The organism is Microbacterium maritypicum MF109 (genome assembly GCF_000455825.1).
Classification (GTDB): domain Bacteria; phylum Actinomycetota; class Actinomycetes; order Actinomycetales; family Microbacteriaceae; genus Microbacterium; species Microbacterium maritypicum_A.
Genome location: NZ_ATAO01000135.1, coordinates 1 through 99,571 on the forward strand (window position 1 = coordinate 1; position 99,571 = coordinate 99,571).

Sequence of the window (99,571 nt, forward strand, 5' to 3'; positions counted from 1 at the left end):
TCGGCAGCGTCAGATGTGTATAAGAGACAGGGCGCGGGGCGGGCGGACGCGGGGCGGGGCGCGGTAGAGACGGCGAACGGCCCGGAGGAGCACTCCGGGCCGTTCGGGCGGTGCGTCAGCTCAGTCGGCGTCTCCGCAGCCAGAGGACGAGGCCGAGCGTGATCGCGGCCAGACCGGCGACCGCCGCCCCTGCCCAGATGGCTCCGTCTGCACCGGTCGTCGCGAGGCCACCGGCGCTAGCGGCAGCACCGGCCGTGACCGTGAGGTCCCCGCGCGCCAGCTCCACGCCCTGGGCGTCGGTCGCGACGAGAGCGTGGGCTCCAGCCGGCGTCGCCGCGGGAATCGAGACCGTGGCCACGGCGTCGCCGTCGGCGGACACCGTCACCTCGCCGATCCGCACCGGCTCGGAATGCAGCCACAGCTGCACCACCGCGTCCGGCTCGAACCCGCTCAGCTGCACGGTCAGACTCCCTCCCGCCACCACCGAGCCGATGGAGGCCGTGACGGTCGCCTTCTTCCCCGGCTTCGCCTTCTTGACCTTCAACGGAGCGCTGGCGAGTTCCGCACCGGACGCGTCCTGGACGATCACCCGGTGCTTCCCGAGCGAGGCGTCGGTGGGGATCAGCAGTCTCGTCGACAGCGCGCCCTTCTCATCGACCGTCGCATCCGTCAGCTTCGCGCCGTCGAGCCACACCGACACCGTCGAGCGCGGACCGAAGCCCGTGAGCGCGACACCCACCGTCTCCCCGGCGCGCACCGAGTCGGTGTCGAGACCGATCTTCGGATCGATAGCCGGGTTGCACGCGCTCAGGTCGTCGGCCGGACGCGTCGCGGGCGCATGGCCCGCCTGCGGAGCCGAGGAGCCGTAGACGGCCATCTCGGCCACCGAGGCGAACTGCGTCCCCGAGATCGATGAGGTCGCGGTGACGCGGATGTAGCGGGCTGTGGTCTCGGCGAAGTCCACGTCCTGCCAGTCGGCGAGGTTCTGCCACTCCCCCGACATGACCGGCGTGTACGCCTGCCCGTCCGCGGAGACCGCGACCTCATAGCCCTTGATCGGCCCGTTCTGGTTCGCGTTGCGACGCAGGTACGAGATGCCGTCGATCTTCTCGGCGGCACCGAGATCGAAGGTCATCACGTGCGGATACGAGGTCGCGTCGACGCTCCACCGGCTGTGCCAGAAGGTGCCGGCGTTGCCGTCGATCATGTTGGCGGCGGCGCCGTCTTCACCGGCTGTCTCCTCGGAGCTCGCCGACACCGTGATCTGCGAGTTGGGGATGCGTGCCCGCGAGGACACCGACACCTCCTGCGTCGTGCGGACGGTGCGCACGTCGCAATCCGCGAGGTACGTCGCAGCGATCCCGATTCCGATGCCCGTACCGGCTGCGGCTGCCGGCGCGGTGATCAGCCACGTGGTGTCCACACTGCCCCCGGGAGCGACCGTCTCGAACAGGTTCGATGAGCCGTCGGCGACCTCCACCGCGTACCCCTCCGGCAGCTCGAGCTGCACGCCGATGTTCTCGACGGCGATGGACTCGCTGTTCGTGAAGGTGGTCGTGAACGCGGTCTGCGCACCGGGGCTCAGGACGCCCGCTTCGCCGGACACGGTCGCGCACGGGGTGCCGCCGGTGGTGGGACCGAGGTCGGTGACGGTGAAGTCGTCGAGCACGAAGTCCACTTCCGGCCCTCCCACCCGCTCGAGTCCCACCCAGGTGTAGTCGCCGCATCCGACGACGACGTCCTGCGAGAACTGTGCCGTCTCCAGCGCCTGGGTGATCCCCGTGCGGCTGAGCGTGGTCGACGTGACCTTGCCACCCGCCACGGAGTCGGTCCCGGTGAGCCAGCGATATGCGCCGCTCGCCCCGGCCTGGTAGTCGAAGCCGATCCGGTAGGAGTGCCCTGCCTGCAACGGCACGAGCGTCGGGTCGGTGCGATAGATCAGACCGCTGTACTCCGAGTTCGACATCAGCGAGTGATCCCCCGACAGGGTGGAGTCGACCGCGAGCCCGGCCAGTGCCCCCGAGTCGAACGGGATGGCGGTGTTCCGCCATTCGCTCGTCGTGTAGGGCTCATTGCGGCGCGAGATGCTCGTGCGGATGCCGCCGGGGTCGCCCGCGAAGACGAACGGCCCCCAGCCAGCCTGGTTGCCCTCGAAGTCGTTCGAGTAGACGGTGCCCTCGGCACGAGGCGAAGTCGTATCGCGCATGATGCGCGCGTTGTCGACCCGCACCTTCGGCTCACCCGCCACGGCGGACACGGAGACATCCACCTGACCGGACGCCGGTGCCAGGAAGGAGACCGATCCTCGCTGGTACCCCAACCCGGCCTTCGAGTCCGACACCATGCGGTTCTCCGTCGGGGAGAGGTTCCAGGTGGCCGGAACGACCCCGTTCCCCGTGTCGACCGCCACCGTGACGTCTCTCGTCGCCGTCGGCTCGATCTGCACCTGGGCCGAGAACGAGTACCGCTCTCCCGGCTTCAGGCCGGTGACGGTCTGGGTGATGGACGATGCGGCAGCGCCGAGCACAGCGATGTTGTCGCCGCGGGACTCGGTCTTCGCCGTTCCCTGATCTGTGCGCTCGATCGTCACCTCGCCTCGCGGGTTCCAGACGTCGAGCGAACCGGAGTTGAAACCCGGGTCGTCGAGACCGGCGTCGTGGTAGTCGACGGCTGCGCGCTGCGCCCCGCCCTGCGGCACCACGACATAGGCCGTGCCCTTGTCTCCCGTGAGCGTGAGCTCACCGCCCGTCGCGTTGACCGTGCCGACCTTGACGCGTCCCTGGTCGCCGAGCTCGAAGACGTCGAAGGCCGTGTTGCCGCGGAAGGCGTCGGTGAGACCGAACGTCTTCTCGCCGCCGGATGCGGAGTAGAAGTACATCTTGTCGGCGTCGACGGGCGACCCGGCCTCCTCGTTCGACTCCAGCGACTGCCACGGCAGCAGGTACGAGTCGCCTCGCAGCACCGTCGCCCCGTCCATCGTGACGACCCTGGTGCTTCCGTCCATGCGCACGGCGACGTCATCCGTCAGCGTCGCCTCCGCACCCGCCTCGTACGTGAGCAGATCGAAGTGCTGCAGGAACTTCGTCGGCAGGCTCTGCGTCCAGATGTTGCCCATGAAGCCGTCCCAGTTGCGGTTGCCCTGCCATCCCTCGGCGTCGATCAGCCGCTGCTGGCCCAACAGGGCGTCGTCGTTCCAGATGTCGGCCTGTCCGTTCTGGATGAAGCGCACCATGGTGGAGTTGATGCCCTTGTTGTCCTTGCCGCCGTAGGCGAGGTCGTTCGGCCAGTGCGACCAGACCGTGTTGTCGACGAACTTGTCGCCCCATTCGGTCGCGACTTCGAGGTCCATGCCGTTCAGCTCGTCCGCGAGCTCTTCGGCGACCCAGCCGTTGGAGTAGTAGACGTCGATGTAGACGCCGCTGAGCCCCGGTACCTCGTCACGCAGCTGCTGGAAACGATCGAGCACACGACCGGTGCCGAGGTCTGCCTGCTGGTTGATGTAGTACGACTGGTCGAGCCATGCCCACCCCTTCTTGTACGGGGCGTCGCCGTCGAGGATCGCCGGGTCGAAGGCGTTGGCCTGGGGGTAGATCTCCGTGGCGTTGACGTGCACGCTCATGTCGGCGTTGAGCTTCGCGCCCTCGTCGACGAGGGTGTTCAGGTCGTCGAGACCACCGGCACGCTCATTGTAGTTTCCGCCGTAGTCGGTGTTCGCCGAGTCGTGGCCCTCGCTGCCATAGCCCTTGTTGAGCACCCACTGGCCGAGGCCGTCGGTCTGGTTCGCGATGCGCTTGGTGTTGTCGAGCACGAGGTCGAAGTAGTTCGTCGCACTGGACGCGAAATTGAAGGGGATGCGGCTGACGACACGCTCCGCGACCCGGTCGGCACCGAGACGCGGGGTGTCGACCTCGCGATAGCGGATCGCCGCGTCCTGCCAGTCGACGGTCGCGTCGCCGTTGCGGTCGGCGGCGAGGAGGACGGTGACCTGGGGCAGGGCGTAGGTGGTGACGCGGCTGTCGACGGCGGTGGTGGGGTGAACCAGCCAGGCGCTGGATCCGATCTCGGCCGTGCGCCCCGATGCCTCGGTCACGCGCGTGGTCAGGCGGGTGTTCCAGGAGGCGGTCCCCCCGGAGGCCTGGGTCGTCGCATTGGTGATCACGCTGCCGACCAGCGCTCCGTTGCCGAGGAACGCGAATGCCGCCCCTTTCTGGCCGGTCGCCGTGGATGCGTTCACCGCGATGTGCTCGTCGGCGTTCTTGGTGCTGTCAGGACTGATCACGGTGCGATCCAGCGTCGCCCCGCCGTCCGCAGCGCTCGCGGAGAGGAACGCGTTGTCCGGGACCCCGAGCGTGGTCACGGTCGCCGAGCCTTCGACGGCGGTGACCTCGAACCCGACGGTGCCGTTCTTCGCGACGCGGATGCTGCTGCGCACCGTGACGTCGATGCCGGTGAGCTTCGACACGTAGTCGACTCCGGTCGCGGAGGAGGTCGAGGTGGTCTCCGACGGGTAGCTCGTCCCGTTCACGGACCAGGTCTTCGCGGAGGTGCGCTGCCCGGTGATGCTGTCGTCCCCCACCCGGTACTCGGCGATGCGGGGGAACTCGGTCGAGACGACCGCAGTCGTGCCGCCGTCGGCGATCTCGACCTTCTCGTCGGTGTCGGGGACCTCCGGCTCGGTGACGATGGGAGGCAGCTCCTGGTCCGACAGGATCTCGATCTCACCCCCACCGGCACCATTGTCGGTCATGTCCTGCGCATCGATGATCAGCAGCGCGACGTACCGACCCTCGACCGCGGTGTCGAGCGAGATGCGCTGCTTCTCATTGTTCGACGTCGGCGCGTGCAGGGTCGCCGTCGCGACCGCGGCCCCCCACCCGCCGTCCGCCGGCGAGAGGGTGGCAGCCTGGGCGTCGTCGGTCACGTAGACCTCGACATTCTTCGCGTCGATCCGCTGTCCGAGCTTGCCCGAGTAGTCGAGCGCCTTGACGGAGACGGAGCGCTGGAGGTCGATGGACAGCCAGTGCGGGAACGGCGCCTTCTCCGTGTAGCGCGAGACCCACTGCGTACCGAAATCACCATCGAAGGCGGCGAGCGCCGTGCCGTCGACCGATGGCGGAGCCGGGTAGGGGTCCGATTCGCTCGACACCCCGTGCAGGCGGTAGTCGGTCTTGGGGACGGGGATCAGATCGGCAGCCTGCGCAGCCGGCGCCTGGATGAGCACGCCGCCGAACGCGAGCGCCGTCGCCAGCAGGGAGCTGAGGGCGACGGCCGCGCGGGGCGGTCGGGAAGGTTTCGACACGTCTTGCCTCTCGGTCGGAGCGACGTCCGGGAGCACAGACGCCCCGATGCGTCGCAGATGATCATCGATGACACACCTCGATGTTTGCGCTATCACAATATGCAGACGGAGTCCGGTATATCAAGGCTCCGTTGTAAGCGAGCGCAAACATTGGCCAAAAGTCATCCGCCACAGACGAGAAGAGCCGCCCCGCGCACACGGTGCGAGGCGGCTCTTCTGACGTTCCGGCTCAGGAGCCGATGAACTCCTCGGTCTCTCCGAAGGAGGGCTCCTCACGGATCTCGACCTTCGCTCCAAGGCCATCGGTATCGAGCACCACGATCTCGTTGCGGCCGACCTTCCAGAGCGGTGCCGGCGCGTAGAGCGTCTCCTGCGGCCCGACTTTCCAGTACCGCCCCAGGAGGAACCCGTTCAGCCAGACCATCCCCTTCGATCCCGCGGGGAACGCCAGCCAGGCATCGAGCGGCTCGGCGACGTCGAACGAGGCGACGGCGAGGCCGTCGGAGGCGTTCGCCGGCAAGCCGGAAGCCGCCGAGCGGGGAGTCGCCAAGTGGGTAGTCGCCGAATGCGCGGTCACGGCAGGAGCATCCTGCGGGATGAGGCGATGCGTCCACCCGTTGACGAGCCGGCGGCCGATCATCACGCCGCGCATGATGCCCTTGCCCTCACCCGTGTACGGACCGTAATTGATGCGCCCGAGACTCTCGACCACGATCGTGAGCCGCCCGGCGCCGCCGCCTACGGGCAGGGAGAGCGAGGTATCGCCATCGCGCTCGAGCACGCCGAGCCGCAGCCCGTCGAGGGACACCACGGCACGGTCATGCAGTCCGTCGATCGTGAGCACGGCCTCGGCGGGAAATGACACGTCCGCCTGATACGCGACCAGACCGTCTTCAGCACCGAGCTCTTCGAACGTGCGCGGTCGCGGCGAGACGTCGCCGGTCACGGGGAGAGTCGCGATCAGCTCCCCCAGCGAAGCCCGTGGTTCGAGCGGTGCGGTCGCGGCGCTCTGCCGCTGCGGATCGGCGGGGATCGGAGGGAGCTCACCCGCATGGAACGGCGCGAACATCGACCGCAGCGCATGGAACTTCTCGTTCAGCGTGCCGTCTTCGCCGATCGGTGCATCCGAGTCGTAACTGGTGACCGTCGGCTGCAGCACCTGGTCATGGTTCGCCCCGTTCCAGAGGCCGAAGTTCGTGCCGCCGTGCGCCATGTAGAGGCTCACGGATCCGCCCGCAGCCAGCAACTCCGCGATCGTGCCGCCGGTGCTCGCGGCGGAGCGCACGTGGTGCCGTTCGCCCCAGTGGTCGAACCAGCCGCCCCACAGCTCGCTGCACATGAGCGCATCGCCCTCGCGACGCAGCTCGACCGCCCGCGCGACGCCGGTACCGAAGGTGAAGGTCGCCATCGCACCCGGAACACTGCCGTGCTCGATCATGTCGCCGGTGATGCCGTCGGCGGTCGTGAGCATCTCGACCATCCCGCGGCGACGGAGCCCATCGCGCAGGTGTGCGAGGTAGGCGGAATCGCTGCCGAACGAGCCGTACTCGTTCTCGATCTGGATCGCGACGATCGGTCCGCCGTGCGCCGCCTGCAGAGGGGCGAGGCGGGGGATCAGCGCGTCGTACCACGCGTCGACCGCCGCGAGGAAGTCGGCGTCGCTGGTGCGCAGTGCCGTGACCCGCCCCGACAGCCAGAACGGGATGCCGCCGTTGGACCACTCGGCGCAGATGTAGGGACTGGGCCGGAGGAAGACATCGAGTCCGACGTCTCCGGCGAGGCGGATGAAGCGCTCGATGTCGCGCCACCCGTCGAAGTGCGCATCGCCCTCGACGCGCTCATGGAAGTTCCAGGCGACATACGTGTCGACCGTGTTCGCGCCCATCGCGGCGAGCCGACGGAGGCGGTCCTCCCACTGGTCGGGATGGACGCGGAAGTAGTGGATCGAGCCCGCCAGGATGCGGTGGGCGACGCCGTCGCGGAGAATCTCCCCGTCACGCCAGGTCAAGGTGGGCGCGCCGATCGGCGACGCGGCGGCCGGGGCGTCGACGGCGACGGAAGAGTCGTCGAGAGCCGAGGCGAGAAGGTCAGGCATAGCGCTCCAAGCACGAGTGTTTGCGTTCACATTATCGCATCACACGACTCGCCGCCTCCTGGATTCACGCCGATTGATCGCTACCATTGAGCACATGTCACCTCGTCGCCCGAGAGACGACCGCGCCCCCAGCCAGGTCGATGTCGCCCAGCTCGCCGGAGTCTCCACGCAGACCGTCTCGCGCGTCATGTCCGGGCAGGACAACGTGCGCCCCGACACCGCCAGGCGCGTGCTCGCAGCGGTCGAAGAGCTCGGCTATCGCGTGCACGCCGCCGCCGCATCCCTCGCCTCCGGCCGCACCCGTGTGCTCGGTGTGATCGTCGTCTCGACCGACCGATACTCGTCAGCGGCCCTCGGTGTCGGCATCCAGCAGGCGGCTGCGGCGAACGGATACACCGTCTCGACGGCGGCCGTCGCCGACCATGCGTCGGCCGAGGCGTTCCTGGAGGCCTTCGACCGGCTGGAGCGTCAGGGCGCGGAAGGCATCATCCTCGGGGTGCCGGTCGAGCTCGAGAGTCCGGCCATGCGGGCGCGCACCGAACGCACCCCCGCAACCCGCAGCGAGCGCACCTCTCTCGACGAAGACGCCCCTCTCGCCGTCGACCAGCGCGCGATCGCGCGTCTCGCCGTCGAGCACCTGCTCGATCTCGGGCACAAGACCGTCTGGCACGTCTCCGGCGACGACTACTGGACCGAGACGCAGCAGCGCAGCGAGGCGTGGGAACAGACGCTCCGCGACCGCGGAATCGTTCCCCCGCCGCTGATCCCCGCCGACTGGACGCCCGAGTCGGGCTACCGCGCCGGTCGCACGATCGCGGCCATCCCCGAGGCCACGGCCGTGTTCGTCAGCAGCGACGAGATGGCGTTCGGACTGATCCGCGCGCTGCACGAGGCCGGTCGCAGCGTTCCCGACGACGTCTCGGTGGTGAGCGTCGACGACATCGCCCTCGCCGCCTACGCCTCCCCCGCGCTCACCACGGTCCGCCAACCCTTCGAGGCGATGGGCCGCGCGGCCGCGCTCCGGGTGATCGCTCAGATCGAGGGACACGATGCGGTCGGCGAGATGCCCTCCACCGACCCTCAGCTCATCGTGCGCTCGTCCACCGCGCCGCCGCGCTCCGCGTAGTACCTGGCGCATCCGCGACCTCCTCCCACCCGCCTCATCGCGAGACAGAACTCATCGCGAGACCGAAAGCGAATTGATGCAACTGGCACCGAAGGCCGTGGTCGTCGCCGTTCTGCGGAGCGCAATACCCTGGGCGATACTCCTCATCGCTGCAGTCGGGCTCGTGCTCGGCATCCCTGCGATGCGGATCCCCATCGTCTTCGCGGTCCTCGGACTCGCCGTAGTCGTCGCGCTCATCGAGCTCACCTGGCTGACGCCGGCTGCTGTACGGAGCTTTCGATACTCCGTCTCATCTGACGGGATCCATACCTCGGAGGGCGTCGTCTTCCAGCGAGAGAACTTCTTGCCGATGCAGCAGATCCTGATCGTCGAGCGGCGCCAGGGACCGATCATGCGGTCCGTCGGGCTCGTGAAGGTCCGATTGCGGGTTCCCGGGTCGTACGTCGACATCGACGGTGTCACCGACGACGCCTTCATCGATCTGCAACGCGAAGTCCGATCGGCCCATGCTCCCGATGCTCATGGTTAGAAGGAACAGCCGCGTCATGATCGCGATCGTCGGTGTTCGCGCCCTCCTCGGCGGCATCGTCGGCACCGCAGTCTCCCTTCTCATCAGCGCACTGGTCGGCAAGCCCGTGCCACTCGTGGTGTATCTGATCCTGCTCGTCGGGTTCGTCGTGCGACTCGTCTTCGCGGTTGCCGAGTGGCGGAGCACGACGTATCAGCCCCTCGAATCCGAGCTCACGTACCGGTCAGGTTATGTCAGCTCGAGTTCGCTGCAGGTGCCCTGGTCGAGTGTGCGGGGCGTCTATGTCGAAACCCCCTGGCTTCTGCGCCTGTTCGGGCGATCCGAACTCCGAGTCGCCCACGGTACGGGGCAGGCGAACGACATCCATTTCAGAGCACTCACCCCTGCGGCGATCGCAGAACTCCGCACCCATATCGAAAGCTCCCGCGAGGCGGGCGCCCGCGATGTCGACTTCTTCGACGACACGGAGGAGTTCACGGGCGCCGAGATCTGGCTGTACGCCTTCACGCATTCGCGGTGGTACGTCATCTTCCCCCTCGCCATCGCCGCGATCGGATTGCTCTCGCAGTTCTTGGAACGCGACATCATTCAGACTTCCCTCTTTCTCTGGGAACGACTGATCCGGTTGCCGGTCGCGATGATGGTGGTCGCCCTGGCAGGCACGTGTGCGCTGGCGATCGCGACAGGGGTCATCTCCAGGATGGTGGAGATGTCGAACTTCCGGATCCGGCGGACGGCGGAACTGATCGAGACCCGACAGGGACTGCTGTCGACCAGGACGCGCACGATCGATTGCGCTGACATCACCCTGCTCGATCTGCAGCAGCCCGTTCTGTTTCGTCTGGCTCATCGCAGCATCGTGCGCGTGTCGGGCGGATCGGGTGAGGGAGACCCACAGAACTTCTTGTCTCCTCATGCCACGGCCCGAGAAGCGACTTCAGCGATTCAGAGTGTCTTCCCGAATCATCGGCAGGGCACACTCATCGCGCGGTCGAGGCTCTTCGGCGTGATCGCCATCGGTGCGATCTGGATCGGGGCGATCATCATCGTCCAGTCGTTGATCGGAGCGGCGTGGTCGGTGGTAGCAGGCACAGCTCTGATCATCGTCATCGCGTTGTGGAGCGTGCGCGCACCGTCCCGGTTCTTCCTCTCACCCGACGGGGTCGTGGAGATCCATCGAGGAATCCTGTTCCGTAGGCGGCTTCTCTTCCGAGCTTCTTCGATCCTTCACTACGAATCCGTCGTCAGCCCCGTGGGCCGATGGCTCCCTGCGAACACGATGAAGGTCACCGTTGCCGACAGAGGCACACGAGAGATCTCGATGAGGGCTGTCCCACTGAGAGAGCTACGCGCGTTGGTCCAGGCGCTGACCCAGCTGAAGAGCGTGGGGACATATCGATACAGCCGGATTCCCGACGTGACCGAAGACACGACAGACGACGTCACCGCCGCCCCTCCGACGTCGACAGAAGCTGTTCTCACCCGCCCCACACCGCCCGGGCGCCGGCCTCGCCGATGAGCACGACCATGACCGTGCTCCCTGCGCCGCTCACCACGGCCAATGCGGCCAGAATCATGCGCGCTGTCCTGCGAGGCCCCTCGGTGAAGCGGTACCAGCACCACTGCACCGCGGCGACGACGAACATCGCCAGCGCCCATGGCCACAGGAGCCCGCCGAGAGCCGCATGATGGACGACGGCCGGCACCGGTCCCACCTGCTGCGCCAACGCCTCACCCGCGAGCATCGTGATGGGCACGAGCACCAGCACGGCCAGCGCGGCGATCGGTGTGACGACGCCGAGCCTCTTGCGCGCGGCGGGCAGGAAGGCGCCGAGGATCAGTGCCAGCGCCGTGAGCGGCACGAGGATGACCACCGCGTGGACGATGAGCGGATGCAGCGGGAGGCCGTCGATCTCGAAGAGGTCCATACTCAGGACACGGGATGACATCGCGCGAGGTTCAGATGAACTTCTCGCCCGGCTGTCTCGTGTCTTCGGAGAGGACCGAAGGAGGTGGCGGATGCCGAAGGATGATGCGGCGCGTCTCGGCGCGCTCTACGACGCGCATGCGGCACCGATCTGGCGCTATGTCGTGCACCTCACCGGGGATCGAGCGGGTGCCGACGACGTGGTCCAGGAGACGCTGCTGCGCGCCTGGCGCACTCCGCGGATCCTCGCCGACGATCCGGAATCGACACGATCCTGGATGTACACGGTCGCCCGACACCTGGTCGTGGACGAGGTGCGCAGCGCCCACCACCGCCGGGAGATCACGACGGATGAACCCCCGGACTCCGCCATGCGAGACGCGACAGACGCCATCTTCGATGCGATCCTCATCGAAGAGGCGCTCTCGGCCCTCTCCGAGGCGCATCGCGAGGTCGTGATCCGCGCGTACTACCGAGGGCTCACCGTGTCGGAGATCTCCGACGAGCTGACGATCCCGGAGGGAACCGTGAAGTCGAGGCTGCACTACGGCCTGCGCGCGCTGCGTCTCGGGCTGCAGGAGAAGGGAGTGACGCGATGAACGCCGACCACGGGCGCTATGCCGACGGGGATGCCGCCTACGTACTCGGAGCTCTCAGCGCCGCCGATCGCGCCGAATACGAGGCGCACCTCTCGCAGTGCGCCGAGTGCCGCGCGGCCATCGCCGAGATCACGCCGATCCCCGGCCTGCTCTCCCGGGTACCCCCCGAGCGGGCGGAATCGCTGCTGCAGGCAGCGGGTGTCGAGACTCCGGCCCCGGAGCACCGCGCGCGCGTGCTGTCCCTGGCCACCGAGCGCGCCCGACGCCGTCGCCGTGCGCGGATCGTCGGCATCGCCGCAGCCGCCGCGATCGTGGTGGCCACCGTGGCGGTGCCCGTGATCTCTACTCTGCGTCCACCGTCGACCACGATCGCGCTCGAGCAGCTTCGAGACGCGCCGCTGACCGCATCCGTCAGCCTCACCGATGTCGCCTGGGGAACCCGACTCGACATGATCTGCGACTATGGCAGCGAAGGCGACGCGCCCGCGGATGGATGGGCCTACGCGCTGGTGGTGGTGAGCGACGACGGCACCGAGAGCGTGCTGTCGACCTGGCGCGCGCACCCCGGAACCACGGCGCGCCTGAGCGCCGGCACCGAACTCCCGGCGTCCGACATCGCCGCCGTCGAGATCCGTGCCGTCGACTCCGGAACCGTGCTGATGCGATCGGCGCTCGACGGACCCTGAACCTTTCCCCGTCGCCTCTCGTGTACCCCATGACCGCACCCGCGGTCCTGCACAGGAGGTTCACCATGCTCTCGAGAGTCTCGAAGACCGCGGCCGTCGCCGCGCTGCTCATGACGTTCGTCGTCGCCGGCTGCACGTCGACCGGCGGAAGCTCCGGCGGTGGGGCGCAGGACACGGGCGGCGCCTACGGCCAGTCCTCCGGATCGAGCGCCCCCACCTCGGGATCGTCGTCCGGCTCAGGCACTCTGATGACCGCGGACTCGGATCTCGGCGAGATCGTCGTCGACGCCGACGGGAAGACGCTCTACATGTTCGACAACGACACGCAGGGCTCGGGGAAGAGCTCGTGCACCGGCGAGTGCCTGACGAACTGGCCGCCGCTGACCGTCGAGAGCGACGCGCCGGCCGTCGAAGGCGTGACCGGCGAAGTCGGCACCATCACCACGGCCGACGGCTCCACTCAGGTGACCCTCAACGGCTGGCCGCTTTACTACTTCGCCGGTGATGCCGCCGCAGGAGACGTCAACGGTCAGGGCGTCGGCGGCATCTGGTGGGTGCTCTCCCCCGCCGGGGAACGCATGGCCGAGTGACGTCGCGCAGGCGCCGGCCCACGGTGTCACCAGCGACCGTGCCGGTGCTCCCACTCGTCCTCGACGGTGCGCCGCCGCCCCGCGACGATGCCGGCGGGGATCGCGACGATCAGCACACCCGCGATGACGAGCAGCGGAATCCGCCAGCCCGCGGTCGTCTCGTGCAGCAGTCCGACCAGCAGGGGGAAAGTCGCCGCGATGGCGTAGCCGATGCTCTGCACGAAGCCGCTCAGCGCCACTGCGCTCTCCGGAGTGCGGGCGCGGATGCTGAGCAGCACCAGACTCAGAGGGAACATGATGGCTGTGAGGCCGAAGATGCTCACCCACAGCGGCAGGGCCACGGTCGGCGCGAACAGGAAGCCGGCGAGCCCCACCAGCCCTCCGCCGACCGCGACGAAGAAGAGCGGGCGCGTCGCCTGGAAGCGCACGACGAGGATCGGCACGAGCAGCGAGCACGGGAGACCGATCAGCGCGAAGAGGGAGAGCAGGAAGCCCGCGGTCGCCGGAGTGACGTCACCGATGTCCACGAGCATGGTCGGCATCCATGCGAACGAGACGTACGCCATGGTCGACGACGCCCCGAAGACGATCGCGAGCGCCCAGGCGAGCGGAAGCCGCCACAGCCGGGCGAAGTACCGGCGGTTCGCAGGGGTGGTCGAGATCGGACCGGTCGCGACGGCCACCGCATCCTGCACGTCGTCAACGCCGTCGGTCGGGTCGGGGGCCAGGAGCTCGTTCTTCACCGGATCGCGATTCACCGGCTCGACCGCCCGCGAGCCGTTCTTCAGCAGCAGTGCCACCCAGGGCACCAGCGCGATACCCGCGACGATGCCCCACATCCCCAGCGACACCCGCCAGCCGAGAGAGTCGGCCACCGGCACGGCGACCAGCGGAGGCAGGAACGTCGACACCGCCATCGTGGTCGAGTAGATGGTCATCATCACCCCGAGCCGATCCGGGAAGTACTTCTTCACCAGCGGCGGGAGGAGCACGTTGCCCGAGCCGACGCCCGCGAACACGACCGCGGTGGCCGCGAGCAGAGTCGTCGAATCGAACGCGAGGCCGCGCAGCAGCAGGCCCAGAGCCATGAGCGTGATCGCGGCGACCGCCATCCGCTCCAGGCCGAATCGACGCTCGAACAGCGGCGTGAGCAGACCGAAGATCGCGAAGCAGACCGGCGGTGCGGCACCGATGAGGCCGACGACGACCGGCGAGACCGGGAAGTCCTCGGCGACGTGGTCGATGACCGGAGACAGGGAGGCGACCGCCGAGCGCAGCGAGAACGCCACCAGGACGATCCCCACGAGTGCGAGAGCCCGACCCTGCCAGAGCGGTCGCGCACTCGGCATCGTCATGAGGTCTGTGACCCCTCCACCCAGGCCAGGTATTCATCCGAGACGGTGCCGGTCACGTACCGGCCGTCGAAGCAGCTCATGTCGAGATCGGTGAGCGCCGAGCCCTCGATGATCGCGGCCTTGAGGTCTTCGACCTCCTGGTAGACCAGGTGATCGCACCCGAGCTCCTCGGCGATCTCGGGGATCGTGCGCCCGTGCGCGATGAGCTCGTGGCGTGACGGCATGTTGATGCCGTACACGTGCGGGTGCCGCACGGGAGGCGCAGCAGAAGCGAAGGTCACCGAGGCGGCGCCGGCATCGCGCGCCATCTGGATGATCTCCTTGGAGGTGGTGCCCCGCACGATCGAGTCGTCGATCAGGAGCACGTTCTTGCCCTGGAACTCGGTCGACATGGCGTTGAGCTTCTGGCGCACGCTCTTCTTGCGCACCGCCTGTCCCGGCATGATGAAGGTGCGGCCGACGTAGCGGTTCTTGTAGAAGCCCTCGCGGTACTCGATGCCGAGCTTGCGGGCGACCTCCATCGCCGCAGGGCGCGACGAGTCGGGGATCGGCATGACCACGTCGATCTTGTCCATCGGCACGTGCTTGGCGATCGTGTCGGCGAGCCGGTCGCCCATGCGCAGACGAGACTCGTACACCGAGATGCCGTTCATGACGGAGTCGGGACGGGCGAGGTAGACGTACTCGAAGGCGCACGGTGCGAGAGTGGCGGCCGTGGCGCACTGCTTCGAGAACAGCTCTCCGTCGTTGGTGATGAAGATCGCCTCGCCCGGCTCGACCTCGCGCACGACGTCGTAGTCGCCGTTCTCGAGCACGAGCGACTCGCTCGCGACGACCCACTCGTCCTTGCCCTCGGCGCCGGGGACGGTCGAGGGACGACGACCCAGGATCAGCGGACGGATGCCGAACGGGTCACGGAAGGCGAGCAGACCGTAGCCGGCGATGACGGCGATCACGGCGTAGGCGCCTTCGATGCGCTCGTGCGTGCGCGCCACGGCCTCGAACACCCGCTCGGGGTCGAGGTCGACGGTCGAGGTCGTGTTCTGCAGCTCGCCGGCGAGCACGTTGAGCAGCAGCTCGGTGTCGCTGGAGGAGTTGAGGTGGCGGCGATCGCGCTTGGCCATGTCGGCCGTGAGCTCACGCGTGTTGGTGAGGTTCCCGTTGTGGATGAGGATGATGCCGTACGGCGCGTTCACGTAGAACGGCTGCATCTCCTCTTCGTTCGAGGCCGTGCCCTTGGTGGCGTAGCGCACGTGGCCGAGACCCACGTTGCCGAGCAGGGCTCGCATGTCGCGGGTGCGGAACGCCTCGCGGACCATTCCCTGCGCCTTGGCGTTGTGCATCACGCCGTTCGCCTCGGCGGTGGCGATTCCCGTCGCATCCTGGCCGCGGTGCTGCAGCAGCAGGAGTGCGTCGTAGATGTCCTGATTGACCGGGGCAGAGCCCACCATTCCGACGATGCCGCACATGGGCTCTTACTTCGCTCCGTCCGCGTAGGCGCCGACCAGGCGCACTGCTCCACCGTCGACGCCCTTGGCGCCCTGTTCGAACTCGCCGGCCGGACGCGGCCCGAAGCCGACGGTCCCGACCTGCCACGAGGGCATGCCCTCGGCGTTCAGCGCCGCGATCGCGGCATCCTTCTTCTCCGCGGCGACCACGGCGAGGAAGCCGATGCCGAGGTTCCAGGTGCCCTCCGCCGACTCCAGCGTGGACCCGGCGATATCGCTGAGCACGCGGAAGACCGGGCTCGGCGACCAGCTGCTGCGGTCGACCTCGACCCAACTGCCCTGCGGGAGCACGCGCGCGAGGTTCGCCGCGATGCCTCCGCCGGTGACGTGGCTGAGGGCGTGCACGCCGCCGGTGCCGGTCGAGGACCCGAGCTGCTCGATCAGGCGCAGCAGGGGAAGCGTGTAGAGGCGGGTCGGCTCGAGGAGCGCTTCACCCCAGGTCGTGCCGAAGTCGGCGGCGTTGTCACCGTAGCCGATGCCCGCGCGGGTCACGATGTGACGAACCAGGGAGTAGCCGTTGGAGTGCAGTCCGCTGGAGGCGACCGCGATCACCGCGTCGCCGTCCTGCACGAGTTCCGCGCCGAGGATCGCATCGGCCTCGACCACTCCGGTCGCCGCTCCCGCCACGTCGTAGTCGCGGGGGCCGAGCAGGCCCGGGTGCTCCGCGGTCTCTCCGCCGACCAGCGCGGTGCCGGTGGCCGAGCATGCCTGGGCGATGCCGCGGACGATGTCGGCGATCCGCTCCGGGACGACCTTGCCGCACGCGATGTAGTCGGTCATGAAGAGCGGCTTGGCGCCCACCACGACGATGTCGTCGACGACCATGCCGACCAGGTCCTGCCCGATCGTGTCGTGCTTGTCGATCGCCTGCGCGATCGCGACCTTCGTGCCGACGCCGTCGGTGCTGGTCGCGAGCAGCGGGCGACGGAAGTCGCGCAGCGCGCTGGCATCGAACAGGCCGGCGAAACCGCCGACACCGCCGAGCACTTCGGGACCGTGCGTCGCGCGCACGGAAGACTTCATCAGCTCGACGGCGAGATCACCTGCAGCGGTGTCGACGCCGGCTTCGGAATAGGGATTGGTGGGGGAGGCAGCCACGTCTCCAGCCTACCGCCCACGGCCGGTCCGACTCTCCGCGAAGTCGGACCTCGGATCCGGAGCCCCGAGCCGCCTACGATGGGGCCATGGCCGACAAGCCGCAGTGGCTCATCCGCGAAGACGCGAGCGTACCCGTGCTCGTCGCGCTCGCGCTGCGGCAGCGCCTCGGCATCCGGGTTCCGGAAGACCTGCCGAGCCTCCGCGAACTCGCCGTCCGCGCGCCGGATGCCGTCGACGCCTCCCCCACGATCGAGGCCCAGTGGCGCGACTACTGGGACATGACGGTCGAGCCGCGCGCGCATCCTTCCGACGTGCCACTCGAGCTCATCGACGGGTTCGACACCCTGGTCGCCCTGCCCGCCCACGGTGCGGAGGAGCTCACAGCGGCCATCGCCCCGCAGGCGACGTCGGCTCTGCTCTACGCGCGCGCCGCGCACGACCGCTACGTGAGTTCGATGAAGAGCCACACCGGAGGCGACGCATACCGCGCCTATGCGAGTGCGATCGCGGAGTTCGAGCGCGAAGTCGGCCGACGCGCGCACTCGTTCGAGCTCAACGTGCAGGTGCTGCCGTTCTCGCAGCGCGGCATCTGGTGGATCGGGGCGCTCACGGTGGCGGTGACCGACGGTCTGCGCCGCGACGTCGTGGCGTTCGACGCCGCGATCCGTCCGGTGATCGCCGAGCTGGCCTAGCCCCCGCAGCTTCCGGGATCCACCGTCCCCGCGAGTGCACGGATTGCTTGCGAGTGCACGGGATAGCTGCGCGAAGAAGCCGTGCACTCGGCGGTACGCCGTGCACTCGGCGGCAGGTGAAGGGGTCAGTCCTCGTCGACGACGGTTTCGCGGTCGACCCGGACGACGCGGTCGTGACGGCGGGCGATGCGCTCCAGGATCAGACCGGTGACGCCGCCGAGCGCGATGCCGATCGGCACCGTCCACAGCAGCAGGAAGCCGAACACCTGACCGGGCGGGTAGACGACGTCGAGGGCCTGCGACTCGTCGAAGCTGCCGGTCCAGGTGAGGATGCCGGCGGCGATCACGCCGACCACGACGCCGATGCCCATGAGCACGCCGTACCGCGGCACACGGCGCACGGTCGCTTCGACGGTCTGGTGGGAATCGGTGGGGGCCATGCATCCATTGTCCCACCGCCGACGCGTGTCGCGTACCCGGGGCGTCGCGGAAGGACGGCCCTCCCCGCGTCCGCTGCGGGGAGGGCCGTCCGTATCGCGTCTCGACTAGACCTCGGTCGTCGTCTGCGCGGTCTCTTCCGTGCGGTTGCGGCGGGCGATGAGCACACCACCGGTCGCCGCGAGGGCGACGACGATCAGGCCGCCCACGATCCACGGCCACACGGGGGCGCCGTCTGATGCCGCGGGCTCGGTCGCGGTGGTCACCGCGGCGGTGGCCTCGGAGTCGGAGGCGGGCTTCTCCTCCGCGACGCCGCAGGCCGCGCCCACCGGGATCACGGCGGTGACCGGGTCGAGCTGCTCGCCTGCGGCGTAGGTGCCGAATGCGGATGCTCCGGCGTCGGTCAGCGTGGTCGGGACTGCGTCGAGCGTCAGCACGCCGTCGACGACCGCCGCGTCGCCGAGCGCGAACTCCGCGAGGCGAACGCCCTTCTGGTCGATGCTCTCGCCGCCCTGCGTGGTGCCGGTCACGTCGAAGACCAGGTAGCCCTTGTCTCCGGCGAGCTCGACGGCGGCGTTAGCGAGCGTCGTGTTCAGCGCACCGTCGTGACCCGTGAAGGTGATGCTGCCGCCGTAGGTCACGAGGCCCGCGAGGGTCTTGTCGTCGAACGATCCGGTGCCGTTCTCCCACACGTAGTCGGGGTACTGGTAGGCCACGTCGGTCAGCGTCCACCCGCCCTTCGCGATGCCCTCGATGTAGGTGCGGAACGACTCCTTGTATCCCCACTTGAGAGTTGCGCCCTCGACGGTGCACACGCCGATCGCGGCGGTCGCCCTGTTCAGGGTGAACACGAGACCGCGGCTCACGGATCCCTGGAACGTGAGCGTGTGCTCGCCGTCCTCGAGACTCGCAGGGAGGGCACCCGACCAGGTCGCGACGCCGTTCGCGTCGGCCGTCACCGTCTCGAGCAGCACGGGCGTCGAGTACACGACGACCTTGATGCCCTGCTCGTTCGCGCGGAACCCGGATGCCGACACCGTGGCCGGCTGGCCCGCTCCGAGGGCTGCGAGGTTCTCGTCGTCTGCCTGGATGCCCTCGGTCGCCGGCGGGGCAGCAGGGAGGGTGGTCTTCGGCTTCACGACAGCGGCAGCAACCGTTCCGCTCGAACCGGCCGGCGCCGCCGCGACGGAGCCGATCGTGAATGTCACCGGGTTCAGCGCGGTGCCGTAGCCGGCGAGCACGCGGTCTCGACCGGCATCCGTCAGCGCCGCGGGCGCCGCCGTGTAGGTCACGGCGCCGTTGGCCGCGATGCGCGCCGCGTTGGAGAGATCGAGCGTCGCGAACGGCACCTGTGCGCCGCCGCTCGTGACGTACAGCGTCGCCGCCGATGCCGAGGTGATGCGGATCTGCGGGTTCGACACGGTCACATCGAGCACGCCCTGGTGACCGGTGAAGCGCACCGAGCCGCGATAGACGACGCTGCCGAGGCCGGTGTTCACGTCGAAGTCGCCGCCGACGGTCTGACCGAACTGGAACTGCCCGCCCGAACGGGTCGCGCCGTCGGAGACCGCGATGGAGCCCTTCGCGATGTCACCCGTGATGTAGTTCGTGAACGACGACGAGATCGCCCAGCGGAGTGATCCGCCAGGGACGTTCGTGGGCGGAGTCGTCGGGGTGACGGGCTTCTCCGGCACCGTCACACCGAACAGGTCGTCCCACTGCTGCGGGGTGATCGTCACGGTCGAGCGGGCGTAGATCGTGCTCGCGTCGGGCATCGAATGCTGCTTCCACACGATGACCTCATACGACTTCGTGCGGTCGAGGTTCTTCGCCGCGGTCGTGAGATCGACCGCGAAGGCGCCGAACGTGACCTTCTGCACGTACTGCATCGCGAGGAACCCACCATCGGCACTCACGTTGCCCTCGGTGCCGGCTTCGATCAGGGCGACATAGGCTCCAGGGATCTCGCCGAGATTGGTGGCCGCTGCTGCGACGGTCAGGCCGTCCTTCGCGGTCGCAACCTTGACCGTCGTGCCCACAGTCGGCCCCGCCGGGAAGAGCGCGTCCCACTGCTCGTCACTGACTGTGATGGCGCCGCGAGCGTAGATCGTGTTCGCATCGGGCATCGAGTGCTGCTTCCAGACGATCACCTCATACGCCTTCGTGCGGTCGAGCTTGTCGGCCGCGGCCGTCAGGTCCACCGTGAACGCGCCGCCCGTGACCTTCTGCACGTACTGCATCGCGACGAACCCGCCGCCTGCGGTGACGCTCCCTTCGGCGCCCTTCTCGATCACAGCGACGTAGGCACCGGTGATCGCACCGAGCTTCGAAGCCGCAGCGGTGATGGTCAGGCCGTCCTTCAGGCTCGCCGACTTCACCGTGGAGGTGATGACCGAGGTGTCGCCGTAGTTCAGGGCGACGCTGCGCTCCTGGTCGGCGTTGACCACGCCACCGGCGGCATACGTGTAGATCCCGTAGGTGCCAGGAGATGCCGCGGCATCCTTCAGGGTCAGCGTCGCCTGGAACGTGCCGTCGGCGGCGATGTCGACCCACTGCGCACGGATCGCGCTCTGGTACTGCTCGGGAACCTGGTTCAGCACCCCCTCGGCCAGAGCCCAGGCCTGCGCGCCCACCGATCGGGTCGACGATGCCGCACCCGTCGAAGGTTGCCATGTCGAGCCGAAGTTACCGAAGACCACGTAGGTGCCCTGCGGAAGGTGCTGGGGGATCGGCATCCCGCGTCCACCGACATTCGCGGTCGGGTCATAGCCCGAGCCCTTCACGACGACCTTGTCACCGGCTTTGAGAGCCACACCTGCGGCCGGAGTCGTGCCGTCGGCGAGGAACACCTCGATCGCCGCCGAGACCGGAGCCGGCTGCAGGCTCTCCCACTGTGCGTCGGTGACGGCGATGGTCGAGCGTGCATAGATCGTGCTCGCATCGGGGTTCGAGTGCTGCTTCCACGCGATGACCTCGTAGGACTTCGTGCGGTCGAGCTTGTCGGCGGCGGCGGTCAGGTCGACCGTGAAGACACCGCCCGAGATCGGGCGCACGTACTGCATCGCCAGGAACCCGCCGCTGCCGGTGACGTTCGCCTCGGTGCCCTTCTCGATCAACGCGACGTACGCACCCGGGATCGCTCCGAGCTTGGTGCCGGAGGCCGTGACGGTGAGGCCATCCGTCGCCGTCGCCGTCTTCACGGCTGTGGAGACCGTCGGAGTCTCGGTGTAGTTCAGGGCGACACTGCGCTCCTGGTCGGCGTTGATCACGCCACCAGCCGCATACGTGTAGATCCCGTAAGACCCCGGCGTCGCCGCGGCATCCTTCAGGGTCACGGTCGCCTGGAACGTGCCGTCGGCCGCGATGTCGACCCACTGCGCGCGGATCGCGCTCTGGTACTGCGCGGGAACCTGGTTCAGCACGCCCTCGGCCAGAGCCCACGTCTGCGCACCGACGGAACGGCTCGAAGATACCGCACCCGTCGAGGGCTGCCATGCCGAAGCGAAATTGCCGAACACCACGTATGTGCCCTGCGGAAGGTGCTTCGGGATCGGCACACCACGGCCCTCGGTCCCGAGGTTCGCCGCCGGGTCGTAACCCGAGCCCTTCACGACGACCTTGTCGCCGGCTTTGAGCGCCACACCGGCGGCCGGAGTCGTGCCGTCGGCGAGGAACACCTCGATCGTCGCCGACTTCGGGGTCTCGCCCGGGTCCGTACCGGGATCGGTCCCCGGATCCGTACCGGGATCGGTCCCCGGATCCGTGCCAGGATCGGTCCCCGGATCCGTGCCAGGATCGGTCCCCGGATCCGTGCCAGGATCGGTCCCCGGATCGGTTCCGGGGTCGGTTCCCGGATCGGTTCCCGGATCGGTTCCCGGATCGGTGGGGGCGGCACCGAACACCGCGTCCCACTGCCCGGCCGAGATGCCGACGTCGCCGCGGCCGTAGATCGTGGTCTCGTTCGGGTTCGAGTGCTTCTGCCAGACGAGAACCTCATAGGTCTTCGTGCGGTCCAGCGAGCCGGCCGGTGCGTCGAGCGTGAACGTGCTCGCCCCTCCGGCGACGGTCGGCATCACGAAGGCGGCGTACCCGCCACCACCGGAGAGGCCCGCCTCCGTCCCCTTCACGATGAGCGCCGCGTATGCGCCCTCGACTTCGGGGAGACCGCTCGCCTGCACCTGCACGCTCACTCCGGAGGTGCCTGCGGAGGCGACCGTGGCAGTGACCGTCGCGCCGGCGGCGTGCGCGGGTGGCCCGATCACGGCGCCGGCGGCGATGAGAAGGAAGGAGACGAAGGCGGCGAGCAGCACGCGTATGCGTGCGCTCCCCGGGGATGCTGTGGCTGTGGCGTTCACGGTTCTCCACGGCTCCGGGCGCGCAGAAGCACACGCGCGCCGGCGGTGCCGCAATGCAGTCGGGCGAAGGTTGGGTTTTGGTTAGGCTTAGCTAAGTAAGCCGCCGAACCCGAGCGTAGAGGGGGGAATCAGCGCGCGTCAAGTTTTAGGATAGCCTTGCCTAATGCGTCGCGCTTCCGCCCTTCTCCTCGTCGCCGCGTTGGCCGTCGGACTCACGGCCTGCGCCGAGCCGGGAGGCACGGCCGCACCGGCCGCCGTCGCCGACGATGACTGCCCCCAGGCATCCGTCCCGCTCGCCGCACTCGATCTGATCGACGACGTCCGCGCGCACACCGGCCCATCCACTGCCTGCCTCTCGACCCATGCGATCGAGCCCGTCGACGACGACAGCGCTCCGACGCTGCCTGTGACGGTGATCGACAGCGAAGGCCACGAGATCGAGATCACCGATATCGACCGGATCCTCCCGATCGACATCTCGGGCACGATCGCGTCGACCGTGTTCGCGCTCGGGCTCGGCGATCAGGTCGTCGGTCGCGACGCCTCCACCGTCTTCGCCGGCACCGAAGACCTTCCCGTCGTGACCAAGACCGGCCACACGCTCAACGCCGAGGCGATCCTCGAGCTGGCCCCGACCGTCGTCCTCACCGACACCACGATCGGCCCGAAGGAGGTGCGTCAGCAGTTGCGCGACGCGGGCATCGCCGTCGTCGTGATCTCCAGCGACCGCCGGCTCGACACCACCGACGCACTCGTGACCGAGATCGCCACCGCCCTCGGCGTGCCTCGCCGCGGGGAAGCGCTCATCGATCGACTGGACGCCTCGGTCGACGAGACGCTCGCGGAGATCGCCGAGGTCGTTCCCGCCGACGAAGCCGATCGCGCCCGGATGCTGTTCCTCTACGTCCGCGGAAGCGCGAACGTCTACTACATCTTCGGAGAGGACTCCGGGGCCGACTCGCTGATCGACGCGGTGGGCGGGGTCGATGTGGCGGCCGAGATCGGGTGGGAGGGCATGAAGCCGATGACCGCCGAGGCCCTCGTCGCCGCGCAGCCCGACGTGCTGGTGATGATGACCGACGGGCTCGAATCCGTGGGCGGCATCGACGGGCTGATCGAGCGGATCCCCGCCGTGGCGCAGACCCCCGCCGGTGCGAACCGTCGCGTGATCGACATGGCCGACAGCGAGATCCTGAGCTTCGGTCCGCGCACCGCCGACGTGATCGGCGCCCTGGCCCGCGCCCTGTACGCCCCCGAGCCCGCGAAGTGACCGGGGAGGTCGTCACCCCGACTCCGACGAGGCACCGGGGCCTGCGCTTCGCCCTGGTGACGGTCGGCCTGGTCATCGCGCTCACGATCACGTGCATCGTGTCGATCACGAGCGGGCAGTACGACCTCTCCCCCGCCTCCCTCATCGGCGTGCTGCTGCGCGGTATCGGGGTCGACACCGCGTGGGCTCCGTCGGCTTCCAGCGACTACGGCGTGATCTTCACCCTGCGCATGCCGCGCATCGTGCTCGGCCTCCTCGTCGGTGCCGCCCTCGCGGTCTCGGGAGTGCTCATGCAGGCGATCTTCGGCAACCCGCTCGCGGACGCCGGTGTGGTCGGCGTCTCCTCGGGCGCAGCGCTCGGCGCCGCAGCGAGCATCACGTTCGGGCTCGCGACCTTCGGCATGTGGACCACGCCTGCCTTCGCGTTCCTCGGCGGCCTGATAGCGGTGTTCTCGGTGTACTTCATCAGCCGCTCCGGAGGGCGCACCGAAGTCGTGACGCTCCTGCTCACCGGTATCGCCATCAACGCGATTGCCGGCGCCGGCATGGCCTTCTTCACGTTCCTCGGCACCACATCGACCCGCGAGCAGATCGTGTTCTGGCAGCTCGGTTCGCTGAACGGCGCGCTGTGGTCGAACATCCAGCTCGTCGCGCCGCTCGTGCTGATCGGCGTGGTGGTCGCGCTGATCGTCGCACCGAGCCTGGACCTCTTCGCCCTCGGCGAGCGCACCGCGCGACACCTCGGCGTCAATGTCGAGCTGCTGCGGATCGTGGTGATCGTGACGGTCGCGCTGCTGGTGTGCGCGGCGGTCGCCTTCGCCGGGATCATCGGATTCGCCGGTCTCGTCGTGCCACATCTGATGCGGATGATGATCGGCCCCGCCCACGTGCCGCTCGTGATCGCCTCGGCGCTCGGCGGCGCACTGCTCATCGCGGTCGCCGACCTCGTGGCCCGCACGGCCGTGCCGCTCGCCGACCTGCCGATCGGCATGATCACCTCGCTCGTGGGCGGCCCGTTCTTCCTGTGGTTGCTCGTGCGCACCCGTCGTCGCTCGGGAGGGTGGGCATGACCGTCAGGCTCCGCGGGTCGGGACTCACCGTGCGCGTCGGCGAAGGGCGGACGATCCTCGACGACGCGTCCATCGCGATCCGCTCCGGAGAGGTCCACGCCCTCGTCGGGCCGAACGGGGCGGGCAAATCCACCCTGTTCGGAGTGCTCGCCGGAGATATCACAGCCCAGGCCGGCGCGGTCGAGCTCGACGGCCAGCCGATCGAGCGCGTCAAGCCGCGCACGCTCGCCCAGCAGCGGGCTGTGCTCCTGCAGGAGAACACCGTCACGTTTCCGTTCAGTGCAGAGCAGGTCGTGCGGATGGGAAGGACTCCCTGGGCCCGCACACCGGCGGCCGACGACGACGATGAACGGGTGTCCGCAGCGATGGCGCAGACCGAGGTCACGGCACTCCGGGCCCGTGCGGTGCCGTCGCTGTCCGGCGGCGAGCGCGCCAGGGTCGCCCTCGCCCGCGTGCTCGCCCAGAGCACCGGCCTCCTGCTGCTCGACGAACCGACCGCGGCTCTCGACCTGAAGCACCACGAAGACGTCATGCGGCTGATCCGCGGACGCGCGGATGCCGGGATCGCGGTCGCCATCGTGCTGCACGACCTCAATGCCGCCCTCGCGCATGCCGACCGCGTCACGCTGCTCGCCGAGGGCAGGGTCGCGGCGACGGGCACTCCGGCCGAGGTGCTGACCGCCGAGCGGATCGAGCAGGTCTACGGCCAGGCGGTCGACGTGTTCCCGCATCCGGTGACCGGGGTTCCGTTGGTGGTCGCTCGGCGCTGATCCGCTCGGGGCTAGGACTCCTCCCGCAGCGAGCGGATCATGCTCCGGAGGATCTTCAGCGCACCCGCCTGCTCGTCCTCGGTCATGCCGGAGAGCATCCGGACCTCGACCGAGCGGACGGCGGCAGTCGCCGTCGCGAGACTCTCACGACCGCGGTCGGTGAGGCGGGCGGGGAGAGCCTTGCCGACCGGGGCCTCCGCCGGCCTGGTCACGAACCCGTCCCGCTCCAGCGCCTGCAGCAGCACGTTCATCGACTGTCGCGTGACGAATGCGCCGCGCGCGAGCTCGGAGTTCGACAGCCCGGGTCGTTGCGCCAGCAGTTCGAGGCAGGAGTAGTGGGTGATGGTCATCCCGAGCGGGCGCAGCACCTCTTCCATCGCGGCACGCAGGGCGCTGGACGCTTCTTTCAGCAGGTAGCCCAGTGAGGTGTCGAGGTCGATCCCATCGCGGTCTTGACTCATGTCAGTATTCTGACATACGCTGACCCGTGTCAGAAAACTGACACAAATGGAAGGACTTGCCTCATGCCCGTCACCGGCCCCGACTTCATCTCCCTTCAGGCACGCGACCTCGACGCCTCGCAGGCGTTCTACGAGCAGTACCTCGGCCTCGTCCGCTCCCCGGCAGGACCGCCTCACGCCGTCGTCTTCGAGACGGCTCCGATCGCGTTCGCCCTCCGGGACATCGCCCCGGGCACCGACCTGACCGGTGTCGCCCAGCCCGGCATCGGCACCGCGATCTGGCTTCACGCCACTGATGTCCAGTCCATCCACGATGCACTCCTCGCCGACGGCCACACGATCGTCGCGGACCCGATCGACGGACCGTTCGGCCGCACCTTCACGTTCGCCGACCCGGACGGATACCGGATCACCCTCCACGACCGCGCCTGACCCCCTCCGCGTGAGCCGGCCGGCGCTATGCTGGAGGGTCGCCCACCGGAGGACCGATATCGCCATGCCGTCTGCATCCGACCTGCTCGACATCGCCCTCTCCGCGGCCTCAGCCGGAGCCGCCGTGCTCGCCGAGGCGGCGAGGGATCGCGACGCCTCCTCCGATGGACTGGGACTCCGCACCAAGGGCGCATCCGGCGACGTGGTCACCGAGATCGATCTGCGGGCCGAACGTGCCATCCGCGCCGTCATCGCCGAGCATCGCCCCGACGACGAGGTGTCGGGCGAGGAGTACGCGACCACCGGCTCCGGCTCCGCGCTCCGCTGGTCGATCGACCCGCTCGACGGCACCTCGAACTTCGTCCGAGGACTCCCGCACTACGGGTCGTCCGTCGCTGTGCAGGACGTGGACTCCGGTGCCTGGCTCGCCGGCGTCGTGCATGCGCCCGAGCTCGATCACGTCTACTCCGCGGGGTCAGGACTCGGCGCGTACCGCGAGTCTGGCGGCATCCGGAGACGGCTGCGCGGACCGGCGACCGACGCCACTCCCGTGCTGCTCGCCGTCGGGTTCTCCTACGACCCCGAGCAGCGGGCGCGGCAGCTCGCGGAGCTCCCGACGCGCATGTCGGCGTTCACGGATCTGCGCAGCATCGGGTCTGCCGCGCTCGGACTGTGCCTGGTCGCAGAGGGCAGCGTCGACGCCTTCATCGAAACCGACCTGTACGAGTTCGACTGGGCAGCGGGCGCGCTCATCGCCGAAGAGGCAGGGCTCATCGTGAAGCGTCCGGCGACGATGCGGGGCGGCATCGTCGCCCATCCACCGCACCTGCCGGTCGCGTAGACCGATCCGAAAGCCCGCGATCTCTCACCCGAACGGGGCTGGACGGGGACCCGCGCCCCTACAATCGCGGTGAGGCGAAGCGCCAGGCCGAGATCCGGGCACCGGCGCGAGGGAGGGCTCTGGTGTTCGGTTCGAAGAAGAGGAAGCAGAAGCTCGACGACCTGATGGAGCAGCTCCGTCCCGACCTGAGTCGGAAATCGCTCGGCGTCGGACCCGACTTCCCCGGCGTCGCCCCGAACCCGCTCCTGAGCGGTGAGGCACGCAGGCGCAATGCGGAACTGCGCACAGGCACGCTCGCGCTCGGCGTTCTCGTCGACTGGCGGGAGGTCAGCAGCGACGGCAGTCCCCGCGTGGTCCTGATGCTCGATGTGGAGACCGCCGACGGCATCTCGTTCCGCGGCATCGCGGACGAAGACCTCACGATCACCGCGCTCACCCGACTCGCCGCCGGGCAGACGATGCCGGTGCGCTACCGTCCGGCGGTCATGGACCACTACGTCGCCCTCGCCGAAGACGCCGACCCCGTCCGTGTTCAGGAGCTCGCCGACGAGATCGCGAGTCGCCGGCGGGGCTGACCCGCACCGCGCCCTAGACGCCGGTCTGACCTGTGCCCTGCTGCTCTCTCACGACCTCCTCGAGGAACCGTGCCACGGCGACCGAGCCGGGATCCGCGTGACCGACCGAGCGCTCCTGCTGCCAGCCCGCGCGACCACGCCGAGACTGCCATCCGCTGCTCTCGGTGACCGCGGCGAGCGCCGCCTCCGATGCTCCGGCCGCATCCGCTCCGGCCTCCAGCGCTTCCGCGACGGGGAGCAGCACGTCGATGACGGTCTTGTCGCCGCGCACGGCCCCGCCCTGCGCGCCGATCCTCGCCGCCACCGTCTGCACGACGTCGACGAGGCCAGCGCGATCGAGGTGGATCCCCTGCGGCACCTGCTCCGCAGCGGCGAGCAGGCCGCTTCCGAGCAGAGCCGCGAAGGTCGAGGGGTTCGCTGCGGCGAACGCATCACCCGCCGCGCGCAGGATGCTGCGGGCGTCGAGGTCATCCGGAAGTTGTCGCAGTGCATCGGCGACCGCCGCGCTGCCGACCGCGACCGTGACACCGAGGTCGCCGTCGCCGAGCGCGGCATCCAGGGTGCGGAGCTCTTCGCGGTGCCGCTCCATCTGCGGCAGCACGGTCAGGAGCAGGTCGCGCAGGTCGCTGCGGGATCCGGCCAGGGTCACCTCGACCGTGGCCGCGTCTTCGTCAACGGCGGTCTCGGCCATGAGCACGCGCCCCACCGGAGCCGCCCCCTGACGGAAGAACGGTGATCCCGCCGGGTCGTGCAGCAGCTCCTCCAACTCGTCGTCGAGCTGCATGATCGACAGCGAGGCTCCGGCCATCTCCAGGCTTGTTACGTACTCCCCGATGAGCCGGTAGCCGATGGTCACCCCGGCGTCCGCGAGCGTGTGATGCACCCGCCGATACATCACGTAGAGCTCTTCGAGCGGCGTCGAGCCCAACCCGTTCACGAGCACGGCCACTCGGCGCCCCTCGGTCAGGTCGAGCTCCGTCCCGATCTCAGCCAGGAACCGGTCGGTGATCGCATCTGCCGTCTCCAACGGGCCGCGGTGGGTGCCGCGCTCTCCGTGGATGCCGACACCGATCTCCATCTCGCCCTCATCGAGCGTGAAGGTCTCCTCCCCCGCTGACGGGAGCACGGTCGGCGACAGGCCGACACCCATGGTGCGGGTCGACTCCGACGCCTTGCGGGTCACCCGCTCGACCTCGTCGAGGGAGGCCCCGCGGTCGGCCATCGCCCCCGCGACCTTGTAGACGAGCACGAGCCCTGCCACACCACGGCGGGAGTCCGCGCGATCGGTCGGCGCGGACTGGATGTCGTCGGCACCGAGCACCGTGCGCACCTCGATGCCCTCGGCACGGCAGCGCTCGGCGGCGATGTCGAAGTTCAGCACGTCGCCGCCGTAGTTTCCGTAGAGGTAGAGGAGTCCGGCGTCGGAGTGCACGGCGACGGACGCGGCATGGATCTGGGCGGAGCTCGGCGAGGAGAAGACGTTCCCCACGGCGACCGCCGAGCACAGGCCGCGACCGACGTAGCCGAGGAAGAACGGCAGGTGCCCCGAACCGCCACCCGTGACGATGCCGACGCGCCCCGGTGCCGGAGCATCCGTCCGCGCCAGCGCACGTCGGTCCGCCGTGACCGCCCGCAGCTCGTCGGGGTGCGCGAGGAGGATGCCTTCGAGCGTCTCGTCTACGAACGTCTGAGGGTCGTTGATGATCTTGCGCATGTCAGTGCTCCTGCCCGGAGAGGATCGGATCGTAGGTCGTGCGGTCGATGAGCACCCGCCCGTCGGCCTCGAGCCTGCCAGAGGACCGCAGGTCCTTCACGATGTCCCAGTGGATGGCCGACTCGTTCTTGCCCCCGCACTGCGGGTAGGAGCGGCCGAGCGCGATGTGCACCGTGCCGAGGATCTTCTCGTCGATCAGCAGGTCGCCGGTCATCGTCTGCACATGCGGGTTGGTGCCGATGCCGAGCTCGCCCACGCGGCGGGCGCCGTCGGCCTCGAGGATGCGCTCCACGAGGGCGAGGCCGCGGGTGGCCGACACCTTCTCCACCCGCCCTGCCACGAATTCGAGCCGGAGGTCGGAGATGGTCGCCCCGCCGAACCAGAACGAACCGGGGAACGTGATGTGCCCGTCGACGCCGTCTTCCACCGGAGCGGTGGCGACCTCGCCGTCGGGCAGATTCGCCTCCCCCGCGAACGGCACCCAGGTGCGGCCGGCGCAGTTCAGGCGCAGATCGGTGTCGTCGTCGAGGATGCGGACCATCGAGGTGCGGTTCAGCTCGGAGCAGAGCTGTTCGAGGTGCGCGCGGTGCGCTGTCCAATCGGCGAGCGTGCCGGCGAAGAACTCCTGCTCCAACTGCTCTCGGGACACACCGATGAGTGCCGCCCACTCGGGGGTGGGAATACGCACGAGAGTCCACCTGGTGCCCTGCCAGCGTGCGGTCGACACGAGGCCCTTGCCCTCGCGCTGCAGGCTGAGCCTGGCGCCGTCGATCTCCTCCGCCGGCGGTTCCATACCTCGGAACGAGACGTGCACATCGGCCCACTCCATCGAAGCCAGCTCGAGCGGTGCGGCCTCACGCAGCAGCGACTCGCTCGCGTGTTCGAGCGCGAACCGGTCGTACTTCTCCTCGACGAGCAGCACCTGGGGCATCCCGCCCCGGCGATACACCTCCTCCACGAAGGCGTCCACGGCATCGAGCACCGAGGAGGTCGTCGCGAACACCGAGACCTTCGTGCCCTCGCCGACCTCGTTCACCTCGGCGAGATGCTCCGCCAGTTCCTGCCACCTGCTCATCAGTCCACCTCTCTCAGCGCGCGCAGGGCGCGGTACGTCTTCGGGAAACTCTCGTAGGCGGCCTGCAACTGCGGGGCGGGATTCTCCTGGGGTACGACCTCGCCCGAGAAGGCGACCCAGCTTGCGGCCTGCTTCTCCGTCACGGCACCCAGGCCGATCGCCGCGAGCATCGCATCCCCGTAGGCCGCCCCGAGCGTCGCGGCGGTCTGCTGACGAAGACCCGTCAGGTCACTGACCGTCTGCACCATCACCTCGTTGTGCGTTCCGCCGCCGATCGCGACCACGCGCGGCTCGGCAGCACCGGCATCGAGCAATGCGGAGACCGCGAGCGCGATCGACTCCCCGACCCCTTCGACCACCGCACGGGCGAGATCGGCACGACCGGTCGCGAGCGTGAGACCGCTGAACAAGGCCCTGGCATCGGGGTCGTGCAGGGGTGTGCGCTCCCCGCTGAAATGCGGCAGGTGCAGCACGCCGTTCGCGCCCGGCGGCGCTGAGCGCACGAGTTCCATCAGGCGCCCGAACATCGCCGTGTCGCCGTCGCCGTCGTCGAGTCCGAGCATGTCGGCGATCCATCGCGTCGCCGTGCCCGCCGTCGAGGTTCCGGCAGCGAGGACATAACGCCCGGGCAAAGCGAACGGCGCCGCCCACAGCCGCGGATCCGCATGCGGCTCGTCGGTCACGCGGATGAAGTACCCGCTCGATCCGTACATGAGCATCAGGTCGTCGGTGGCCACGACCGATGCGCCGACCGCCTCGGCGACGGCATCCGTCGTGCCCACCAGCACCGGAGTGCCCTCGGGGATGCCGGTCGCCATGGCCGCCGCGGCTGTGACCGTGCCCGCGACATCCGTCGACCACCCGAGCCGGGGCAGAGTCTCCGGGCGGATCAGGTCGTCGATCCCATCGAGGCCCCAGTCGAGCCGAGCGAGGTCATAGCCGGGGTGGAAGTACCCCGCCGTCGCGTGGTCGATCACGACTTCGCCGGTAAGGCGCGCGACCAGGTAGCTCTGACTGGTGAGATACCACCGGGTGCGTGCGGCGACTGCTGGTTCGTTGCGCTCGATCCACAGGATCTTCGGGCCCGCGGACTGACTCGTCAGCGCATTGCCCGCCCGCCGGAAGATCTCCTCGCGCCCGAGGCGCGTCTCGAGGATGTCGATCTCCGCAGTGGCCCTGGTGTCGACCCCATAGAGGATGGCCGGGCGCAGCGGACGCAGCTCGGCATCGACCGGCAGCACGCACGGACCGATCGCGCTGCAGGCGACCGCGGCGATCACGGCATCCGGCATCGCCTTCCGTAGCGTCGAGGCGACCTCGACGACATCGTGCCACCACACTGCATCGGCATCCTGCTCGACCATGCCAGGCGCGGGAGTGCTGATCCCGTGCCGGACGCGCGCCTCGGCGTGCACGTGACCTGTGGCATCGATCAGCACGCCCTTGGTCTCATAGGTTCCGACATCGATGCCGAGGAACAGTTCCATCAGGATGCCTTTCGGATGCGCGGGTCAGGCCCGGGGGATCTCTGCGAGCGCGATCGTCTCGGTCTGACTGCTGGGTGCCCGGCGCGGCCTTCGTTTGACCCTCACCTGATCGAACACCATCACCGCGATCAGGATCACCCCCTGCGCGATCGCGTACTCGTAGGCCGAGAGCCGGATCGCCGTGAAGCCGGACTGCACGACCTGCAGCACGAGCGTCGCGAGGACCACTCCGGTGATGGTCGCGAACCCGCCGGTGGGGTTCGTGCCGCCGAGCACCGCGATCACGATCACGAGCAGCACGTACGACGTGCCGTAGTCGGCGCTCGCCGTCGGGTTGCGGGAGAGGAACACCAGACCCGCGATGCCGCCGAGCACACCCGTCGTCACGTACGTGCCGTAGAGCACGCTCGTGCTGCGGATGCCGGAGTACATCGCGGCCGTCGAGTTCGCCCCCTGCAGCTGTGTGCGTCGTCCGAACGGCGTACGCGTGATCAGCACCCCGATCAGAACAGCGACCACGAGGAATTCGAGGAACAGAAGAGGGATGCCGCCGACCGTCGCCTGCCCGACCGTGGAGAGCACCGCCGGGGTGCCGTAGAGCGTGGTGCCCCCGGTCCAGACGATCGCGATGCCGTTGAAGATCTGCATCGTGGCCAGCGTCGCGAGGATAGGCGTGATGCCTACCGTCGCGATCAGGAAGCCGTTGACGGCTCCCGCGAGCGCGCCGACCAGGACGCCGACCAGGGCGATGAGGCCGCCCATCGACTCGGCGGTCGCCGGATCGCTGCTGGCGATCGCCGTGAACATCGTGCTGACGGTGATCGCCGAGAGGTTCGCGATCGCCACCAGTGACAGATCGATCCCTCCGGTGAGCATGGCGAGCGCCATGGCGATGGCGAGGATGCCGACCTCGGGCGAGGCGACCATCATGTTCTGCAGGTTGATCGGATTGAGGAAGACCCTCGGGTTCAGGATCGCGAACAGTCCGAACGCGAGTGCGAACAGCACCAGCATCCGGCCGACGCCACGATTCACGTGGATACGGCCGAGCAATGACCGCACCGACCGATCGACCTGGTCGTTCATCCGGGCGAACTGCCCGGGAGGGGTCGTCTGAGGCATGGTCACTCCTTCACCGTGTCGAGGACGAACGTCCGACGAGAGGCGCGGCGGGCCATGACGGCCTGGATCCCCACGCCGATCACCAGCAGGAACCCGACGGCGGCACGCTGCCAGGCCGTGGGCACGCCCATCAGGATGAGACTGTTGTTGATGATCTGCACCAGCAGCACGCCGAGCACGGTGCCGGTGACGGTGCCGCGTCCGCCGAAGATCGAGGCCCCGCCGAGCACGACCGCGGCGATCACGTCGAGCTCGGTGCCGACCAGGTCTTGCGGGTTGGCGCTGCGCCCGAGCACGACGTGGATGAGTCCGCCGATCGCGGCGACCGCCCCGACGAGCACGTAGAGCATGATCTGCAGGCGCACGACCGGGAAGCCGGCCCGTCGCGCCCCCTCCAGGTCGCCGCCCATGGCGTAGATGCCGCGGCCGAACATCGTGCGGCGCAGAACGAACGCGGCACCGATCACGAGCAGCACGACCGGCACGATCAGCATCGGCAGATAGGCGCGGGTCGACTCGATCGAGATGAGGTTCGCCGTCGACAGCCAGGAGATGCCATCCGGCAGCTCGGCGATGTACTTGGAGCCGATGTAAGCGAGCAGCACGCCCTTGAAGATGCCCTGCGTCGCGAGAGTCACGATCAGGGTGGGGAGCCGGAACCGGGCGATCACGATGCCGTTGACGAACCCGAGGGCGCCACCGATCACGATCGCGAACGAGAGGATGCCGATCAGTCCGAAGTCGAGGGTTCCGCCCTGGGCGAGTGACACGGTCGTGTAGGCGGCGAAGATGCCGATGGCAGCGAACGACACATCGATGCCGCCGGAGATGATCACGAAGAGCACCGCGAGCGCGAAGACCATCGGCACCAGAGTGGAGCGCAGGATGGAGAACAGCGTGTGCACGCTGAAGAAGGCGGGGTTCACGGCGCACATCACGATCACCAGGACGAGGATGATGCTCGCGAGCACGAGCTCGTTCGACATGCGTCCGATGCGGGGAAGGCGGATGCGGGCGTCGGTGGCGCTCACGCGGCCATCACCTCCTGGATTCGAGGCGCGGCGATCTCGTCGCCGGCCAGTCGTGAGACGATCTCGCCGCGGCGCACCACGAGCACGCGGTTGCAGAGCGAGACGAGTTCGGGCACGTCGTCGGAGATCATGATCACGCCCATCCCGTCGTTCGCTGCCTCGCGGAGGATCTGCAGGATCTCTTCCTTCGACCCCACGTCGACACCGACCGTCGGTCCGTTCAGGATCAGCACCCGCGGCTTGGTCGCGAGCCACTTGGCCAGTACGACGCGCTGCGCATTGCCGCCGGACAGCGATCGCACGGGCGCCTCGACGCTCGGCGCCTTGATGCGCAGGCGCGAGAACAGTCGGGAGATGGTCTCGGCGGTGCGCTTTCGACTCAGCAGCACCTTGCCGACCGCGTGCTCGCTCAGGGAGCCCGCGATGATGTTGTCGGAGATCGACTTGTCGAGGAACAGGCCCTGGGTGAGCCGGTCCTCCGGCACGTATCCGATGCCCGCGTCGACGGATGCCCGGATGCTGCCTGGTCGCACGGCGCGGCCGCCGACGGTGACGGTTCCGGACTGTGGAGTGAGCAGGCCGAACAGCGCATCGGCGATCTCACCACGGCCCGAGCCGAGCAATCCGGTGAGGCCGAGGATCTCGCCCGGCTGCAGGTCGAAGGAGACATCCGTGAAGGCGCCAGGCAGATCGAGGTGCTCCACACGCAGCAGCGGCTCAGCCTCCTCGTCGACCTCGACGACGACGCGCGAGTCATCCACCGCACGGCCGGTCATGGCATGGGTGAGGGAGGCCACGTCGAACTCGTCGGCCGGACCGTTCGCGACCAGGCGCCCTGAACGCAGCACCGTGATGTCCTGCGACACCTGCAATACCTCGTCGAGCTTGTGGCTGACGAACACCAGGGCGACGCCGCGTTGCTGCAGTCGGCGCACGAGAGTGAAGAGTCGCTCGACCTCGGAGTGGGTGAGAGCCGTGGTCGGCTCATCCATGAAAATGACCCTGGCATCCTGCACGAGCGCCCGGCAGATCGCGGTGAGCTGCCGGTCGGCGACCGAGAGCCGTTCGACATCGGTGTCGAGGTCGAGGGTGAGCCCCAGCTCCTCGACGATGCGCTGCGCCTCGGGACGACGCTTCTTCGAGCTGTAGAGCTTGCGCCGCGCGGCGATCGCGGCCGGGAGCACGATGTTCTCGGCCACGGTCAGGTTGGGGAAGAGCGAGAAGTCTTGGTAGATGACCTGGATGCCGGCGCGCAGGGCCTGCGTCGGCGAGAGATGGGTGAGCGGTTCGCCATCGAGCAGGATCTCCCCCGCCTCCGGCTTCTCGACCCCGCTGATGATCTTGATGAGCGTGGATTTGCCGCATCCGTTCTCGCCGGCCAGGCAGTGCACCCGCCCGGGGTAGAGGGTGATCGCGACGTCGTCGAGTGCGACGACCCCACCGAACACCTTCCGCACCCCTGTGACCTCGAGAACGGGCCTGGGCTCGGGTGCGTGCCCCGCCTCGGGCGCCGGCTGCGCCTGTTCTGCGTTCATGTTCTTCCTCCGGGGCGGGGCCGCACGCTGGCGACCCCGCCCTGAGTCGTGGTGGACGTCGGGTCAGAAGTCGTAGTCGTCGACGTTGTCCTTGTCGACGATGACGGCGGCGTCACCCACGTAGACGTTGTCGAAGCCGTCGAGCTTCTTCAGCGAGTTGTAGCCTTCGATGCCGAGGTCGGTGCCGTCGGTGATCTTCTCGCCGTCGACGAGCAGCTGCGCGATCTTGAGCTGCGCCTTGCCGGCCATCGCCGGGTCCCAGAAGAAGATCTTGTCGATCGAGCCGTCGACGATGTACTTCTTCGCCACGGACGGGATGCTGGTGCCCATCACGCAGACCTGATCCTCCAGACCGGCCTCCTGCACGGCGCGGGCGATACCGGCGACGTCGGTGCCGGCCGACCCCTGGAAGCCCTTGATGTCGGGGTACTTCGCGAGCAGCTCCTTCGCCCGCTGATAGGCGACGTTCTCGTCTTCCTTGCTCTCGACCGGCTCCTCGACACGTGTCAGGTCGGGGTACTCCGCCTGCTGCTGGTCGTAGGCGCCGCCCACCCAGTCCATGTGGGTCTTGGCCGTGAGGCCTCCGACGAAGGAGACGTACTGTCCCGAGTCGCCCATGCACTCGGCGAGGTTGTCCATGATCTTCGCGCCATAGGCCCGGTTGTCGAACGCCTCGATGTCGATGTCGGCGTTCTTGATGCCTGCAGCCTCGTGGGCGACGACGATGATCCCCTGGTCCCTGGCCTGCTTGAGCACGGACTCCAGCGCCTCTGGCGAGTTGGGGACGACCGTGATCGCGGCGGGCGACTGGGCGATCAGGTCCTGGATGATCTGGATCTGCTTCTCGGGGCTGGCGTCGTCCGCACCCTCCTGGCGGGCGTCGATCCCGGTTTCCTCGGCGAACTCCTTGACGCCGACCTCCATACGGTCGAACCAGCCGACACCCGAGATCTTGACTACGGTGACCATCGCGCCGTCTTCCGCGCTTCCGCCGGTATCGCCACCACCGGTGGTGCCGCCGACCTGACCGCAGCCGGCGAGGGCGAGCATCGCCACGGCACCGAATCCGACACCTGCAAGCAACTTCGTCTTACGCATGTTCCACTCCTTCGTGTGTGAACCAGTGTTAGTTTCCACCACCCCCACGGAGGAATGGGAAGAAATCTCATCGCTGTGGAACAGTAAAACGTGATCCCGCCGGTTGTCAATGCGAAATCTCACACCCGTTGCGCAACCGTTGCGCAACGGCGAGACCGAAGGAACGACGCAGCTAGAGCGCGGGAACGGCTTCGATCTGCACACCGGCCGCACGCAGGCCGACGAGCGCGGGATGGTCCACCGCTCCGTCGGTGACCAGCAGGTCGACCTCGCCGGGACCCGCGACATTCGTCAGGTGCACCCGGCCGAGCTTCGACGCGTCGGCGACGACGATGACGCGGTCACAGGCTTCGATCGCCGCGCGCTTCACCGCTCCCTCCTCGTTGCTGTAGTCGGAGAGACCGCGCTTGCCATCGACGCCGGAGACGCCCATGACGTAGACGTCGCAGTTGTAGCGCTTGAAGGCCTCGATCGACTCGGCTCCGACCAGGCTGAGTTCGCCGGGACGCACCCTCCCGCCGGTGACGAGGATCGTGGTGTTCGGCTCGTCATGGAGCTCGAGCGCGACGAGGATGCTCGGCGTGACGACCGTGAGTCCGAGGCCTTTGCCGACGATGGCCCTGGCCACCGCGAGGGCGGTGCTGCCACTGTCGAGGACGACGGTCTCGCCGTGATTGAGATGGGCGACGGCCGCTGCCGCGATATTGATCTTCTCGCGTGCGCCCATCAACGCCCGAGAGTTGAATCCGGGCTCCACCGCCGTCCCGTGGGCGGCGATCACACCACCGGTAACCCGGCGCACGCTGCCGCGCTCCTCGAGGAGTTCCAGGTCGCGCCGAATGGTCATCTCGGAGACGTCGAACTCCAGCGCGAGGGCCTTGAACTCGGCCTCCCCATCAGAGAGGACCCGCTGTTCGATCAGCGCGCGGCGCTCATGGGCTTCCATCCCGACCTCCTCGTGTGGCAGATCCCACCTTAGGCGACACGCTTGTGTGAATGAGTAACTTGTGCTTTGCTCATCGTGAATCTTTCACAGAGTTTGTGATCCATTCCGAAGAAACGAGGAAAGACATGCCCAACTGGCTCCCCGAGGTGTTCGGCACGCAGAAGCCGATCGTGGCGATGCTGCATCTGGCCCCGCTCCCCGGCGACCCCGGCTACGACACCGCGGCCGGAATGGCCGCGATCGTGAATCGCGCCAAGGGCGAGCTCGACGCGCTGCAGAGCGGCGGCGTCGATGCCGTGCTCATCTCCAACGAATTCAGCCTCCCGTACCTCACGAAGACCGAGCCGATCACCGCGATCAGCATGGCTCGCATCATCGGCGCGCTGCAGGGCGACCTCGCCGTGCCTTTCGGCGTGAACGTGCTCTGGGACGGCCGCGCCTCCATCGATCTCGCCACCGCCACCGATGCGGCGTTCGTTCGTGAGATCTTCACCGGCGTCTACGCCAGCGACTTCGGCCTCTGGAACACGAACGTCGGTGAGGTCGCGCGCCACCGACACCGCATCGGCGCATCGAACGTGAAGCTGCTGTTCAACATCGTGCCGGAGTCGGCGGCCTACCTCGCCGAGCGCGACCTCGGGTCCATCGCCCGCTCCACGGTGTTCGCGACCAACCCCGATGCCCTCTGCGTCTCCGGGCTCACCGCCGGCGCCCCCACTGACACGCAGTCGCTGGCCATCGTGAAGGAGAACGCCGGAGACGTGCCGGTATTCGTCAACACCGGAGTGCGCGCCTCCAACGTCGCCGACCAGCTGGCAGTGGCCGACGGGGCCGTCGTGGGCACCTATTTCAAGCACGACGGCAGGTTCGAGAACCGCGCCGACCGCGCACGGGTGGAAGAGCTCATGGGTGCTGCGAAGGCGTTCCGGTCGCAGCTGGCCTGACACGCGACCGCCGGCCACACGGAGCCGCCCCGCGATCCTGGTGACCGCGGGGCGGCTCCGTGTGCCTCAGGCGCGTCCCGTGCGGCTGCGCTAGGGACGCACCGGCAGCACGTCGCTCAAGTCGGCGCGCGTGCCCGAAGCATGGATGCGTCCGCCGTCTGCGGCATCCGCCCATCGCTCCGTGCCGGTGGACACGGCGATCCAGGTCGCCGCATCCATCTCCACCACGTTCGGCGGCGTGCCACGGGTGTGTCGAGGACCCTGGATGACCTGCACCGCACCGAAGGGAGGCACTCGCACTTCCACGCTGTTGCCCGGCGCCTTCTCGTCGAGCAGCTGCAGCAGATAGCGCACGGCGGTGGCGAGATCGGTGCGCTGCGGCTTCACGCCCGAGGCATCCGCGGAGCGGACGGCATCGAGAGCCGCGCGTCCGTCGACGATGTCGATCTTCCTGGCCATCTCTCCAGACTACGACCGACCGCGTGCGACGAGTCCTATGCTCGGACGCATGAGCATGCATCCCCAGGGCGCCCGCGCCGAGCTGCTCGCGGCAGTCGCCGACCATTCGTGGGGCGTGCGGATCCCGCCACTCGCCGACCCGCAGAGCGCGCACGATGCGGCTGTGCTCATCCTGTTCGGCGTACTCGATCGCATCCCCGCCCCCACGACCGACGCGGCCGTCGCCCGTGACCTCGACGTGCTGCTGCAGCGACGCGCGCCCACCCTCTCGTCCCACCCCGGTCAGGTCTCATTCCCCGGTGGACGCGTGGAGCCGGACGATGCCGACGTCGTCGCCACGGCGCTGCGCGAAGCCGAGGAGGAGACCGGGCTCGATCCGGCGGGAGTCGAGATCCTGGCCACGCTGCCGGAGATCCCGCTCGCCGCGAGCAACCATCTCGTCACGCCCGTCCTGGCATGGTGGCAGTCGCCGTCGCGGGTCGTGGCGGTCGATCACGCCGAGACGGTCGAGGTGTTCCGGGTTCCCGTCGCGCAACTGCTCGCCCCCGAGACCCGGTTCACCTCGACGATCACCCGCATGGGGCACACGTTCCGGGGCCCGGCGTTCGACGTCGACGGCACGATCGTCTGGGGCTTCACCGCGATGGTGCTCGATGCGCTCTTCGACGCGGCCGGCTGGACCGTGACCTGGGATGCTGCCGTCGAACGGACCGTCGACCTCTGAGCCCCACCGAAACCCGGAGCGCGACCCTCGGTAGTCTGGACGGGTGAAGATTCTCGTCCTCGGTTCCGGTGCCCGTGAGCACGCGATCATCCTCGCCCTGCGGGCCGAGCAGACGGAGCACGAGATCTTCGTGGCTCCCGGCAACGCCGGCATGGCACAGGATGCGAGCCCCGTCTCGCTCGATCCGCTCGACGGCGGCGCAGTCACCGCGTTCGCGCACGAGCACGCGATCGACCTCGTCGTGGTGGGCCCCGAAGCTCCGCTCGTCGCCGGAGTCGCGGATGCCCTGCGCGTCCGCGGCATCCCGGTATTCGGACCGGGCAAGGCCGCAGCGCAGCTGGAGGGCTCGAAGTCGTTCGCGAAGCGGGTCATGGATGCCGCCGGCGTGCCCACCGGCCGTGCCGTGCGCGCCGCCACCACGGCAGAGGTCGAGAACGCGTTCGACGATCTCGGCGCTCCCTACGTCGTGAAGGCCGACGGTCTGGCTGCGGGCAAGGGCGTCATCGTCACGTCCGACCGCGCCGAGGCGCTCGCGCACGCCGAGCAGTATCTTCCCGCCGGCCCGGTGCTGATCGAGGAGTTCCTGTCCGGCCCCGAGGTCTCCCTGTTCTTCCTGAGCGACGGCGACACCGTGCGCGCGCTCAGCCCCGCCCAAGACTTCAAGCGCGCACTCGACGGCGACGCCGGCCCCAACACCGGTGGCATGGGCGCCTACTCGCCGCTGCCCTGGCTCACCGAGCAGTTCGGCAGCGAGCAGGCTTTCGTCGACGAGGTCACGCGCGACGTGGCACTTCCCGTGGTGCGCCAGCTCGACGCAGAGGGCACGCCGTTCATCGGACTCCTCTACGCGGGCCTGATCCTCACTCCCGCCGGCGTGCGCGTGATCGAGTTCAACGCGCGCTTCGGAGATCCGGAGACGCAGATCGTGCTGCCGCGACTGGTCACCCCACTGTCGGACCTGCTGTTCGCCGCGGCCTCGGGAACCCTCGAGGACCAGCCGGATCCCGTGTTCAGCGACGATGTCGCCATCACGGTCGTGCTGGCCAGCGAGGGATACCCCGAGGCACCGCAGACCGGCCGCCCGATCGAGGGCCTCGCGGAAGCCGCGGCCGTCGAGGGCGTCCGCATCGTGCACGCCGCGACCGCGAGCCCGGATGCTCCCGGCGGATCGCTCATCGCGACGGGAGGCCGTGTACTGAACGTGGTGGCGGTGGCTTCCGACTTCCGCACCGCGCGCGACCGCGCGTACGAGGCGATCGCCCGCATTCATCTCGACGGCTCCCACTACCGCACCGACATCGCCGCTCGCGTCGCCGAGTAGCCCTCCGCGCCCCGCCCCTGCCCCGCCGGCCCGTCCCGCCCCCTCTGTGTGCCCCCCTCCGCCGAGCGCACGGGGTCTCGACGAGTGCACGGCTTCCCGACGCGGATACCCCGTTCGCTCGGCGAGTTCCCGTGCACTCGGGAGCACCACGAGCGGGGGTACGTGAGGTGCGGTCGCGCGAATTCGGGCGAATGCGGGCAGGAATCCTGCCAACGTGCGGATCCGCGATTGACACGGGGGACTTTCTTCAAGAAAGTTAGCGGATGCCGCTCCGCTCCGACTGGTCCTCTGCGACCTGCCCCATCGCCCGCACCGCCGACGTGCTCGCCGACCCCTGGGTGCTGCTCATCCTGCGCGAGCTCTTCTCCGGCCGCACGCGTTTCGATCAGCTTCGTGACGCCACCGGCGCCGCCGACTCGGTGCTCTCCCGTCGCCTGACCGCGATGGGCGAGGCCGACCTCATCGCCCGCGAAGACCCCGACGATGCGCGCAGCGGCTATCGACTCACGACCGCCGGACGCGAGACGCTTCCGATCCTGCACGCCTACGCGCGGTTCGCTCGCATCACCGACCCCGACGGGCCGTGGGGACTGACCGTGAGCTGCGGCCGCTGCGGCGATGTCTCGGACTCCGTCGACTGGTGCGCGACATGCGCGGCACCGCTCGACGCCGGCAGCACCCGGTGGGCACGGCGCAGCATGGGCGGGGAGCCCTTCGCCCTTCTCGCCGGAGACGCGGCATGACCGCCGAATCGCTCGACGGTCCGATCGAAGAGCCCCTGACCGGACGGCAGCGCCGCTTCCACCCTGCCTGGACCGTGGCCCTGGTGGCCCTCATCGCGCTCATCGGCGCCGCCGGGTTCCGCGCCGCGCCCGGTGTGCTCATGGTGCCGCTCGAGGAGGAGTTCGGATGGAGCACGGCGGAGCTCTCGCTCGCGGTCTCGATCAACCTGCTGCTGTACGGCCTCATCGCCCCGTTCGCGGCCGCCCTCATGCAGCGCTTCGGCATCCGCGCGGTCACGGTGGTCGCACTCTTCGTCATCGGAGCGGGCGCGGCGCTGAGCGTCTTCGTGGCGACTCCCGGCCAGCTCATCCTGACCTGGGGTGTGCTGATCGGGCTCGGCACCGGATCGATGGCCCTGGTGTTCGCCGCGACCATCACCGACACCTGGTTCGCGACCCGGCGCGGGCTCGTCTCCGGCGTGCTCACCGCCGGCAGTGCGACCGGGCAGCTGATCTTCCTCCCCGTGATCGCGGCTACCGCGGAAGACGTCGGATGGCGCGGGGCGTCGCTCATCATCGCAGGCGGCGCCCTCGCCGTCGCGCCCCTCGTCTGGATCTTCCTGCGCAACAGACCGAGCGACCTCGGGGTCGCCCGGTACGGCGAGACCACGCCCGTCATGGCGGCGGACCCCGTTCCTCGGGGCACGGCGTGGGGTGCGGCGAAACTCGCGATCTCCACCCTGAGGGAGGCCGCTCGCACCAAGACCTTCTGGGCACTGGCGATCGGCTTCGCGATCTGCGGAGCGACGACCAACGGACTGATCGGCACGCACTTCATCCCGAGCGCGCACGACCATGGGATGGCGACGACGACCGCGGCCGGGCTGCTGGCCGTGGTGGGCGTCTTCGACATCGTCGGCACCGTGTTCTCCGGCTGGCTCACCGACCGGGTGAACCCGCGCATCCTGCTCGCCGCCTACTACGCGCTGCGCGGAGTGAGCCTGCTGTTCCTGCCGAGCCTGCTCTCGGCCGAGGTGCAACCCAGCATCATCGTGTTCATCGTGATCTACGGGCTCGACTGGGTCGCGACCGTGCCACCGACGATCGCGCTCTGCCGTGAGGTCTTCGGAGACAAGGGCCCGCTCGTGTTCGGCTGGGTGTTCGCGGCCCACCAGATCGGCGCCGGCATCGCCTCGGTCCTCGCCGGGATCGTGCGCGACCACACCGGCCAGTACACGTTCGCATGGTTCGCCGCCGCCGGACTGTGCGCGGTCGCCGCCCTCGTCAGCGCGACCATCCGCCGCCACCCCGTATCCGATCGCGAGTAGCTCACCCCATCCCGCACCGCACCGCACCGCACCGCACCGCACCGAGTGCACGGGAAGCTGCCGAATGCACGGCTTCTCAACGCAAACTTCCCGTGCACTCGGCGAGTACACGGGAAGTCGACGCGGATGTGCGCGACGCGGATGTGCGCCGCGCTCAGAGCACCTTGGAGAGGAAGTCCTTCAGGCGTTCGTTCTTGGGCGAGCCGAAGAGCTCGGCGGGCGGGGCCTCCTCGACCACGACACCGCCGTCCATGAAGACCGTGCGGCCGGAGACCTCGCGCGCGAAGCCCATCTCGTGCGTCACCAGCACCATGGTCATGCCGCCGGACGCCAGGTCGCGGATGACCTGCAGCACCTCACCGACCATCTCGGGATCGAGCGCGCTCGTGGCCTCATCGAACAGCATGATCTCGGGGTCCATCGCGAGCGCACGCGCGATCGCGACGCGCTGCTTCTGACCACCGGACAGGGATGCGGGCTTCGCATCGGCCTTCTCCGAGAGACCGACCCGCTCCAGGAGCGACAGCGCCCGCTCACGGGCCTCGGCCTTCGTCATCTTCCCGCACTCCACCGGCGCGAGGGTGATGTTCTCGAGCACCGTCATGTGCGGGAACAGGTTGAAGTGCTGGAACACCATGCCGATGCGCTGGCGCACCTCGTCGAGCTTCACGCTCTTGTCGGTCAGGTCGACGCCGTCGATGATGACGTGTCCCGACGAGGGCTCCTCGAGCTTGTTGAGGCAGCGCAGCAGCGTGGACTTGCCCGACCCCGACGGACCGATGACCGCGACGACCTCGCCGTCTTCCACCGAGAGGTTGATGCCCTTGAGCACCTCGTTGTCTCCGAACGACTTGTGCAGGTCCTGCACCACGATCTTGCTCATGCGTTGAACGTCCTCTCCAGGCGGTTCGCGAGCAGCGTCAGCAGCGTGATCACGACGAAGTAGATGATGGCAACGATCGTCAGCACCTGTGCCGACAGGTACGTCGAGGCGATGATCTGGCGAGAGACGAACGTCAGTTCCGCCAGGCCGATCACACTGATCAGCGAGGTGTCCTTCAGCGTGATGATGCCCTGGTTGACGAACGACGGGATCATGATGCGGAACGCCTGCGGGAGCACGACCTTCTGCATGGTCTTCCAGTGGCCGAGACCCAGCGAGCGCGAGGCCTCGTTCTGTCCGGGATCGACCGCCTGGATGCCTCCGCGGATGATCTCGGTCATGTACGCGCCCGTGTTGAGCGAGAGCGTGATCGCTCCGGCGACGAACGGGTTGAACGTGAGGCCAGGGAACAGCTGCGGGATCGCGAAGAACACGAAGAACGCCTGGATGAGGATCGGCGTCCCGCGGAACACGTAGACGTAGGCCGTCGCGATCCAGCGGAACGGTGCGAACTTCGAGACCCGGCCGAAGCCGAAGATGAGCCCGAGGATGAAGGCGGCCACGATGGCGACGATCGTCGCGAGGATCGTGAGCCACAGGCCTTCCATGAGCGCGGGCCAGTACTGCACCGCGACCGAGATGATGTCGGTCGGCTGCGACGATTCCTCGCCGCCCGCCAGGTACGTGTCGACGATCTTGTCGTACTCGCCCGAAGACTTGAGGTTCGCGAGTCCGGCGTTGAACATCTCGATCAGTTCGGGGTTCTGCCCCTTGTTCACCGCGAAGCCGTACTCGCCGCCGAGCTCGGGCTCACCGATCAGGCGGAAGCCGGAACCCTGCTGGATGCCGTAGGCCAGCACCGGGAAGTCCTCGAAGTAGCCGACCGCCTGGCCGGCCTTCACAGCGTCGACCATGTCGGTCGTGTCCTGGTACGGGGTGACCTTGAAGCCGTACTCGTCCTTGTTCTCGTCGGCGAAGGTCTGCCCCTGCGTGCCGGTCTTCACGGCCACGGCCTTGCCGTCGAGGTCGTCGAGCGACTGGATGTCGCTCGACTCGAGAACGCCCAGCTGGATGCCGCTGGTGAAGTAGGGCTCACTGAAGTCGAAGGTCTTCTGTCGCTCCTCGGTGATCGACATGCCGGCCATGACCGCATCGACCTGGTTCGACTGCAGCGCCTGCACCGCGGCGTCGAATCCGAGCTGGCGGATCTCGACCTCGAAGCCCTGATCCTTCGCGATCGCGCGGAGCAGGTCCATGTCGATGCCGACGAGGTTGCCGTCCTTGTCGGTGAACTCGAACGGCGCGAAGGTCGTGTCGGTGCCGATGACGTACTTGTCGCCGTCGCTCGCGGCGGTGGCGGGGGCGGCTCCGGCGAGGAGCGCTCCGACGGCGACGAAGGCGACGAGCGCGGCCGCACCGGCGGTGCGCATCGATCGGCGCAGGCGGCCCGCCGCGGCGGATGGATTTCGGATCACGACGTGTGCTCCTCGGGTCGACAGCAGCGACCGGACGACCGCCGAGGATCTACCCTAGCTCGCGGCGAGTCGGGTCCCCGAAATATCGATCCAGTACCGCCGCACGCGGGGCCGCCCTGCCTCCGGCGCATCGATCACCTCTTCGAGCTCGCCACCGGCCCCCTCGATGGTGCGGATGGACCCGATGTTGTCGTCATCGCAGGTGAGCATCACGCGTTCGTACCCCTCCACCTTCGCCTGGCGGAGAATCTGCCGCATCGCCTCGCGCACGATCCCTTCGCGGCGACGGGAAGGGATCACCGAATAGCCGATGTGGCCACCGAAGCGACGCAGGTAGTCGTTGAGCTCGCGGCGGAAGGAGAGGAAGCCGACCACCTGGTCCCCCTCGGTGATCCAGTAGTAATCGCAGGGCACGTGGCCCTCCGGGAGAACCGCACCGGGTGTGGCGTACAGCTCTGCGCGCTCGACGAACTCCTCGAAAGCGGTCCGGTCGGGCACGAAACCCTTCTCGAGACCGCCCCCGTCGACGTGTCCGCCCTCGAACTCGCCCACTGCGGCGGCCCAGGATTCGAAGAGGTCGGTGGTCGGTCGAGAGAGTGCGATCGTCATCGCCCGATGACACCAGAAAGGGGCCGTGTCCGCAAACCGACGGACACGACCCCTTCCCGGGTTCGACTACTCGGCCCGCACGGCCGCGGGTGCCGCCGCCTCCGTTTTGTCGTAACGACCGAGGAACAGCGAGGCGATCAGGGCGACCGCCATGACGCACGCCGGCAGCAGGATCGACTGCGACATCCCCGCCGCAAACCCTTCGGCCACCTGGGGCGGCAGCGATCCGCCGGTCGAGATGCCCGCCGGGGCGTCGGCGAGGCCCGGGAGGTTCGCCTCGAGACGCGACTGCATGAACGCGGCGATGGATGCCGAGCCGATCACCGACCCGATGGTCCTGGTCGTGTTGTAGATGCCGGCGCCCGCCCCCGCCTGACGCGGCGGCAGCTTGCGCGTCGCCGTGGTGGCGAGCGGACCCCACATGCCGGCGTTGCCGATGCCCATCAGCGCAGAGGGAAGCAGGAACATCCAGATCGGGGTGTCCATGTTGATCAGTGCCGAGTACCAGACCAGCGCTCCGGCGACGCAGAGCAGGCCGGGGATGAGGATGATGCGCGGATCGACCCGGTCGAGGAGCTTGCCCGCGGCCGGGGCGAGCACCCCCGAGAGCACCGCCATCGGGATCAGGAGCAGTGCCGCTTCGGTGGGCGTGAGTCCGCGTGCGGTCTGCAGGAAGAACATCATCGGCAGCGACATGCTCGTCACCGTGAAGCCGACGGCGGCGATCGCCACGTTCGCGCCCGAGAAGTTGCGGTCGCGGAACAGGTCGAGCGGCACCAGCGGCTCGCTGCGGGTCTTGGCCTGCTGGAAGATGAACAGCCCGAGCACCACGAGGCCGACGATGATCAGGCTCCATACCGAGATCGGCCCCCAGATCACACCCCAGTCGTACTTCTCGCCCTCCTGGAGTCCGAACACGATGAGGAACAGCGCCACGGCGCTCAGCACCACACCCACGATGTCGAACCGGTGCGGATGCGTCGCGAGCTTGGGCACCAGACGCCAGGCGAGCACGAAGGCGACGATGCCGACCGGGATGTTCACGAAGAAGATCCACTCCCAGCCGAAGCCGTCGACGAGCAGACCGCCCACGAGGGGGCCGACGAGAGTCGCGACGCCAGCGGTCGCCCCCCAGAGACCCATCGCGGCGCCGCGGCGCTCGGGCGGGAAGGTGCGGGTGATCACGGCCATGGTCTGCGGCGTCATGAACGCCGCTCCGAGACCCTGCACCGCGCGGGCGACGATCAGGCCCTCGAGTGTGGTCGACAGTCCGCACCACAGCGACGCGAGGGTGAAGACCGCGAGGCCGATCAGGTAGATGTTCTTCGGGCCGAAGCGGTCACCGAGACGTCCGGTGATCAGCAGCGGCACCGCATAGGCGAGCAGGTAGGCGCTCGTGACCCACACGACGTTGTCGAGATTGTTCGTGTTCGGGTCGAGCGCCGCCTTGATGGCCGGGTTCGCGACCGACACGATCGTGGTGTCGACGAGGATCATGAAGAAGCCGATGACCAGCGCCCAGAGGGCGGGCCAGGGGCTCGTGGGCTTGTGCCCCACGGAATAGGTGCCGGTCGACGGACCGGAGGTCGAGGGCGCGGACACCGGGGGGCGGTCTCCGTCGCGAGGGGTATCTGTCATTGCTGTGCGGCCTTTCGCTGAGCGCGGTAGCGGTCTGAGTTCTGGAATGCCGTGGGACCCCACGGCAGGACTTCGGTCTGGAGGCGGTCCAGGAGGGTGTCGAGCCAGCGCAGCTCGGCGTCCAGCAGTGCCTCCTGACGCTCGATCTCGACGAGCACCTGCTCGGGCACGCTCTTCTCCCTGGCCGTCCGCAGGCCGTCGCGGTGCCGCGCGTGATCGCCGACGAGCGCCACCCGCCGCTCCTGCAGGAGGTCGATCACCTCCGGCCTCTCGAGGTTGTGGGCCTCGGCGAGCGCGATGCGGAAGTCGGCGGGTCGGTCGATGCGGGGCAGCTCGCGCCGCACCCACGTGACGACCGCGTCACGTCCGGCATCCGTCAGGGAGTAGGTCGTGCGCTCCGGACGATTGCCCTCGCGGTCGATGCCGAGCTCATCGATCAGCCCGGCACGATGCAGCCGGGACACCGTGTGGTAGAGCGTCCCGTTGGTGATCGTGATCAGGCGATCATCGTGGCGGGCCCGCATGAGCCGCACCATCTCGTAGGGGTGCATGTCGCCCTCGCGCAGCAGCGCGAGCACCATCACCCCCATGGGGGTGAGTCGGTCGACGGCATCCTTCTTCATGTCCCCACCTCGAATAGTCCATGTGGACTATACGCCCCCCAACGGACACCGACAAGACCGACATCCGCGGTCCCTCAGCTGATCAGCCCAGAGCGGCCGCGAGCTGCGTCGCGGTGAGGGGTCGGTCCGCGTAGACGAGCCGCATCACCGCGGGATCGGGGTTGCCGACATCCGGCGCGCGATGCACGCGCTGGAGGCCCAGCTTCTCCGCGACGTGCGCCGACGCCCGGTTGTGCTCCACGAGATAGGCGATGACCGGTCGATCGGGGTCGACGAGCCGCGCCTGCTCGATGCCGGCGCGCGCCAGCTCGGTCGCATAGCCGTGCCCGTGCTGGTCGGCCGCGATGCGGTAGCCGACGTTCCACACCTCGCCGCGAAGCAGCGTGCAGCCGCCGTTCCCGATGATCTCGCCCGTGTCGCGCAGACGTGCCACCCATGATCCGAGTCCCGCCTGCTCCCAGCTGCGGTCCCAACGCCTCATCATGTCGAGAGTCGCGGCAGGGTCGGTGTGTCGAAGGCTCGGGAAGTGCGTCCACACCCGCGGATCGTTCTGGATCGCGAAGATCGCATCGAGGTCGGCGGCCACCGCCCGCGACAGACGGAGCCGGTCGGTGAAGATGTCGTCAGCCACGCCTCCACGCTAGACACCGGCTCCGACACCCGTCGGCGCGACCCACGGACGCAGGCGATCGCGGTCGCACGGAACCGGGATAATAGGCGGGTGAGCACACCTTCAGAAGGCACGGCACAGAGCATTCCCGGCTGGCGGCACATCTACTCGGGCAAGGTCCGCGACCTGTATGCCTCGGAAGACCCGGCGGACACCCGCATCCTCGTCGTGGCCTCCGACCGCGTGAGCGCCTTCGACTTCGTGCTCTCCCCCGGCATCACCGACAAGGGCGCCCTGCTGACACAGCTGAGCCGCTGGTGGTTCGCCCAGCTCTCCGACTTCCCCAACCACATCGCCGCGGGCGAGCTGCCCGAGGCCGTCGCCGATCGCGCCATGCTCGCGCAGTCGCTCGAGATGCTGCCGATCGAGTGCGTCGTGCGCGGCTACATCACCGGTTCCGGCTGGGTCGAGTACCAGGAGAGCGGCACCGTGTGCGGCATTCCGCTCCCGGCCGGCCTGCAGAACGGCGATCGGCTGCCCGAGCCGCTGTTCACCCCGGCGTACAAGGCGCCGATGGGCGAGCACGACGAGAACATCACGTTCGAGCGCGCCGTCGAGCTCGTCGGCGCCGAGCGGGCGGCCGAACTACGCGACACCTCCCTGGCGATCTACACGGCTGCGGCCGCCATCGCTGAGGAGAAGGGCCTGATCCTCGCCGACACCAAGTTCGAGTTCGGGACGGATGCCGACGGCACCCTGCGCCTGGCCGACGAGGTGCTCACGAGCGACTCCTCCCGGTACTGGGACGCCGAGGCCTGGCGCACCGGCACGACGCCGAGCGCGCGCATGGCCAGCTTCGACAAGCAGATCGTGCGCGACTGGCTGGCCGCGAACTGGGACCAGCAGGGCGAGCCGCCGCTGCTTCCGGACGACGTGGTCGCGCGCACCGCCGACCGCTACCGCGAGCTGATCGAGCGCCTCGGCGCCTGACTCGCGACCGTCGAGGCCACTCGTCACGCAGGTCCACGGACCGGTCCGCGGACGGATGCATGACGACCGGACAGATGCATGACCATCGGCTGCGCGCCCCTCATGCATCCTTCATCCGCTCCTGCACCTGAGCGCAGGTCGGCGCCAGCGCTCAGGAAAAACTCAGGAATCGGTAGTGTTGCTCCAGCACTCCTGCCATCCCCCGAACCTTGAGGAGCCCGCATGGCCCTGTGGAAGCTGCACGGAAACGGCCGCACGGTCGAGCCCGGTGCCGTCGTCCGTCCCGACGAGCGCCTGAACTGGCCCGCGACGATCGCGATCGGTCTCCAGCACGTCGTGGCGATGTTCGGCGCGACGTTCCTGGTGCCGATCATCACCGGGTTCCCGGTCGCCACCACGTTGCTCTTCAGCGGTGTGGGCACGATCCTGTTCCTGCTGGTCACCCGCAACAAGCTGCCCAGCTACCTCGGTTCGTCGTTCGCGTTCATCGCGCCGGTGACCGCAGCGACCGCGTCCGCGAACATGGGCACCGCCCTGGCCGGGATCGTCGCCGTCGGCGTGCTGCTGGCGATCATCGGCGTCGTGGTGCACACGGTCGGGGTGAAGTGGGTGGACCGCTTCCTGCCGCCGGTACTCGCCGGAACGATCGTCGCCCTCATCGGTTTCAACCTCGCGGGCGCAGCGCACAACAACTACGCCGCAGCGCCGGTGACCGCGACCTTCACCCTCGCCATCACAATTCTCTTCGCCGTCGTCTTCCGCGGCTTCCTCGGCCGCATCTCGATCTTCCTCGGCGTCATCGCGGGGTACATCTTCGCGGCGTTCCGCGGTGAGCTCGACTTCGCAGCAGTCGAGAAGGCGGACTGGGTCGGCCTTCCGACCTTCACCTTCCCGAACTTCACCGAGCCCGGCACGCTCACGGCGCTTGCGATGTTCCTCCCGGTCGTTCTCGTTCTGATCGCCGAGAACGTCGGCCACGTCCGCGGCGTCGCGACCATGACCGGAGACGCGACGGTGAACCAGCAGACAGGCAAGGCGCTGATCGCGGACGGCGTCTCGACGACCCTCGCCGGCTTCTTCGGCGGTTCCGGCACGACGACCTACGGCGAGAACATCGGCGTGATGGCGTCCACCCGCGTCTACTCCACCGCCGCCTACTGGGTGGCGGGCACGGCCGCGATCCTGCTCAGCCTCTCCCCGAAGTTCGGCGAAGTCATCAACTCGGTGCCCGCCGGTGTGCTCGGCGGCGTGACGACGGCGCTCTACGGTCTGATCGGGGTCATCGGCATCAAGATCTGGGTCGACAACCGCGTCGACTTCTCGCGCCCGGTCAACCAGTACACGGCGGCCGTCGCGCTGATCATGGCGGTCGGCGGCTTCATGATCAAGGACGAGGCTTCCGGCTTCGAACTCGGCGGCATCGTCATCGCCACGGTGGCTGCGATCCTCATCTACCACCTCGGCAACCTGATCGCGCGCCTGCGCAAGACCGGTGCCGACGACCCGAAGCCGCTCGAGGCGGTCGGTCCGCTCGGCGGCGACCCCGAGTAGGCCGCGCCGCGCACAGACGGAGATCCCGGATGCCTCTCGTGAGGCATCCGGGATCTCTGCGTTTCGGGTGGTGCACCAGAACGCTCAGTCGATGACCGCGAGCACCCCATCGGCGGCGACCATCGCGGACAGCTCGACCCGCTGAGACAGCGATCCGGATCTGTGGGCGGTCACCGTGGTCTCCATCTTCATGGCGTCGAGGACCGCGACCGGCTCTCCCTCCGCGACCTCGGTGCCGTCGTCGACGAGCCAGCGCACCAGAGTGCCCGGCACCGGTGCACGCAGTTCGGTCGGGTCGGACGTGGGCGCTGCGGGCGCGGGGGCAGCCGGACGACCGAGGCCCGACAGCAGCCCGGCCGGGAGACCCAGCATCACGCGTCGGCCGTCGATCTCGACAGGGAAGCGCTGCAGTGCGGAGTCCGACACGGCCGCCGGCCGCGACTGCGTCTCCAGCTTCGGCAGCAGGGAGCTCTCGATCCACTGCGTGTGCACCGCGAAGGTCGCCGTGCCGAACGCCTCCTCGTCGAGCGCCATCACGTCGAACGGGATCACCGTCGCCGGCCCCTCGACGGTCAGCTCACGCAGAGCCCGCCGCGCCCGCACGATGGCCGCATCGCGGGACTCGGCGTGCACGATCAGCTTGGCGATCATCGAGTCGAAGGCCGGCTGCACGACGTCGCCCTCTTCGATGCCACTGTCCCAGCGCACGCCGGGTCCGCCGGGGATCCGCAGTCTCTCGACACGACCGGGGCTCGGCAGGAAGCCCCGCCCGGGGTCCTCGGCATTGATGCGGAACTCGAACGCGTGCCCGATGGGTGCCGGCGTCTCGACGAAGGACGGACCTTCCCCGAACGCGATGCGGAACTGCTCGCGCACCAGGTCGGTTCCGGTGACCTCCTCGGTGACCGGATGCTCCACCTGGAGCCTTGTGTTCACCTCGAGGAACGAGATGGTGCCGTCGGCCGCGAGCAGGAACTCCACGGTGCCGGCCCCGCGGTACTCCACCTCGCCGCAGATCGACCGTGCCGCGTCGTGGAAACGCGTCCGCTGTTCGACGGAGAGTCCCGGAGCCGGCGCCTCCTCGATGAGCTTCTGGTTCCGACGCTGCATCGAGCAGTCGCGGTCGCCGACCACCACGACACCGCCGCGCCCGTCGCCGAGCACCTGCACCTCGATGTGCCGCGGGCTCTCGAGGAAGCGCTCCACGAAGCACTCTCCGCGACCGAATGCCGCGATCGCCTCGCGAGTGGCCGCGTCGAAAGCCGCCGCGACCTCGGACAGCTCGCGCACCACCTTGAGCCCGCGGCCGCCACCGCCGAACGCCGCCTTGATCGCGATGGGGAGTCCGTGCTCCTCGGCGAACGCCACCGCCTCCTCAGACCCGGCCAGCGGCTGGTCGGTACCGGCGGCGAGCGGCGCTCCGACCCGCTGCGCGATACGGCGAGCGGTCATCTTGTCGCCGAGTGCGTCGATGCTCTCGGGCGACGGCCCGATCCAGACCAGCCCCGCCTCCTCGACGGCCCGTGCGAATGCGGCGCTCTCCGAGAGGAAGCCGTATCCGGGGTGCACGGCGGTCGCGTCCGCCCGGCGCGCGGCGGCGAGCAGCGCCTCGACGGAAAGATACGTGTCGGCCCCCGTTGCTCCCCCCAGGCCCACGGCCTCATCGGCCAGGCGCACGTGCAGGGCGTCGGCATCCTGATCCGCATAGACCGCGACCGAGGTGTATCCGGCCTCGGCGCAGGCGCGGACGACGCGCACCGCGATCTCCCCGCGGTTGGCGATCAGGACCCTCTGCGTGGTCGGCGCGGTCGACACGGTGGTCATGAGGACTCCTTGACGGTGAAACGAAGACGCACTCCCGGAGCCAGTTGACCGGCGAGGTCGAGGCTGCGGTCCGTGAGGGCGCCGATGATGGGGTATCCCCCGGTGAGCGGATGATCCGGCAGGAACAGGACGGGCTGCCCATCGGGCGGCACCTGGACGGCCCCCGTGACAGCACCCTCGCTCGGCAGTTCGCCACCGACCGCGCGCTCCAGGGGCACCTCCCCCTGGAGCCTGATGCCGACGCGATCCGAACGCGGCGTGACGGTCCACTCCTGTCCGGTGAGGGTCGCGAGCGCGTGCCCCGTGAACCAGTCGTCCCGAGGGCCGAGCGTGATCTCGAGGTCGACGAGCTCTCCCGCGGCAGGGAGCTCGCGCGGCAGCGCATCGGGCTCGACGGGATGCGGCGCCGCGCCGCCCACCGGGACGACGGCACCCGCCACGAGCGCTTCCGGGCCGAGCCCGGCGAGGGTGTCCGCCGCACGGCTGCCCAGCGCGGGCACCGCATCCAGGCCTCCTCGCACGGCGACGACGTAGCGCAGCCCGCGCTCGGGGTGACCGAGGGTCAGTTCGTCGCCGTCGACGGTGGCGAAGGGCTCACCGTGCGCCACGGAACGAACGGTGCCGCCGACCTCGGTCAGGCGGAGCGCGCCGATCGCGCCGGCGACCGCGGCGACGCCGGCTCCCCGGAATCGCAGGACGGCTCCGCCGACGCTCTCGAGCACCGCGGCGTCGCGTGCATTGCCCACGGCACGGTTCGCGTCGTGCATGGCCCGGCGGTCCGCAGCCCCGGATGCCGAGACGCCGAGTGCCGCATAGCTCGGGCGCCCGGCGTCCTGCACGAGCAGCTGCAGCGACGGGCGGACCACCTCGACGGCAGCTCCCGCGCCGAAACCCAGACCATCCGCATCCGTCGCGGAGTGTTGCGCCGCGACGCGCGGTGCGTGCGTCGGGTCGTCTCCGTTTCGGCCCGGGTGACCGCCCTCCAGCCGAGCGGCCTCCCGCACCTGCGCGAACCGCACCGCCGTCCCGGGCGACAGCAGCGCGGGCGGGTTCCGCTCGATGTCCCACATCACGGCATCCGTGCGTCCGATGAGCTGCCATCCCCCCGGGCTCTCGCGCGGGTAGACGCCGGTGAACTGCCCGGCGAGCGCGACCGAGCCGGCGGGCACGCGTGTGCGCGGCGACGATCGGCGCGGCACGTCGAACAGGGGATCGCTGCTCACGACGTATCCGAAGCCGGGGGCGAAACCGGAGAACGCCACCCGCCAGTCCGCGGCGAGGTGCCTGTTGACGAGTTCCTCCGCCGAGACGCCCAACAGCGATGCCGCCTCGTCGAGGTCTTCGCCGTCGTATCGCACCGGTACGGTGACCTCGCCGGTGCCCGGCGGATGCGCGGTGTCGATCTCGGTCGCGGCCAGCACCGCTGAGAGATCGGCGGCCGAGACCCGGACCGGATCGAAGCGCACGAGCACGGTGCGGGCGCCGGGGATGCGCTCGACGATGCCGGGCACGCCCTCCCACGCGAGGTTCAGGCGCATCGCCTCGTCGAGGTCGGATGCCTCGACGAGGAGAGCGTGATCGGATGCCGTGAGGATGCGCATCAGACGAGGTACTCCGCATCCGGAACATCGGTGATGAACATGTACCCGGGCGCGTGCGTGATCGCGAACGGCGGCCTCGAGGCCATGATCGCGGCCTGCGGGGTGACACCGCAGGCCCAGAAGACGGGCACTTCGCCGTCGCGCACCTCGGGAGCATCCCCGAAGTCGGGATGCGCCAGGTCGTGGATGCCGAGCGATGCCGGGTCGCCGATGTGCACCGGAGCACCGTGCACCGCGGGAGTGCGGCCGGAGATCTGCACGGCATCCGCGACGCGAGCCGCGGGGATCGGACGCATCGAGACGACCATCTCTCCGCGCAGTCGTCCGGCGGGCGCGCACGACACGGAGGTGCGGTACATGGGCACGTTCCGGCCGAGCTCCTGATGGCGGATCGGGATCCCTGCCTGTACGAGTCCGGATTCGAAGGTGAAGCTGCATCCGATGAGGAAAGCCACGAGGTCGGGATGCTCCGCCCAGGCCGCGGTCGCGTCGGCGACCTCCTCGACCAGTTCCCCGTCGCGCCAGATGCGGTACCGGCCGATGTCAGTGCGGATGTCGCTGCCGGGCGCGAGCCGTGACTCCACCGCGCCCTGCTCGATCACCTCGAGCACCGGGCACGGCTTCGGGTTCCGCTGCGCGAAGAGCAGCGTCTCGAAGGCCCAGTCGGCCGGCACCGCGATGAGGTTCGCCTGGGTCAGCCCGACCGCGACTCCGCTGGTCGGCTCGGCGTGACCGGCCCGGATCGCGGCGCGAGCAGCGCGTGCGTCGGCGAGTTGGTCGGCGGTGGCGAGAACGGTCATGTCAGGCGCCCGCGAACGGGGCGATCGTGATTCCCGCCTCCTGCAGCATCCGCTTGGTCTCCGCGGCCATGGCCACCGAGCCGGGACTGTCGCCGTGCACGCAGATCGACTGCGCGACCACGGGCACATCGGTGCCGTCGATCGCACGGATCACGCCGTCGGCGGCGAGGCGCACCATGCGCTCGGCGACCGCTGCCGGGTCGTGCAGCACCGCGCCCTCCTCGGTGCGCGAGACGAGCTGCCCGTCGGGCTGATACGCGCGGTCCGCGAACGCCTCGGCGGCGACGGCGAGCCCTGCCCGCTCGGCCACGTCGAGCACGACGCCTCCGGAGAGCCCGAGCAGCACCAGACCAGGGTCGATCGCGCGGATCGCGGCCACGACGTCCTTCGACTGCCGCTCGTCGCGGGCGATCGTGTTGTAGAGAGCGCCGTGCGGCTTGACGTACGAGACCCGGCCGCCGACCGCGGAGGCGAGCCCGATGAGCGCACCGAGCTGGTACTCGACGTGCGCCTGCAGCGTGGCCGAGTCGATGTCGACCTTCGTGCGTCCGAAGTTCTCGTAGTCGCGGTAACCGGGGTGCGCGCCGATCACCACGCCGTCCGCCACGGCAGCCGCGAGCGTCTCGCGGATCCCCTCGGGGCTGCCGGCATGGAAACCGCACGACACGTTCGCGCTCGTGACGAGGCGGAGCATGCTCGCGTCGTCGCTGACGATCCGGTCGGCGACGTTCTCGCCGAGGTCCGAGTTCAGGTCGATCGATGTCATGCGATCACGCTCCGATTCCGAGGAAGGCGAAGATGGGGCCGACCGAGACGATACCCATGTACCAGGTGAGCAGCGTCACGAGCGTACCGGCGACGAGCAGCCACATCGGGTACTTCTTCGAGCCGAGCAGGTCGCGACGGAACCAGCCGATGTACATGAACACCGTGAGTCCGATCGGCAGGATCAGGCCGTTGAAGCCGCCGACGAACACGAGGATCGCCGCAGGAGCGGTACCGATCGAGAGGTACACCGCCAGCGACACCACGATGAACGCGACGGTCGCGAGCTGCAGCGGCCACCCGCCCTTGAGCTTCGTGGTGAAGGTGGAGAGGAAGGTGGCGGAGGTGTAGGCCGCACCGATGACCGAGCTGATCGCCGCGGCCCAGAAGATCGCACCGAAGATGCGGAGGCCGGCGTCGCCGAGCACCGCGCCGAACGCCTGACCCGCGGGGTTCGCGCCCTGCCCGGAGAGGTCGAGCGTGACGCCGGAGGCCACGACGCCGAGGATCGCGAGGAACAGGACGTAGCGCATCACGCCGGTGACGAGGATGCCGTTGGTCGCCGCACGCATGACGGGGCCGGCGTGCTCCGGTCCGGTGTGTCCCGAGTCGAGGTAGCGGTGGGCGCCGGAGTACGTGATGTATCCGCCGACGGTGCCGCCGACGATGGTGGTGATGGTGGCGAAGTTCAGCTCGTCGGGCACGAAGGTCTGGCGCAGCGCCTCGCCGATCGGCGGCTGGGCGATCACGGCCACGACCACGGTCATGACGATCATGGCGATTCCCAGCACGACCAGCACGATGTCCATCACGGGGCCCGCCTTCTTCACCAGGAAGATGATGATCGCGAGGGCCGCGGTGACCATGCCGCCGAGCTTGGGGTCGATGCCGAGCAGGGCGTTGAGTCCCAGTCCGCCACCGGCGATGTTCCCGATGTTGAAGGCCAGCCCGCCGATCACGACGAGCACGGCGATCAGGTGTCCGGAGAAGGGGATGGCGCTGTTCGCGAGTTCGCCGGCGCGCTTGCCGGACGAGGTGATCATGCGCCAGACGTTCAGCTGCACCGCGATGTCGACGAGGATCGAGATGAGGATCGCGAACGCGAAGGCGGCCCCCATCGTCGCTGTGAACGTGGCGGTCTGCGTGATGAAGCCGGGGCCGATGGCGCTGGTGGCCATGAGGAAGATCGCGCCGATGACGGCACTGCGGCCCGCGCGCTTCTTGGCGGACGAGAGGCGGGCTTCGTCCTCCGGGGAGAGGGAGGCGGTGGTCTGCTCTGACATGCGGGGGGTTCCCATCGTCGTTGGTGGGTGTCGGGTGACCCCCAGTGTAGAACGGATAGGCATTGATTGTTCAACAATCGTGTTACGGCCGTGCTACAGAACGGTTGCTTTCGTGTGATTTCCCTCCTGCGACCGCAGACGATGCCGCGGCTCCGCCGCCTACGATGAAGGCATGAACCAGCAGGGCCCGCTCGCCGACGTCCTCCGTCAGCGCATCATCGACGGCGACTTCGCGCCGGGGTCACGACTCTCGGAATCAGCCCTCGCCGAGCAGTTCGACGTCTCGCGCAACACGCTTCGCGAAGCCTTCCGTGTGCTCGCCGAGCAGGGCCTCGTCGAGCACATCCCCCACCGCGGGGTCTCGGTGGCGTCACCGACCATCGCCGACGTGATCGACATCTATCGGGCCCGCCGCGTGATCGAATGCACCGCACTGCGCCAGTCCGAGCCCGAGCACCCCGCCGTGCAGCTCATGCGCGAAGCCCTGGCCGAGGCCGAGGAGCAGCTGCCGCACGAGGATTGGCGACGTATCGGCAGCGCGAACATGGCCTTCCACGACGCGATCGTCGCCCTCGCCGACAGCGCACGGCTCGCCCGCACCTACCGCGATGTCGCCGCCGAGCTGCGTCTCGTCTTCCTCGAGATCGACGAGCCGAGGTCGCTGCACGAGCCGTACGTCCGTCGAAACCGCGCGGTGCTCACGGCTCTGCTGGAACAGGGACCCGAAGCCGCTGCGGAAGAACTCGAGCGCTACCTCACCGCATCGGAGCGCAGTGTCCTGGGGGCTTTCGCCCGCATGGGCCACGCCTGACCCCCGACGTCTCGCCGGGACGCACACCACCTTCGACCAGAACGACGTTCGGTATTTTTGACCTGAGTGCATAAATCTGTGAACGTGCCGGGAGATGCCTTGCCATCGCGTGAGAGCCATGCTTACCGTGAGCGCACTTCGACAGGATCGGCTGCGCAGAGTTGCTCACCTTTCCGCCGGGGGCCGCGTGCCGAGGGGGCGCGCGGAATCGTTCAGATCGAAAAGGACTACTACTTTGCGACTCACGAGAAAACTGGCGTTCGCCGCTACCGCGGCTGCTGCGCTCTGCCTCGGCACGGTCATCCCCGCTGCCGCGAATTCCGCACCCGACGCCGATGACATCCCCACCTTCCAGGAGTTCGAGGCGTCGACTTACCGAGACGTCGACGGTGCCTACGTCGTCAACGGAGACGAGGTGATCTCCAACCAGGGCGAACTGCGTTCGTTCTACGAGCAGCTCCTCGGCGCCGACCCCGTGACCAACGGTCTCATCGTCAACACCGTCAACAGCATCGACGACAAGTGGTCCGACGCGCAGGTGGCCAACCTCACCTATTGCGTCAGCACCGCCTTCGGTGCACGTCACGCCGACGTCGTGAACGCGATGGAAAGCGGTGCTGCCCTCTGGGAAGCCGCATCCTCGAAGATCGACTTCATCTACGACAGCAGCGCCGATGCCAACTGCACGACGCGCAACAACGCCGTCCTGTTCTCGGTGGAGCCGGTGCAGACGACGCAGTACATCGCCAGGGCCTTCTTCCCGAGCACCGCACCGCGTCTGCAGAACGTCCTCATCGATGACTCGATCTGGACCCCCGGCTCGTCCTGGACCCCGACGAACGTGCTCGGCCATGAACTGGGCCACGTGCTCGGCTTCCGCCACGAGCACACCCGCCCGGAGGCCGGCACCTGCTTCGAGGACAACAACTGGCGTCCTCTGACGCCGTACGACTCCTCGTCGATCATGCACTACCCGCAGTGCAACGGATCGTCCGACGACCTGTCGATGACGAGCGTCGACACCGCCGGAGTCGTCTCCCTCTACGGGAACTGACACCGGTCAGCACGTCGGAATCAGCGGGGCCCGGTCGTTCGCGACCGGGCCCCGCGTTCGTCCGTCGTTCAGGCGGAGTCACCCGGCAGTTGCTCGCGCCCTCGCAGAGCCGCCGTGGCCCGCGGCCGCGGCTCACCGTCACGCAGGGGAGCCGGTGGCGCGATGGACGCCGTGGGCTCGGGGAGTCCGTACCGTCGGAACATCCAGCGGCGGGCCTCCTCGAGCGGATACGTATCGCCGAAGACGGCGGATTTCACGAAGACACCCTCGATCGTGCTGCGCAGCATCACCTCTTCGAGCGCCGGGTCCTCGGCCCCCCGCGCGCGGAAGAGGTCACGGACCGCGTCCTCCGCCGCGGTGGCGCCCGCCTCGTGCCGGGCCTCCGACTCCGCGAAGAGTCGATGCGTGGCCGGCTGCTGCTGCATCGCGAGCACCGCGCGCTGCAGCGGTATCGCATAGGCGGTGGCCGTGAGAGCACCGTCGATCACCGCGGCGAGCATCTCGTCGGGCGTGCCCTCGACGCGGGCGAAGCCGAGCACGGTCTCGAACCAGCGATCGATCACGGCGGCGACGAGTTGCTCCTTGCCACCGAAGTGATAGTTCACGAGCCCCTGGGCGACGCCGGCACGCTTCGTGATCTCGGCGATGCTCGCCCCTGCGACGCCCCGTTCGCTGAACGTCTCGATCGCCGCCTGCAGGATGTTCTCCCTGGCACGCTCGCGGGCCAACCGGTTCTGCTCGTCGGAGCGCGCCACGTGGCATCCACCTCCTGAGTCCCGCCGGTCCGTCTTTCGAAGTCGCCCCCCTGCCGTATAGATTACTCACTGAATGTTCGTTCAATCTATGAACCGACACGGATTCACCCTTCCCAGGAGCACCCATGCACTCTTTCGCGAGCGTCGACTTCAACAGCGTCACCTCGATCTTCGAATGGCTCGTGAGCCAGTGGTGGGCGTGGACGATCGTCGGGGTCGTCGTGCTGTTCTTCCTCGTGATCTGGATCCTCCCGGCCGCCAAGGTCAAGGCCTCGCCCGAGCACCCCACCACCGGGGTCGAGGCCGATGAGATCGCGCTCGGCTTTCTGCAGATCGTGAACCTGCCCTCAGGCGCCTGGAACGATCCGACCGCTTCGCTCCTCGACGACCGCGAGAAGAAGGTCCTCGTCGACCAGTGGGGCGTGCACACACGAGACGAATGGCTCGCCAACATCGAGCGCCTGAGCACCGTCCGCCGCCGTCGCGAGGTATGGATGCTGTACCTCGCCGTGCGCACCGAACTCGCCCAGCGCCTCGGTCGCACGCCGAAGGCCAAGGAATGGCTCGCCGCCATCGTGCAGGAAGGCGGCGACAAGCGCGATGCACGCGCTTTCGTCACCTCGATCGAGTACGCCGAGACCGAGGTGCGCAAGCGCGTGGGCAAGGACATCGTCACCCCCGGGCTCTTCGTGAAGACCCTCGACGGCTACGGCCTGGGTCAGGCCGTGGCCATGACGACCTGGGGTGTCGCGCTCGGACACGGCGACGTGGCTGAGGCGCGCGCGATCATCCACCGCATCAACGTCGAAGGGCGCCCGGCGTTCGAATCATGGGCCGACTTCGGCCTGAGCTACATCGTGGGACGTGTCATGCACTGGACGGACGGCAACGTCGATGAGAAGTCGTTCGAGAAGTTCGGCGACGGCTGGTCCGATTTCCAGGCCGCAGCGTCCGAGAAGCGCAACGGCCCGTGGGCGACGCTGTCATGGAGCCTGTGACCGTAGACCTGGAACCGCTGCGACGGAGCGCGGGCCTGCGCGACATCCGCACCTACGAGCGCATCTGCGGGATCCCGCCGCATCGCCGGTTCCTGGTGATCCTGGTGGTCGTGCTGCTGTTCGCCGCCGCGATGCTCACCGGGCTCTGGTTCCTCGGCCGCAGCGACATCCTCACGGTCGCCCCGATCCTCGGGGTGTTCGTGATCGGGTACACCGTGCTCGCCGCCGTCGGCTTCGTCTGGTGGGCGGTCGGCCTGAGTCGCCGGGTGAAGGTCGCCGCCTTCGCCTGGGCGAACGGATGGGCGTACGCCGACACCCTCGAGCGCACCCGCCGTCCCGGGGCCGCGTTCACGCGGGTCGCGCACGGACGCGAACGTGCGGTCATCGCCTGCGACGACGACCGGATGCCGTTCGAGCTGGGCATGCATCACTCTGTCGCCCACGGACAGGAGCGCGCCACGATCCAGCGCCCCTTCGCCTTCATCGAACTGCCGCTGCCGGCATCCGTCCCGCACATCGTGCTCGCCAACCGGAAGCGCAGCATCGTCCCCACGCTCGGCCTCGGGCGTGGCGCCGCGCGCATGGATCTGGAAGGCGAGTTCGCGAAGACGTTCCGCCTCATCGTGCCGGAGGGCTATCAGCAGGACGCTCTCTACATCTTCACGCCGGATCTGATGGCCCGCGTGCTGGACCTCGGCTCCGGCGCCGAGATCGAGCTCGTGTCCGACCGTCTCTACGTGTACCTGCCGTCCGGCACACGGTTCGACCATGCCGAGACCATGACGGCGGTGCTCACCTTGGCCGAGGAGTTCCATCGGCGCTTCGCGGTGCGCACCGAGCTGTACCGCGATGACGAGGCGGGAGGCCTCGCCGCCAGAGCAGGCGTGTCGGTCGGCCTGCGCGGCCAACGGCTGGGCGGTCGCGGGATCTCGGTGTTCGCGGTCGCCGGCACGGCCGCGGTGCTCCTGCTCTCCGCCGGCCTCACCGCCTTCTCGCTCTTCGGCGGTGACATCCTCAGCTCGCTCGTCGGCTGAGCCTCAAGACCCACGGCTGTGGGCCTGGCCCGGAGGGGGCGCCAGGGCCACAGCCGTGTTCATCCCCTCCGCGGACGCTCGCGCACCCCGACGCGGTTCGTCAGGACCGGACGTGGTCGGTCAGGCCGAGGCCCGGATCACCAGCTCGGTCGGCAGGATCGTCGTGGTCGGCGGGTCCTCCCCCGCGAGCCGCGACAACAGGATCCGGGCCATGGCCTCACCCTGCGCGTACATCGGCTGGCGCATCGTGGTCAGCTGCGGATCGGTCGTGAGCGCGACCGAGGAGTCGTCGAAGCCGACCAGCGCGATGTCCTCCGGCACGCGCACACCCGCCGAGCGGAGGGCGGTCAGGGCGCCACGGGCCATCAGGTCGCTCGCGACGAAGATCGCATCCGGACGCCCGCCGTCGAGCAGACGCCTGGCGGCCTCCGCACCGCTCGCCTCGCTGTAGTCGCCCTCCTCCTCGGCGTACGGGGCGAGGCCGGCATCCGCCAGAGCGGCGCGGAACCCCTGCACACGATCTTCCGAGGCGACCATCGTGAGCGGACCGGAGATCGTCGCGATGCGTGTGCGGCCGATGTCGATCAACCGCTGAGTGGCGTGCTTCGCTCCGGCCACGTTGTCGACGTCGACGACGTAGTCCCCATCGTGACGGCGCACGGGGCGGCCGCCGAAGACGACCGGTACGGCATCCGCGATCCGGTCGATGAACGCGTCGCTCGTGTGGTGCGAGACGATCAGCGCACCGTCCACGCCGCCGTTGCGCACGAAGCTGGTCATCTTGTCGCCGGGGTCATCGCTCGCGATGAGCAGGTTGAGCAGGTAGTCCGATCCGCCGAGCGCCCCGGTGATGCCCGCGACGATGGCTGCGAAGAACGGGTCGCCGAAGAAACGGGTGGTGTCCTCCGGCACGATCAGGGCGATGGCATGCGTCTGCCGTGAGGCGAGCGAGCGTGCGGCCCGATTGGGCACGTAGTTCAGCTCGTCGATCGCCGCGCGCACCGCGGCGAGGGCCTCCGGGCTCACGGCCGTCGACCCGTTCACGACCCTCGACACTGTCGACCGGGAGACACCCGCAGCGGATGCCACTTCTTCGATGGTCGCTCGGGGCGACATCAGCGTACGCACTCTTCCATCGCCCTATTCTCACCGGTTCACGGGTGCGACGACGACCGTCCCGCTTCGAGTCGCGCAAATGGTCGCTTCTCGGCCGCAGATACGACCCTTCGCGCGACTCGAGGGGCGGGCAGCGGGGTCAGAGCGCCCGGGCCGCGATGATGCGGGCGTACTCCCGACCCGAGTCCTTGAGCGTGCGCTCCTGGGTGTCGTAGTCGACGCGTACGATGCCGAACCGCTTGTCGTATCCCCACGCCCATTCGAAGTTGTCGAACAGCGACCAGTAGAAGTAGCCGCGCACATCGACACCCGCCTCGGCGGCATCGAGCACCGCGCCCAGGTGCAGGCGAAGGAACTCGGTGCGCTCGGCGTCGTGCACGCGCGTCTCGCCGTCTTCGACCGCCACGGCATCGTCGTAGGCCGCCCCGTTCTCGGTCATGTAGAGCACGGTGCCCGCGGGCTCGGCGTACTCGTTCCAGATCCGCTGCAGCACACGGGTGAGACCCTCGGGCTGCACCTCCCAGTTCTGCGCGGTGCGGGGCAACCCCCGCTCGACCGCGTGGATGCCGTCGCTCGACGGGTAGGGGCTGCGCCGCACGCGCTCGGTCTCGGGCTCCGCGGAGACCGGCCCCTCAGCCGGAGCAGTGCCCGATACGAGGTCGCCGTGGTAGTAGTTCACCCCCTGCGTGTCGATGTGCTGCGAGATCAGCTGGAGGTCGCCGTCCTGCACGGCCGCCTCGAACTGCGCGACCGCGTCGGCATCGACCGCGCGGATGTCTTCGACGATGTCGGCGGGGTAGCTGCCGCAGTAGATCGGGTCGAGGAACCAGCGGTTGAACTGTCCGTCCACGCGACGAGCCGCATCGACATCGGCCGGATTCTGCGGGTCTGCGGGGTCGGCGACCGTGTGGTTCAGGGTGATGCCGAGGTTGAGCGAGGCGTCGCGTCTGCGGAACTCCTGCACGGTCGTGCCGTGTGCGAGAAGCAGGTGGTGCGAGGCGAGCAGCCCCTCCGCGATGCTGGTGTGCCCGGGCGCATGCTCGCCGGCAGTGTACGAGAGGAACGACGAGCACCACGGCTCATTCAACGTGGTCCACACGTTCACCCGGTCGCCGAGCGCGTCGTGCATGGTGCCGGCGTACTCCAGGAAGCGATCGACCGTGTCGCGGTTCGTCCAGCCACCGGCCTCCTGCAGGGCCTGCGGCATGTCCCAGTGGTACAGCGTCAACCAGGGCAGGATGTCGGCGGCGAGCAGCTCGTCGACCAGGCGCTCGTAGAAGTCCACTCCCGCCGCGTTGACGGCTCCACCGTCCGGACGCACCCGTGACCACGAGGTCGAGAAGCGGTACGTCTGCAGCCCGAGCCGCGTCATGAGCGCGACGTCCTGCGGGTAGCGGTGGTAGTGGTCGCAGGCGACGTCGCCGTTCTCGGCACCGATCACCGCGCCCGGCTCGCGCGAGAACGCGTCCCAGATCGAGGCCGTGCGCCCGTCCTCGAACGCCGCCCCCTCGATCTGGTACGCCGCGGTCGCGGCGCCGAACAGGAAGTTCTCGGGGAAGGAGCGGGTCATAGGGGTCATCCTTTCACCGCGCCAGCCATGATGCCACTGACCAGCTGCCGACCGGCGACCACGAAGAGCACGAGCAGCGGGAGGGTCGCGAGCACCGCGCCGGCGAGCACGATCGAGTAGTCGATGTAGTAGCCCGACTGCAGCTGGCTGAGCGCCGTCTGCAGGGTCGGGTTCTGCGGGGAGAGCACGATCAGCGGCCACAGGTAGTCGGTCCACGCCGTCATGAAGGTGAAGAGTCCGAGGATAGCCATGGCGGGGCGGGCTGCGGGGAGTCCGACGGTCAGGAAGGTCCGGAACTGGTTGGCGCCGTCCATACGGGCGGCCTCGATCAGCTCGTCCGGGATCACATCGACCAGGTACTGCCGCATGAAGAAGACGCCGAACGCGGTGACGAGTGTCGGCACGATGACCGCACCGATCGAACCGGTCCAGCCGAGCTCGCGCATCAGCATGAACAGCGGGATGATGCCCAGCTGCGTCGGGATCGCCATCGTCGCGATCACGAAGATCATCAGCCCGTCGCGTCCCTGGAACCGGAGCTTGGCGAAGGCGTAGCCCGCGAGCGTGGAGAAGGTGACGACCGAGAGCGTGATGATGCCGGAGATCAGGAACGAGTTGCCCAGCGCCAACCAGAACGGGATCGCGTCGAAGACCTTGGCCGCGTTCGTGAAGAAGTTGCCCCCGGGGATCATCGGCAGCGTCTCACCGCGGGTGGCGTTCGTGCCGCTCGCGACGACGACCGACCACCACAGCGGATACACGCTGCCGATGATGAACGCGGCCAGGAGCCCGTATGTGAGGAAGCCGGGGCGGCTGCCGATCCCGGCGGTGCCGGACGATGCACTCCGGCGACGGCGGATCTTCTCGGGGACGCTCAGCGCCTGCGTGGCGGTCATCGCGCGTTCTCCTCGGTCGTGGTGGCGATCGTCGTTCCGGCGGCCGCCGCGGTCGCGGCCGCGTCGGTGGTGTGCGCGCGGCGGCGGGCCGCACGATTCTTCGGGGCGTCTCCGGTGGAGATCCGTCGGGAGATGAGGAAGTTGATCACGCCGATCCCGACGATCAGCAGGAACAGCAGGATGGCGACGGCCGATGCCTCTCCGAGGTTGCGACGGAAGAACGCCAGTTCCCAGAGGAACAGCACGGTGGTCTGGAACTGCCGGTCGCTGCCGCCGATGCCGCCGGCGGTCGACACGTCGAACAGGCGCGGCTCGGCGAAGATCTGCAACCCGCCGATCGTCGCCGTGATGATGACGAAGATCAGGGTGGGACGGATCGTGGGGATGGTGATCGAGAAGAAGCGGCGCGCGGCGCCGGCCCCGTCGAGGGCCGCCGACTCGTAGAGGTCACGCGGCACGGCCTGCATCGCGGCCAGCAGGATGAGGGCGTTGTAGCCCGTCCAGCGGAAGTTCACCATGACGGCGATCGCGATGTGCGACAGCGCGGTGTTGTGCTTCCACTCCTGGTCCGCAATGCCGATGAGGTTGAGCAGGTTGTTGGCCAGACCGTCGGCCTCGTTGAAGATGCTCGAGAAGATGATGGCGACCGCGACCGGGGTGACCACGAACGGGATCAGCACGCTCATGCGCCAGAACGTCGGGGCGCGCAGGCCCCGGTCGAGGAGGTAGGCGATCACGAGGGCCACGGCCAGCTGCGGGATCGCGGAGAGCAGGAAGATGCTCAGGGTGTTGCCGATCGAGTTCCAGAACATCGCGTCGCCGAGGATCTCGACGAAGTTGCCGACCCCGACGAACTCGCCTTCGCCCTTGAGCAGGTCCCACTCGTGCACCGCCACCCAGACCGTGTAGAGCAGCGGGAACAGGCCGACCAGCCCGAACAGCAGGAAGAACGGCGAGATGTAGAAGTACGGCGAGGCGTTCTGGTCGAACCGTGAGACGCGGTGGCGCCAGGAGCGTTTCGGTGCGGCATCCTTCGCGGGGGATGCCGCGCGCTGCTGTTCCGCGGGCGGGGCGGTGAGTGTCATGGGGTGTCCTTGTCCCGGGGTTCCGAGGAGTTCCGGTCGCAGTTCCTGCCGCCGGCCGCGGGGTGGCGACGGCGGGAACTGCGACCGGAAGGGGGAGGTCAGCCGACGAGGTCGTTCAGCAGACCGATGGCCTGGTCCCAGGCGCCCTGGGTGTCGGTGTCACCGCGGTCGAGGCTGCTCAGCGCCGGACCGAAGACGTTCTCCTGGATCACCGAGTCATCGGCACCCTTGAACTGGGCGACGACGCCCTTGGCACGCTCGGCGAGGATCGCCCCGGTCGGCGCGTCGTTGAAGAACGCGTTCGGCGTCGCATCCGCGGCGAGCGTCTCCTGCGCCTTGATCGTCGAGGGGAAGTTGCCCGCGGCGGCGGACTGCTTGACCTGCTGCTCGGGCTGCGTCAGCCAGTCGGCCAGCTCGGCGGCCGCCTTCTTGTGCTGCGAGGTCTCGGGGATCGACAGGAACGCGCCGCCCCAGTTCGCCGCTCCTCCGGGGAACACGTCGGCGAAGTCCCATCCGGTCGACGCATCGCCGCCACCGGCTTCGACCTGACCCTGCACGACACCGAGCATCCAGCCCGGGCACACGAAGGTCGCGAAGGTGCCGTCGACGAACGACTTGCCGCCGTTCCAGTCCCACGCGGTCTGCGCGGCGGACTGGCCGCCCTCGGTCGCGGCACCCAGCAGCTCGAAGCGCTCCTTGAGCTCGGCGTTGTCTTCGACGTTCAGCTTGCCGTCGGTCGTGTAGTAGCCCTCGTCGAGCTGGTTCACCATGGCGTTCCAGACGAAGCCGGAGTGGTCGTACCAGGCCTTGCCGGTCTTCGCGGTGTAGTCGGCACCGACCTGGAAGTAGTTCTCCCAGTCGCCGTTGAGGAGCTCGGCCACCGACTCGCGGTCGCTCGGGAGCCCGGCCGCCTCGAATGCGGCGCCGTTGTAGCAGATGCCGCTCGGGCCGATGTCGGTGCCGTAGCCGATGACGCGGCCTTCGGCGTCGGTCGCCTGGCCGTACTTCCAGTCGACCCAGTCGTCCTTGCGGTCTTCGATGCCGTAGTCGCGCAGGTCGACGAAGGTGTCGGAGACGTCCATGATCGCGCCGAGCCAGCCCTCTTCGACTGCGACGATGTCGCTGAGGCCGGAGCCGGCGGCGATCTTGGTGAACGCATCCGTGCGGGCGTTGCCGCCGGTGTCGATGTTGGTCGCCTCGATCGTGACGTTCGGGTGGGCCTTCTCGTACTCCTTGTAGAGATCTTCGTAGCCGAAGGTGCCGAACGTGGTGACGGTCAATGTGACCTCTTCATCGGCGCTCCCCTCCGTGGAATCGCCGGTGCTGCCGGAGCAGCCGGCGAGGGCGAGAGCGGAGACGGATGCCACGGCGGCAGTCACGAGGATCCGGTTGCGGGCACGTGTGTTCACAGTTCACTCCTTTGTGGTGGTCGTGCGGTGTGTGGTGCGTCGGGACGTCGTGGGAGCGCTCCCACGAACTGAGCAGTCACTCTATGGGAGCGCTCCCACGGTGTCAACCCAGCCGCCGCGGGGTACCCTTGGGCAGTGCCCGAAGCCACGCTCTCCCCTGCCCTCGTCCGCGCCGAAGCCCTGATCCGCAACGTGCCGGACTACCCGCAACCGGGCATCATCTTCCGCGACATCACGCCACTCCTCGCCGACGCCGAGGCCCTCCGCGTGACGACCGAGGCGATCATCGAACCCTTCGCCGGCCAGTTCGACGTGATCGCGGGCATCGAGGCGCGCGGCTTCATCCTCGCCAGCGCTGCCGCCATCGCCGCAGGCGTCGGACTCATCCCGATCCGCAAGGCCGGCAAGCTGCCGCGCCCCGCGGCATCCGTCGACTACGCCCTCGAGTACGGCACCGCCACGATCGAGATGCACGACGACCTGCCCGCCGGATCCCGCGTGCTGCTGATCGACGATGTGCTCGCCACCGGAGGAACCCTCGCGGCCGGACGCGAGCTCGTCGAGCGCCTCGGCAGCCATGTCATCGGCATCTCGGTGCTGTTCGAGATCGACGGTCTCGGCGGCCGCGAGGCGGTCGGCGACCTCCACACCGTCTTCCACTCCGCATAGCCCCCTCTCCCTCACGCCCCCACGCCCCCACACCCACGCACACGCACCGCTCGTCGAGCGCACGGGTACTCGGCGAGCGCACGGCATCCCCCCGCACACCGGCCGTGCACTCGGCGAGATGTCGTGCACTCGACGTCGAGTGGGCGGGGCGAGGGCGGGTGAGCCGAGGGCAGTAGACTGGATGCGCCCGTCCGCCCGCGACTCTTGGAGCCGTCATGCCCACCATCGTCGTCGACGTCATGCCCAAGCCCGAACTGCTCGACCCGCAGGGGAAGGCCGTCTCCGGCGCCTTCGCCCGCCTCGGCGTCGAGGGCTTCACCGACGTCCGCATCGGCAAGCGCTTCGAGCTCACCGTCGAAGGCGAGGTCACCGACGAGGTTCTCGCCGAGGCCCGGCGCATCGCCGACGAGGTGCTCTCCAACTCCGTGATCGAGGACGTCGTCGGCATCGAGGTCGCGGAGTGACCGTCCGCATCGGCGTCATCACCTTCCCCGGCTCGCTCGACGACCGCGACGCCCAGCGCGCCGTGCGCATCGCCGGCGCAGAGCCGGTCGCCCTGTGGCACGGCTCGCACGACCTCGAGGGCGTCGACGCGCTCGTCCTCCCCGGTGGCTTCAGCTACGGCGATTACCTGCGCGCCGGCGCGATCGCCGCGCTCTCGCCGATCATGAGCGAGGTCAAGGATGCCGCCGCGAAGGGAATGCCCGTGCTCGGCATCTGCAACGGTTTCCAGATGCTCGTCGAGGCTCACCTGCTGCCCGGCGGCCTGATCCGCAACAACCACCAGCACTTCGTGCGTCGCGACCAGAAGCTCACGGTCGAGAACTCCGACACCGCGTGGACCAATGCGTTCCGCACCGGCCAGGAGATCGTGATCCCGCTCAAGAACGCCGACGGCGGCTACATCGCCGACGAGCAGACCCTCGACCGCATCGAGGGCGAGGGGCTCGTGGCCTTCCGCTACGCCGGAGTCAACCCGAACGGATCGCTCCGCGACATCGCCGGTCTCACCAACAAGGCGGGTAACGTGGTCGGACTCATGCCGCACCCCGAGCACGCCACCGAGGCGGGCTTCGGCCCCGACACCGCTGTCGCCATGCGCAGCGGCATCGACGGACTCGACTTCTTCACGAGCGCCATCGCCGCGGTCGCCCGCGTCGCCGCATAACCTCAGGCCGGTCCGCCGTCAGGCCGGTCCGCCGTCAGGTCAGTCGGCATGTCAGTCGGCAGGCAGGGTGAACGGATTGTCCCCCGCCGCCGCGAGCAGGTACCAGGCCGTCGCGCCCGTGTGCAGGCTGGCGTAGTAGAGGTCGCCGAAACCCGAGTCGAGACCGTCGTTCGAGGTCGCGACGATCCCCTTGCCGTCACCGTTCGGAGCATCGCGCTGCGCCAGACGGATGCTGCTCAGCAACGTCTCGGCCCGGTCGGCGTCTCCCGGGCCGTCGCGGAGCGTGAGAGCGAGCGCGAGGTGTCCGCTCCCCTCGAACCAGGCCTTCGACACATCGACCTCGCTGATCGAGGGGCCCGTGTACGGGCCGTCGGTGGCGATCAGGTTCGCGAGCGTCCAGTCCAGCGCGGCGCCGTAGCGCGGGTCGCCGGTGGCGAGTGAACTCCACGTCTGCGCATCCAGCGGAATGGGACGGGTGTTGATGGTCGAACCGTCGAGGCCCGTGCCGGTGTCGACGTGGCCGTCCGCACTCTGCATGGCCGCGACGAAGTCGGCGGCGACCGCTGCCCGATCGGACCACAGGGGGTCGCCGGTGAGCTGAGCCAATTGCGTGAAGAACCCCGAGACGTCGCTGTTGTGCTCGGTGGACTTCCAGGTCAGCGACGTGCCGTCCTCGAGCTGACCCCCGGTGTACCCGTACGGGGCTCGGAGCATGTCGGCCGTGTTGTCCTGGATCCACTGGCCCACACGCAGCGCGCCGTCGAGGTACCGCGAATCTCCGGTGGCGTGCGCGAGACGCGCGAGAGCCAATCCGACCCACGCCTGGTTCCCGGTGAAGCTGCCGGGGCCGGTGATCTCCACCCGCCCCTCGCGGATGCCGTGCGGTTCGTACGACGCCCGTGTGCGGCCGTCGCCGATCGGGTCGTTCTCCTGCACGAAGAGCAGGGTGTCGCCGATCGCCCGCGCGCGACGGAGGTCGTCCGGAAGCCCCCTGGCGGTGTACGCGATGATCACGAGCGCATCGTCGTAGACGAACGAGGGGGTGAAGTCCCAGCTCGGAGTGGTGAAGAATCCGCCCTCGTAGCTGCGCGGCAGACAGTGTCCGGCTCCATCGCAGAACTGGTCGACGCGCGTATCCAGGAACTCGTAGGCCAGCGCGACGGACTGCGAGGGATCCAGGCCACTCGCACCGGATGCCTGGTCATCCGACGGGCGCATGGCTCCCCCCGCGGCAGGAGCCGCGCCCACCAGCACAACTGCGGCGACGAGCGCGGCGGCGACCGCCCACGGCGCCGATCGGCGCGAAGATCCGGACATCGAGACCCCTCGGTCTGAACCGCGCGCGGGTCCGCAGCACGCGGGTGACCGGCAGGTCACCCAGCGAGCCTCGCACCCCGCATGCGCTCGCAGAAGCGGCGAAGGTCTAGAGATGGCTCTCCGATCGGCGAGTCCTCCGAACCGACCCGGCTACCGGTTCGCCGGTCCCCCCGGGAGGCGGAGCGGTACCTCAGGCGAGCGCCGGCGGCCAGACGCCGATGATGATCGCCATGACGACGACCGTGACCAGCTCGTGCGCGATGTTCAGCGTGGTGAGTCGGGTCGAGCGCCCCTCGAACGCGTCGTGCGTGATGAAACGGGCGGCCGTGAACCCCGCCCACAGCGTGACAGCGGTGACGACGGCGCCCCAGAAGTACGATCCGCCGTAGAAGTGCCACGCGATCGACGAGGCGCCGGCGAGCACCCAGGCCGTGATGAAGCTCACGATGACCGTGGTGATGATCGGCCAGGCCGCTGTGGCCGCAGGACGATCCATGTCGACGTTCGCGAGCTTCGACCAGCGCGTGCCGAACACCTTCGGGGCGTACCATACCGAGCCGACGAGCATGCTCGACGCGGTGGCCAGCAGGACCGCCCAGTAGTTGATCTCGGGAACCATGACAGCCTCCACTCATCGGATGCCTCACCCTACTCCCCGCCTGCGATCGCACCGCCGGCGACACCGGCAGGAGACCGCGACGGATGCATGACCACGGACGCTCGACGATCATGCAAATGGCCGACCGTCATGCAAGTGGCGCGGCCTCGGCCGGCGGAATCCGCGGCACCGAACCGATTCGATCCCCGCTCTGGCATGAATGTAAGCGTTTGCACTAGCCTGTTCCCATGGCACAGCTTGAGCAGATCGCAGCCCCCGGTTCCGAGTGGTGGCGCAGCGCCGTCATCTACCAGATCTACCCCCGATCCTTCGCGGACGCCTCGGGTGACGGCATCGGCGACCTGCCGGGCATCACCAGCCGACTCGATGCGCTGCAGGAGCTCGGCGTCGACGCGATCTGGCTGAGCCCGTTCATGACCAGCCCGCAGCGCGACGCGGGTTACGACGTGGCCGACTACCGCGACGTCGACCCGCTGTTCGGCACGCTGGCCGACTTCGACGACATGCTCGAGGCCGCCCATGCCCGCAACATCCGCGTGGTGGTCGACCTGGTGCCGAACCACTCGTCCGACCAGCACGTCTGGTTCCAGCAGGCGTTGAAGGCCGGCCCGGGCAGCCCCGAGCGCGCGCGCTACATCTTCCGCGACGGCAAGGGCGAGAACGGCGAGCTCCCGCCGAACAACTGGGAATCCGTGTTCGGCGGCGGCATGTGGGAGCGCGTCGTCGAGGCCGACGGCACGCCGGGCCAGTGGTACCTGCACATCTTCGACGCCACCCAGCCCGACTTCGACTGGACCAACGAAGAGGTGCGCGAGGAGTTCCGCTCCATCCTGCGCTTCTGGCTCGACCGCGGTGTCGACGGGTTCCGCGTCGACGTGGCCCACGGCATGATCAAGGCCGAAGGCCTGCCCGACTACACGCCCCCGAGCGATGCCGACTCCATGGGCGGCGGCGAGTCGAACGTGCCGTACTGGGGCCAGGACGGCGTGCACGACATCTACCGCGACTGGCACAAGGTGCTCGCCGAGTACGACGGCGACCGCGCCCTGTGCGGCGAGGCCTGGATGCCGACGCTCAAGCAGACGGCCCTGTGGGTGCGTCCGGACGAGATGCACCAGACGTTCAACTTCCCGTACCTGATGACGCCGTGGAACGCGAAGGCCCTCGGCGACGTCATCCGGGAGTCGCTCGACGACTTCGGCGCGGTCGGCGCCCCGAGCACCTGGGTGCTCTCGAACCACGATGTGGTGCGCCACGCCTCGCGCCTGGCGCTGACGGCGGACAACCCCCAGGGCGAGGGTATCGGCCCGAACACCCCGAGCAAGCCTGACACCGCGATCGGCCTGGCCCGCGCCCGCGCCGCGACCACGCTGATGCTGGCACTGCCCGGTTCGTCGTACCTGTACCAGGGCGAAGAGCTCGGCCTGCCCGAGGCCATGGAGATCCCGGACGAGTACCGTCAGGACCCGACCTGGTTCCGCACGAACGGCGAGCGCTACGGTCGTGACGGATGCCGCGTGCCCCTGCCCTGGGAGGCCGAGGCTCCGGCCTTCGGATTCAACGACACCGGTCTCTCGTGGCTCCCGCAGCCCGCAGACTGGGCGGCCTACGCCCGCGACGTCGAAGAGGTCGATCCCGCATCGACGCTCGCGCTGTACAAGCGTCTGCTGGCCGCGCGCCGCGAGCACGGCTTCGGCAGCGGCTCGCTGGTCTGGGAAGACGCCGGTCCCGACGCGGTCGCCTTCCGACGTGGTGACGTGCACGTCGTCGCGAACCTCGGCACGGCGCCGATCGAGCTGCCGGCCGACGCCTTCGTGATGCTGCAGAGCCAGCCGTTCGAAGGCGCGTCGATCCCGGTCGACACCGCCGTCTGGTACACCACAGCGACGCAGGCCTGATATGCCCTTCCGGTCGCGATTCCTGTCGCTCACGCCCGCGTGAACCGGCAGGAATCGCGACCGGAGCACTTTCGACAGAGGAACACATGGCCAGCATCGATGAGGTCGCCCGGCTCGCCGGAGTCTCCACCGCGACCGTCTCCCGCGCACTGAGCGGACGCGGTCACGTATCGGAGTCCGCGAAGGAGAGGGTGCAGGCCGCGGCGCAGTCGCTCGGCTATGTCGTCTCGTCGCGGGCGTCGAGCCTGGCCTCGGGTCGCACCCGCAACGTCGGGGTGATCGTGCCCTTCCTCGACCGGTGGTTCTTCAGCACGGTGCTCTCCGGCGTCTCCGCCGCCCTCATGCGCGAGGGCTATGACATCACGCTGTACAACATCACTGCCGACAAGGACGTACGTCGGCACGTGTTCGACACCTTCCTGCGCCGACAGCGCGTCGACGCCGTGATCGCGGTGTCGATCGAGCTCGACGAGGACGAGACGCAGTATCTGCTCGACCTCGGACTTCCTGTGATCGCGATCGGCGGTCCGAACCCGAAGCTCGACACCCTCACCGTCGACGACGTCGCGGTCGCGCAACTGGCCACCGAGCATCTGATCAGCCTGGGCCACACCGATATCGCGCACATCGGGGCGAACCCGGAGTTCGACATCGACTTCCACATCCCGACCAACCGCCGCCTGGGGTTCGAGAAGGCGCTGGCGAAGGCGGGCATCCCCCTCAACCATGCCTTCCTCGAGCCCGCCGACTTCACGGTCGAGGGCGGCTACCGGGCGGCGAAGCAGCTGCTCGGCCGCCCGGGCCCCCGCCCGACCGCCGTGTTCGCGGCCTCGGACGAGATGGCCATCGGCGCACTTCTCGCGGCCCGAGACCTGGGCTTCAGCGTTCCCGAGGAGCTGTCGATCGTCGGCATCGACGGGCATGAACTCGGCGAGTTCTTCCGCCTGACCACGGTCGATCAGTTCCCGCTCGGACAGGGCGAGCGGGCAGCCGATGCCGTGCTGGCGAAGCTCGCCACCCCCGACGCCGTGCACATCCCGTCGGCGCTGCCCTACGAGCTGAACGTGCGCGGGACCACCTCCCGCCTGCTCTAGCGTTCACACAGGGTGGCGTCGCGCCAGGTGCGATAGCCGCCGTCGAGGTTGCGCGCGTCCACGCCTCGCTGCCGGAGGATCCGCGTGGCGATGTGCCCACGCAATCCGACCTGGCAGTGCACGATGACGGGTCCATCTGACACCTCGTCGAGCCGTTCTCTGAGCTCGTCGAGCGGCACGTTGACGGCGCCGGGAATCGCGTCGGCAGCATGCTCGACCGTCGAGCGCACGTCGATCAGTGTCGCTCCCCCACGCTGCTCCTCAGCGAGTTCATGCCATTGGATGGTCGGAGTCGTGCCGGAGCGGGTGTTCTCGGCGACGTAGCCGAGGATGTTGACCGCGTCCTTCGCCGAGCCGAACTGCGGGGCGTAGGCGAGTTCGAGATTCGCGAGCCCGGCGGCCGTGATGCCGGCCTGCATGGCGGTCGCCACCACATCGATCCGCTTGTCGACACCGTCTCGCCCCACCACCTGCACACCGAGGATCACGTCGGAGGCAGGGTCGGCGAGCATCTTCATGGACAGCGTCTCGGCGCCGGGGTAGTAGCCGGCGTGGGATCCGGGATGCACATGCACGACGTAGAAGTCACGTCCTGCGGCCCGGAGCTGCCGTTCACTCCAGCCCACCTTCGCTGCGTCGACCCCGAACACGCGGACGATCCCGGTGCCGAGCGCGGGGCGCGCCGTCTCCGTCCTCCCCGCGATGAGGTCGGCCACCATGCGTCCATGTCGGTTCGCGAGGCCGGCCATCGTGATGAGAGCCGTGTCGCCGCCCACGAGGTCGAGCTTCTCGACGCCGTCGCCCACCGCGAACACGTCGGGGGCGCTCGTGCGGCACATCGAATCGACCGCGATGCCGCCGGTCTCACCGAGCCGGATGCCGGCACCTTCGGCCAGCGCCGTCTCCGGTACGACTCCGGAGGCATCGATCACGAGTTCGGCGGGGACGGATGCCCCATCACTCAGCGTGACCCGCCCGGATACGGCACGCACGACCTCGACGCCGAGGCGCACATCGACGCCGTGCGCGCGGACCTCGGCGGTGATCGGTGCGGCCATCTCCGCATCGAGCGGGGAGAGGAGGTGGGATCCCCGCTGCACCAGCGTCACGGATGCGCCGCGAGCGACGAGGTTCTCGACCGCTTCCAGGCCCGTGTAGCCTCCGCCGACCACCACCACCGGAACGCCCGCCCGCGAGAGCGCGGCGTCGATCGCATCCGCGTCTTCGACCGTCCGCAGACTGCGCGTGCGGATGCCCGAGGAGGGCTCGTTCAGACGGGGGCGCGCGCCGGTGGCGAGGATCAGCCTGTCGTAGCTCTGTGTGAAGCGGCGCCCGGAGTCGATGTCCATGACCTCGACGAGCTTCTGCGCAGTGTCGATTCGCGTGACATCGTGACGCACACGCACATCGAGTCGGAAGCGGCTGCGCAGAGATTCCGGCGTCTGCAAGAGCAGCGATTCGCGTTCTGCGATCACCCCTCCGACGTAATAGGGCAAGCCGCAGTTCGCGTACGAGACCTCGGGCCCTCGTTCGAACACCATGATCTGCGCGTGCTCGTCGAGGCGGCGCAGGCGCGCGGCGGCGGACATGCCCCCGGCGACCCCACCGACGATGACCACGGTGAGCGGTTGCACGGTGGTCATCGCCGGAACATCCGCGAGAAGAAGCCGCCCTGCGCCTGCTCCTTCGGGTGTCCGGAACACCACTGCGCGGCAGGCACCGTTCGCCGCACGGTGTCGACGTGCTGACCGCACCCCGCCCAGGTCGTCTTGCCGCAGGTCTTGCAACGGACCGCTCGGCACATTTTCATCGTCTCCTCACCGATACCCCCGTGGGTATCGGTCCCCACTATACCCCCGGGGGTATAGTGGGGAGTCCAGCCGACACCCAGGGAGCGACCATGTCATCCGCAGACGCCGACACCCAGCGCAGGATCGCCAACCGTCTCAAGCGAGCCCGAGGACAGCTCGGCGCCGTCATCGCCGCGGTCGAAGAGGGTGGCGACTGCCGGGCGGTGGTCACACAGCTCGCCGCCGTCACCTCGGCTCTCGACAAGGCGGGTTTCCAGATCATCGCCTCCGCCATGAAGGACTGCATGACCGAGCCCGAGGCGGAGACGCAAGCGGCCACCGACACCCGTGGAGTGTCGATGGCCGAACTGGAGAAGCTGTTCCTCTCCCTCGCGTGACCGGCGGCGCGGGTCAGCTCGCGACGATGAGACCCTTCGTCGCCGTGCGGGCGGCCTCGAAGCGGCGCTGCACATCGGGCCAGTTCACGAGGTTCCAGAACGCCTTGACGTAGTCGGCGCGCACGTTGAGGTAGTCGAGGTAGTAGGCGTGCTCCCAGACGTCGAGCTGCAGCAGCGGGGTGACGCCGAGCGGCGCGTTGCCCTGCTGGTCGAACAGCTGGAAGATCACGGGACGCGCGCCCACGCTGTCCCAGGCGAGCACGGCCCAACCGGATCCCTGCACACCGAGTGCGGTCGCGGTGAAGTGGGCGCGGAAGGCGTCGATCGATCCGAAGGCGTCGACCAGTGCGGCCTCGAGCTCACCCTCGGGTGCTCCGCCGCCCTCGGGCGAGAGGTTCTGCCAGAACACCGAGTGGTTGATGTGGCCGCCGAGGTTGAAGGCGAGGTCCTTCTCGAGCTTGTTCACGTTCGCGAGGTCACCCGCGCTGCGGGCGGCGGTGAGCTGCTCGAGTGCGGTGTTCGCCCCCGTGACGTAGGCCTGGTGGTGCTTGGAGTGGTGCAGCTCCATGATCTTGCCCGAGATGTGCGGCTCGAGGGCCGAGTAGTCGTACGGCAGCTCGGGGAGTGTGTAGAGCGTGGTCATGACGTCTTCCTTTCAGTGGTTGTTGTCGTGTGGAAGTGCGTGGAAACGGCGATCGATGTACACCAGAGGGCGCCCGGAGAGACCAGGCAGCACCTCGATGACCTCGGCGATGACCACGGTCGACGAACCGACGGCGACCGTCTGGATCGGACGACAGCGCAGGGCCACCCTGGCCTCGGGGAGGTGCGGTTCGCCGGTCGGCAGCGTGGCCCATCCCTGCTCGGGCGTGAACCGCTCGGACCCGCTGACCGCGAAGCTCTGGGCGAGATCGGAGTGCTCGTCGTCGATGAGGTGCACCACGAAGGTGTCGGCACCGAGGATCGCTCCTGCAGAACCGGTGGCACGGGTCACCGAGAACACGATCGCCGCGGGATCGACCGCCACCGAGGCGACGCTGGACGCGGTGAGACCGACCGGCCCTTCCGGGGTGCTCGCGGTGATGATCGCGACTCCCGCCGGGTGGGTGCGGAAGGCGGCTTTGAGCGCCTCGCCGATCGGCGTGGGTACGGGTGTCGCGGTCATCGACCTGCCTCCATCATCTGCTGCTGCTTCGCATGTGCCAGCATCTCATCACGTTCGACGAGCTTCGTCCGCTCGCGACCGCGCTCCGCTCCGGCCCCGCGCTCGGCGGCGTCGATGCGCAGCCAGCCGTCGAGGTCGACCGCCTGCGAGAGATGGGCGATCGGATCGATGTCGCGCGCCTCGCGCTCGATCGCATCGAGGTCGTCGACGACGTGGCCGATCGTCTGCGCGGCATCCGACTTGGTCGACCCGATCAGCCCGACCGGGCCGCGCTTGATCCAACCGGTCGCGTACAGTCGCGGGATCGGCGCTCCGTCCGCATCGACGACGCGACCCTCGACGTGCGGCACGACGCCGCGAGCGGCGTCGAACGGCACCCCGGGAACAGGTGTCGAGCGGTAGCCCACTGCGCGGTAGACGGCTCCGACGTCATAGCGCAGCAGCTCCCCCGTGCCGACCATGCGGCCCAGCTCGTCGGATGCGGTGCGTTCCATCTCGATACCGGTGACCGCGTCCGTGCCGAGCACGCGCACCGGACGCTGCCGCAGGTGCAGGTGGATGCGGCGCGAGGCGGTGCGGCTCGCGGGATCGAGGGCTGCCCATTCGGTCATGGTGCGCACGACGATACGGCGCTGCGAGAACTGCGCCACCATCCGCTCGGCGTGCTCGTCGAGGGCGAGCTCGTGCGGGTCGACGATCACATCGACGTCGTCCTGCTCGGCGAGCTCGCGCAGCTCCATGGCCGAGAAACGCACGTCGGCCGGGCCCCGACGGGCGAACAGATGCACGTCCCGCAGCGGGCTGGCAGCGAGCTGGTCGAGCACGGCATCCGGGGTGTCGGTGTGGGTCAGCGCCGACGCATGCTTGGCGAGGATCCTCGTCACGTCGAGCGCCACATTGCCGGCGCCGAGCACCGCGACCGCCTCGGCGGCGAGCGGCCAGGTGCGCGGCGCATCGGGGTGCCCGTCGTACCAGGCGACGAAGTCGGCCGCGCCGAACGAGCCGGGCAGGTCGATGCCCGGGATGTCGAGAGCGACATCGAGGTCGGCCCCCGTGGCCACGATCACTCCGTCGTACGCGGCACGCAGCTCGTCGATCTCGATGTCCACGCCGACCTCGACGTTGCACCGCAGCCGGATGCGCGGGTTCACGAGCACCTCGTGCAGGGCATCCGTGATCTTGCGGATACGGGGATGGTCGGGCGCGACGCCGTAGCGGACGAGACCATACGGTGCCGGAAGCTTCTCGAACAGGTCGATCGATGCGGTCGGCACCCGGTCGAGCAGGATGTCGGCCGCGTAGATGCCCGCGGGCCCCGCGCCGACGACGGCGATGTGCGGTTCGGCGTTGGTCATGCGTGTTCCCCCTGTGGTGCGAGCGCGGCGATGATCGGGTGATCGAAGGCGAGCATCCCCGTCTTCGCGGCGCCTCCCGGCGACCCGAGCTCGTCGAAGAACTCGACGTTGGCCTTGTAGTAGTCCTGCCACTCGTCGGGCAGGTCGTCTTCGTAGAAGATCGCCTCGACCGGGCACACCGGCTCGCAGGCACCGCAGTCCACGCATTCGTCCGGGTGGATGTAGAGCGAGCGTTCGCCTTCGTAGATGCAGTCGACGGGGCATTCGTCGATGCAGGCCTTGTCCTTCACATCGACGCACGGCAGGGCGATCACATAGGTCATCGCGGGGTCTTCGTCCGGGTCACGCTGTCCTCATTCGTTCGTTCGGCCCGCCTCCGAGCCACCCCTCAACCGTAAAACCTCAAGTACACTTGAGGTCAAATCGAGGGACGGCAGACGGAGGGAGAGCACACCGGATGAGTCCGCACGCACCAGACGAGCCGCTGACCATCGGCGAGATGACCCGACGCACCGGGGTCGCCGCCTCCGCCCTGCACTTCTACGAGACGCTCGGCCTGATCGCCTCGACGCGCACGCCCGGCAACCAGCGCCGCTACGCCCGGCACATGCTGCGTCGTGTCTCGCTCATCACGGTCGCGAAGCGCCTCGGCATCCCGCTGTCGGACGTGCAGACCGCGTTCGCCGACGTGCCCCTGACCGAGACTCCGAGCCACGCCGATTGGCAACGGGCGTCGAGACGCTGGAAGCGCGAGCTCGAGAAGCGTCGCGAGGGCATCGAGCGCCTCGAGCGCGAACTGACCGGATGCATCGGCTGCGGGTGCCTGTCGATGAAGGCGTGCGGCCTGCTCAACCCCGACGACGCCCTGGGCACCCAGGGCGCCGGCCCCCAGCGCCTGCGGGACTGACGCCTCTTTCCCGCGCGGACGGTCTCTGACATGATCGCGGAAACGCCATGAAGGGACACCGCCGATGAAGAAGCTCCCCACCACCGAAGAGATCGTCAGGATCCGCCGCGACGCGCTGCTCAACCGCGCTGTCGAGGCGTACAAGTTCTTCTATCCGACGGTGTCGATGGTGCTGAACTTCGAGTCCATCGAAGAGCTCGGGGCGCCCGCCAACCGCGGTCTCCTCATCCAGCTCACCACGCCGGACCTCGTCACCCTCACCCAGAACTCGGACACCCCCTACGGACTCGGGTTGGGCGACACGACCGACGGCCCCGTCGTCGTCGAGCTCCCCGCCGGTCCGCTGATCGGCGTGATCGATGACACGAACTTCCAGTTCGTCACCAACATGGGCGTCGTCGGCGAGGACGAGGGCAAGGGCGCCAAGTACCTGTTCGTCCCCCCGGGGTACGACGGACCCCTGCCCGAGTCGGGTTACATCGTCAAGCACCCCCCGACGAACAGGTTCCTGATCTGCGCGCGCGCACCGTTCCCCGACCCGGAGAAGGGGAAGGCCCTGCTGCGCACGCTGAAGGTCTACCCCTGGGCCGACGCGGAGAACCCGGCACCGAACGTGTTCGTGGACATGTCCGACCGCAAGGCCGTCGCGAACCCCTGCGTGGTCGACGGAACCATCGACTATTGGCATGCCCTCAAGCGCGCACTCGACATGGATGTGCCGTCCCCCGCGCTCTACAACCAGTACGGCATGCTCGCCGACCTCGGCCTGCGGGCAGACCGCCCCTTCGCGCCCGACGCGGAACTCGTCTCGATCCTGTCCGAGGCAGCCGAGAAGGCGAACGAGCAGCTCGTGGTGGCGGCGTTCGCCGACGACGCACCGGAACGGCTCGTCTGGCCTGACCGCAATTGGGAGTGGGTGGTCTACTCCGAGGGAGATTTCGGGTACTACGAGAAGAACTTCCTCAACCTCTCGGTGCGGGAGCGCTGGTTCTACCAGGCCACCCTCGAAACCGACAAGATGTTCATGCACAAGGAGGGCGCCGGCTCGCTCTATTGGCTCGCCGCGGTCGATGCGGACGGGGCCGCACTGGATGGGGCCACGTCGTACACGTTGACCGTTCCCGCACCCGTGCCCGCCACTCAGTTCTGGTCTGTCACCCTCTATGACCTCGACACCCGCTCGGAGATCAACACCCCGCAGTTCAAGCCCGTGCTGACAAGCCTGCGCGACGACCTCGCGCCCGACGGATCCGGCGGGATCACCCTTCATTTCGGTCCCGATCGACCCCGGGATGAGGTGCCATGGCTGCAGACCACCCCCGGTTCGCAGTGGTTCGCCTACTTCCGGATCTACGGCCCAGGCGCCCCCGCGTTCGACGGCACCTGGAAGCCCTCCGACTTCCAGAAGGCCTGAACCGAGCACACCGGGTCGATCGCGAGGTGCGCTCGCCCGCCGCGGCGGGTCAGCGCACCTCGAAGTCGGCGGAGAGGAGCACCTCTTCGCGGGAGCTCGGGCCGACCAGCAGCTCGAACGCGCCGGCCTCGACGATGCGGTTGCCCGCGGCGTCGACGATGGTGCAGTCGGCGACCGGCAGCTCCAGGCGTACCCGCACGGATGCGCCGGGGGTGACGTCGACCTGGCGGAAGGTCTTCAGCTCCTTGTCGGTCCAGCTCACGCTCGTCACGGAGTCGCGCACGTACACCTGCACGGTCTCGCGCACCGGCCGAGTGCCCGTGTTCGACACCGTGACGTGACCGACGATCGTGTCGGACTCCCCCAGCGTCGTCGCCTCGAGCGTCAGGGCGGAGTACTCGACCGTCGTGTACGACAGCCCCTCGCCGAACGCCCAGGCCGGTGACTGCGTGAGGTCGGCGTAGCGGTCACCGTGCTGTCCGCGGATCTGGTTGTAATACGTCGGCTGCTGACCGACGTGGCGCGCGAACGAGATCGGCAGGCGCCCGGACGGCTCGGCCGCGCCGGAGATGATGTCGGCGAGCGCACGGCCACCCTGCATGCCGGGGTTCGCCGCCCAGATCACGGCGGCAGCCTTCGAGGCCGATGCCGGGAGCACGAGCGGCTTCGAGGCCAGCAGCACGATGACCACGGGCGTGCCGGTCGCGATGAGCGCATCGATCAGGGCGTTCTGCCCGCCGATGAGCTCGAGCGTCGCCGTGGAGCGCCCCTCGCCGACCAGCTCGATCCGGTCGCCGACGACCGCGACGACGACGTCGGACTCGGAGGCCGCGGCGACGGCCTCCGCGATCATCGCGGCGTCCGGCTCGCAGGCCCTCACGACCGGAGGACGCGGCTGCTTGTCGGGGAAGAACGGCCCCTGCGGGTCTTCTTCGAGAGTGAGGATGTCGGTGCCGCGGGCGTGCGTGACGGTCCAACCGTCGATCGCCTGCAGCCCGTCGAGCACGGTGGTGATCATCTCGCGCGGCTGACCGTCGAGCCAGCCCGCCTGCCCGGAGCCGCCGGCCCAGTCGCCGAGCTGCGTCTGCGCGTCGTCGGCGAGCGGACCGGTGACCGCGACCTTCAGCGCGGAGGTGGGATCGAGCGGCAGCACGCCGTCGTTCTCGAGCAGCACGAGCGAACGGCGGGCGACCTCGAGGTTCAGCTCGGCGTGCGCGGCACTGCCCACCACGGCGTCGAGTTCCGTGCCCGGCAGGCGCGGGTTCTCGAACAGGCCCAGCTCGAACTTCAGGGTCAGGATGCGGGCGGCCGCAGCGTCGAAGGCGTCCTCGGCGAGCATGCCCCGAGCGACGGCGTCGAGCGCACCCTCGAAGAAGGCCGGCGTGGTCATGATCATGTCGTTGCCCGCCCGCACGGCCGCAGCAGCCGCGTGCGTGATGTCGGGCTGGATCCGCTGCTCCCACACCATGCGCCCGACGTTGTCCCAGTCGGTGATGAGCGTGCCGGTGTAGCCCCACTCGCCGCGCAGCACATCGCTGAGCAGCCAATCGTTGGTCGTGATCGGCACTCCGTCGGTGGTCTGGTAGCCGAGCATGAACGTGCGGCACCCCTCGCGGGCGACGCGCTCGAACGGCGGCAGGAACCAGGAGATCAGCTTGCGCCGTGAGATGTCGGCCTCACTCGCGTCGCGCCCGCCCTGGGTCTCGGAGTACCCGGCGAAGTGCTTGGCGGTCGCGAGGATCGCGGTCGGGTCGTCGAGTCCGTCGCCCTGGTAGCCGCGCACCATCGCCGAGGCCAGCTCGCCGATCAGGAACGGGTCTTCGCCGAAGGTCTCGTCGATGCGGCCCCAGCGCAGATCGCGGGCGATGCACAGCACCGGCGAGAAGGTCCAGTGGATGCCGGTCACCGCGACCTCTTCGGCCGTCGCGCGGGCGACGCGTTCGACGAGGTCGGAATCCCACGATGCGGCCATGCCGAGCTGAGTCGGGTAGATCGTCGCACCGGGCCAGAACGAGTGCCCGTGGATGCAGTCCTCTCCCACCAGCAGCGGGATGCGGAGCCGGGTCTGCGCGGTGAGCTCGTTCGCCCGCAGGATGCGCTCGGGCGAGGTGTGCAGGATCGATCCGGCGTGACGGCGGGCGATGTGGTCGTCGATGTCGTCGCGGGCATCGAGCTGGAGCATCTGCCCGACCTTCTCCTCCAGCGTCATGCGGCTGAGGAGGTCGGCCACCCGCTCGGGGATCGAGAGTGCGGGGTCCTGGTACGGGAGCTGGGTGGTCAGGGTCTGAGAGGTCATCACTTCGTGTTCTGGGTCGAGTTCGGGGTCGAGTTCGGAGTCGAGGTCTTCGAGGAATCGGAGGTGTCCGGCGAGGTCGCCGACGTTACGGGATCGGAGGTCGTCTTCGGCAGGGGCACGCTGCGGACGGCCGTGACGGCGTCGTTCACGTTCAGCCCCTTCTTCTTCATCGCCCTGGCCCGCTCGCCGGCCGAGCGCAGGCGCGGGTTGACGTATTCGTCGATGCCGAAGTTGATGAGAGAGAGGGCCACACCGATGATCGCGATGCAGAGCCCTGCGGGCACGTACCACCACCACAGACGCGGGAAGGCGCCGTTCTGCTGCGCCCAGAACAGGATCGTGCCCCAGTTCAGATTGCTCACCGGGATCACCCCGATGAACGCCAGCGTGGTGAGGCCGAGGATCGCGGCGGTCACCGTGCCGACGAAGCTCGATGCGATGAGCGCCATGAGGTTCGGCAGCATCTCGACCGTGATGATGCGGCGCAGCGGTTCGCCGTTCGCGCGTGCTGCCTGGATGAAGTCGCGGTTGCGCAGCGACATGGTCTGCGCGCGCAGCACGCGAGCGCCCCAGGCCCACCCGGTGATGCCGAGCACCGCGGCGATCACGATCAGCGGCGGGTTCTCGAACTGCGAAGCGATGATGATGATGAGCGGGATGCCCGGGATCACCAGGAACACGTTCGTCAGCGCCGAGAGCGACTCGCTCTTCCAGCCGCGTACGTAGCCGGCGATCACACCGATGGTGATCGCGATGATCGTGGCGATGAAGGCGGCGAGGAAGCCGACGACGATCACACCGCGGGTGCCGTAGATGATCTGACTCAGCACGTCCTCCCCCATGTGGGTCGTCCCCAGCCAGTGCTCCCAGGAGGGCGGTTGCCGCAACGCCGTGCGATCCTTCTGCGTCGGCCCGTAGGGTGAGATCCACGGCGCGAGGATCGCGATGAGCACGAACACTCCGAGGATGATGAGCCCGGCGATCGACTTGGGGTTGCGGAACATCGCGAACGCCTGGGCGAGCTGCGTCCAGAACGTCTTGCGAGGCGGAGCGCCCGCCGGTGGGGTGCGCAGGGTCGCGGTCTCCGGCATGCCGGAGACGACGGCCGACCCGTCGGGCGCGGTGCTCGCGGCGGTGGTGGGAACGGTCATGTCAGGACTCCATCTGGCGCGTGCGCGGGTCGAGGTAGGCGTAGACGACATCCGCGAGGATGTTGGCCACGAGCACCGACAGCGTGATCACGAGGAACACGCCCTGCATGAGAGCGAAGTCCTTGGCGTTGGTCGCGTCGAGCAGCAGCTTGCCGACGCCCGGATAGCTGAACACCATCTCCATAACGATCGTGCCGCCGACGATGAAGCCGATCGACAGCGCGAAGCTCTGGATCTGCGGCAGCACGGCGTTGCGAGCGGCATAGCCCCAGAGGACGCGCTTGTTGGGCATGCCCTTGGCCTGAGCCACGGTGATGTAGTCGTCGTCGAGCACGGTCAGCATCATGTTGCGCATGCCGAGCACCCATCCGCCCAGCGAGGCGACCACGATCGTCAGCGCCGGCAGCGTGCCGTGCATGATCACCTGGCCGATGAAGTCGAAGCTCCACTCCGGGGATTGACCCTTGTCGTACGCGTGCGATGAGGGGAACCACTTCAGGGTCGAGGAGAAGATCGCGATCGCGATGAGTCCGAGCCAGAAGTACGGGATGGTGTTGAAGAACGTGGTCACCGGGATGATCGCGTCGAGCTTGCTGCCGCGCTTCCAGCCGACGACGGCCCCGGCGATCGTGCCGATCGTGAAGGAGATGATGGTCGCGATGCCGACGAGACCCAGCGTCCACGGGAGGGCGGCGGCGAGGACCTCCGCCACGGGCCGCAGACCGTGCAGGGTCGAGATGCCGAGGTCTCCGCGCAGCAGCATCCCCCAGTACTCGAGGTACTGCTGCCAGATCGACTTGTCGGTGTCGATGCCGAGCAGGATGCGCAGGGCATCGGCGGCCTCGGGGCTCACGTTGCGGTTGCGCGCGAGGTAGGAGCTGACCGCGTCGCCCTTCATGAGGCGCGGAAGGAAGAAGTTGATGGTGATGGCCGCCCACAGGGTGAACAGGTAGAAGGCGGCTCGGCCGGCGAAGAAGCGCCACGGCACACGTCGGCGTCCGCGTTCTGCCGCGGTGGCGGTGGTGCCGACCTCGAGGGCGTCGCGGGCGACCAGGTCGTTGTCGTCGAGCTGGGGGAATGCGGTGCTCACAGGGTGCCTCCGTTCGATGCGGCCTGCGCGAAGAAGGTGTCCGGGTCGGGGGAAGCGGAGCGCAGTTCCCGCGTGTACGGGTCCTGCGGATGGAGGATCACGTCGTCGGCGGCGCCGTACTCCACGACGCGGCCCTGGTTGAGGACCATGATCTCGTCGCTGAAGTGGCGGGCGGTCGCGAGGTCGTGGGTGATGTAGAGCACGCCGAGCCCCTCTTCGCGCTGCAGATCGGCGAGCAGGTTCAGCACGCCGAGGCGGATCGACACGTCGAGCATCGACACGGGCTCGTCGGCGACGAGGAGCGAGGGGCGCGAGGCCAGGGCACGGGCGATGGCCACGCGCTGCCGCTGGCCACCCGACAGCTCGTGCGGGCGTCGATCGATCACCGCGTCCGCGTCCAGGCGCACGCGCGCGAGGAGCCGGCGCACCTCGTCCTCCGTCTGCTTCTTCGGCACGACGTCGTCGAGACGGATCGGCCGCTCCAGGTGATAGCGGATCGAGTGGTACGGGTTGAGCGAGGCGAACGGGTCCTGGAACACCATGCGCAGCTGCTGCCGGTACTTCCGGAGCCCCTTGCCACGACGAGGGATGGGCGTGCCGTCGAGCAGCACCTCTCCGCTGGTCGGGGTCTCAAGCTGGGTGAGGATCTTCGCGATCGTCGACTTGCCGCTCCCGGACTGGCCGACCAGCCCGATCGTGCGCCCGGAGGTCAGGGTGAAGCTCACGTCGTCGAGGGCCTTGATCTGGCCCGCCCCGCGCACGTTGTAGGCCTTGGTGACACCGCGGAATTCGAGGGTGGTCATCGCACCAGCACCCCTCTCTCCCCGGTGAGCCGGGGGAACGACGACAGCAGTGTCTTCGTGTACTCGTGCTCGGGCTGCGTCCAGATGCGTTCCGCGGTCGCGAGCTCGATGATCTCGCCCTCCCGCATGATCGCGATCCGGTCGCTGATCTCCAGGAGCAGCGGAAGGTCGTGGGTGATGAAGATCACCGAGAAGCCGAATTCGTGCCGCAGCTGCGAGATCTGCTTGAGGATCTCCCGCTGGACCAGCACATCGAGGGCGGTCGTCGGCTCGTCCATGACCATCAGCTGCGGACGCAGCGCGAGGGCCATCGCGATCATCACGCGCTGGCGCATGCCGCCGGACAGTTCGTGCGGGAAGGAGCGCACGCGCTGGCGTCCGACCTTCACGATCTCCAGCAGCTCCTCGGCTTCGGCGCGCCGCTGCTTGCGGTTCATGTCCGGGCGGTGGATCTCGAAGACGTCCTCCAGCTGCGAACCGATCGTCGCCACCGGGTTGAGGGCGTTCATCGCCCCCTGGAACACCATCGAGACCTTGTCCCAGCGGAACCGCTGCATGGCATCCACGCCGAGGGCGTTGATGTCGATGTCGACCCCGGTCACATCGTGGAAGGTCACACTGCCGCCGGTGATGACCGCGGGTGCCCGCAGCAGGCGCTGCACACCGTAGGCGAGCGTGGTCTTGCCGCATCCGCTCTCACCGGCGAGACCGAGGATCTCGCCGCGCTGCAGTTCGAGGGTGACGTTCTTCACCGCCTCGACGGGCGGATCGACGTCGTACACGACCGAGAAGTCGCGCACGCTGAGCAGGGGGTCTGGCATGAGGGTGTCCTTCGTCGACCTGATCAGGGGAGCCCGCACCGTCGTCGAGGCGGGCTCCCCGGCAGGATGCTGCTTACTCGGCGGGCTTCAGCTTCGTGAGGATCTGCACGATGTTCTGCTGAGTCGGGTCGGCAGACGCGTACGGGTCCTCTTCCGAAGGCCATCCGACGTAGTTGCGGGTGTTGAACTCGCCCAGCAGCGGGTGCGCGCCCAGCGGGATGGCCGGCACCTGCTCGGAGAAGATCGTCTGCAGCGTGTCGACCGCGGCGGTGCGCTCCTCGTCCGACGAGGCGTTGGCGTAGGAGTTCAGCGCGGCCGTCGCCGTCGGGTCGTCGAAGCGACCGAAGTTGAAGCCGGCCTTCCCGTCCGAGATCCATCGCGGGTCCATGGTCGAGGTGTACAGGCCGTAGGCCGTGCCACTGTCCTCGAGCCAGTGGATGATCGCGGAGAACGTGCCGTTGTCTCGGGGATCGGCCCAGCCGCCCCAGTCGGGCATGTCGATCTTGACCTCGGCGCCGATGGCCTCCGTGACGTCTTCGGCGATCAGCTCCTGCGCGGTGTTCCAGTCGCTCCAGCCGGAGGGGACGGAGAGCGTGAACGAGACGGGTGCGCCGTCGGGGTCGATCAGCGCGTCGTCCTTCCAGGTGTACCCGGCGGTGGTGAGCAGTTCGCGGGCCTTCTCGGCGTCGACCGCGTACTCCTTGCCCTGGAACTCGGGCTGGATCTCGTCGTCGAGGATCGAGGAGAGTCCCGTCACCGACCAGACGGCCTCGCTGGCGCCTTCGCGGGCGATGTCGACGTAGGCGTCGCGGTCGATCACCCAGGCGAGCGCCTGACGGAAGGCCGGGTCGTCGAACGGCTTCTGCTGCAGGTTCATGAACAGCGTCGCGGAACCGGTGGTGGGAGCCGCCCAGAACTTGTTGTGCTCGGGATCGGCCGAGAGGAACTGCTCCTCGATCTGCGGGATGAACGCCTGCGCCCAGTCGGCGTCGCCGTTCGCGAGGGCCGTGGTGAGCGCGGTGTTGTCGCCGTACGAGACGTAGTGCAGCTCGGGCACGGCCAGGTCGCCGCCCCAGTAGTCGTCGCGGGCGTCGAGCGTGACCGACTCGGTCGACCAGTTCGAGAGGACGTAGGGTCCGGTACCCACCAGGTCGTCGCCCTTGACGGGGTCGGTGGCCGGGTCGTCGAGGTTCTCCCAGATGTGCTTCGGGACGATCGGCACGTGCAGGGCGCGGGCCTGGTTGACGTACTTCGACGCGGCGAAGGTCAGCACGACCTTGTCGCCGTCGACGGCAGCGCTGTCGAGCTGGAGGCCCGCGGTGTCGAGGGCGGGGGTGGAGGCGAGCTCGTAGGAGTAGACGATGTCTTCGGCGGTGAAGGGCTCGCCGTCGCTCCAGGTGACGTCGGCGCGAGGAACGACAGTGAGCACCGTGTAGTCGTCGTTCCATTCCAGGCTGTCGGCGAGCCACGGGGTGACACCACGGTCGCCGGTCTGGTTTACGAGGGCGAGGGTCTCGAAGATCACCTTGCCGTAGCCGTACTTCGAGGCGGACGAGTCGCCGACGAAGGGGTTGTTGGATTCGGTGGTGATCGCGCCATCGGGCTTCGCGATGGTGAGGGATGCGGAGCCGGCGCCATCGTCGGATCCACCGCCAGCCGAGCATCCGGCGAGGGCCGATACGCCGAGGGCGGTGATCGCGGTCGCGGCGATCAGAGACTTTCTGAGCTTCATTGCTTCTCCTAGGGCACGGGTCTTTGTGCTGCGTCGCCGGAGGACGGGAGTCCACCGACTGTCGTGATTTGCTTACTGTCGAGAAAGTAAGCTCTCGTGAGGTTACCGAGTAGTAAGTTTGATCGCAAGCACAGCCCGACGATGGAGAGGAGGCCGCGGTGGTAGACAGCGACCAGACAGTGCGCGTGCGCCCGGCGACCCTCGCGAAACGCGAGCAGATCCTCAAAGCAGCCGTCGAGATCTTCGGCAACAAGGGCTCGACCAACGGCACTCTGGCCGACGTGGCCGAGCAGGTCGGCATCACCCACGCCGGCGTCCTGCACCACTTCGGCTCGAAGCAGAAGCTGCTGCTCGAGGTTCTCGCCTATCGCGACCAGGCCGACGTCGCCGAGCTCGCCGAGAAGCACATCCCGGACGGACCTGAGCTGTTCCTGCATCTGGTGCGCACGGCGTTCGCGAACGAGAAGCGGCCCGGCATCGTGCAGGCCTATACGGTGCTGTCCGCCGAGTCGGTGACCGACGACCACCCGGCGCGGCACTTCTTCGAGGACCGCTACACGACCCTGCGTCGCGAGGTCACGGCGGCGTTCCACGAGCTGTGCGCCCAGGAGGGTGTGCGCGATCCCGACACGATCGCCGCAGCCGCCGCCGCGATCCTCGCGGTGATGGACGGTCTGCAGCTGCAGTGGCTCCTGCACCCCGACGTCGTCGAGCTCGGCGGAGCCAGCGAATTCGCGATCCAGGCGATCGTGAACGCCGTGCTGCACCCCGGGCCGGCGCTGCCGACGTACGTGCACCCCGCCTGATCCGTCGATCGCGGGCCCTCGGCAACGACCGCCGGCCGGGCTAGGCTCGGGCCATGACGATCGATCTCGAAGCGCTCTACATCGACCTGCACCAGCATCCTGAGCTCTCGTTCCAGGAGACGCGCACCGCCGGCATCGCCGCCCAGCACCTGCGCGATCTGGGGCTCGAGGTCGAGGAGGGCGTCGGGGTGACCGGCGTGGTCGGAGTGCTGCGCAACGGCGAAGGCCCGGTCGTCTGGGTGCGAGCCGACATGGACGCACTGCCCGTCGAGGAGCAGACCGGTCTGTCCTACGCGAGCACGGCGAAGGGCGTCGACCCCGCGGGCACCACCGTTCCCGTCATGCACGCCTGCGGTCACGACATGCACGTCACCGCCATGATCGGTGCGGTCGAGAAGCTCGTCGCCGAGCGATCCGACTGGTCGGGCACCCTCGTCGTGCTGATCCAGCCTGCCGAGGAGTACGGCGCCGGAGCGCGAGCGATGCTCGACGACGGGATCCTCGACCGCTACCCGAAGCCCGACGTGGTGCTCGGCCAGCACGTGACCCCGTTGCCCGCCGGCGTGATCGGCGTGCGCAGCGGCACGCAGATGGCCGCCTCCGACGGACTCACCGTCACCCTGCACGGCCGCGGCGGACACGGCTCGCGCCCGCATGCCACGATCGACCCCGTCGTCATGGCCGCCGCCACCGTGATGCGCCTGCAGACCATCGCCTCGCGCGAGATCGACCCGCAGGGCGTCGCCGTCGTGACCGTGGGATCGATCCACGCGGGCCTCAAGAACAACATCATCCCCGCCGAGGCGAAGCTCGAGCTCAGCCTGCGCTATCCGAACGAGGAGACGCGCGACAAGGTGCTCGCGAGCGTCGAGCGCATCGTGCGGGCAGAGGCCACCGCCTCGGGCGCCGAGCGGGAGCCCGAGATCCGCACCGACCACACGCTCCCCGCCACCATCAACGACGAGGACGCCACCGTCCGGGTGACCGCGGCCCTGCAGCGCGCCCTGGGCGAGGCGGCCGTCATCGACCCCGGAATGTTCACCGGCAGCGAAGACGTCTCGTGGTTCGCCCGCGACGCCGGGGCACCCCTCGTGTTCTGGTTCTGGGGCGGCATCGACCCCGCCCGGTTCGCCGAAGCAGTCGCCGCGGGCCGCCTGGGCGAGGACATCCCCACCAACCACTCGCCGTTCTTCGCACCGGAGATCCACCCGACGATCGAGGTCGGCGTCACCGCGCTGTCGGCCGCGGCCCGGGAGTTCCTCGCGTAGAGGGCCGGGGCGATGCGCTCACCCCGGACATGACGATGGCGGGGACGACTTGGAGTTCGTCGAGTTGGTCACGTCGGTAGTGCTTGCGGGCTGATCCGTGCAGTTCAGGCAACGTGTGCCCACTCGCGCACCGCGGCGCGAATCGCCTCAGAGCGCGTGGCGATGCCCTCGGCCTCAGCGCGCGCCGTCAGGGCAGCGATGGTGGTTGCGTCGAGCCGGACCGGAATTACCACGCCGGGCCCATCGCCCACGGTCGGTCGACCTCGACGCGGCTTGGGAAGTGTCGACAGGTCATAGCCGGCCTCGGCCTCATCTGCCCACGCCTGGATCTGCTCGTCGGTCACGGGCCTGCCGTTCAACAGGTGCTCGCTCATGCCATTGGCGTATACGAAAATCACCGATTTGTGTATACGAATAAGAAGCCGTCGCGGCCCCGCACCGCGGATCAGCCTCCGAAGTCCCGAAAGCCGTCGGTCGATAGGCTTCGGCCATGTTGGTTCGAAGAGCGACAACAGCAGACATCGATCGGCTCAGCGCCCTCAACGCCGGGGTCCAACTGCTACACGCGGAGGGGAGACCCGATCTTTTCAGAGAGCCAGAACCGGAGGCGCTGCGTGCGTTCCTCGCCGAGCAGCTAGCTGAGGGTGCGATCGTCCTCATCGCGGACGTGGACGGCGCGGTCGGCGGCTACATACTCGCCGAGGTCAACGCGCGACCTGCGAATCCGTTCCGTCACGCGTCCAAGAGCCTGTATGTGCACCACATCGCTGTCGACCCCGGCCAACGGCGACAAGGCGTCGGTCAGCAACTGATGGACGCTGCCGTCGCCATCGGGCGCGCAGAGGACGTAGATGCGGTGAGACTCGATTCGTGGTCGTTCAACCACGACGCGCACACGTTCTTCGAGGCAATGGGGTTCACTCCGATCAACGTGGTCTTCGAGCGGCGTCTTCGCTAGTCGGCCGAAGCCGAAGGATCCCCGTTCCGCCGCACTGTCGGCCGGTCGAGGACCGTGTTGTCCCAGACCCAGGTCGCCCGCTCCTGCGGTCGGGCCTCCGCGACGTACAGACGCTGCCCACCGACGTACCGGCGGTTGGACGGCGCCTCCGGATCGGGGTCGTGGCTCCCCGGGAATCGGGCGTTGCCCCGGGGGACGCTGACCTCGAACGGCGCATGGACCCAGACCGTGGCATCCCACACGGCGGCGATTTCGGGGCGCTGGAGAAAGATCCCGTCGACGAGGACGACCCCCGTCGGAGGGACGGCGATCGGTGCAGGGTCGACGGGTTCGTCACGACCGACGTCCCAGACAGCCGGCGTGATCGCCCCGTGCGCGCGCAGGGAATCGACGACACAGGCGCGGAACGCGTCGTATCGGTAGGAACCGGAGTAGAAGCCCTCCGGTCCTGTGCCCGCTGCGATGCGCTCGGCCTTCGGGCGATGGAATCCGTCGATGCTCACGCCGACGACCGGCCGGCCTTCGCGTCGTCGAGCCTGTGCTGAGAGTTCGTGAGAGAGATGCGTCTTCCCTGCGCCGTCGAAGCCGTCGAGCGCCACCAGGATCCGATCGTCTGGACGGAGACTCTCGATCTCGTCCCAGAGCTGCGACAGCACTGCCGAGCGTGATTGCGTGGTGCGCACGGGCCCGGTCAGCCGCCGATCGCGTTCATCCCGCGGGCCGGCTGCAGGAAGGAGGGGTCGTCGATCGCGTGCCCCGGCAGCTTGCCGTGCACGCACGAGCGCAGCAGTGCGGCGATCTCATCGGCGCGCTCGCCCGGGGCGGAGGCCGACTCTCCGCGCAGCAGCCCGGTCAGGTCGTACTCGGCGAGCGAGAAGAGGCAGTTGCGCAGCTGGCCGTCTGCCGTCAGCCGCAGGCGGTCGCAGGCGCCGCAGAACGGGGCCGTGACCGAGGCGATCACACCGACCTCATGCGGGCCGCCGTCGATCCGCCACTTCTCGGCGGGTGCGCCTCCCCGACCCTCGACCGGATCGAGACGCCAGCGTTCCCCGAGCGACGCGAGGATCTCCTCGCGCGTGACCATCGAGGCCCGGTCCCAGGTGTGTCCGGCGTCGAGCGGCATCTGCTCGATGAATCGCAGTTGCGCGCCGACGCTCATCGCGAACTCCACCAGGTCGACCAGCTCGTCGTCGTTGACGCCGCGCATCGCGACCGCGTTGAGCTTGAGCGGGCGGAGCTCGGATGCCGCAGCCGCCGCGATGCCCTCGAACACATCGTCGAGGCGGTCGCGCCTGGTCAGGTCGGCGAAGCGCTGACGATCGACCGTGTCGATGCTGATGTTGAGGCGAGTGAGCCCGGCATCGATCAGGGCCGGGAGCTTCTGGGCGAGGCTGATGCCGTTGGTGGTCATCGCGACCTCGACGGGGCCCCCCTCCCCCTCGATGCGGGAGATTCGCCTCACCACCTCGACGATGTCGGTCCGCAGCAGCGGCTCGCCGCCGGTGAGCCGGAAGGTGCGGATGCCGAGGGCCGCGGCCACTTCGGCCACCTCGACGATCTCGTCGGTGGAGAGGATGCTCGTGCGGGCGAGCCACTCGTTGCCCTGCTCGGGCATGCAGTACGTGCAGCGCAGGGAGCAGCGATCGGTGAGCGAGATGCGCAGATCGCGATGCACCCGGCCGTGCGTGTCGACGAGACCTCCGCCGATTCCTGCGAGAGAGGCGGCCTGCGGAGACGGATCGACGCGCGGCGCGCGCACACCGATCACGACCGGTACGGCCGCCATGGCGCTTCCCCACTCCCCGTCATCTCTTGAGAGTAACCCGCGACGACCGGGGCAGGGCCGGTTTCGTGGCGACGACCGGCAGATTGCCAGTGTCCGGAAGCGTCGGCGGCGACTTCGTCAGAGCACGGGCACGAAGCTCACGTGCGCGGGGTCTACCCGCAGGTGGACCGCATCTCCCGGCGCGAGCCCGGCAGCGTCGGCGAGGGAGACATCGACCGCGCATCCCGCGGTCTGCACGCGCACACCGGCGAGGGTGGGCTCGAGTCGCGTGACCTCGGTGCGCCAGGCATCCGGATCCGCGGCGTCGACGACGCGCACGTGCTCGGGGCGGAAGACCGCAGCGAGAGGGGTGCCGTCGACTGCGGCGAGCGCGAGCGAGCCGGCATCCGCGGTCGTGAGGTGCAGATCTCCGTTCCGCCAGGCGCCGCCCGCGGCGACCCCCGCCACGCGATTGACCCCCGCGATCGACGCGACGAACCCGGAAGCCGGAGCCGACAGGACGGCGCGCACCGGTCCGCTCTGTGTGACCCGACCGGCCTCGATGATCACGAGCCGCTCCGCCAGCGCGACGGCATCCGCGGCATCGTGCGTGACCGCGATCGTGGTGATCCCGGCCAGCTGATCACGCAACATCTGTCGGATGTCGCCGGCCGTCGCCGGGTCGAGCGCCACCAGCGGCTCGTCGAGCAGCACCGCGCGCGGGGACGCGGCGAGAGCCCGGGCGACCGCGACGCGTTGCCCCTCCCCGCCGGAGAGCTCGCGAGGCATCCGTCCGCCGGCACCGCGGAGTCCGACGCGTGCGAGCCATTCGTCCGCAAGGTCGCGTGCCGAGCCGGCATCCGCCCCTGCAGCTCGGGGGCCGAAAGCCACGTTCTCGCGCACCGAGAGATGCGGGAACAGCCGTGCATCCTGTCCCAGCAGCACGATGCCCCGATTCATCGGCGTGGTCCGCACGCGGGGCGCGGACACGCGGTCGACCACGCGTCCCGCGACGTCGATCTGCCCGGCGGTCAGTGGCTCGAGTCCCGCGAGGGCCTGCAGCAGTGTCGACTTTCCCGCGCCGCTCGGTCCCATGACGGCGACCGTCTCACCGACCGCGGCCTGCACGGCGACCTCGACGGCGAAGTGCTCGCGCTCGACCACGATGTCGGCGCGCAGTCCCGGTTCGACGGCGGCGCGGCGCTCGGCCGGCAGACCGTTCGCCAGGGTCATCGCGCCGCCCCCGGTCGCCAGCCGCGCACGAGCAGCAGCACGATGATCGCGGTGGCGAGCAGCAGCAGGGCGAGGGCGACCGCCGTGCCCTGCGACACTCCGGCACCGTTGAACGCGGTGTAGATCGCGAGCGGCATCGTCTGGGTGACTCCCGGCCGGTTCCCGGCGAACAGCGCCGTCGCGCCGAACTCGCCGATGGCCCGCGCGAAGCACAGCACGACGCCGGCGACGATGCCCGGCGCGGCGAGCGGCAGGGTGATGCGGCGCAGGATCGTCCATCGTCCGGCTCCGAGCGCTGCCGCCGTGCGCTCGTAGTCCACGCCCGAGGTGCGCACCGCGCCTTCGACGGCCAGCACCAGGAAGGGCAGGGCGACGAATGTCTGTGCCAGCACGACAGCCGGGGTGCTGAACGACAGGCCGAGCCCGCCGAGCCACCCCGCGCGCCCGAACAGGTAGAGCAGCGCGACGCCGCCCACCATGGGGGGCAGCACCAGCGGCACCGTGACGACGGCACGCAGCACCGCGGCCAGGCGGGGCCCGGAGCGGGCGATGTAGAGCGCGAGCGGCACCCCGACGACGATGCACAGCACGGTGGCCAGCAGGCCGGTGCCCAGCGAAAGCAAAAGCGCCGAGAGCGCAGCCTCCGACGTCACATCGGCGAGAAAGGTCGACCACTGCACCCGCGCCACGAGTGCGGTCAGCGGCAGGATGAGGAACGACAGTCCGATGAGGGCCGGAACAGCGAGCGCGCGCGGAGCGTATCCGCGTGCGCCGGTCACGCTCATGGAGCCCCGAAGCCGAAGTCCGCCAGGATCTTCTGACCCGCGTCCGACAGCACGAACGTCACGAACGCATCGGCCGCCTCGGCGTTCGGCGCATCGGCCAGCGCGGCGATCGGGTAGTGGTTGACGACGTCGTCGGCACCGTCGGGCACGATCACCTCGACGTCGTCACGTCCGATCACATCGGTGGCGTACACGAGCCCGGCATCCGCTTCGGAAGCGGCAACCTTCGTGAGCACGGCCGTGACGTTCTGCTCGAGACTGGCGGCGTCGACCGTCACGCCCGCCGTCGAGAGCAGTTTCGCGGCGGCCGCACCGCACGGCACCTCGGGCGCACACAGCACCGTGGTCACGTCGGCGAGATCGGAGAGGGTCTCCACCTCGCCCGGGTTGCCCGCCGGCACCGCGATCACGAGGGTGTTGGAGGCGAACAGCGTCGGATCGACCGCCACATCCGCCGCCTTGTCCATGTTCGCCTCGTCGGCGGACGCGAATACGTCGGCCGGTGCTCCTTCGAGGATCTGTGTGACGAGGGTCGACGAGCCGTCGTAGACGGGTGTGAACCGCACGTCGGGGTTCTCGGCGGTGAACGCCTCGCCGATCGCATCGAAAGCCCCGCTGAGCGATGCGGCGGCATAGACCGTGAGCTCTCCGCTCACACCGCTCTTCTCCGCCGACGGCGAGGGCGAGGCGGTGCTCTCGGTGGCGCCCGCACAGCCGGTGAGGGCGAGCGCGGCGGCGGCGAGGACGGCGGCGGCGCGGAGCGTGCGGTTCATGTCAGCCTTTCGGTACTTCGACCACGACCTGGGTCGCCTTGACGGAGGCGGTGGCGAGCGCGCCGACCCCGAGGTGCAGTTCGCGCGCGGCCTCGGCAGACATCAGCGAGACCACGCGGTGAGGACCGGATTGGATGTCGACCTGCGCCATCAGCCCGTCGATCTGCACCCGGGTGACGATTCCCACGAAGCGGTTGCGCGCGCTGGAGAGCACATCTCCGGCACTCTTCGCCTCCTCCGCGAGCGCGACGGCCCGTTCCGCGACGGCATCGCCGGGGATCTCGGCGGGCACGGCATCGGTGACCGGAAGCAGCCCCTGTTCGATCCAACGCCGGACGGTGTCGTCGCTCACGCCGAGCAGCTGCGCTGCGCGAGCGATCCGATACGTCTGCATGGAGAGAATCTACCGCAGAAGCGGAGATTTTCCTCGAAAATCTCCGAGTCTGCAATGATCCATACCCCTTCCGCTCCGCACTTCGACAGACCGTTCCCGTGTCCCCCGAATGGCCGATAGCGCGTGCGGCAGGGGTCGGCCAAGATGAGTGTCACCATGACGGCACCGAATCCACCGGCGGACGACCTCTCCGATTTCGCTGAACTGATGTCCCACGAGCAGGAGTTCCTCTCCCCCCGTGATCGGATCGATCCGGAGGTGCGCCGAAAGCGCAGGCGGCGGGGGCTCATCATCACCGGCGCCTGCATCTTCGTGCTGCTGGCTGCCGCCGGTGTCTACATCGGGTGGGCGCTCACCGCGCCCGTGGATCCGCCGGCGGTGACCACGCAGACACCGCAGGTCCCGGCCGTCGATGCGGCGTCGATCGCCACGCCACCGGCGGGTGCGTCAGCGATCAGCATCGCCGGCGCGGACGCCTATCTGGGCGAGGGGGCGAGTGGCATCTGGTCGTCGAGCGGGACCGGCGAACCCCTGCCCATCGCGAGCATCACCAAGCTCATCACCGCACTCGTCATCCTCGACGCGTCGCCGCTCGCCTCCGTCGATGACCCCGGTCCCACCATCACGTTCGGCAAGGCCGACCACGACCTCTACGACCGGTACTACGTGCAGGGCGCCACGATCGCGCCGATGCCCACCGGCACGTCGATGTCGCTGCGCGATGCCCTGGCGGCCATGCTGATCCCCTCGGCGAGCAACTATGCCGAGGCGCTGTCGTCGCACGTCTTCGGGTCGCAGAGCGCGTTCCTGGGCGCGACGCGGGATTGGCTCGCCGCCCAGGGGCTGACCGGCACGACCATCACCGAACCCACCGGCATCAGCCCGCGCAACACGAGCACGCCTGTCGATCTCGTGGCCATCGGAAAGCTCGCCGCCGCGAACCCGGTGATCGCCCAGATCGTCGCCACCCCCTCGATCACGCTCCCCGGAGCGGGCCTGCTCTACAACACCAACGGCCTTCTCGGCACCAGCGGGATCACGGGACTGAAGACCGGCACCCTCGGCGAAGGCACCTACAGCCTGCTGTACACGGCCACCCTCGTCGTGGGCACCACCGATCCGCTGGCCGTGACCGGCGTGATCCTCGGTGGGTCGTCACGCGATTCGGTGAACGCCGGTGTGCTCGCCGCCCTGGACGGTGTCCGCTCCGGCTTCCACGAGGTGCCCGTCGCCACCCCCGACCAGGAGGTCGGGACGATCTCGACGCCGTGGGGCTCCTCCGCCCGCCTGGTCATCGGCG

At 68.8% G+C, this 99,571-nt stretch carries 91 protein-coding genes; 36 read left to right on the forward strand and 55 right to left on the reverse strand.

Annotated features, from left to right (window positions below; all coding sequences use genetic code 11):
* Nucleotides 1-115: 115 nt before the first annotated feature.
* On the reverse strand, nucleotides 116-5,299 hold the full coding sequence (locus tag L687_RS28325) for an endo-alpha-N-acetylgalactosaminidase family protein (RefSeq protein ID WP_031207008.1): 5,184 nt from the start codon (nucleotides 5,297-5,299) through the stop codon (nucleotides 116-118).
* Between the two features lie 229 nt (nucleotides 5,300-5,528).
* On the reverse strand, nucleotides 5,529-7,394 hold the full coding sequence (locus tag L687_RS28330; RefSeq protein ID WP_021199180.1) for a glycoside hydrolase family 35 protein: 1,866 nt from the start codon (nucleotides 7,392-7,394) through the stop codon (nucleotides 5,529-5,531).
* Between the two features lie 94 nt (nucleotides 7,395-7,488).
* Here L687_RS28330 and L687_RS28335 point away from each other — a divergent pair, with 94 nt between their 5' ends.
* The 3 genes from L687_RS28335 (at nucleotide 7,489) to L687_RS28345 (ending at nucleotide 10,568) form a co-directional block, all read left to right on the forward strand.
* Complete coding sequence (locus L687_RS28335; RefSeq protein WP_021199181.1) at nucleotides 7,489-8,520, forward strand: LacI family DNA-binding transcriptional regulator; 1,032 nt, start codon at nucleotides 7,489-7,491, stop codon at nucleotides 8,518-8,520.
* A gap of 76 nt (nucleotides 8,521-8,596) precedes the next feature.
* On the forward strand, nucleotides 8,597-9,049 hold the full coding sequence (locus L687_RS28340) for a PH domain-containing protein (protein WP_021199182.1): 453 nt from the start codon (nucleotides 8,597-8,599) through the stop codon (nucleotides 9,047-9,049).
* Between the two features lie 16 nt (nucleotides 9,050-9,065).
* Entirely contained in the window at nucleotides 9,066-10,568 is a 1,503-nt protein-coding gene (locus L687_RS28345) for a PH domain-containing protein (RefSeq protein WP_021199183.1), read from the forward strand.
* Here the strand turns inward: L687_RS28345 and L687_RS28350 are convergent.
* Nucleotides 10,528-10,998 (reverse strand): DUF2231 domain-containing protein, encoded by a 471-nt coding sequence (locus L687_RS28350; RefSeq protein ID WP_373695046.1) that lies wholly within the window; start codon nucleotides 10,996-10,998, stop codon nucleotides 10,528-10,530. The genes L687_RS28345 and L687_RS28350 overlap by 41 nt on opposite strands.
* Nucleotides 10,999-11,068: 70 nt before the next feature.
* Here L687_RS28350 and L687_RS28355 point away from each other — a divergent pair, with 70 nt between their 5' ends.
* The 3 genes from L687_RS28355 to L687_RS28365 are packed head-to-tail and all read left to right on the forward strand — an operon-like array spanning nucleotide 11,069 to nucleotide 12,851.
* Nucleotides 11,069-11,575 carry a sigma-70 family RNA polymerase sigma factor gene (locus tag L687_RS28355; RefSeq protein ID WP_021199185.1) on the forward strand — a complete coding sequence of 169 codons (507 nt, stop codon included), beginning with the start codon at nucleotides 11,069-11,071 and terminating at the stop codon, nucleotides 11,573-11,575.
* Nucleotides 11,572-12,261: an anti-sigma factor family protein gene (locus tag L687_RS28360; RefSeq protein ID WP_021199186.1), complete on the forward strand. Its 690-nt coding sequence runs from the start codon at nucleotides 11,572-11,574 to the stop codon at nucleotides 12,259-12,261. Before L687_RS28355 ends, L687_RS28360 begins: the two co-directional genes overlap by 4 nt.
* 29 nt (nucleotides 12,262-12,290) lie before the next feature.
* Nucleotides 12,291-12,851, forward strand: a complete 561-nt coding sequence (locus tag L687_RS28365; protein ID WP_235045222.1) for a COG4315 family predicted lipoprotein — start codon at nucleotides 12,291-12,293, stop codon at nucleotides 12,849-12,851.
* Between the two features lie 26 nt (nucleotides 12,852-12,877).
* On the opposite strand, the gene L687_RS28370 is transcribed toward L687_RS28365, so the two are convergent.
* Genes L687_RS28370 through purM form a run of 3 tightly spaced genes read right to left on the reverse strand, consistent with a single transcriptional unit; the run spans nucleotide 12,878 to nucleotide 16,812 of the window.
* Nucleotides 12,878-14,206 carry an MFS transporter gene (locus tag L687_RS28370; protein ID WP_021199188.1) on the reverse strand — a complete coding sequence of 443 codons (1,329 nt, stop codon included), beginning with the start codon at nucleotides 14,204-14,206 and terminating at the stop codon, nucleotides 12,878-12,880.
* Nucleotides 14,203-15,675: an amidophosphoribosyltransferase gene (gene purF / locus L687_RS28375; protein WP_021199189.1), complete on the reverse strand. Its 1,473-nt coding sequence runs from the start codon at nucleotides 15,673-15,675 to the stop codon at nucleotides 14,203-14,205. Before purF ends, L687_RS28370 begins: the two co-directional genes overlap by 4 nt.
* Before the next feature lie 6 nt (nucleotides 15,676-15,681).
* A complete protein-coding gene (gene purM, locus L687_RS28380; protein ID WP_021199190.1) occupies nucleotides 15,682-16,812 on the reverse strand; it encodes a phosphoribosylformylglycinamidine cyclo-ligase in 1,131 nt (376 codons plus the stop codon).
* An 86-nt stretch (nucleotides 16,813-16,898) separates the two neighbouring features.
* Between purM and L687_RS28385 the strand changes: the two genes are divergently transcribed.
* Nucleotides 16,899-17,504 carry a hypothetical protein gene (locus tag L687_RS28385; protein ID WP_021199191.1) on the forward strand — a complete coding sequence of 202 codons (606 nt, stop codon included), beginning with the start codon at nucleotides 16,899-16,901 and terminating at the stop codon, nucleotides 17,502-17,504.
* A gap of 125 nt (nucleotides 17,505-17,629) precedes the next feature.
* Here L687_RS28385 and L687_RS28390 read toward each other — a convergent pair whose 3' ends face one another.
* Together L687_RS28390 and L687_RS41835 are read right to left on the reverse strand one after the other, a co-directional pair.
* Nucleotides 17,630-17,944, reverse strand: a complete 315-nt coding sequence (locus L687_RS28390) for a hypothetical protein (RefSeq protein WP_021199192.1) — start codon at nucleotides 17,942-17,944, stop codon at nucleotides 17,630-17,632.
* A 105-nt stretch (nucleotides 17,945-18,049) separates the two neighbouring features.
* The gene (locus L687_RS41835) at nucleotides 18,050-22,297 is read right to left on the reverse strand and encodes an HtaA domain-containing protein (RefSeq protein ID WP_152525869.1); all 4,248 of its coding nucleotides are present in this window, start codon (nucleotides 22,295-22,297) and stop codon (nucleotides 18,050-18,052) included.
* A gap of 163 nt (nucleotides 22,298-22,460) precedes the next feature.
* Here L687_RS41835 and L687_RS28400 point away from each other — a divergent pair, with 163 nt between their 5' ends.
* From L687_RS28400 to L687_RS28410, 3 genes are read left to right on the forward strand one after another with little or no spacing between them, the layout of a single operon-like run.
* The gene (locus L687_RS28400; RefSeq protein ID WP_021199194.1) at nucleotides 22,461-23,567 is read left to right on the forward strand and encodes a heme/hemin ABC transporter substrate-binding protein; all 1,107 of its coding nucleotides are present in this window, start codon (nucleotides 22,461-22,463) and stop codon (nucleotides 23,565-23,567) included.
* Nucleotides 23,564-24,637 carry a FecCD family ABC transporter permease gene (locus L687_RS28405; protein ID WP_021199195.1) on the forward strand — a complete coding sequence of 358 codons (1,074 nt, stop codon included), beginning with the start codon at nucleotides 23,564-23,566 and terminating at the stop codon, nucleotides 24,635-24,637. The genes L687_RS28400 and L687_RS28405 overlap by 4 nt, the downstream gene beginning before the upstream one ends.
* Nucleotides 24,634-25,407 carry a heme ABC transporter ATP-binding protein gene (locus L687_RS28410; protein ID WP_021199196.1) on the forward strand — a complete coding sequence of 258 codons (774 nt, stop codon included), beginning with the start codon at nucleotides 24,634-24,636 and terminating at the stop codon, nucleotides 25,405-25,407. The genes L687_RS28405 and L687_RS28410 overlap by 4 nt, the downstream gene beginning before the upstream one ends.
* A gap of 11 nt (nucleotides 25,408-25,418) precedes the next feature.
* On the opposite strand, the gene L687_RS28415 is transcribed toward L687_RS28410, so the two are convergent.
* A complete protein-coding gene (locus L687_RS28415; protein ID WP_021199197.1) occupies nucleotides 25,419-25,868 on the reverse strand; it encodes a MarR family winged helix-turn-helix transcriptional regulator in 450 nt (149 codons plus the stop codon).
* Between the two features lie 63 nt (nucleotides 25,869-25,931).
* Between L687_RS28415 and L687_RS28420 the strand changes: the two genes are divergently transcribed.
* The 3 genes from L687_RS28420 to L687_RS28430 all read left to right on the forward strand — a co-directional run bounded on the left by L687_RS28420 (nucleotide 25,932) and on the right by L687_RS28430 (nucleotide 27,716).
* A complete protein-coding gene (locus tag L687_RS28420) occupies nucleotides 25,932-26,300 on the forward strand; it encodes a VOC family protein (protein WP_021199198.1) in 369 nt (122 codons plus the stop codon).
* Nucleotides 26,301-26,364: 64 nt separating this feature from the next.
* The gene (locus L687_RS28425) at nucleotides 26,365-27,141 is read left to right on the forward strand and encodes an inositol monophosphatase family protein (protein ID WP_021199199.1); all 777 of its coding nucleotides are present in this window, start codon (nucleotides 26,365-26,367) and stop codon (nucleotides 27,139-27,141) included.
* 122 nt (nucleotides 27,142-27,263) lie between these two features.
* Nucleotides 27,264-27,716: a hypothetical protein gene (locus tag L687_RS28430; protein WP_021199200.1), complete on the forward strand. Its 453-nt coding sequence runs from the start codon at nucleotides 27,264-27,266 to the stop codon at nucleotides 27,714-27,716.
* Nucleotides 27,717-27,729: 13 nt separating this feature from the next.
* On the opposite strand, the gene L687_RS28435 is transcribed toward L687_RS28430, so the two are convergent.
* The 8 genes from L687_RS28435 to L687_RS28470 all read right to left on the reverse strand — a co-directional run bounded on the left by L687_RS28435 (nucleotide 27,730) and on the right by L687_RS28470 (nucleotide 37,724).
* On the reverse strand, nucleotides 27,730-29,430 hold the full coding sequence (locus L687_RS28435) for a dihydroxyacetone kinase family protein (protein ID WP_021199201.1): 1,701 nt from the start codon (nucleotides 29,428-29,430) through the stop codon (nucleotides 27,730-27,732).
* Between the two features lies 1 nt (nucleotide 29,431).
* Nucleotides 29,432-30,505, reverse strand: a complete 1,074-nt coding sequence (locus tag L687_RS28440; RefSeq protein ID WP_021199202.1) for an aminopeptidase — start codon at nucleotides 30,503-30,505, stop codon at nucleotides 29,432-29,434.
* On the reverse strand, nucleotides 30,505-31,992 hold the full coding sequence (locus L687_RS28445; RefSeq protein ID WP_021199203.1) for an FGGY-family carbohydrate kinase: 1,488 nt from the start codon (nucleotides 31,990-31,992) through the stop codon (nucleotides 30,505-30,507). The genes L687_RS28440 and L687_RS28445 overlap by 1 nt, the downstream gene beginning before the upstream one ends.
* Nucleotides 31,993-32,016: 24 nt before the next feature.
* Nucleotides 32,017-33,114, reverse strand: a complete 1,098-nt coding sequence (locus L687_RS28450) for an ABC transporter permease (protein WP_021199204.1) — start codon at nucleotides 33,112-33,114, stop codon at nucleotides 32,017-32,019.
* A gap of 2 nt (nucleotides 33,115-33,116) precedes the next feature.
* Nucleotides 33,117-34,145, reverse strand: a complete 1,029-nt coding sequence (locus tag L687_RS28455; protein ID WP_021199205.1) for an ABC transporter permease — start codon at nucleotides 34,143-34,145, stop codon at nucleotides 33,117-33,119.
* The gene (locus tag L687_RS28460; protein WP_021199206.1) at nucleotides 34,142-35,680 is read right to left on the reverse strand and encodes a sugar ABC transporter ATP-binding protein; all 1,539 of its coding nucleotides are present in this window, start codon (nucleotides 35,678-35,680) and stop codon (nucleotides 34,142-34,144) included. Before L687_RS28460 ends, L687_RS28455 begins: the two co-directional genes overlap by 4 nt.
* Before the next feature lie 63 nt (nucleotides 35,681-35,743).
* The gene (locus L687_RS28465) at nucleotides 35,744-36,778 is read right to left on the reverse strand and encodes an autoinducer 2 ABC transporter substrate-binding protein (protein ID WP_021199207.1); all 1,035 of its coding nucleotides are present in this window, start codon (nucleotides 36,776-36,778) and stop codon (nucleotides 35,744-35,746) included.
* A 172-nt stretch (nucleotides 36,779-36,950) separates the two neighbouring features.
* Nucleotides 36,951-37,724, reverse strand: a complete 774-nt coding sequence (locus tag L687_RS28470) for a DeoR/GlpR family DNA-binding transcription regulator (RefSeq protein ID WP_021199208.1) — start codon at nucleotides 37,722-37,724, stop codon at nucleotides 36,951-36,953.
* Between the two features lie 125 nt (nucleotides 37,725-37,849).
* Here L687_RS28470 and L687_RS28475 point away from each other — a divergent pair, with 125 nt between their 5' ends.
* On the forward strand, nucleotides 37,850-38,668 hold the full coding sequence (locus tag L687_RS28475) for a BtpA/SgcQ family protein (RefSeq protein ID WP_021199209.1): 819 nt from the start codon (nucleotides 37,850-37,852) through the stop codon (nucleotides 38,666-38,668).
* A 90-nt stretch (nucleotides 38,669-38,758) separates the two neighbouring features.
* Here L687_RS28475 and L687_RS28480 read toward each other — a convergent pair whose 3' ends face one another.
* Nucleotides 38,759-39,127 carry a sterol carrier family protein gene (locus L687_RS28480; RefSeq protein ID WP_021199210.1) on the reverse strand — a complete coding sequence of 123 codons (369 nt, stop codon included), beginning with the start codon at nucleotides 39,125-39,127 and terminating at the stop codon, nucleotides 38,759-38,761.
* Nucleotides 39,128-39,176: 49 nt separating this feature from the next.
* Here L687_RS28480 and L687_RS28485 point away from each other — a divergent pair, with 49 nt between their 5' ends.
* The 4 genes from L687_RS28485 (at nucleotide 39,177) to L687_RS28500 (ending at nucleotide 43,222) form a co-directional block, all read left to right on the forward strand.
* Nucleotides 39,177-39,851: an NUDIX hydrolase gene (locus tag L687_RS28485; protein ID WP_081859751.1), complete on the forward strand. Its 675-nt coding sequence runs from the start codon at nucleotides 39,177-39,179 to the stop codon at nucleotides 39,849-39,851.
* A 43-nt stretch (nucleotides 39,852-39,894) separates the two neighbouring features.
* The gene (purD, locus tag L687_RS28490) at nucleotides 39,895-41,172 is read left to right on the forward strand and encodes a phosphoribosylamine--glycine ligase (RefSeq protein WP_021199212.1); all 1,278 of its coding nucleotides are present in this window, start codon (nucleotides 39,895-39,897) and stop codon (nucleotides 41,170-41,172) included.
* A 263-nt stretch (nucleotides 41,173-41,435) separates the two neighbouring features.
* Nucleotides 41,436-41,915, forward strand: coding sequence for a winged helix-turn-helix transcriptional regulator (locus L687_RS28495; RefSeq protein WP_021199213.1), 480 nt, complete (start codon nucleotides 41,436-41,438; stop codon nucleotides 41,913-41,915).
* Complete coding sequence (locus L687_RS28500; protein WP_021199214.1) at nucleotides 41,912-43,222, forward strand: MFS transporter; 1,311 nt, start codon at nucleotides 41,912-41,914, stop codon at nucleotides 43,220-43,222. The genes L687_RS28495 and L687_RS28500 overlap by 4 nt, the downstream gene beginning before the upstream one ends.
* 154 nt (nucleotides 43,223-43,376) lie before the next feature.
* Here L687_RS28500 and L687_RS28505 read toward each other — a convergent pair whose 3' ends face one another.
* The 6 genes from L687_RS28505 to L687_RS28530 all read right to left on the reverse strand — a co-directional run bounded on the left by L687_RS28505 (nucleotide 43,377) and on the right by L687_RS28530 (nucleotide 49,081).
* Complete coding sequence (locus tag L687_RS28505) at nucleotides 43,377-44,105, reverse strand: amino acid ABC transporter ATP-binding protein (RefSeq protein ID WP_021199215.1); 729 nt, start codon at nucleotides 44,103-44,105, stop codon at nucleotides 43,377-43,379.
* Nucleotides 44,102-45,580: an amino acid ABC transporter substrate-binding protein/permease gene (locus L687_RS28510; protein ID WP_021199216.1), complete on the reverse strand. Its 1,479-nt coding sequence runs from the start codon at nucleotides 45,578-45,580 to the stop codon at nucleotides 44,102-44,104. Before L687_RS28510 ends, L687_RS28505 begins: the two co-directional genes overlap by 4 nt.
* A 54-nt stretch (nucleotides 45,581-45,634) precedes the next feature.
* Entirely contained in the window at nucleotides 45,635-46,189 is a 555-nt protein-coding gene (locus tag L687_RS28515) for a GNAT family N-acetyltransferase (protein WP_021199217.1), read from the reverse strand.
* Nucleotides 46,190-46,255: 66 nt separating this feature from the next.
* Nucleotides 46,256-47,827 (reverse strand): MFS transporter, encoded by a 1,572-nt coding sequence (locus L687_RS28520; protein WP_046398902.1) that lies wholly within the window; start codon nucleotides 47,825-47,827, stop codon nucleotides 46,256-46,258.
* Nucleotides 47,824-48,450, reverse strand: coding sequence for a PadR family transcriptional regulator (locus L687_RS28525; RefSeq protein WP_021199219.1), 627 nt, complete (start codon nucleotides 48,448-48,450; stop codon nucleotides 47,824-47,826). The genes L687_RS28520 and L687_RS28525 overlap by 4 nt, the downstream gene beginning before the upstream one ends.
* Before the next feature lie 82 nt (nucleotides 48,451-48,532).
* Entirely contained in the window at nucleotides 48,533-49,081 is a 549-nt protein-coding gene (locus tag L687_RS28530; RefSeq protein WP_021199220.1) for a GNAT family N-acetyltransferase, read from the reverse strand.
* A gap of 90 nt (nucleotides 49,082-49,171) precedes the next feature.
* Between L687_RS28530 and L687_RS28535 the strand changes: the two genes are divergently transcribed.
* Together L687_RS28535 and L687_RS28540 are read left to right on the forward strand one after the other, a co-directional pair.
* Nucleotides 49,172-50,050: a phosphoribosylaminoimidazolesuccinocarboxamide synthase gene (locus tag L687_RS28535; protein WP_021199221.1), complete on the forward strand. Its 879-nt coding sequence runs from the start codon at nucleotides 49,172-49,174 to the stop codon at nucleotides 50,048-50,050.
* Between the two features lie 222 nt (nucleotides 50,051-50,272).
* Complete coding sequence (locus L687_RS28540) at nucleotides 50,273-51,601, forward strand: uracil-xanthine permease family protein (RefSeq protein ID WP_021199222.1); 1,329 nt, start codon at nucleotides 50,273-50,275, stop codon at nucleotides 51,599-51,601.
* Between the two features lie 84 nt (nucleotides 51,602-51,685).
* Here L687_RS28540 and L687_RS28545 read toward each other — a convergent pair whose 3' ends face one another.
* Genes L687_RS28545 through L687_RS28565 form a run of 5 tightly spaced genes read right to left on the reverse strand, consistent with a single transcriptional unit; the run spans nucleotide 51,686 to nucleotide 57,874 of the window.
* Nucleotides 51,686-53,425, reverse strand: coding sequence for an acetyl/propionyl/methylcrotonyl-CoA carboxylase subunit alpha (locus L687_RS28545; RefSeq protein ID WP_021199223.1), 1,740 nt, complete (start codon nucleotides 53,423-53,425; stop codon nucleotides 51,686-51,688).
* Complete coding sequence (locus L687_RS28550; RefSeq protein ID WP_021199224.1) at nucleotides 53,422-55,026, reverse strand: 5-oxoprolinase subunit B/C family protein; 1,605 nt, start codon at nucleotides 55,024-55,026, stop codon at nucleotides 53,422-53,424. Before L687_RS28550 ends, L687_RS28545 begins: the two co-directional genes overlap by 4 nt.
* Nucleotides 55,026-55,826 carry a putative hydro-lyase gene (locus L687_RS28555; RefSeq protein WP_021199225.1) on the reverse strand — a complete coding sequence of 267 codons (801 nt, stop codon included), beginning with the start codon at nucleotides 55,824-55,826 and terminating at the stop codon, nucleotides 55,026-55,028. The genes L687_RS28550 and L687_RS28555 overlap by 1 nt, the downstream gene beginning before the upstream one ends.
* Nucleotide 55,827: 1 nt before the next feature.
* Nucleotides 55,828-56,592, reverse strand: a complete 765-nt coding sequence (locus tag L687_RS28560) for a LamB/YcsF family protein (protein ID WP_021199226.1) — start codon at nucleotides 56,590-56,592, stop codon at nucleotides 55,828-55,830.
* A 4-nt stretch (nucleotides 56,593-56,596) separates the two neighbouring features.
* Nucleotides 56,597-57,874, reverse strand: a complete 1,278-nt coding sequence (locus L687_RS28565; RefSeq protein WP_021199227.1) for an NRAMP family divalent metal transporter — start codon at nucleotides 57,872-57,874, stop codon at nucleotides 56,597-56,599.
* 172 nt (nucleotides 57,875-58,046) lie between these two features.
* Here L687_RS28565 and L687_RS28570 point away from each other — a divergent pair, with 172 nt between their 5' ends.
* Complete coding sequence (locus tag L687_RS28570; protein WP_021199228.1) at nucleotides 58,047-58,685, forward strand: GntR family transcriptional regulator; 639 nt, start codon at nucleotides 58,047-58,049, stop codon at nucleotides 58,683-58,685.
* Between the two features lie 235 nt (nucleotides 58,686-58,920).
* On the forward strand, nucleotides 58,921-59,739 hold the full coding sequence (locus L687_RS28575) for a matrixin family metalloprotease (protein ID WP_021199229.1): 819 nt from the start codon (nucleotides 58,921-58,923) through the stop codon (nucleotides 59,737-59,739).
* A gap of 68 nt (nucleotides 59,740-59,807) precedes the next feature.
* Here L687_RS28575 and L687_RS41540 read toward each other — a convergent pair whose 3' ends face one another.
* The gene (locus tag L687_RS41540) at nucleotides 59,808-60,494 is read right to left on the reverse strand and encodes a TetR/AcrR family transcriptional regulator (RefSeq protein WP_021199230.1); all 687 of its coding nucleotides are present in this window, start codon (nucleotides 60,492-60,494) and stop codon (nucleotides 59,808-59,810) included.
* A gap of 125 nt (nucleotides 60,495-60,619) precedes the next feature.
* Here L687_RS41540 and L687_RS28585 point away from each other — a divergent pair, with 125 nt between their 5' ends.
* Nucleotides 60,620-61,492, forward strand: a complete 873-nt coding sequence (locus L687_RS28585; protein ID WP_021199231.1) for a DUF1266 domain-containing protein — start codon at nucleotides 60,620-60,622, stop codon at nucleotides 61,490-61,492.
* Nucleotides 61,489-62,526, forward strand: coding sequence for a hypothetical protein (locus L687_RS28590; protein ID WP_021199232.1), 1,038 nt, complete (start codon nucleotides 61,489-61,491; stop codon nucleotides 62,524-62,526). Before L687_RS28585 ends, L687_RS28590 begins: the two co-directional genes overlap by 4 nt.
* Before the next feature lie 120 nt (nucleotides 62,527-62,646).
* Here the strand turns inward: L687_RS28590 and L687_RS28595 are convergent, their stop codons facing one another.
* The 5 genes from L687_RS28595 to L687_RS28615 form a co-directional block, all read right to left on the reverse strand.
* A complete protein-coding gene (locus L687_RS28595) occupies nucleotides 62,647-63,642 on the reverse strand; it encodes a LacI family DNA-binding transcriptional regulator (protein ID WP_021199233.1) in 996 nt (331 codons plus the stop codon).
* Between the two features lie 139 nt (nucleotides 63,643-63,781).
* Entirely contained in the window at nucleotides 63,782-65,212 is a 1,431-nt protein-coding gene (locus L687_RS28600; RefSeq protein ID WP_021199234.1) for a GH1 family beta-glucosidase, read from the reverse strand.
* Nucleotides 65,213-65,217: 5 nt separating this feature from the next.
* Nucleotides 65,218-66,108, reverse strand: coding sequence for a carbohydrate ABC transporter permease (locus L687_RS28605; RefSeq protein WP_021199235.1), 891 nt, complete (start codon nucleotides 66,106-66,108; stop codon nucleotides 65,218-65,220).
* On the reverse strand, nucleotides 66,105-67,193 hold the full coding sequence (locus L687_RS28610; protein ID WP_021199236.1) for a carbohydrate ABC transporter permease: 1,089 nt from the start codon (nucleotides 67,191-67,193) through the stop codon (nucleotides 66,105-66,107). Before L687_RS28610 ends, L687_RS28605 begins: the two co-directional genes overlap by 4 nt.
* Nucleotides 67,194-67,291: 98 nt before the next feature.
* Nucleotides 67,292-68,602 carry an ABC transporter substrate-binding protein gene (locus L687_RS28615; protein ID WP_021199237.1) on the reverse strand — a complete coding sequence of 437 codons (1,311 nt, stop codon included), beginning with the start codon at nucleotides 68,600-68,602 and terminating at the stop codon, nucleotides 67,292-67,294.
* A gap of 135 nt (nucleotides 68,603-68,737) precedes the next feature.
* Between L687_RS28615 and L687_RS28620 the strand changes: the two genes are divergently transcribed.
* The 3 genes from L687_RS28620 (at nucleotide 68,738) to purQ (ending at nucleotide 70,439) form a co-directional block, all read left to right on the forward strand.
* On the forward strand, nucleotides 68,738-69,271 hold the full coding sequence (locus L687_RS28620) for an adenine phosphoribosyltransferase (protein ID WP_021199238.1): 534 nt from the start codon (nucleotides 68,738-68,740) through the stop codon (nucleotides 69,269-69,271).
* 215 nt (nucleotides 69,272-69,486) lie between these two features.
* Entirely contained in the window at nucleotides 69,487-69,735 is a 249-nt protein-coding gene (purS, locus tag L687_RS28625) for a phosphoribosylformylglycinamidine synthase subunit PurS (RefSeq protein WP_017204254.1), read from the forward strand.
* On the forward strand, nucleotides 69,732-70,439 hold the full coding sequence (gene purQ / locus L687_RS28630; protein WP_021199239.1) for a phosphoribosylformylglycinamidine synthase subunit PurQ: 708 nt from the start codon (nucleotides 69,732-69,734) through the stop codon (nucleotides 70,437-70,439). Before purS ends, purQ begins: the two co-directional genes overlap by 4 nt.
* A gap of 51 nt (nucleotides 70,440-70,490) precedes the next feature.
* Here the strand turns inward: purQ and L687_RS28635 are convergent, their stop codons facing one another.
* Nucleotides 70,491-71,756 (reverse strand): hypothetical protein, encoded by a 1,266-nt coding sequence (locus L687_RS28635; protein ID WP_021199240.1) that lies wholly within the window; start codon nucleotides 71,754-71,756, stop codon nucleotides 70,491-70,493.
* Nucleotides 71,757-71,946: 190 nt separating this feature from the next.
* Nucleotides 71,947-72,375, reverse strand: coding sequence for a DUF1761 domain-containing protein (locus L687_RS28640; RefSeq protein WP_021199241.1), 429 nt, complete (start codon nucleotides 72,373-72,375; stop codon nucleotides 71,947-71,949).
* A 227-nt stretch (nucleotides 72,376-72,602) separates the two neighbouring features.
* Between L687_RS28640 and L687_RS28645 the strand changes: the two genes are divergently transcribed.
* Entirely contained in the window at nucleotides 72,603-74,273 is a 1,671-nt protein-coding gene (locus L687_RS28645; protein ID WP_021199242.1) for a glycoside hydrolase family 13 protein, read from the forward strand.
* Between the two features lie 86 nt (nucleotides 74,274-74,359).
* On the forward strand, nucleotides 74,360-75,367 hold the full coding sequence (locus L687_RS28650; RefSeq protein ID WP_021199243.1) for a LacI family DNA-binding transcriptional regulator: 1,008 nt from the start codon (nucleotides 74,360-74,362) through the stop codon (nucleotides 75,365-75,367).
* On the opposite strand, the gene L687_RS28655 is transcribed toward L687_RS28650, so the two are convergent.
* On the reverse strand, nucleotides 75,364-77,010 hold the full coding sequence (locus tag L687_RS28655) for an FAD-dependent oxidoreductase (RefSeq protein ID WP_021199244.1): 1,647 nt from the start codon (nucleotides 77,008-77,010) through the stop codon (nucleotides 75,364-75,366). The genes L687_RS28650 and L687_RS28655 overlap by 4 nt on opposite strands.
* Nucleotides 77,011-77,267: 257 nt before the next feature.
* Here L687_RS28655 and L687_RS28660 point away from each other — a divergent pair, with 257 nt between their 5' ends.
* Nucleotides 77,268-77,555, forward strand: a complete 288-nt coding sequence (locus L687_RS28660) for a metal-sensitive transcriptional regulator (protein ID WP_021199245.1) — start codon at nucleotides 77,268-77,270, stop codon at nucleotides 77,553-77,555.
* A gap of 13 nt (nucleotides 77,556-77,568) precedes the next feature.
* On the opposite strand, the gene L687_RS28665 is transcribed toward L687_RS28660, so the two are convergent.
* Genes L687_RS28665 through fdxA form a run of 4 tightly spaced genes read right to left on the reverse strand, consistent with a single transcriptional unit; the run spans nucleotide 77,569 to nucleotide 80,398 of the window.
* On the reverse strand, nucleotides 77,569-78,198 hold the full coding sequence (locus L687_RS28665) for a superoxide dismutase (protein ID WP_021199246.1): 630 nt from the start codon (nucleotides 78,196-78,198) through the stop codon (nucleotides 77,569-77,571).
* 12 nt (nucleotides 78,199-78,210) lie between these two features.
* Nucleotides 78,211-78,720: a flavin reductase family protein gene (locus L687_RS28670; RefSeq protein ID WP_021199247.1), complete on the reverse strand. Its 510-nt coding sequence runs from the start codon at nucleotides 78,718-78,720 to the stop codon at nucleotides 78,211-78,213.
* Nucleotides 78,717-80,075: an FAD-dependent oxidoreductase gene (locus L687_RS28675; protein ID WP_021199248.1), complete on the reverse strand. Its 1,359-nt coding sequence runs from the start codon at nucleotides 80,073-80,075 to the stop codon at nucleotides 78,717-78,719. Before L687_RS28675 ends, L687_RS28670 begins: the two co-directional genes overlap by 4 nt.
* A complete protein-coding gene (gene fdxA / locus L687_RS28680; RefSeq protein ID WP_021199249.1) occupies nucleotides 80,072-80,398 on the reverse strand; it encodes a ferredoxin in 327 nt (108 codons plus the stop codon). Before fdxA ends, L687_RS28675 begins: the two co-directional genes overlap by 4 nt.
* 134 nt (nucleotides 80,399-80,532) lie before the next feature.
* Here fdxA and soxR point away from each other — a divergent pair, with 134 nt between their 5' ends.
* Nucleotides 80,533-80,982: a redox-sensitive transcriptional activator SoxR gene (gene soxR, locus L687_RS28685; protein WP_021199250.1), complete on the forward strand. Its 450-nt coding sequence runs from the start codon at nucleotides 80,533-80,535 to the stop codon at nucleotides 80,980-80,982.
* Between the two features lie 64 nt (nucleotides 80,983-81,046).
* A complete protein-coding gene (locus tag L687_RS28690; RefSeq protein ID WP_021199251.1) occupies nucleotides 81,047-82,396 on the forward strand; it encodes a DUF1214 domain-containing protein in 1,350 nt (449 codons plus the stop codon).
* A 49-nt stretch (nucleotides 82,397-82,445) separates the two neighbouring features.
* On the opposite strand, the gene L687_RS28695 is transcribed toward L687_RS28690, so the two are convergent.
* The 6 genes from L687_RS28695 to L687_RS28720 all read right to left on the reverse strand — a co-directional run bounded on the left by L687_RS28695 (nucleotide 82,446) and on the right by L687_RS28720 (nucleotide 90,289).
* Complete coding sequence (locus L687_RS28695) at nucleotides 82,446-84,692, reverse strand: exo-beta-d-1,3/1,6-glucosidase (protein ID WP_021199252.1); 2,247 nt, start codon at nucleotides 84,690-84,692, stop codon at nucleotides 82,446-82,448.
* Nucleotides 84,692-85,843 (reverse strand): ABC transporter permease, encoded by a 1,152-nt coding sequence (locus L687_RS28700; RefSeq protein WP_021199253.1) that lies wholly within the window; start codon nucleotides 85,841-85,843, stop codon nucleotides 84,692-84,694. Before L687_RS28700 ends, L687_RS28695 begins: the two co-directional genes overlap by 1 nt.
* A gap of 1 nt (nucleotide 85,844) precedes the next feature.
* Complete coding sequence (locus L687_RS28705) at nucleotides 85,845-86,933, reverse strand: ABC transporter permease (protein ID WP_021199254.1); 1,089 nt, start codon at nucleotides 86,931-86,933, stop codon at nucleotides 85,845-85,847.
* Nucleotides 86,930-87,736: an ABC transporter ATP-binding protein gene (locus tag L687_RS28710; protein ID WP_021199255.1), complete on the reverse strand. Its 807-nt coding sequence runs from the start codon at nucleotides 87,734-87,736 to the stop codon at nucleotides 86,930-86,932. The genes L687_RS28705 and L687_RS28710 overlap by 4 nt, the downstream gene beginning before the upstream one ends.
* Nucleotides 87,733-88,557 carry an ABC transporter ATP-binding protein gene (locus tag L687_RS28715; RefSeq protein ID WP_021199256.1) on the reverse strand — a complete coding sequence of 275 codons (825 nt, stop codon included), beginning with the start codon at nucleotides 88,555-88,557 and terminating at the stop codon, nucleotides 87,733-87,735. Before L687_RS28715 ends, L687_RS28710 begins: the two co-directional genes overlap by 4 nt.
* Nucleotides 88,558-88,630: 73 nt before the next feature.
* Nucleotides 88,631-90,289 (reverse strand): ABC transporter substrate-binding protein, encoded by a 1,659-nt coding sequence (locus tag L687_RS28720; protein WP_021199257.1) that lies wholly within the window; start codon nucleotides 90,287-90,289, stop codon nucleotides 88,631-88,633.
* 158 nt (nucleotides 90,290-90,447) lie between these two features.
* On the opposite strand from L687_RS28720, the gene L687_RS28725 reads away from it, so the two are divergent.
* Nucleotides 90,448-91,095 carry a TetR/AcrR family transcriptional regulator gene (locus tag L687_RS28725; protein ID WP_021199258.1) on the forward strand — a complete coding sequence of 216 codons (648 nt, stop codon included), beginning with the start codon at nucleotides 90,448-90,450 and terminating at the stop codon, nucleotides 91,093-91,095.
* Between the two features lie 53 nt (nucleotides 91,096-91,148).
* A complete protein-coding gene (locus tag L687_RS28730) occupies nucleotides 91,149-92,363 on the forward strand; it encodes an amidohydrolase (RefSeq protein ID WP_021199259.1) in 1,215 nt (404 codons plus the stop codon).
* Nucleotides 92,364-92,467: 104 nt separating this feature from the next.
* Here the strand turns inward: L687_RS28730 and L687_RS28735 are convergent, their stop codons facing one another.
* Nucleotides 92,468-92,737, reverse strand: a complete 270-nt coding sequence (locus L687_RS28735) for a ribbon-helix-helix protein, CopG family (RefSeq protein WP_021199260.1) — start codon at nucleotides 92,735-92,737, stop codon at nucleotides 92,468-92,470.
* A gap of 116 nt (nucleotides 92,738-92,853) precedes the next feature.
* Here L687_RS28735 and L687_RS28740 point away from each other — a divergent pair, with 116 nt between their 5' ends.
* Complete coding sequence (locus L687_RS28740; protein ID WP_021199261.1) at nucleotides 92,854-93,321, forward strand: GNAT family N-acetyltransferase; 468 nt, start codon at nucleotides 92,854-92,856, stop codon at nucleotides 93,319-93,321.
* On the opposite strand, the gene L687_RS28745 is transcribed toward L687_RS28740, so the two are convergent.
* From L687_RS28745 to L687_RS28770, 6 genes are all read right to left on the reverse strand, one after another.
* Entirely contained in the window at nucleotides 93,318-94,004 is a 687-nt protein-coding gene (locus L687_RS28745; protein ID WP_021199262.1) for a hypothetical protein, read from the reverse strand. The two genes, L687_RS28740 and L687_RS28745, sit on opposite strands and share 4 nt — an antisense overlap.
* A gap of 8 nt (nucleotides 94,005-94,012) precedes the next feature.
* Nucleotides 94,013-95,107, reverse strand: a complete 1,095-nt coding sequence (gene moaA / locus L687_RS28750) for a GTP 3',8-cyclase MoaA (protein WP_021199263.1) — start codon at nucleotides 95,105-95,107, stop codon at nucleotides 94,013-94,015.
* 117 nt (nucleotides 95,108-95,224) lie between these two features.
* Nucleotides 95,225-96,319, reverse strand: a complete 1,095-nt coding sequence (locus tag L687_RS28755; RefSeq protein WP_021199264.1) for a sulfate/molybdate ABC transporter ATP-binding protein — start codon at nucleotides 96,317-96,319, stop codon at nucleotides 95,225-95,227.
* The gene (gene modB, locus L687_RS28760) at nucleotides 96,316-97,104 is read right to left on the reverse strand and encodes a molybdate ABC transporter permease subunit (RefSeq protein WP_021199265.1); all 789 of its coding nucleotides are present in this window, start codon (nucleotides 97,102-97,104) and stop codon (nucleotides 96,316-96,318) included. The genes L687_RS28755 and modB overlap by 4 nt, the downstream gene beginning before the upstream one ends.
* The gene (modA, locus tag L687_RS28765; RefSeq protein WP_021199266.1) at nucleotides 97,101-97,877 is read right to left on the reverse strand and encodes a molybdate ABC transporter substrate-binding protein; all 777 of its coding nucleotides are present in this window, start codon (nucleotides 97,875-97,877) and stop codon (nucleotides 97,101-97,103) included. Before modA ends, modB begins: the two co-directional genes overlap by 4 nt.
* A 1-nt stretch (nucleotide 97,878) precedes the next feature.
* Complete coding sequence (locus L687_RS28770) at nucleotides 97,879-98,271, reverse strand: TOBE domain-containing protein (RefSeq protein ID WP_021199267.1); 393 nt, start codon at nucleotides 98,269-98,271, stop codon at nucleotides 97,879-97,881.
* 156 nt (nucleotides 98,272-98,427) lie between these two features.
* On the opposite strand from L687_RS28770, the gene L687_RS28775 reads away from it, so the two are divergent.
* The coding region (locus tag L687_RS28775) for a D-alanyl-D-alanine carboxypeptidase family protein (protein ID WP_021199268.1) at nucleotides 98,428-99,571 on the forward strand (1,144 nt) is incomplete at its 3' end.

Excerpts from the sequence above, each read along its gene's own strand:
- L687_RS28715 (WP_021199256.1), bottom strand. The coding sequence starts at position 88,557 with ATGCCAGACCCCCTGCTCAGCGTGCGCGACTTCTCGGTCGTGTACGAC.
- L687_RS28425 (WP_021199199.1), top strand. The coding sequence starts at position 26,365 with ATGCCGTCTGCATCCGACCTGCTCGACATCGCCCTCTCCGCGGCCTCA.
- L687_RS28565 (WP_021199227.1), bottom strand. The coding sequence starts at position 57,874 with ATGTCAGAGCAGACCACCGCCTCCCTCTCCCCGGAGGACGAAGCCCGC.
- L687_RS28415 (WP_021199197.1), bottom strand. The coding sequence starts at position 25,868 with ATGAGTCAAGACCGCGATGGGATCGACCTCGACACCTCACTGGGCTAC.
- fdxA (WP_021199249.1), bottom strand. The coding sequence starts at position 80,398 with ATGACCTATGTGATCGCCCTGCCGTGCGTCGATGTGAAGGACAAGGCC.
- L687_RS28555 (WP_021199225.1), bottom strand. The coding sequence starts at position 55,826 with ATGACCGTTCTCGCCACCGCCGACCAACTCGCCGACGCACGCGCTGCT.
- L687_RS28735 (WP_021199260.1), bottom strand. The coding sequence starts at position 92,737 with ATGAGCGAGCACCTGTTGAACGGCAGGCCCGTGACCGACGAGCAGATC.
- modA (WP_021199266.1), bottom strand. The coding sequence starts at position 97,877 with ATGAACCGCACGCTCCGCGCCGCCGCCGTCCTCGCCGCCGCCGCGCTC.
- L687_RS28520 (WP_046398902.1), bottom strand. The coding sequence starts at position 47,827 with ATGACAGATACCCCTCGCGACGGAGACCGCCCCCCGGTGTCCGCGCCC.
- purF (WP_021199189.1), bottom strand. The coding sequence starts at position 15,675 with ATGTGCGGCATCGTCGGAATGGTGGGCTCTGCCCCGGTCAATCAGGAC.
- moaA (WP_021199263.1), bottom strand. The coding sequence starts at position 95,107 with ATGGCGGCCGTACCGGTCGTGATCGGTGTGCGCGCGCCGCGCGTCGAT.
- purS (WP_017204254.1), top strand. The coding sequence starts at position 69,487 with ATGCCCACCATCGTCGTCGACGTCATGCCCAAGCCCGAACTGCTCGAC.
- L687_RS28515 (WP_021199217.1), bottom strand. The coding sequence starts at position 46,189 with ATGACGATCGCACTCTCTCGACCGACCACCGACCTCTTCGAATCCTGG.
- L687_RS28485 (WP_081859751.1), top strand. The coding sequence starts at position 39,177 with ATGAGCATGCATCCCCAGGGCGCCCGCGCCGAGCTGCTCGCGGCAGTC.
- L687_RS28655 (WP_021199244.1), bottom strand. The coding sequence starts at position 77,010 with ATGACCACCGTGCAACCGCTCACCGTGGTCATCGTCGGTGGGGTCGCC.
- L687_RS28665 (WP_021199246.1), bottom strand. The coding sequence starts at position 78,198 with ATGACCACGCTCTACACACTCCCCGAGCTGCCGTACGACTACTCGGCC.
- L687_RS28470 (WP_021199208.1), bottom strand. The coding sequence starts at position 37,724 with ATGGAAGCCCATGAGCGCCGCGCGCTGATCGAACAGCGGGTCCTCTCT.
- L687_RS28560 (WP_021199226.1), bottom strand. The coding sequence starts at position 56,592 with ATGACATCGATCGACCTGAACTCGGACCTCGGCGAGAACGTCGCCGAC.
- L687_RS28540 (WP_021199222.1), top strand. The coding sequence starts at position 50,273 with ATGGCCCTGTGGAAGCTGCACGGAAACGGCCGCACGGTCGAGCCCGGT.
- L687_RS28550 (WP_021199224.1), bottom strand. The coding sequence starts at position 55,026 with ATGCGCATCCTCACGGCATCCGATCACGCTCTCCTCGTCGAGGCATCC.
- L687_RS28365 (WP_235045222.1), top strand. The coding sequence starts at position 12,291 with ATGACCGCACCCGCGGTCCTGCACAGGAGGTTCACCATGCTCTCGAGA.
- L687_RS28710 (WP_021199255.1), bottom strand. The coding sequence starts at position 87,736 with ATGACCACCCTCGAATTCCGCGGTGTCACCAAGGCCTACAACGTGCGC.
- L687_RS28755 (WP_021199264.1), bottom strand. The coding sequence starts at position 96,319 with ATGACCCTGGCGAACGGTCTGCCGGCCGAGCGCCGCGCCGCCGTCGAA.
- L687_RS28435 (WP_021199201.1), bottom strand. The coding sequence starts at position 29,430 with ATGCGCAAGATCATCAACGACCCTCAGACGTTCGTAGACGAGACGCTC.
- L687_RS28660 (WP_021199245.1), top strand. The coding sequence starts at position 77,268 with ATGTCATCCGCAGACGCCGACACCCAGCGCAGGATCGCCAACCGTCTC.
- L687_RS28370 (WP_021199188.1), bottom strand. The coding sequence starts at position 14,206 with ATGACGATGCCGAGTGCGCGACCGCTCTGGCAGGGTCGGGCTCTCGCA.
- L687_RS28635 (WP_021199240.1), bottom strand. The coding sequence starts at position 71,756 with ATGTCCGGATCTTCGCGCCGATCGGCGCCGTGGGCGGTCGCCGCCGCG.
- modB (WP_021199265.1), bottom strand. The coding sequence starts at position 97,104 with ATGAGCGTGACCGGCGCACGCGGATACGCTCCGCGCGCGCTCGCTGTT.
- L687_RS28770 (WP_021199267.1), bottom strand. The coding sequence starts at position 98,271 with ATGCAGACGTATCGGATCGCTCGCGCAGCGCAGCTGCTCGGCGTGAGC.
- L687_RS28460 (WP_021199206.1), bottom strand. The coding sequence starts at position 35,680 with ATGAACGCAGAACAGGCGCAGCCGGCGCCCGAGGCGGGGCACGCACCC.
- L687_RS28475 (WP_021199209.1), top strand. The coding sequence starts at position 37,850 with ATGCCCAACTGGCTCCCCGAGGTGTTCGGCACGCAGAAGCCGATCGTG.
- L687_RS28670 (WP_021199247.1), bottom strand. The coding sequence starts at position 78,720 with ATGACCGCGACACCCGTACCCACGCCGATCGGCGAGGCGCTCAAAGCC.
- L687_RS28495 (WP_021199213.1), top strand. The coding sequence starts at position 41,436 with ATGCCGCTCCGCTCCGACTGGTCCTCTGCGACCTGCCCCATCGCCCGC.
- L687_RS28650 (WP_021199243.1), top strand. The coding sequence starts at position 74,360 with ATGGCCAGCATCGATGAGGTCGCCCGGCTCGCCGGAGTCTCCACCGCG.
- L687_RS28605 (WP_021199235.1), bottom strand. The coding sequence starts at position 66,108 with ATGACCGCCACGCAGGCGCTGAGCGTCCCCGAGAAGATCCGCCGTCGC.
- L687_RS28345 (WP_021199183.1), top strand. The coding sequence starts at position 9,066 with ATGATCGCGATCGTCGGTGTTCGCGCCCTCCTCGGCGGCATCGTCGGC.
- L687_RS28360 (WP_021199186.1), top strand. The coding sequence starts at position 11,572 with ATGAACGCCGACCACGGGCGCTATGCCGACGGGGATGCCGCCTACGTA.
- L687_RS28390 (WP_021199192.1), bottom strand. The coding sequence starts at position 17,944 with ATGGCCCCCACCGATTCCCACCAGACCGTCGAAGCGACCGTGCGCCGT.
- L687_RS28675 (WP_021199248.1), bottom strand. The coding sequence starts at position 80,075 with ATGACCAACGCCGAACCGCACATCGCCGTCGTCGGCGCGGGGCCCGCG.
- L687_RS28595 (WP_021199233.1), bottom strand. The coding sequence starts at position 63,642 with ATGTCGCCCCGAGCGACCATCGAAGAAGTGGCATCCGCTGCGGGTGTC.
- L687_RS28500 (WP_021199214.1), top strand. The coding sequence starts at position 41,912 with ATGACCGCCGAATCGCTCGACGGTCCGATCGAAGAGCCCCTGACCGGA.
- L687_RS28330 (WP_021199180.1), bottom strand. The coding sequence starts at position 7,394 with ATGCCTGACCTTCTCGCCTCGGCTCTCGACGACTCTTCCGTCGCCGTC.
- L687_RS28465 (WP_021199207.1), bottom strand. The coding sequence starts at position 36,778 with ATGCGTAAGACGAAGTTGCTTGCAGGTGTCGGATTCGGTGCCGTGGCG.
- L687_RS28505 (WP_021199215.1), bottom strand. The coding sequence starts at position 44,105 with ATGAGCAAGATCGTGGTGCAGGACCTGCACAAGTCGTTCGGAGACAAC.
- L687_RS28440 (WP_021199202.1), bottom strand. The coding sequence starts at position 30,505 with ATGAGCAGGTGGCAGGAACTGGCGGAGCATCTCGCCGAGGTGAACGAG.
- L687_RS28335 (WP_021199181.1), top strand. The coding sequence starts at position 7,489 with ATGTCACCTCGTCGCCCGAGAGACGACCGCGCCCCCAGCCAGGTCGAT.
- L687_RS28385 (WP_021199191.1), top strand. The coding sequence starts at position 16,899 with ATGGCCGACAAGCCGCAGTGGCTCATCCGCGAAGACGCGAGCGTACCC.
- L687_RS28450 (WP_021199204.1), bottom strand. The coding sequence starts at position 33,114 with ATGCCTCAGACGACCCCTCCCGGGCAGTTCGCCCGGATGAACGACCAG.
- L687_RS28610 (WP_021199236.1), bottom strand. The coding sequence starts at position 67,193 with ATGACACTCACCGCCCCGCCCGCGGAACAGCAGCGCGCGGCATCCCCC.
- L687_RS28640 (WP_021199241.1), bottom strand. The coding sequence starts at position 72,375 with ATGGTTCCCGAGATCAACTACTGGGCGGTCCTGCTGGCCACCGCGTCG.
- L687_RS28445 (WP_021199203.1), bottom strand. The coding sequence starts at position 31,992 with ATGGAACTGTTCCTCGGCATCGATGTCGGAACCTATGAGACCAAGGGC.
- L687_RS28720 (WP_021199257.1), bottom strand. The coding sequence starts at position 90,289 with ATGAAGCTCAGAAAGTCTCTGATCGCCGCGACCGCGATCACCGCCCTC.
- L687_RS28355 (WP_021199185.1), top strand. The coding sequence starts at position 11,069 with ATGCCGAAGGATGATGCGGCGCGTCTCGGCGCGCTCTACGACGCGCAT.
- L687_RS28690 (WP_021199251.1), top strand. The coding sequence starts at position 81,047 with ATGAAGAAGCTCCCCACCACCGAAGAGATCGTCAGGATCCGCCGCGAC.
- soxR (WP_021199250.1), top strand. The coding sequence starts at position 80,533 with ATGAGTCCGCACGCACCAGACGAGCCGCTGACCATCGGCGAGATGACC.
- L687_RS28545 (WP_021199223.1), bottom strand. The coding sequence starts at position 53,425 with ATGACCACCGTGTCGACCGCGCCGACCACGCAGAGGGTCCTGATCGCC.
- L687_RS28695 (WP_021199252.1), bottom strand. The coding sequence starts at position 84,692 with ATGACCTCTCAGACCCTGACCACCCAGCTCCCGTACCAGGACCCCGCA.
- L687_RS28700 (WP_021199253.1), bottom strand. The coding sequence starts at position 85,843 with ATGACCGTTCCCACCACCGCCGCGAGCACCGCGCCCGACGGGTCGGCC.
- L687_RS28480 (WP_021199210.1), bottom strand. The coding sequence starts at position 39,127 with ATGGCCAGGAAGATCGACATCGTCGACGGACGCGCGGCTCTCGATGCC.
- L687_RS28400 (WP_021199194.1), top strand. The coding sequence starts at position 22,461 with ATGCGTCGCGCTTCCGCCCTTCTCCTCGTCGCCGCGTTGGCCGTCGGA.
- L687_RS28730 (WP_021199259.1), top strand. The coding sequence starts at position 91,149 with ATGACGATCGATCTCGAAGCGCTCTACATCGACCTGCACCAGCATCCT.
- L687_RS28340 (WP_021199182.1), top strand. The coding sequence starts at position 8,597 with ATGCAACTGGCACCGAAGGCCGTGGTCGTCGCCGTTCTGCGGAGCGCA.
- L687_RS28420 (WP_021199198.1), top strand. The coding sequence starts at position 25,932 with ATGCCCGTCACCGGCCCCGACTTCATCTCCCTTCAGGCACGCGACCTC.
- L687_RS28740 (WP_021199261.1), top strand. The coding sequence starts at position 92,854 with ATGTTGGTTCGAAGAGCGACAACAGCAGACATCGATCGGCTCAGCGCC.
- L687_RS28350 (WP_373695046.1), bottom strand. The coding sequence starts at position 10,998 with ATGTCATCCCGTGTCCTGAGTATGGACCTCTTCGAGATCGACGGCCTC.
- L687_RS28600 (WP_021199234.1), bottom strand. The coding sequence starts at position 65,212 with ATGACCCGCTCCTTCCCCGAGAACTTCCTGTTCGGCGCCGCGACCGCG.
- L687_RS28570 (WP_021199228.1), top strand. The coding sequence starts at position 58,047 with ATGAACCAGCAGGGCCCGCTCGCCGACGTCCTCCGTCAGCGCATCATC.
- L687_RS28525 (WP_021199219.1), bottom strand. The coding sequence starts at position 48,450 with ATGAAGAAGGATGCCGTCGACCGACTCACCCCCATGGGGGTGATGGTG.
- L687_RS28645 (WP_021199242.1), top strand. The coding sequence starts at position 72,603 with ATGGCACAGCTTGAGCAGATCGCAGCCCCCGGTTCCGAGTGGTGGCGC.
- L687_RS28410 (WP_021199196.1), top strand. The coding sequence starts at position 24,634 with ATGACCGTCAGGCTCCGCGGGTCGGGACTCACCGTGCGCGTCGGCGAA.
- L687_RS28585 (WP_021199231.1), top strand. The coding sequence starts at position 60,620 with ATGCACTCTTTCGCGAGCGTCGACTTCAACAGCGTCACCTCGATCTTC.